This window comes from Bacteroidales bacterium (assembly GCA_029210725.1).
In the GTDB taxonomy this organism is placed as follows: domain Bacteria; phylum Bacteroidota; class Bacteroidia; order Bacteroidales.
In genome coordinates, this window is sequence record JARGFM010000001.1 from 112,640 (window position 1) to 227,982 (window position 115,343).

The following is a 115,343-nucleotide window of genomic DNA, read 5'->3' on the forward strand; positions in this document are numbered from 1 at the left end:
GACCAGCAACAGTCACCGACGCATTACAGACTCCCGCATCGGCCGTCTGCGTCTGATCAGCTCCACAGGTGATCGTCGGCGCCTCATCATCGGTCACCGTGATATCCTGCGTGCATGTGTTCGTGTTACCGTGGATATCGGTCACCGTCCAGGTCACCGTCGTGGTCCCCACCGGGTAGGTGCCGCTCGCATCGGCCGTGCCGTTATAGTCATTGAGAACCGTGGCTACGCCACAGTTATCCCCCGTAGCCGGACCAGCAACAGTCACCGACGCATTACAGACTCCCGCATCGGCCGTCTGCGTCTGATCAGCTCCACAGGTGATCGTCGGAGAAATAATGTCCTCCACGGTGACCATTGCCTGACAAGTTGAAGTATTGGCCGTGTTATCTTCCACCGTCAGAGTAACTGTATTGTCTCCAAGATCGCCGCAATCAAAAGAGCTAATATCCAATGAAAGAGTTACAACGCCGCATCCATCATAGGATCCATCATCCACATCTCCCGGAACTATGGAAGCAGATCCAGCTGCATCCAGATATACAGTAATGTCCTGACACTGGGCAACAGGTGCAACATCAACAGAAACAACCACTGTAATATCATCAGTTCCAGTATGACCGTTGCCATCGGTAACCGTATAGGTCAGATTATACGATCCTGCAGTAGCATTGTTAAAGGTAGGTGATTGAACATTGGTGGCAAGTAATGATGAAGCTTCAGGCCCAGACCACTGATGCGTATAAGTTCCATCTCCTCCCGATGGGTTGCCATCAAGAACTACATCCTGACCTTCACATACAGTTGCCGGGTCGGGGGAAATGGTGGCTGTTGGATGACATTCAACTGCGTCAAATACCACAGCATCGATCCAATAATCACCGTGATCTGAAGGAGGTGGCGAGGGATTCCTGAATCTTAAATAATAAGTATTCGTCTCAGCGCTTACAGAAGAAACCACATAGTAGTCTTTATCAGCTGTAATAAAGGTCCCGGAAAGTGAATGCTCCTTAAAACTGCTGCCATCTATAGATTCATCAAAGTATAACTTTGCCGGCCAGTTTGTCCCATCTCTTCTCTTCCAAACAATGTGATACTCCTGCCCAACAGAGACGATATCGTCTAATTGTACTATTATCCAGTCATTGTAATTATCAAGTTGAGCCCCTAGTCCATCCGGGGCACCAAGAGAACGTCCAGGCAATGCTACATTGAATTGAGCATCAAGGGAGCTGGCATAACCTGAAATCAACTGTTCTGAAGAAACAAGGTTGCAGGCAGGATCAACCAGGCAGACATCAGCGTTATAAGTAACTGCATCGATCAAAAAATCGGGAAAAACGACTTTGCTTATCCGTATATAGCGGGTATCAATATTAGCCGTGATAAGCACTTCATCATATGAGGCTTCATTATTAGTTGTGATACTTTGAGCAGCTGATAATGGGTGCTCTGTCCAGTTGGTCCCATCTGAAGATTCAAAGAATTTTAGGACTGATTCTGGATCTTCACCAGTAAGTTGTCTCCAGAAAATGCTATACTGCTCCCCACTTTGCAGGGTATGTATAAGGTCAATTGTTATTATGTCGCCATTAGTAAATAACTCCACCCCATTATTGTCAGGTTGTCCAATTATGAAATCTGGATTTGTAATCCCAACTTGATTCACAACCCTCCGTACAGACCCACTTACGGTTTGAAGTGCGTAACCCGGGGCACATTGGCTTAATAAGGCGGAACTTGCTAAGTGAAAGATCCCGGAAACAATAAACAACCCGATAATGAACCTGCCAAAGGAAGAAGGCCTGAATCTTCCATCATCCAGGTGGGATAGTTCAGCCAAAGAGTTAGTTTGTATAGTTTCCGGTTGGACGGAGATCACTTCTTAAAAAATTTGATCCGGCTACTAAAAAATCTGTACCCGGAAAATAAAATCAAAACGACCTTTATTAGACCTGCATTTATTCAGTATCGTTGCTTATACGCATTATATTAGGTGTTAGTTACCCTGAACATAAGAAATATCGCGGCATTCTGCAATCTCTATTTGACGAAATAAGAATGTAAAACCTCCAGGGATCGTATCTCTGCCATACCACTCACATGAAATTTGTAAAAGCGCAGCAGATTATCCAGGATTTGCTTTCTCTGGGCACCATTAAAAGTTCTCTCTTTAAGCGCTTGTAAATCAGATTGCATATAATGGCTCCAAAGCTTACTGTCCTCCTGGTTCAGGAAGAGCTCGGGGTTTCCAAAATGAGCTTTAAACTGCCCGCTGTCCAGGTTGAAAAAAATCCGCTCCTCCCCAAAATTATTTTGAGGATAAAAACCAAGGTGCCTCGACAGTTGAAACATAAACAAAATATGAAAATCGGGGGCAGCCTCTTCCAGGGCATCCAGGTACTGGATGGTAGAGATCAGAAAGTTGGCCAGAATGGGGTTGGATTCCTGTTCCTTCACCACCCTGTAAAGGACCTCAGCCATAAAGATCGCCTGCGTACTCTTGGTGATATCAAAGGGAATGGAATTGAGGGGAATAGCCCTGTTAACCTCCTTGACCAGCTGGAGCTCCCTGCTGTCTTTATGGTAGACTTCAAAATCCAGGATAAAGAGAGGCTGAAACAGATTGGATCGGTTCTGTCTTCTTGATTTTCTTACTCCCTTCGCCATGAAAGTCTGCCTGCCCCAAAGCTCGGTATAGCAATGAACCACAAGGCTGGATTCGCCGTACCTCGTGGTGTGCAGAACAATGCCCCTGGTTTTCCGGATCATATCATCAGAGGCTTGCACTAATGAATGAAAAGAAGCTTGGTCACATGAGACTGTGTTCCGTCCCCGCTGGAGAGATAGATCATATAGACGCCCGTCGCAACGCGTTCCCCTCTTAAATTTTTCCCATCCCAAATAGCCTGACCACCCAGCGACTCGGTTTCAAACACCAGGTTGCCACTCATATCGGTAATCTTCACGGTGCTTCTTTCCATCAATCCCTTTATAGCCACATTCCCGTCGAAGTTTTCCCTTACCGGATTGGGATATACGACCACATGATTAAAAGCCGGACTCCCCTGAAGAGCTTCTCCCTTGTAGGAGATAATTCCCTTGTCCGTGCCAAAAAAGACTTCACCGGATATTCCATCCACACAGATATCCGTGAGTGTATTGGAAAGCAGGGGACTGTTACTGGTATTGAAATGATTAATCTCACTAAACCCATCCTCAGAAACCAGATAGGCCCCTCCGCCGGAGGTCCCCAGCCATTTTCTGTTGGCCCCATCCACCTCTATACTGGTGATAACCTGGGTACCCAGTAAAGGATCGGCAAAGCCGCTCCCGTCATTTCTGGGAATAAGAATCTCCTGCGCATAAATGCTGCCATCTGAAAACAGTCTGTATGGGCTGTACATGACCAGGACTCCCTGGTTGGTACCCAGCCAGAGATTTCCATGGTGATCTTCAGCAAAGGAGTACACATCATTGGTGATGACTTTACCAAATTTATCTACCACGCTCACCTTCTTGTAAATATCATCGGAAATATCTTCGATGGTCCGGTTATCATCCATGGCAAAGAGGCCGTTCCCCCTGGGTACAATGACCCACTTCTGACCGGAACTGCTCACCAGGATGTCGCCCAGCGCGTTAAACGAAGTGATAAGATTATCCACCCGAAAGCTTTTCCAGGTTCCGTCTGCCTTCCTTACCGAGATCGGTTCAGCCACATTGGAATTGGTCATCCAGAGATTCCCATCAGGATCCAGTGCCACACCGCCTATCCGGACATAGGGCCCAGGAATGATGGTCTGCAGGGAGCTGTTGCTTTCATTGTACCTGGTAATCTCATCGCCCCTGTACTCCAGTATGCCCATACCCCAGGAAGCGGTATATACATGATATGGATCATCCGGGTCTATGGCCAGTTTGATCAGATCCCTGTCTTCCCAGCTGTGTTTCCAGCTCCACTCATCATCCGCAAGGGTTTCCAGCGTAGCTGTATTCCATAAGTTATTCCATGATCCGGAAATTCCGCCAACAACAGCATGCAAAACGCCTTCAGCGGATTCCATATCAAATACAGAAGTGGAATACGGTCCGTCCGGGGTGATGGTCCAGGTTCCCCCTCCCTGGTTGGTCATCAGTCCCCAGCCGTTATCGGCCAGCCAGAGATCTCCCCGCGTATCCAGAACTGCAGAGCGGGGTTTTGGACTGAACATCTGCTGAACAACCAGGAAATCCGTATTAATCAGATGAACAGCGGTATCATCGACCAGGGACAGAAAATTGCCCTGATTCAATATCTCATGACATATATTCCCCGTAAAATAGGGATATGGAATCCAGGCCATTCCGCTGCTGTAATAGACCTGGTCCTGTTCACCGGCCGGATCATCGGATGAGGCAAACACGTGATTCTCAAAACAGGCTACAGATCCAAATGCTCCGCCCGACCCAGGGATATCTGTTAGCAATTCCCAGGCATTGTAATCCACAAGGAAGGGGTCGGACAGCAAGGCTCTTCTGATCCCCTGGTCGGTGGCCGCATAAAGATAGCTTCCATCGGAGCTAAGCTGGTTCACCTTAAGCGTTTGACCATTATCCCCGATCAGATAGGTCTCACTGATTTCATCTCTCTCCAGGTTTATTACAACAATACCAAATCCGGTGGACAGATAAGCCCTGGTTCCGATGTAGTAAATATCATAAATGCTTTTATCACCTGTAATCTGCTTTTTCATAATATCCGGCAGATTCACTATGGTGTTGTTCCTGATGATATCCAGGTTTGAGTTCTCATAAGCCAGGATCAGGGTTTCGAGTTCTTCGCTCCAGCGCATTGCAGAAACTCCATTATCGGATAATCCATCGATCTTGGAGATTTTCTCCACCAGGTGATCCTCCAGGTTATAGTAAAAAAGCCCGCCCGTTGTGGAACAATATACCCTGTCGTCGGTGGCCTCCACCAGAGTACAGTACTGATAAGGAAGATGTGTCCTCCACTGTCCCATGGTAATCTGACCCGATAAAGGAAGAGATACCCCGGTAATAAACCCAAATACTAATAGAAATAGCCTGTCCCGCATCCCAAATGGTTTCTATATATACGCAAATAGCAGAGACATATTACATCGCCTTCAGAAAATCTACCAGTCCCTGCACAGCCCTGGCCCGGTGGCTGATCCGGTTCTTCATGGAAAGATTCATCTCTGCAAATGTGGACTCGTGTCCTTCCGGAATAAAAACGGGATCATAGCCAAATCCTTCGGTCCCGGAAGCTTTCCTGGAGATAGATCCCTCTACCACCCCATTAAACTGATACTCTTTACCATGCATAATCAGTGAAATTACCGTCCGGAAACGGGCCGACCGCTTGCTGCTTCCTTCCATTTGCAGCAGTAATTTCCGGATATTACCTGCAGAAGGTTCCATTTCGGGAAAGGTGAGCTGACCAATCCTTGAATACCTGGCTGAATAAACCCCCGGAGCCCCTTTCAAAAAATCCACTTCCAGACCAGTATCGTCTGCAAAGCAATTCCGTCCGGTTTTATTAAAAACATACCAGGCTTTCTGAGAAGCGTTTTCTTCCAGTGTTTCATGATCCTCGGGGATCTCCTCCTCAATCCGGAGATCTTTCAATCCCAGTATTCGATAGCTGTCCCCCAACAGGGAGCTTATCTCCATAAGTTTATGAAGATTATTGGTAGCAAATACGATTTCCATAACCAAAAAAAAAGCCGCAATTAGTTGCGGCCTTGAATTTACATATTTTGATTCTCTTACGCGCCTCCGGCGGCTCTGAATCCACCGGCAATTTTTGCAGGTCTGGGATTCATGCACATAACTGGCAGGTTTTCCGGATTGGCCAGGATATACTGTTCGGGAGCTCCCAACATATAGTCTACCCAGCGTATGTCGCGCGTAGCCATAATTAAAATCAGGTCTGCGTTATGTTCCCTGGCAAAATGGACAATCTCCTTTTTGAATTTTTCCTTGCCCGAAGCGGTAACAATCTCATATGCCACATCGTGTCCTTTGAGAAAGGTTTCCACGTACTTGATATTGGAGAGTATTTTTCTTTTAAACCCTTTATCCCTGGCACTCGACTTCAGAATAATGAATTTCGATCCGAAATTCCTTGCCAGATAATAAATCCAGTTTGCCTTCTCCTTGTTTTCACGTTTGAAATCAATGGGAAGCAGAATGGTGTCAAATTTCTCCTTTACCGGCTTATCCTGAATCACCAGGAAGGGGATCCGGGAGGAAACCACTACCTTCAGCGCCCTGCTGCCAAAAAGTTTCTGAGCACCCTTCATCCCATGGGTTCCCATGATTATCATTTCAGTCTTTAACTCCTTTGCGGTCTCTCCGATGGCATGGAAAATGGATCCTCCCACCACTTTAACATGAGGCTTTTTACCATACTCTTTCCCGAGTTTTTCCGCGGAGGCTTCCAGTTCGCTGCTTTTACCAGCTATATGATGTTCTTCATGTGCGACGTGCAAAAGAAGAATCTCTCTGTTCAGAGCCTTTGAAACATTTACAGCATGCTTAAAAGCGTTCTCAGCCACCGGGGAGAAATCCCATGGTACGATAATAGGCCTTTCTAACTTTTCCATTAAGATCCTATTGTTTGGTTATCAATTAAGGGTAAATATATATTTTTACTTTTGATAATATCTTACGCAGGAAGCTCAAGCTAAGTTACACAAGTTATGAATTTATTCTTCAAGTCATATAGGATTTACTTGATTATTTTTCTCCTGAACGCTTGTGTAACCTGCATTAACTTTACATTCGCGCAACAGGGTAAGCTCCGGTTGACCCCCTGGATACAGGAGATCAATCTCCCTGCTCCATACAACGAGATTCCCAATGAGACTTTCTACCGTGACCACGGGGGAACCCTGTTTATCGGGAAAAGCAGCGGGTTAAACATTATTGACGGAAGAGAGTTCACTTATTTTCATATGGATGGACCGGTGTATGTGTGCGGAGACGACTCTGATACCTTGTATTACGTCTCCCAGAATGACCTGGGCTTCATTCTCCGAGAAGAGGGACACACCTTCCGTGCCATTTCTCGCAAACATATGCTGCCAACTTCCCATCGGAATTTTACTCCATCAGGAATTCAAAATATAGCCGGGGAAACATACATCTTTTCTGATATCGGGCGTTTTCTTTTTTCCAGATCAGAGATTAAATATCTGGGGCTCCACGGCGACCGGATAGAGGAAACCCCCGGAAACAAAGTTCAGAATCAGGAATTCATTAAAATGATCGGGGATAAAATCGGGATACCTTCTGAAGGAATCAGGCAAATCTTTATCTGGAACAATTCCGAAATCTGGATCCTGGGAGCCTATACGCTGCACCAAATCCATGATCCTTCACCGCTCAACCTTCTTGAAATCTCTGATTTTAATGCAGGACGAATTCTGAAATCACATATTTTCAATGGCCGGATTCTACTGGGCACTTCCCGGGGAATTTTCTCTGTTTCAGAAGATAGTGCTCTAACAGGTTCCTGGACAATCAGGAAGCTGCTTCCCGGATCCAGCCCCTCTGTACATTTGTTCTCAACCATCAGGGATCGGGCCTTTGCGGCAGGTTCCGATGGACTGTATCATATCTCCGGAATGGAGGCCACATTAATCGACCCGGGATCCTTTACAGGAATCCAGGCAGTCAAAGAAGAAAGTGTAATAGCATCAGGAAAACAGGGGACTGTCAGGTACACCCTGGACCAGGGAGTGTGGAAATCCACCCCCCTGGATCCCTCCCTTAAAAATTCACACTCCTTTATTGAGTATAAGGATATTCCTTTCTTTATTTGTAACAATAGTGTGTTCAGGATCAATGCCAGGGCAGACCGGATAGTTCCAGTTTCCTTTCATTCTGAAGATCTGCTCTATAAGCTTGTGCAGGTGGAGGAGGCACTGTTTCTGGTGAGCAGTCAACAGGTATATAGCTATGACAGTAATGAAGAGACTTTTCAACCCCTGCCGGCGAATCACAGATCCAGACTACTGGCAGAATCCGATATGATCCTGCCGGCTACCGGAGGTAATTTCTGGATCCTTCAAAATAATGCTGATTATCTCTCTCCGGTATTATATACAGGGGATCTGGATGCGCCGGTAAGCAGCTTTGCTGCTTTCCCCGTCATGCAACTCCTGGGAGAAGTCATGGATATGGCTTACGAAGACAGCGTTCTGTTTCTGACCGGAAAGGACAAAATCTCGCTCTTTGATCTGCACAGCCTGGGAAGCATGTCCGCAGAGATATCAATAAGCCTTTTGGAATCGGAAGATCTGGTAAACGGCGAACGGTTTCACTTCTCTGGTCTTGAGCTGCAGCATTTGCCAGAAGCTCTTTTCAGATACCGGGTTGTTCCGGGAAACACAAGCTGGTCCAGGTGGAGTTCCAGCAGGGACTATACAGTATCGGATATAAAGCATGGCAGATATTCCATGGAAGTTCAGGCCATGGATCTCTACGGGAGAATAAGCGATACCGCAAAAAGTGCTTTTAATATTGCTCCCCCTTTTTACGCAAGCTGGTATGCTTATACTGCATATGGAATCTTCGTTCTCATTCTGCTGTTCCTTTTTCAAAAATGGCGCCTGCTGAGCTACCGGAGAGCTGAGTCGAGGATTTCGGAACGAATGGAGGCCAAGATACAGAATCTGGCCGCCGAGAAGGAGATATCGGACAAACTGGTGGCGGAAATTCTTACAAAGGACACAGCAGATCAAATCAAAAACCAGGGAAAGGCAAAATGGAGGAAATACGAAAGAGCTACTGTTTTATTCTCTGATATCCAGGGCTTCACAAAAATAGCTGAAGAAATGAATCCGGAGAAACTGATCGATGAACTGGATACTTTCTTTTTTCACTTCGACTCGGTGGTGGAAAAATACAATATTGAGAAGATCAAAACTATTGGGGATGCCTATATGGCTGCCGGGGGGATTCCGAAAAAGAACAGTACTAACCCGGTGGAGGTTGTGCTGGCAGCTTTGGAGATGCAAACTTATATGCAACAACTTAAAAGCACCAGGGCCAAGATCTGGGATCTGAGAATCGGGATTCATACCGGACCGGTTATCGCGGGAGTAGTTGGCCATAAAAAGCTTTCTTACGATATATGGGGCGATACGGTGAATACCGCTTCGCGGATGGAATCATCGGGGACTCCCGGAAAAATAAATATCTCCGGTATGACTTACAGTATGGTAAAAGACTTTTTCATTTGTGAATACAGGGGAAAGTTACCTGTTAAATACAAAGGGAATATCGATATGTACTATGTGAGCGGACTTCGCCCGGAATTATCGGTCGACCTGAAGGGTATTCCCAACAAGCGCTTTTTTACCAAACTTCAATTACTCAGGCTGGGTGACCTGGAGGAGATGGTATTCGATGATATCTTAAAGCGTTTACCTGAAACGCTTCATTTTCACAGCCTGGAATACGCCAGAAGGGTATATAATCAATCCTTCCTGCTCTGCCGCTCAGAAGAGATTGAACAGGAGGACCGGCTTTTAGTAAGGACCGCAGCCTTAATGCTCTTAACCGGGCTCACCCAGGACTATCTGAACTTCGAAAATCGTTCTTCGGTTATCAGCAGGGAGATCCTCCCTGATTTTTCCTACTCGGAAGGTCAGATCGACCAGATATGCAATCTGATACTGGCCACCAAAAGGCCTTTTAAGCCCAATAACCGGCTGGAAAAAATCCTGATTGATGCCAAAATGGAATATCTCGGCCGTCCCGATTATTCCGATCAGATAAAACTCCTGTACCAGGAATTGAGGAAGACCGGATCAAAAATAAATGGGCAGCAGTTTAAGAAACAGCAACTGGAGCTCTTATTTGAATTTCAGTTTTATACAGTGGCGGCTAAAAGAATGCGAGAGGTATCCGGCAATGAACAAATGTCCATCCTGGAGCAGGAAAGATGGATATAAAACATCCTTTTATAACATCCTTTCATTATTGTTGCAGCGGCTTTGTTTGATTACTTTTGATCTCTTACTATAACCTCTAACAGATTATCATGGAACTTGACTGGAAAAACCTGGGCTTCGGCATCATGAAGACTGATTATAATGTGCGCTGTCTTTACAAAGACGGAAAATGGGGCAAATTGGAAGTATCCCCGGATCCGTATCTTCCCATTCATATCGGGGCCACCTGCCTGCATTACGGCCAGGAATCATTCGAAGGCCTGAAAGCATTTGCCGGCAAGGACGGACACATCAGGCTGTTCAGACATGAGGAAAATGCAAAGCGAATGATCCGTTCAGCCAAAGGAATTCTTCTGGCTGAGGTTCCCGTTGAGCTATTTATGGAGGCCGTGGAGAAAGTGGTTCTGCTGAATAAGCGCTTTGTCCCCCCTTATGGCACGGGGGCATCCCTTTATATCCGTCCCCTGCTGATCGGAACGGGTCCGGAAGTCGGTGTAAAACCTGCCACAGAATACACCTTCCTTATATTTGTTATGCCGGTGGGGCCCTATTTCAAAGCTGGATTTAAACCGGTAAATGTCATGATTTGCCGGGATCATGACAGAGCCGCTCCTCTGGGGACAGGCCACCTGAAAGTCGGAGGCAACTATGCGGCCAGTATGGCATCTATTGCACGGGCTCATCAGGAGGGTTATGCCACGGCTCTGTATCTGGATGCCAAAGAGAAAAAGTACATCGACGAGTGCGGTCCTGCCAATTTCTTCGGGATCAAAGACAACACCTTTATCACCCCAAAATCACACTCTATTCTGCCATCCATAACCAACAAAAGCCTTCAGACCCTGGCCGGGCAGATGGGTATGAAAGTGGAAGTTCGTCCGGTCCCTGTGGAAGAACTCAGCACTTTTGAGGAAGTCGGAGCCTGTGGTACTGCTGCGGTAATTTCGCCCATTGGGAAAGTGGCCGATGTTGAAGAGGGGATCACCTATTCTTTCGGGGACGGGATCACACCGGGTCCGGTCTCTACGAAGCTTTACGAAACCCTTCTCGGAATCCAGAACGGTGATCTGGAGGATTCCTTCGGGTGGACCAAAATCCTGGATTAAATTCCTATCTTTGCGACAGCCATTTTTTGAGGCATGTCAAAGAAGGAAAACAGGACATATTCCCGGAGAATACGAAGCTCCTATATTACCTCGATCATTAGTATCTCGCTGGTTTTATTGCTGCTCGGGATGGTAGGGCTATTGCTGATCAACGGACGCAATATCCGGAAACAGGTGATGGAGAGCATTGGTTTCAATGTAATACTCAAAGAAAATGTCAAGGAAGCAGACATCTACCAGCTTCAGAAAATACTGGATTCCAGGGAGTTTATTCTGTCAACGGAGTATATCACCAAAGAGGAGGCCGCCTTGGAAACCGAACAGATGCTGGGGGAAGATTTTATCCGCTTTTTAGGCTACAACCCTCTTCCACCTTCCATCAGGGTCAGATTGCATCAGCCCTGGGCCAACCCCGATTCGGTCATGATTATTGAGCAGGATCTGATGAATTACGACTCCATAGAGGAGGTGTATTATAAAAAATCACTGTTATATGCAGTGAATGAAAATATCCGGCAGATCACGGTGATCATCCTGGGTTTTTCCATTCTGCTTGCATTGATCTCTGTCACCCTGATAAACAATACCATCAGGTTATCGATTTATTCCAAGCGATTTATCATTAATACCATGCAACTGGTAGGAGCCAACAGAAGTTTTATCCGCAGGCCCTTCCTGTTCACCAGCGCAGCCAGCGGATTCACGGGAAGTATGGTAGCGCTTGCATTGTTGTTCGCTTTGATTTACCTGCTTCAGGAAGAATTTGAAGGGGTAATATCCCTTAAAGATTATGACATGCTGTCCATTCTGGCTCTGGGAGTGATCCTCACAGGTATCGTCCTCAACTGGGTATCGACCTTTTTTGCCGTGAATAAATATCTGAATATAAAAACCGATAAGCTTTACTAATTGAATCCATATGAGTAAGAAAAGTACGGACAAAGAGAGTTTTGCTCTGGCTAAGGAGAATTACATTCTGTTGATTATTGGATTTGCTGTCATCATTCTGGGATTCATACTGATGATTGGCGGAAAATCAGAAGATCCTGCCGTTTTCAATGAAGAAGAGATTTTTAGTTTTCGCAGGATTACTCTGGCACCTATTATCGTACTGGCAGGCTTTATCTTTGAGATTTGGGCCATTATGAAAAAGCCCAAAGCAGATAACAAATGACCTGGCTTGAAGCATTGATCCTTGGTCTGATCCAGGGACTTACTGAATTTCTTCCTGTAAGCAGCAGCGGACACCTGGAAATCGGAAAAGTCCTGTTAAACGTGGAGATAAAAGAGAGTCTCTCCTTTACAGTACTGGTCCATTTTGCCACCGTATTAAGTACCATTACTGTTTTTTATAAGGATATTTTAAAACTCCTTGGCGGACTTTTTCAATTCAAATGGAACGAGGAGACCCGCTACGTTAGCAAAATACTCTTATCGATGGTCCCCGTGCTGTTTGTAGGGATTTTCTTCCGGGAACAGCTCGAAGCACTTTTTTCCGGAAATCTTGCGCTGGTGGGCAGTGCCCTGCTGGTAATTGCGCTCCTGCTGTTCTCCACCCAACTGGTAAAACCAGGGACAAAGAAGATTCCCTTCCTGGATGCACTCCTGATGGGAATTGCCCAGGCCATTGCAACCATTCCGGGTATTTCCCGTTCTGGCGCTACCATTTCCGCCGGGCTCTTACTAAAGAACGGACGCAGTGAGGTGGCACAATTCTCCTTCCTGATGGTATTATTTCCCATCATCGGGGCCGCCCTCCTGGATATTCTTTCGATTTCTTCTTCAGGCTCAGAGAGCACCATAGCCACGGGATCTCTGATCATCGGTTTTCTGGCTGCCTACCTGTCGGGTTACCTGGCATGCAGATGGATGATCAATCTTGTAAAGAAAGGGAATCTCTACTGGTTTGCCATCTATTGTGCGATTGTTGGAGTGGTTTCAATTATCTTTGCCTGATTCTATGGAGCTTACCAGTCCCGAAACATACCTGGACGGAACAGTCCTCTATATAGACAAGCCCCTGAACTGGACCTCATTTGATGTGGTCAACAAGATCCGCAAGTCCCTCCGGCACTACCTGGGGATTCAGAAAATCAAGGTGGGACATGCAGGCACCCTGGATCCACTGGCAAGCGGACTGGTAATTATCTGTACAGGGAAAGCCACTAAACAGATCATGCAGTTCCAGGATATGGATAAAGCTTACACCGCGTATATCCGCCTGGGAGCAACCACACCCTCTTTCGACCTGGAAACCGGGGTGGATCACAGCTATCCCTGGGAGCATATCACTTCCGGTCATATTAAGCAGGCTCTGTCAGAATTATCGGGCGACCAGGAGCAGATGCCTCCCCTCTTTTCAGCCAAAAGCGTAGACGGGAAACGGGCCTACAGCATGGCCAGGAAAGGAAAACAGGTGGAACTAAAACCCCAGCAGATACATATCGCCCGACTGGAGACGCTGTCCGAAAAACTGCCTGAACTTATTCTCCATGTGGAATGCAGCAAAGGAACCTATATCAGGTCTCTGGCCAGAGATCTGGGCATAAAGCTCCAATCCGGGGCACACTTAACCGGTCTCCGGCGCACCAGAATAGGGCCTCACCATATCGATCAAGCAATTTCCCTGGACAACTTTATTGAAAATCTTAAACTTTTGTAACTTTTTTGCGTTTCTTACGTATAACGAGGCTCGCACAAATCAATAATCACAATCAACATATGAAGCTATCCCAATACAAATTCAATTTACCTGCCGAACTGGTTGCCAAATTTCCTGCCAAGAACCGCGATGAATCCAGATTGATGGTCCTGCACCGCGACACAGAAACCATTGAACATAAAGCCTTCAAAGATATTATAGAATATTTCGACGACGGGGACGTGATGGTATTCAATGACACCAAAGTTTTTCCAGCCCGTTTATATGGAAATAAAGAGAAAACCGGGGCAGAGATTGAGGTCTTTTTGCTGAGGGAACTTAACAGGGAACAGCGTTTGTGGGATGTACTCGTAGATCCGGCAAGAAAAATCCGGATCGGGAACAAACTGTATTTTGGAGAAGATGATGTGCTGGTTGCCGAAGTGATTGATAATACTACTTCCAGGGGACGGACTCTGCGCTTTCTTTACGATGGCGATTATGATGAATTTAAAAAGACTCTTTTTGAGCTGGGCGAAACACCCCTCCCAAAATTCATTGAAAGAAAGGTGGAACCGGAAGACAAAGAACGCTATCAAACTGTTTATGCCAAACATGAAGGTGCCGTAGCGGCCCCCACAGCCGGAATGCACTTCAGCCGGGAATTGCTTAAGAAAATGGAAATCAAAGGCATAGATTTTGCATATATCACCCTGCACGTGGGACTGGGTAATTTTAGAAGCGTGGATGTGGAGGATCTGACCAAACATAAAATGGACTCCGAGAGGATTCATATCACAGAGGATTCTGTCAAACTCGTCAATGCCGCAAAAGAGATGAGGAAGAACGTTTGTGCAATCGGGACCACTGTGATGCGGACTCTCGAAAGCTCTGTTTCAACGGATGGATTTCTCAAAGAGTATGACGGGTGGACCAACAAATTCATCTTTCCTCCTTACGAATTTTCTGTCCCCAACAGAATGGTATCCAATTTCCATCTCCCCTATTCCACCCTGTTGATGATGGTATCTGCATTCGCAGGGTATCATCTTCTTATGAATGCATACGAGGTTGCCATCAAGGAAAAATATAAGTTTGGCACCTATGGAGATGCCATGCTGATTCTGTAAGCGGTCCGGCATGCCCCTGCTTAACTCCATTATATCCTGGGTGAATGTAAAACGGCTTCATCAAATTGAGCTGTTCATGAAATATCCCTTTGATGTACAAAAGGAGGTTTTTTCAAGATTGATAGAACAGGCGCGACGAACAACCTGGGGCGTTCAGTATGGTTTCGACTCCATCGATTCTATAGGGGAATTCCAGAAGAGTGTACCCATCAGTACTTACGAGGATATAAAACCTTATATCAACCGGCTCATGGAGGGCGAACAAAACCTGCTTTGGCCCACAGAGATCAAATGGTTCGCCAAATCATCGGGTACCACTTCAGATAAAAGCAAATATATCCCCGTGAGTAATGAAGCTCTGGAGGATTGTCACTTCAGGGGAGCGAAGGATGTGATTGCATTCTATACCAAACAGAAGCCTGAAAGTGCGATACTGAAAGGAAAGACTCTGACTCTGGGGGGCAGTGCCGAGGTAAATAACCTCAGCAACCAGTCCTACTACGGGGACCTGTCGGCTGTTCTTATTGAAAACCTTCCCTTCTGGGCTCAGTTTATACGCACCCCTGCCTCTGAAATTGCACTGATTCCTGATTTTGAGGAGAAGCTCGAAAAAATTACACACTTTACCATTAACGAAAACGTCACCAGCATCGCAGGGGTACCCTCCTGGAACCTGGTCCTTTTGAGAGCCGTTTTAGATTTCACCGGCAAAAATAATATCCTGGAGGTCTGGCCCAATCTCGAACTATTTACCCATGGAGGGATCAGTTTCACCCCCTACCGTGAATCCTTCAAAAAACTGATCCCCTCTGATAGAATGAATTACATGGAGACCTACAATGCATCGGAAGGTTTCTTTGGAATTCAGGACAATCTGCAACGCGACGACATGTTACTGATGCTTGACCTGGGAGTATTTTATGAGTTTATTCCTCTCGATCAGCTTGAGGAACCGGATCCGCCCGTCTCTACCGTTGAGGAAGTAAAGACGGGAGTGAATTATGCCATGATTATCAGCACTAACGGGGGATTGTGGCGATACATGATTGGAGATACCGTTGTCTTTACCTCCCAGTACCCGCACAGGATCAAGATTTCAGGTCGCACCAAATATTTCATCAACGCTTTTGGAGAAGAGGTGATCCTGGAAAATGCAGAGAAAGCGTTAATGTCGGCCTGCAAGGAGACCGGAGCTGTGATCAAGGAATATACAGCCGGACCGATGTTTATGAGTGATGAGTCAAAGGGAAGGCATGAATGGATGATTGAATTTGAAACTCCACCCGGGAACCTGGCTCAATTCGCCGAGGGGCTCGACCGGACATTAAAGTCCGTGAATTCCGATTATGAAGCCAAACGATATAAGGACCTCACCCTCATGCTTCCCAAAGTGGTATCCCTGCAACCCGGAACTTTTTACAAATGGATGCAAAAACGTGGTAAACTGGGGGGGCAGAACAAGATACCAAGGCTTGCCAACGACCGGAAATATTTAGATGAGCTAAGTGATATTCTAAGCCGATAAAAGTTGCTATCTTTAGTCTGACTCATCCATTAAATAAAGGAATATGCATGTAGCTGTTGCGGGAAATATCGGGTCCGGTAAAACCACTCTAACAAGTTTATTATCTAAGCATTACGCTTGGGAGGCCCAGTATGAGGATGTGGATGACAATCCTTATCTGAATGATTTTTACCAGGACATGCAACGATGGTCTTTTAACTTGCAAATCTATTTCCTCAACAGTCGTTTCAGCCAGATTGTCAGGATCCGTCAATCGGGAAAAAAGATTATCCAGGACCGGACCATTTATGAAGACGCTTTCATTTTCGCCCCTAACCTCCACAGCATGGGCTTAATGAGTACCAGGGACTTCGAAAATTATTTTGCCCTGTTCAATCTGATGAGTTCCCTGATCGAACCTCCCGACCTTCTGATCTACCTTCGCGCTTCCATTTCCACTCTGGTGGAACAGATTCAGCAAAGGGGCAGGAAATACGAGAATAACATTCGGCTGGATTATCTGAAACACCTGAACGAAAGATATGAAGCCTGGGTGGAGACTTACAACCTGGGGAAACTGCTGATCGTTAATGTGGACAATCACAACTTTCGGGATAAACGGGAAGATTTAAGTTCCGTTATAGACAACATAAACGCGCAGATACACGGTCTGTTTTAATCGTAAGCTCAGGCTTGTATACTCACCTCTTAACCGAGCCTGCGAGCTCAGCATAGCTACATTTGTTCCATAAAGACAAATCAAAGGCCGTTTCGTTTTACATACCCTTCACATAAATGAATCGCCTGACTGAGATTGTTAAAAAAAGAACGGACTTTTTATAGCCCGTTCCGGTTATTTTCGCGTATCAGATCTTCTGATCCTATTCTGCTGCGGCTTCCCTGGGTACAAAGACCACATCCACAATATTGGCTTCATCGTAGAACTCCTTCATAACCTGAAGCACATCTTTGGTGGTGAGATTTTTGACGATATCTTCAAAATTTGACGGATCGTCAAAATTAATCCCATAAAGGTAATAGTTGTAAAGGTTTGACAGATAATATGCATTGTGCTCTTTACTCTCCTGCCTGTCTTTCACGATATTCTCCACCGTTTTGGAAAGATCTTCTTCCGAGGGTCCCTCAGCGGCCAGTCTTTCCAATTCGGCATAAACCTTCTTTTTCAGGTCGGCCGCCCTTTCGGGATCACAATCAAAATTGATTTGCATGCTTGCCTTTTCCACAGGCCATTTACTGATAGATGTCCCGATTCTCACTCCGTAGGTTCCTCCTTCTTCTTCTCTGATGGATTCCACATATCTGAGATCCAGAATCCCCTCTATAACTCTGATTACCATCTGGTTATAAGGATCATAGTTCATCTCCTGATTGATAATAATGTTCACATTAGCCTTGGGTATTGCCAGTGACATGGGGATGATCTTCTCCACTTTTCCTTCAGGTTCATTTACCTTACGATCGACCCAGGTCTCTGATCTGTCCAGGTCCCTGATTGCACCAATGTATTTCTGAGCCAGCAGTTTTACCTCTTCCTGGTCTATATTCCCTACGATGATAAAAATAAAATCACTCGCATCTGTAAATCTCTCGAGATAGACTTCCTCTATTCTGTCATAACTGACATCCTTCAGAAACTCCTGGTCAAGCACCCTGGTACGGGGATGATAATTGGTGGCGATCAGATTCAGGGAATCACCCATGACCTTCTGAGGATTATTATTCATATTTTCCACAAATGCCATATACCTGGAGATAATTGCATCATGCGCCTCCCTGTCAAATCTGGGCTGATTAAAATAAAGAAATACCAGCTGCATCATTGCCTCCATATCCTTGGGGCTGGCTTTCCCATTCAAGCCTTCACTCAGGTTTCTCAGGCTCAACTGCAGGGAAATATTCTTACCGTTCAGCATCTTCTGAAGCCCCATGGCATCAAAATCACCCACCCCGTACATCTGAATCAGCGAGCTAAGCATATCCGTGCTTGGTACATCTTCATCGCCATACAGGGAACTCCCTCCCTGGCTGTAGGCCCTGATCTCAACCTGATCCTTTTCAAAATCGGCATGTCTGAAAACCACCCGGGCCCCGTTTTCCAGGGTCCACTCCACCGCATCCAGAACTTCCAGCTTCCTTTCATTGACTATTGCTGCGGGAGACGGTTCACTTGAAACCAGCGATTCAGCCAGTGCCTCATCCTGGTAAGCTTCAATCTCTGTGTTGGCCACCTGTTCCAATATTGCCAGGGAAGCGGCCTCAGAAAGGTGTTCCACTCCTTCTCCCACGGGCCCCTGAATCACTAATACCTGGTTTTTATCGGTGATCCATTGCTGCAGCCTCTGATTGAAATCGCCCAGGGTAATGGTGGGAAGAATTGCCTGCACAGCCTGGTATGCAAAGTCCGGTGAGGGATAGGCATCCCCGTCTAAAAAATGGTCCACAAAACCATTTATATACTCTTCATTGCTGATCTTGTCCCGCTCCTTATAATATCTCTCCCACTGTGCCAGTGTCTCGGCTTTGGCACGATCCAGCTCCCCCTGGGTAAATCCATATCTCTTCACACGTTCCAGTTCGGTCATCAGGGCCGTTAAGCCCTCCTCCTCCTGGTTGGGCTTGGGAATGGTAATGGCGGTCAAAGCTTCGTAACCCCTCTCAAAGTCTCCGTAATTGATGACTCCGACCACAAAAGGCGGATCCCCCTTCTGCAACAACTCCTGGATCCGCTGTCCTATCATCGAATTAAAAAGACTGTGGATATAGCTTTCCCTGTGCCCCATAAAGGTTTCCGGGCCATCGTCTGTTTTCCGGTGGCGCACCATATAGCGTATAAGAGTCTGGTCAGCCTCCTCATCAGTTACTAATCCAAAGACCGGATTATCATGGTCAGGAATCTCATAAAACGGCCTTTCCGGGGCATTTTCTACGGCCGGAATCTTTGAAAACAGCTCGATCACTTTCTGCTCCATTTTCTCCGCATCAAAATCACCAGCCATGGCAATGGCCTGAAGATCCGTTCTGTACCACTGGTGGTAAAAATCCCGCAAGGCATTATATTCAAAATTCTCAATCACATCCAGGTCACCGATCACATCCCTCTCGGCAAACTTTGAATTGGGATACAGGTATTTCATGGAAGCCGTAAACATCCTGAACTGGGCGTTTCTCCGGGTGCGCCACTCCTCCTTGATCACCCCTCTCTCCGCATCAATCTCCTTCTCGGTGAGCAGAAGGTAGTTGGACCAGTCATTGAGGACCAACAGGCAGCTGTCGAGAATACCTGGCTTATTTACCGGCACATCTGAGAGATTATAGACGGTCTGGTTCTGACTGGTATAAGCATTGATATTCACCCCGAATGCGACCCCGTGCCGCTCCAGAAAATCGATGATCCCCTTATCCGGAAAATGCTCGGTTCCGTTGAAGGCCATATGTTCCAGGAAATGGGCCAGTCCATTCTGATGGTCCTCCTCCAGCAGGGCCCCCACATTCTGGATAATATAAAAGGAAGCCCTCTCTTTGGGCTCCTGGTTGGATTTGATGTAATAGGTCAGTCCATTGTCCAGGACCCCATAACGGACCGTCTCATCATTAGGCACAGGCGACATGGGATCCACCTGGGCCAGACTGCCTGCATATACCATGATCAGCAAAACAGCCGAAAAAATCAATTTAACTTGTTTCATATCTTTATATATTTAAAATAACTATAGATCAGCCATTATTTGGCAAAATGAAGTTAGCGAAAAATGGATCTTTATGAATGCCACGAAACAGTTTTTTTCTAATTTAACTTCTTACATTTCCGGATTAACAAACTAAAAACAGAAATCATGCATGTTTCCAGACGTAATTTCCTGAGGCTTTCCGGTGCCGGCCTGATGGCCACACAGGCCCCTTCTATATTATCGGCCCGTCAGATGCCTGCTTTCAAAGAACCAGGTATTCCCTTTCAACTAGGAATCGCCTCCTACACCTTCCGGGAGTTCAGCCTGGAGGAAAGCATTTCCATGACTGCGCGGCTTGGCATAAAAAAACTCTGTTTGAAAAGCATGCATATGCCTCTTGATGCCAGCCCCGATGAGATCAAAAAAATGGTCTCCAAAATTAATGCCGCAGGGATCGATCTTTATGCCGGAGGGGTCATTTATATGACCCGTAAGGAAGAGGTAGACCATGCTTTTGCATATGCGAAAAATGCGGGAATGAAAGTGATCGTGGGAGCCCCCGATCATGAATTGCTTGATCAATGCAATCAAAAGGTAAAGGAGACCGGAATCAAACTGGCCATCCATAACCATGGACCGGGCGACGATAAATATCCCACCCCGGAAAGTGTGTACAAACTTGTGGAAGGGATGGATCCGGGAATGGGAATTTGCGTGGATATCGGTCATACCGTCCGGATCGGTGAAGACCCCATCACCGAAACCAGGAAATACATGGACCGGGTACATGACATTCATATCAAGGATGAAGACAAAGCCGATCCTGCCGGCAATACCTGTGAAATCGGTCATGGAGTCATTGACATCCCTGGCTTTCTGAACATGTTGCTTGAAGAGAAATACAGCAAAGTAGTCAGTTTCGAATATGAAAAAGACGGGAAGGATCCCCTGGCCGGGCTGGCTGAATCGGTGGGTTATGTGAGGGGAATTCTCAGGATGCTCTCTGCATAGATCTTCTGTGAATCAATAAGGCCCGGAAGTTCCGGGCCTTGCAGCTCCCCAGGTAGGACTTGAACCTACGACCTACGGATTAACAGTCCGCCGCTCTAACCAACTGAGCTACTGAGGAATTTTTCAGTCTTTTCAACTGTGCCTGATTAAGCGACGCAAAAATAATCGCTTTTACCCAATAAAACAAACATTTCAAAAAAACCTTGCATACAAAACTCCGTAAACAGCCTTAGAGTTATAATAGCCCTATATTTGTACGAAAACCAGAACAGATGACTAAAGTACTAGGAATGGGGAATGCCCTGGTGGATATTATTACCCGGATTGAAGATGACAAAATGCTGGATATTTTTGGTTTGCCCAAAGGAAGCATGACACTGGTGGATCTGGATACTTCCAATTTTATTCATGCCGAAACCGCCGGAATGTCCAAGTCCAGAGCCTCCGGAGGATCTGCAGCCAATACCATTCATGGCCTGTCCCACCTGGGTGTTGAAACCGGGTTCGTGGGAACCGTGGGAAATGATGATATGGGAAAGTTCTTCAAAAAAGACATGGAGGTCAATAAGATAAAGCCCATTCTTTTCCGGACCATGAACGAAACAGGCAGAGCCATGGCCTTGATTTCCAAGGATTCTGAAAGAACATTTGCGACCTATCTGGGCGCTGCCGTGGATCTCTCGGCAGACGACATTGCCCAGGAAATATTCAAAGAATATGACTATTTCTATATTGAAGGTTACCTGGTACAGGACCGTATGTTGTTTGAAAAAGCACTGCGGCTTGCAGCGAATTCCGGGCTGAAAATCTGTCTGGACCTGGCCAGTTATAATATCGTGGATGAGAATGTGGACTTTTTCAAATCCATGATTTCTACGTATGTGGATCTATTATTTGCCAATGAGGAAGAGATCAGGGCCCTGACTGGCTTATCACCGGAAAAAGGCGCCATGGAAGTCCGGGAGATTTGTGATCTTGTGGTGATAAAACTGGGTGCAGAAGGGTCCTTCTGTGTTTGTAAGGAAGGCATGGTAAGAATTGGTGTCAGACCTTCGAAAGCCATTGATACAACAGGTGCGGGGGACCTGTATTCCGCCGGTTTTATTTATGGGTATATGAAAGGCCTTCCTGCTGAAACCTGTGGCCAGATGGGGGCCATTCTGGCTGGCAGGGTCATAGAACTGATTGGTGCAAAGATGAATGAATCCAATTGGGAAAATCTGCGCAGGGAGATCCATGCACTTGAGGCTTAAAGCCCGCTTCGAAACCTGACCTGGTAACCACCGAATTTCCTCATATTGATTACCAGGTTCCGGTCCAGCATCAGGTATTGTCCTTTGATGCCTGTCAGTTCTCCGGAAACAACCGGATCCTTATCAAAATTAAGACTTCTGACCTTTTCCGGGTATTGAATGACCGGGTATTCCAGCTCAATCTCCTGTATATCCTTTGTAAGATAAATGGCCAGTTCTGAGGGTATCAGGGCCGAAAGACGATGTTTCTCCTTAAGCAGGTCTATGCTTCCCGGAGCAGATCCGGATACCATTTTCCGCCAGTTCGTTTTATCCGCAATATGCTTCTTCAGGGCAACTTCAATCAAACCGGCCGTAAATCGATTCGGGGTTCTTGCCAATGTTAAGGCCCGTACAGCTCCCTGGTCGATCCAGCGGGTGGGGATCTGGGTGGATCGGGTTACCCCCACTTTGATTCCACTGGTTTCTGACAGATAAACGATATGATCAATCAGGCAGTGACAGGCCGCATATTCCATATCCCGCGCCATCCCTTCATGGGCCCTGCATAATTCCGGCCGCAACACACATTCCTCAGTCTCCGGAGCGCTGATAAAACAGCGATAACAGTAGCCCTGGGCAAAAGACTTGCCGGTCGCACGGCCACACTTAATACAGTGGATATGGCCCGTGTACTCCATCCTAACGGCAGTGCCCAGCAGCTCATTCATCTTCACTCTATGCTCACCCAGGGGCAAAGTGTACTCTACCACCTTCCCCTGAAACGACTCCATCTTCCTGATGTTTCCAGCATATTCCACACTCCGAATATAAGAAAATTAATATTTTTTTCATTTATTTACTACTATGTATTGCATGGTATTAATATATTTATATATCTTTGTATTGTAATATTGCTTGCATAGACATATAGCTTGAGAAATATAGTAGTATAAAAAATGGAGACCTATGAATATTGATAACGCAAAAGCACAGATGCGGAAGGGTATCCTGGAGTATTGCATTTTATCCATCCTGGGTAAGAAAGACCTCTATACTTCAGATATCATCAATGCCTTGAAGGAAAATGACCTGATAGTCGTTGAAGGCACCCTCTACCCACTGCTGACCCGGCAGAAAAATGCCGGACTGCTCAAATACAGATGGGAGGAAAGTACCCAGGGCCCTCCAAGAAAATACTACAGCCTGACAGAGATCGGAAGGTCCTATTTGAAAGAGCTGGATGATTCCTGGGATGCCCTGATCAGCTCGGTAAAATCAATTAAGAACTACAAATAAAGCCATATACCATGAAGAAAGCGATCAAAATCAATTTAAGCGGAATCATCTTCCATATTGATGAGGATGCTTATGAAAAACTAAAAACCTACCTGGATACCATCAGCAGGCATTTCTCCAACAAACAGGAAAGCAAAGAGATTATTGATGATATTGAGGCGAGAATTGCTGAGTTGTTCCAGGAGCGGATCACGGAGGAAGCGCAGGTAATTACTCTTTCAATTGTTAACGAAGTAATCGATATCATGGGTAATCCGGAGGACATTGCAGATTCCGGTGAAGAGGCTGAACAACGTACCTTTCATGATTCATATTACAAAAGCAGGAGGCTCTTTCGCGATCCTGAGAATTCTGTCATTGGGGGTGTCTGTGGAGGCCTTTCTGCCTATTTCAGTGTGGATCCGGTAATTTTCCGCTTATTGTTTGTGATCTTCTTCTTTGCAGGCGGAGCTTCTATCCTGGTCTACGTGATTCTCTGGATCGTTCTGCCCAAAGCTGAAACTGCAGCACAAAAGCTGGAAATGCGCGGAGAGAAAGTGAATGTATCCAACCTGGAAAAAAAAATTCGTGAAGAATACGACCAGGTAAAGGACAATGTTAAAGAAGGATACTCGAAAGCCCGGAATTCTGAAACCTACCAAAGGACAGAAAGGGCCGCGTCGGATTTTTTCGACGTTTTGGGAAAAATACTTCTGGTGTTTGTTAAGGTCATCTTAATTATCATCGGAACCAGCCTGGTTATTGCAGGTATTGGGCTTCTGATCGGACTAATCGCCCTTCCATTTGTTGGAATACATATGTTTCCGTTCGAATCGTACCATTTTTCCCTGGGTGATATCCTGGTGCCTTTTACAGACCCTGTCTCCGTGACCCTTCTGGTCATTTCGATTTCACTGATATTTCTGATTCCCGTTGCAGCCATGCTCTATGGATTAATAAAACTGATCTTCAACATAAAGACCAGGAACCGGGGACTGACCTTTGGGGCTCTTACCCTGTGGATCGTGAGCCTGTTATGCATTATAGGTATCGTGGCCTTTGAAAGTACTAACTATTCCAATTTTGGCCGGGAAAGTTTCTCCCAGGAGCTGCTTACAAACAGCGATACACTTTATATTACTGTTAACGAAAGCCAGGATGACTATCTGGATGACGAATCCATCATTGATTTGGATGACAGATGGTTCCTTCTGGAGGATGCAGATGCTTTCTACGGGAGAATCAGCCTGGATATTGAGAGAACGGAAGGAGAAGAATTCCTGCTTGAAATTGAAAAGGAGTCAAAGGGAAGATCCAGGGAACATGCCAGCGAAAACGCTACCCATATAGATTACCACTTCCGCACTACAGGGAACACGCTGGTACTGGATCCCTATTTCTCCGTGGACCTCGATCACAAGTGGAGATTCCCCAGGGTGGAAACCATGGTCAGGGTTCCGGAAGGTAAAGTGGTTGTGCTCGATCGTCAGATCAGGGACATTCTGGAAGGTGTCCGCAATGTGGATCGCCTCTCCGATTGGAATATGGCTGGGAAATCCTGGAAAATGACCGAGGAAGGCCTGGAAAAAATTGCAAATTAATTTTAATATTTTGTATATTTGCCTCCCGGTTTTCGCAACCACCTCTGACCCGTGGTGTAATTGGCAACACGTCTGATTTTGGTTCAGAAGAGTCCAGGTTCGAGCCCTGGCGGGTCAACAGAGTAAAAACAATACGCCCTTTCTTACAACAAGAAGGGGCGTTTTATACGTATAGAACCTGTGATAATCTGATTCTTAAGCGTTTACACAAAAACATACAGACATATTGTTATAAACTAATTACTTGTTGTTTTACAAAACAATATCGCCATCGCCCTGGCCCAATAAATTTCGTAAAATATTTAAGAGATTTTATACATTTGAACATAGGTCAATGCATGCCAATTAAAATGATCCAACATGAAAAATTCAGTTTTTATTTTTGCCCTGGCTTTCATATCCGCCGGTGTCTTTGGTCAGAAAGTTAATTTTTCCGGAGAGTGGAAACTCAATGATCAGAAAAGTGAATTGGGTGATCAGTTCAGCCTGGCTCCCCTGGCCATGACCGTGGAGCATAAAAAAAAGACACTGGACCTGACCAATATCAGTGAATGGGATGGACAGGAATACGAAAGCAAAACCCACTACACCCTGGACGGAGCTGAATGTGAAAATATTGGCTTCATGGAATCTGTTACCAAATCGACAGCCGCTTTCGATAAAAAGGCCAAAACCCTGACAATTGTCACCAAAGGATCTGTGGAGGGGATGGACTATACACTTACCCAGGTCATGTCTATGAACGAGGGAAGCCTGCTGGTGGAGTCTGAAGCAGCTTCGGATATGGGAGAGATGTTTGAGACCTTTGTATTTGATAAAAAACAGCCTTGATTCAGACAGTATCTCCTGAACATAACAATCACAAATGCTTAATAATAGCAGCCGTTTCAGCAGGAACGGCTGCTTTCATTTGATAAATTCCTGAATGATCAAATGAATATTGTATTAGCTTTGTATAAACCGCTTACTGATGATGCTAAAAAGAGCTCTGTATCTGGCCATATTTCTTTTTGTATCCCTTTCCGTTGAGGCACAGATTAATGTCTACATGGGAGGGAATCTGCAGAGGAATTTCTCCCGGATCAGGGGGGACGAGGCTACCCGGGAACCCGGGTTCGGGGGAGGTGTAAATTTTGTTTACTGGGAATATGAATACTGGTTTCTGAAGGCTGGAATCGACTATAATCGACGAAACTCCTCGGCCCTGGACTACCCGGATGATTATGGCATCACACCAGTGGGCCCGGATGATAAGATCCAAATCACTTTTACGGAGCAGACTCTTGGAATTCCCTTGGTTTTGTATTTTCGCCCCCTTGAATCGAACGGCAATACCTTACTGCTTACCGGCTCGATGAATACCATGATGGTGGTCGGCTTAAAAGAAAACTCCGAGGAATATGGTGAAACTACACTGAAAGGGGACGGCATTAAAAACCGAATAAAATCGAGCCTTGGGATAGGGATTGGATATCAGCGTCAACTGGATAAGCAGATGTTCCTGAATCTGGTGCCTTCATACAATATCGATCTGAGGGGAGACCGGAGTTTCAATTCCATAAGCATTACCCTTGAATTGATTTTTGGCGTTTATTGAGCCGCTTTTCACTCCGGAAAACACAGGATCTGATGGCTATGGAGTTCTCTTCGAAACTTTTTTGATAAACCCCCGGTAAGCCCGTCAAGCTCCTTCCAGTACCTTTTACTATGGTCGGGAATCCGGGTATGTACCAGTTCATGCAGTATCACGTAATCGGACAGGTGTCCGGGAAGCATGATCAGCCAACTGTTCAGATTGATGCTTTTCCGGGCTGTACAGCTACCCCACCGGGTTTTCATCTTCCGGATCTTTAATCCGGTAATCGTATAACCATGTAAATCAGACAGTTCTGCCACCCTGCCAGGCAGATAACGCCGTGCCTCCTCCCCCAGTAGCCGCCAGACAGCCTCCTCCACACTCTTTTCACCCCTAAGCAGTTGTACTTGAAATTCCCGGTCTCTGATCCAAATACGGCCCCCTTCAGGAGGAAGCGTTTTGTTGCAATCCCTGTGATTCAACCCATCAAGTCGCTTCAGGACCCATTGCTGCTTTGAAAGAAAAAAGCTCTCTGCCCTTCTTTGACTCAAATGACGTGGAATGGTCACCCTCACCTTCCCCTGCTGATTAATCCGTATGGCCAGATTCTTGGCACGACTGTTTTTCACATAACAAACTTCCCCAATCCCTTTATAATGCAATATATTTTGAGTTTTTTGCATCCAGTTTAAATGCTTATCTATACCTTTAACAACTCTTTTAAAAAAAAGAATATAATGATTCGAAAATCAATCATGCTCTCTTTTGTACTGCTGACAACAGGTTTTTCTCTGGCTGCACAGCAACCCTGGTCGCTGGAGGATTGCATTCAGTACGCCATGGAAAACAACATTCAGATCAAACAAGCAGTTTTGAACACCGAATATAATGAAAACCTGCTAACGCAGTCAAAGCTGGGACAAATTCCAAGCCTGAACGGGAGTGCAAATTACAGCTTTTCCTGGGGACGTGCCCTGGACCAGACCACCTACCAGTTTACCGATAACCAGCAGATAAACTCTGTCAACATAGGGCTCCGGTCAACTGCAAACTTGTTTAACGGCTTACAGGTGAGAAACACCATCCTGCAAAACCAACTGGACCTGATGGCCAGTTACCAGGATGTTCAAAAAGTTAGAAATGATATCTCCCTCAACATTGCCGCGGCCTATCTGAACATCATGTTCAACCAGGAACTCCTGGCCGTTACCCGAAGTCAGCTGGATATTACCGGTCAGCAGCTGGAGCGTACCAATAAAATGGTAGAGGCAGGCAAGCTTGCCAGGGGCAATGCGCTGGAGCTGCAGGCTCAGTATGCTTCTGAAGAACTGAACCTTGTTAATGCGGAAAACCAACTTTCCATCTCCCTGCTGAATTTGCAGCAGATTCTGGATCTACCCATCGATACGGCTTTTGAGGTAGAAATCCCCGTACTGAAAGATCCGGATGAAAACCCCTTGCTTATCAATACACTAGAGGTATACCGCATTGCAGAACAGGATATGCCCGAGATTAAAAGTGCCATGTTGAGCCTGGAGAGTGCCGAAAAAGGGCTGGCCATCGCCAAGGGAAGAAGGTCACCCCAGTTGAGCCTGTCGGCCAACTATAATTCGGGGTACTCGGATATTCGCGAACAGGTAATTGATCTGGGCCCTCCTCAGCAAATCCCAATCGGGGAGACAGTAGGTGGGGAAGGTGTCGTTTCCTATCCACAGGGAATGCCCATTTACGGGGCCTACCCGTTTTTTGAACAGGTCAGGGAGAATACCTCTGCCGGAATTGGTCTTGGATTGACCATTCCCATATTCAACGGCTGGAGCACCAATACCAGTATTGCCAACGCCAGGATCATGCATGAAAATGCAAAGCTTGACCTGCAAAGTAAGAAGCTCACCCTTTATGCAACGATTCAGCAGGCCTACGCGGACGCCCTGGCGGCTCTGAAAAAATTCAAGGCCACCCAAAAGGCGCTGATCTCCATGGAGGAGTCATTCAAATACACCGAAAAGAAATTCGAAGTCGGACTGGTAAATACGGTGGATTATAACATATCAAAGAACCAGCTGATTGCCACGCAGTCCGATTTGCTCCAGGCCAAATACGATTTTATTTTCAGAACAAAAATTCTCAATTTCTATCAAGGAGAAGTCATCACCCTTTAAGCTTTCAAATCAATGAAATCAAAAAGATCAATTATCATCATAGTAATCTCCGCAGTTGTCATCCTGAGTATACTTGGAATCGGAAAAAAGAAGGGATGGTTCGGAGATGAGGGATACCTCAAGGTTGCAGTTGAAAAAGGTATTGAAAGAGAGATTGTAGAGGTCATCACCGCCAACGGGAAGATCCAACCCGAGACGGAAGTGGCAATTTCGCCTGATGTATCGGGCGAAATTGTGGAACTGGTTGTCAACGAGGGCGACGAGATCCGGAAAGGACAATACCTGCTTAAAATCAAGCCGGAAGCCTATCAGATGGCCCGGAACCGGGCCGAAGCCTCTCTGAACAATGCCAGGGCCCGGCAAAAGCAGGTGGAAGCTCAGTTGGAGATGGCCAGCCTGGATTATCAAAGAAACAAACAACTATACGAAGAAGAAGCTATTTCAGCCGCCGAATTTGAACAAACCCTCACGACTTACAATGCTACTCTTGCTGAGAAGGAAGCAGCTGAGTTTTCGGTTATGAGCGCTCAGGCCACCCTGAACGAGGCAGATGAGAGCCTGACCAAAACTTCTGTTTATGCTCCGATGACCGGCACCATTTCGAGCCTTTCTGTGGAACTTGGCGAACGTGTGGTAGGAACCTCCATGATGTCGGGTACAGAAATGCTCCGGATTGCAGATTTAAACCGAATGGAGGTGGAAGTGGAGGTAAATGAGAACGATATTGTCCGGGTAAGCCATTGGGATACGGCCATGATCGAGGTGGATGCCTATCCCGACACGCGTTTCAGGGGTGTGGTTTCCGAAATTCCGGTCTCGGCCAATACGACCGGTGTCACCACGGATCAGGTCACCAATTTTATGGTAAAGATCCTGCTTCTGACAGAGTCCTATGAAGATAAAATCTCCGATGGCAACCCCTATCCGCTGCGGCCCGGAATGTCGGCAACAGCCGACATCCAGACGGACCGTAAAACGGGCATTTATTCCATCCCCATCCAGGCGGTGACCACCAGGATGGATACTACAGGATCCGCTTCCATACAAGAAGATCAGCAACTTGGTCAGCTTAGCTCGGACGGAACAGTCAGCAATGTATCAGTGCCTTCCGGGGCAGAGGCTCCGAGCGATGAACCTATGGTAGTGGTCTTTGTGGTTTCCGAAGGAAAAGCATGGATGAAAAAGGTTAAAACCGGTATCCAGGATAACAATTATATTGAAGTTACTGAAGGCCTTGAAAAAGATGTAGATATTGTTGTAGCGCCCTATTCAGCCATATCAAGGCAATTAAAAAACGATATGAGTGTAGAGGTGGTAAGCGAGGAAGAGCTCTTCGAGGGCGATAAAAAGAGAAGAGACTAAGATCGTATGACCGGCCCCCTTATTTTACATATTGAAACAGCCACCGATATCTGTTCGGTTGCTCTTTCAAAAGGGAACCGGCAACTTTCACTTGTAGAAAGCGGTCAGGAACGCTCACATGCAAGCCTGCTAAATGCCTTTATAAGAAAGGTCCTGGCAGAAGCCGGAAAGGATTTCAAAGATCTGGATGGGGTTGCTGTAAGCAAAGGACCGGGATCATATACCGGCCTGAGAATAGGCGTTTCCACAGCAAAAGGAATCGCCTATGCCCTTGAAATCCCCTTGCTTTCTGCGGGGACCCTGGAAAATATGGCCAGCGGAGTGGTGTCCGGTGCCAGAGGGAAAGAGTTGATTGCCCTTCATGGTGATCAACTGTTGTTCTGTCCCATGCTTGATGCCCGCAGAATGGAGGTATACGCTGGTTTTTACACCAAAGAAACGGACCTTTTCAGGGAAGTGACAGCCGATATTATTGAGAACGACAGTTATAAACGTATCCTGGAATCACATCCTGTTGTTTTTTTTGGCAGCGGTGCAGAAAAATGTAAGGTGCACCTGGAACATTCAAATGCTCACTTTTTGGATGGAATCCATCCTACGGCAAGCTCCATGATCGCGCCGGTTCAAAAAAAATATAAGAAGCAACAATTTGAGAATGTTGCCTATTTTGAACCCTTTTACCTGAAAGATTTCATAGCCACCATACCAAAGAAAAAGGTATTGTAGCCCTTACATACATCAAATATTATATTGATATATTTACATAATAGACTGATCATATGGCAACAACAGCAGATTTCAGGAACGGATTATGCCTTGAGTTTAATAACGACCTCTATACCATCGTACAATTTCAACATGTAAAACCAGGGAAAGGCCCTGCCTTTGTCAGAACAAAGCTAAAGAGTCTGACCACGGGTAAAGTGGTTGAGAATACTTTTTCAGCAGGGGTCAAGGTTAATACTGCCCGGGTAGAGAGAAGGCCTTACCAGTATCTTTATACCGACGACCTGGGCATGAACTTCATGCACCTGGAGACCTTCGAGCAGATCTCTTTACAGGCTAATATGATTGAAAATGCTGATCTGATGAAAGAGGGTCAGGCTGTGGAGATTGTTGTTCATGCAGATACGGAAACACCCCTTACCGTTGATCTGCCTCCCTTTGTTGAACTTCAGGTAAGCTATACAGAACCAGGAGAAAAAGGGAATACAGCCTCCACCTCTGCCCAGAAACCGGCAGAACTGGAAACAGGTGCAAAGATCATGGTCCCTCTGTTTATTGATTCCGGGGAGATGATCAAAGTGGATACAAGGGATCGTTCTTACTCTGAACGCGTAAAAAAATAGCACAAAGTCGATCTCATGGGTAAATTTTCTGATAACCGGCTGAAACTATCCACATTCAAGCTAAATGCCCTGCTTGATATCACACTGGCCATTAACGACAATGTTTCGATCAGTGAACTTATACGCCGCTACGAGAAATTGCTCACAGACGATCTGGATATCGGAAAGGTAATTGTCCTGAAACTTTCGGATAAGTGGGAGTGTCTGCTAAACTCCGGTTTCGGGCGCAGATTTTTTGAACAGGTCCATATGGAAAGGGATCTCCTGCCCTTTGGTGAGATTTCATTTATTACCTCAGAACCTCAGCATTTCCCGGAGCTGGTAGATATTGTCATCCCTGTATCGCATAAGGATGAAGCTATCGCCTTTGTACTGATCGGAGATATTGAAGAGGAGGGCGAAGGGGTCAGCCCCATAATTAAGCACCTCCGGTTCATTCAGACACTCTCCAATATTATTGTGGTTGCCATTGAAAATAAGAGATTGTTCCAGGAAACCCTGAGGCAGGAAGCCCTGAAACGGGAAATGGAGCTGGCCAGCAAGATGCAGAACATGTTGATCCCGGCCAATGAAAAGCTCCCTTCCAATGAACATATCGATATGAAAGCCTTTTACCATCCTCATTTTGAGGTGGGTGGCGACTATTACGATGTGATCCAGCTAAGCAAGGATGAAGTTGGATTCTGTATTGCCGATGTATCCGGAAAAGGAATCTCAGCAGCCATCCTGATGTCCAATTTCCAGGCCAACCTGCGTGCACTTTTTACTGCCGAACAGGGGCTCACCGATACCCTCCACCGCTTGAATACCACCGTGATGAATAGTGCCAAAGGAGAAAAATTCATTACGCTGTTCATCGCCAGGTATCACTATAAAACCAGGGAACTAAAGTATGTGAATGCGGGGCACAATCCGCCCCTGCTCTACGAGCCGGGATCAGAAAGACTGACACCACTGGCCAGCGGTTGCGTGGGAATGGGCATGCTGGACGAACTTCCCTTTGTGAATGAAGCAGTAATCATCATGGAGGAACCTGCCAAACTTTTCTGCTACACAGATGGACTGGTGGAGGTTATCCAGGATGCTGGCATTGAGTTTGGAACCGATAATCTGGAAAAGGAGCTTAAAAACAGTAATCCGTTGGAAGAGAATATCCGGACCATCATTAAAAATCAGAAGATCCTGGAGGGTTCTGCTTCAATCTTTGACGATATCTCCATTATCGGAGCTCAGTTTCCAGGAAAACAGGGCTTTCGCTAAGCGCTCTCTTCTTCCTCATCCGGCTGTTCGCGGTGGTAGATGTCCATGGCCACCAACATCGCCGTAAATCCCCAGAACAAAACCGAGATTTTATCCGTATCCAGGAAATTATTTAACACCCCGTGCAGGTAATAAGATACCAGTCCTACCAGCACAGCCATCGAGAAAACCCTGATGGAGCGTTTTTTTGATCTGCCAATAACCCGTATACCCGTGTAGATACTTGTCCCGATCACCAGTAAGATGCTCAGCAATCCAAAAAGACCGGCCTCTGCCAGCGGCCCCAGGTACTCACTGTGAGCATTCCCCATGGTGCCAAAATCGGTACTGATGCGGGTTTTTTCATAAGACCGCTGATAGGGCCCATACTCGAACTGGTAGGTTCCCGGACCAAAACCGAAAAGTGGTTTGTCTCTCCACATCCTGAAGGCACAACTCCACCGGTTAAGTCTCTCCAGATTCGATTGATCGGTGGTGATATTTGAAATAGACCGGACATGTTCTGTGAGCTCACCGGAGGATTCTACCCGGTTCTGTTCCAGTTTTATAATCAATTCCGCACGAAGGGAGAAGAAGAGCCCCAGCAGGATAAGCATCCCCAGCAGAACAATTTCAAACCGGATCTTTAACTTAAGAATGGCCCAGAATCCAAACGATGCCAGGATACTCAGCCAGGTGGCTCTTGTATAGGAAACCACCGTTGCAAGAATAAACAGCAAAATCAATAAAGCCATCAGGACTCTCGTGTTGATATCTTCTCGCTTAATAAACAGGAAAAAAGCTGCCAGTACGGGAAGGATAAAGCCCAGAGTGGCACCGTACGAGGTGTGGTCCTTATAAAACGGACTGGCCATTGAATGAGCCATCACCTGATTATTCAGTCCGTATGGAATGTGGTTAATCAGGGTATAGATAATGACTCCGGTAAAAGCAATGATAAAGAGCCACACATAAGTATGCATGCGTTTCTCTTCCCGGAATAACTGGGTAGCCAGAATGTAGAATCCTGCAATAAACCATAGTCTTGAAACAAGCATCTTGAAAGAAACCAGTATATCGGTACTGGTGAGACAAGTGATAAATAACCAGCCCAGATGAAAATAGACGGCCAGAGTTACCGGGTGCCGGAGAACTTTCAGATCCATCCTGTCACCCATCAGATATTTTATCAGGTAAAGTAACAGCAGGCCGGCGAGCAAGGGCTCTGTTGGAAGATACATATCGATGGAGAGCCCCTCAACCAGCCTGCTCAAAGGGATGGAGACCGGGACAAAAAGCACGATAACCAGCAGGTACTTATCAAGGGCTACGATGGCCAGAGCCAGAAACAACAAAATAGCAGGCAGCAGGGGGATAAAAAATAACTCCAGAGCAAGCATGATGGTGTTCAGGGCTATGAAAGAGAGCAGGATCCCCCATAAAAGAGCCTGCGGATACCTGGACTGGATTCCGTTTATCATTTTTCTTCCTGAATGGCCACCCTGGCCCTGACATTATCGATTATAATGAGAACGATCAAAGCAAACAAGAGGGAAGCAAATGTCGATACCAGGACAATCAACGATTTATTGGGATATGCCTTCTTCTCCGAGGGATAGGCCTCTTCGACCACAAATTTGTGAGGAAGGTTCTGTTCAGCTTCAAGTCTGGCTTCCTTATATTTAAAATTCAGATCCGAAACCAGACTGGTTTCATAGCGAAGCATATTCATCATCGTGATATAAAGAGCACCGTTCTCCGAAATGGTCCTTACCAGGTTATTGGCCGGATCCCCGCTGGTCTTCACATTTTCAGAGACCCTGGCACTCAGCATATCCATGGAATCCTTTAACACGTCCAGGTTGCGTGCGGCCTCCAGATACTCCTTCTCTACCAGGCGGTAAGCCTCCCAGGTACGCTCCTTGATCATGCTGTTATATACTGTATCCACCAGATCTGAAATATCATTGGCAATATTTGCGGCAAACCCGGGATCTTTGTCCCTCACCGAAATCTCAACCGACATATATTCGGTGAGACGAAAATTAATATTGGATTTATACTTCTCGTATAAGCGGGTCAGAGGATATTTCTCACTGGCACTGATTTCATAATGCTCCATCAGATTATATTTCTGAATAATACGGGTGCGAATGGGTTCTGAATTTAATACCTGCAGGAGCTGTTCGGCCTGCTGCTCCTCCCCGAAACCGTGAACATTCTGCCGTCCGGAATAATTTTGCGAAAGCAGGTCCTTGGAAATGGAGGTGCCGGAAGCCGGAAACATAATAACCGAAGACTGGAACATGGGAGTGATAAGCAGCGAAACGACGACGGAAGCGATCGCGGCAATTATTCCAACCCCCATCAATATGAATTTTTTCTTCCAGATATAGATCAGTAAATCCACAGAGCTGAAATTATAAGCTGCTTGCCTGGCTTTTTCCATATCAATGCACGTTATTGTTCTTTAACCCGTATGAGATAGTAATTCTTTTTCCCTTTCTGAACCAGTAAATACTTCTTATTGATAAAATCTTCGCTGGTAATAAGCTGGTGCGGTCCGGATAACTTCTGCTTATTAATACTGACCCCACCTCCCAGCACCATTCTCCTGGCTTCTCCCTTGGAGCTGAAAACTTCTGTTTCCACAGCCAGCAGATCCAGTACATCTCTTTGCTTATCTGCCGAATTTACCTCAAACTGAGGCACTCCTTCAAAAACAGAAAGAAACACATCCTCTCTGATCTTCTTCAGTGACTCGGTGGTCCCTTTCCCAAATAAAATGTCAGAGGCCTCCACTGCCATCTCATACTCTTCGCGGGAATGAACCATAACCGTAATTTCTTCTGCCAGCCTTTTCTGCATCACCCTGATATGAGGGGCCTCCGCATGCTCAGTGATAAGTGTTTCTATCTCCTCCCGCTTCAGCATGGTGAAGATCTTCAGATATTTTTCGGCATCCTCATCCGAAACGTTGAGCCAGAACTGATAAAATTTATAAGGCGTAGTGCGCCCGGGATCGAGCCAGACATTCCCATCTTCTGTCTTGCCGAACTTTCCTCCGTCAGCTTTGGTTATCAAGGGCCATGTAAGGGCAAAAGCCTCCCCTTTTTCTATGCGCCTGATAAGCTCGGTACCCGTAACAATATTACCCCACTGGTCGGAACCTCCCATTTGAAGTTTGCATTGAAAATCCCTGTACAGGACCTGGAAATCGTAGCCCTGTACCAGCTGGTAAGTAAATTCTGTAAAGGACATTCCCGATTTGCTGTCCGATCCAAGCCTCTTCTTTACCGAATCCTTTGCCATCATGTAATTTACGGTAATATGCTTCCCGATATCCCGGATGAATCCCAGGAAGGTGAACTCTTTCATCCAGTCGTAGTTGTTCACCATCAGAGCCCTGTTAGCGCCTTCCGTCTCAAAATCCAGGAACCTAGCAATCTGCTTTTTCAACGCTTCCTGGTTTATTCTCAGTGTGGACTCATCCAGCAAGTTACGTTCCTGGGACTTCCCGCTGGGATCTCCGATCATACCTGTGGCCCCCCCCACCAGGGCGATGGGCCTGTGACCCGCATGTTGAAGCCGCTTGAGCATCATGACCCCCACCATATGGCCGATATGAAGCGAATCGGCCGTTGGGTCAATGCCTACATAAGCGGTCACCTGTTCCCTGCCCAGCAGCTCTTCGGTACCAGGCATTATATCGTGAATCATGCCTCTCCACTTCAACTCTTCGACCAGATTTTTATCCATTGAAATCTTTCCCATCTTTTAAGCCATTATCTTACTAACCCATTAAGCTTCATTATATTGTAACAGGGACTACATTTTCCTTTTCCTTCTTGTTCTTTGGAATAAACTCCTTCCAATCCTGCCTTTTTAAATAGGGGAAAACCGCTGGTGCAAAAGCCGACAGGGGATCATAAAGAATAGAGCCCTCGATACGCTCTGGTTTAATAATCTGCCTTTCCTGGTTGACCTGGTTTACGGGCCAGAGTATCATACTGATTACAAAAGCGGTCACCAGCAGTCCAAATCCCATGCCCAGTAAGCGGTTTACCAGACTGAGTGCAACGGCTTTAATTAGTTTCTCCACTAAAAAAGCCACCAGATGCACAAGCAGGACCACGGAGACAAAAGCCACGGAAAAGGCAATAACATTCATATACTCGGGTGAGATATCAAAAAGCGAATCGAGCAGCGAAGCAAAGACAGGTCGCAACCTGATGGCAGCAAAGATTCCCAGCAGCAGGGCCGCCAGGGAGGCTGCCATATGTATCAAACCCTTCTTAAAACCCCTGTAGATCGCAAAAAGCAAGGGAACCAGAAATATTATATCCAGGATATTCATGCGGGTATATCAGACGCACAAATAAACGGAAATCTTTGGAGATTTGATAATATTTTTGTTTGCGTTGGATCAAAAAAAAACAGATATTGACTGGTGAAAACATGCTTTTATGGAGATCCGGAAATTTAGAAAGGAGTACGACCTGGAACTAATACCCACTTCACACGAAGGGATCCTTCCGGGTGATCTGGTATGGGACCCCATCCTGGGTCCGCCCAGTTTCTCCCGGAAAGGAATGCCCAATACCATCTATACGGCCTTTCTGGATGCCGGACTTGTTAGTGAAAATGACTGGGAAGAATTCAGGAAAGAGAACCAGGAGACTCCTCTGGCGAATGCCCATTTTGCAACACGAAATGTGGATGTAAGTGTTGAGTTTATACAGGAGCTGCAGCACCCGAAAATTGGAAGGATCAGCGGTGAATTCAGGACTGAAAAAATTAGTAAGTTCACTTTTGGGGACCTGCAGATGAGAAAGATGAGCGATTTGATGCGCATAAAAATTGATCAGTTCCTGGAACAGATGAGGGCCTCCCGCTGGAGGGAATATGACGGAAGCATCCGGAGGGTCTTTTTGATTACAGAACTCTATTACGGGACCATCCATATGGTGATTGAAAAACAGTTCCGTACAGAACTGGAGGCCAGCATGAAAAAAGCGGACCTGATAGCCTCCGGAAAATCTGAAGGGAGCCATGCGGTGGAGTATGAGTTCTCGCACGACAATGTTCCCTTTGCCATGCGGATCGAAAGAGTTCGTAAATTCAATGGTTAATCCAGGGGCAGAAGATCCAGGACCTGGTGTAGTTCTTCCACCTGAAAGAAACGGGCCGATTCAGGGACCTTTTCCATCTCTTCATGTGCCCAGGTGGTATGATAGGGAACATACACTCCCCAGGCCCCCAGTTCCAGGGGTGGAATAATATCCGATCTTAGAGAGTTCCCGATCATCAGAAAGGCTTGCGGAGCAATATCCAGATGTTTAAGAAGTTGCACATACTGCTGCTCTTTCTTATCGCTCATAACCTCGATATGGTGAAAATAATCCGCAATCCCGGAACGTTTCATCTTTCTCTCCTGATCCAGAAGGTCTCCTTTGGTCGCCACTATCAGCCTGTACCTGGGGACAAGCGTTTTTAAAACTGTTTTGACATCGTCGAGTAACTCAATGGGACGTTCCATCATGGATTTTCCAATACCAATGATACGGTTTATATCTCTGGTAGATACACCACCGTCTGTCAGTTGAATGGCACATTCAACCAGCGAGAGCATAAAAGCCTTAATCCCATAACCGTAAAGCCCGAGATTTGCAATTTCTGTTTCAAAAAGCGCACCGGCAATATTGCCGTTGACCCCATAGGAGGTAACCAGCCGGACAAACTGTTCCTCAGCTTCCTTGTAATAGGGTTCATTGACCCACAGGGTATCATCTGCATCAAAACCGATTACTTTAATCCCTTTAATCATCCGCTTCAGTTTTTCGAAGAGGCAAAGGTAATCATTATGGACCGATGGGCCCCAAATCTCTCGGAATGATATCCTCACGGGTAACTGTAAGGCTTCTCATATGAACAGCCTCCCCCTTGCCGGAATCCGTGAAAAAGCCCATTCCTGTAAGCCTTCCGCTAATGGTCGACCCGGAATCGATCCCCACCGATACTACCTTCCCCCCGTGTCCGTCCATTCGGAAGGCCAGATCATCCCCCACAAAATGATAATGAGAATAATCGAATGCCTCAACAAAGCGTTTCAGCTTCAGGGTGGGGGTATGCCCGTGTACCACCAGATATCCCTTCCAAAGCTCTGAAGAGCATTCAAAGAAGTCCTCCCTGGTCCACAGAAAGGAGTCACCCGGCTCCAGATGTTTATCCAGCATATACTGTTGCAGATCCAGGTAGTCTTTCAGGAGCAGCTGATCGGCTACTGGTATGGCCGGTGATATGCCCGCATGCGTAGCCAGAATCTTCAGGTTTGAGCCCTGCTCTCTGACGTGACTCATCAGAAGGCTGCGAAAAAATTCCAGATAGTGTTCCTCCATCTGAGACTGAAAACTAAAAAACCCAGGGTACCCAAAGGATTGGAGCGTTGCCTCTCCCCCGTTTCGATACCATAGCTCCATGGGATTATTCCCCAAAACTGAATCCTCCAGAGCATTCAACATCATCAGCTCGTGATTCCCCATCAGGCAGGCCACTGGTATATCCAGCTCCATGATACAATCAATCACTTCCCGCGCATGAGGCCCCCGGTCGATATAGTCCCCTAAAAAAACAAGCTGATGGGGCTTATATTTGCAGATAGCTGCCAGTAAACTTTCCAGAAGTCCTATCTCTCCGTGTATATCTCCTATGTACCAGTAATTCTTCATGACATAAGCAATTAAAGTACTAAAAATTCTATTTTTGCCTCATGTCTATGACCAAAAAACAACGATTCGGGATTTTCGTCTTTATCATTCTTGTGATCGCCTCCATCCTGGTCACCACTGAACCATGGAAAAGACCTTCGGCTACGTTGCAGACTTCCCTGGGCGGAGAACCTGCCCCCTTGAATATACGCATTCAATGGAGCGATCTGGAAACAGCTTTTCCCCGGGCCCCTACTGCTGATACCATCCTCTCATACGCAGGGTTTCGCCTGGCCTACAACGAAGAGTACGAACAGGCCGCCTGGGTGGCCTATGTACTCACCAGGGAGGAGATAGAACAGGGAGACATAGATCGAACCGATGACTTTCGGTCCGATACCTCCATTCTTACCGGATCGGCCACACCTGAAGATTACAGGGGCTCCGGATTCGACAGGGGGCACCTGGCCCCGGCCGGAGATATGAAGTGGAGCCGGGAGGCCATGAGTCAATCCTTCCTGATGTCCAATATGAGTCCCCAGCTCCCTGCATTCAACCGTGGGATCTGGCGCCGCCTGGAAACAGAGGTCCGGAACTGGGCCGTGGAAAAAGACAGCCTGTATGTGGTAACCGGTCCGGTTTTTACAGCTGGCGATTCCCTGATCGGGGAGAACCAGGTAGGGGTTCCGGCTTACTATTTCAAAGTACTGGTAGACCTCTCTCCTCCCGGCCACGATATGATCGCCTTCCTCCTGCCCCACGCCGGCTCCTCAGAGGATCTCCTGCAATTTGCGATCCCTGTGGATTCGCTGGAGCAGCTTTCAGGCTATGATTTCTTCTCAGGGGCACCCGACCAGGAGGTCATCACCTGGCTGGAGAAACAGATAAATCCGGGCAACTGGAATTAGGGGATATTTTTTATAATGAGCAGTTACAGTTATACCGCCTTTTACGACCTGGATCATACCATCCTGGACGGGAACAGTGCCACTCACCTGGTGACGGAGGCCCTCAGAAGGGGGATAATGAGCGAAAAACAGTACCGTCATGCGGTCTGGCTTTCTATTCTTTACAAGCTCGATCTGGGTGACCCCACCCGGATGATCAACCGCATGCTCTCCTGGCTGGAAGGGCTGAACGAGGCAGAAATTATTTCACTGGCCCGGGAGATTTTCGATCAGATCATTAAAGATACCATCCGTCCGGAAATCCTTGAAACTATTCGTGATCACCGGTCCAAAAACGGATCCGTGGTTTTGCTTTCATCAGCCACCGCTCCCATTTGCCAGCCGGTTACCAGCTATATGGGGCTGGATGACATGATCTGCACCCGGCTGGAATCGAGAAAAGGAACTCTGACGGGCCGTACCAGTGGCAGGCTGGTATACGGTCCCGAAAAAAAGGAACGATTGCTGGCATTTTGTCAGGAAAAGTCGGTTGATCCCTCGAAAGCATGGTATTACGGTGATTCTTATACGGACAGGCATGTGATGGAAGCCGTGGGACATCCGGTGGCTGTTTCCCCCGATAAACGGCTCCTGAAAATTGCGAAAAAGAGAAACTGGCCCATCCTGGTTTAATGAGTTTTTCTTAACTCGATGCAAAAAAGTAGGACCGCAGCGCGGTCCAAAATACTCAGCCAAAACTCCCGTCTATTCCAAGCTGTTTTTTACCGGCAGGAACTGCCTCAATTAAAAAACCTGCCCTGGCATCCGGAACAATTCCGGGTAACAGTTGTTCTACACTCTGAATGTAAAAAATTAATCTTTCAGCTCCTAAGAATCTTTTTTTTTAGTCCAAATCAAATACATCCGTTATGGCAGCAGATCAGAAACCGGAAAATTCGCTTTATCACCCCTCCAGGGAGGTAAGGCAGCGAGCACGTATCAAAGAATACGATAAGCCTTACCAGGATTCCATCAAGGATCGTGAAGGATTCTGGGCCAAAGAGGCCGGGGAGCTGCACTGGTACCGGAAATGGAACAAGGTTCTGGATGCCAGTGGCAAGCCATTTTACCAATGGTTTACAGGAGGAAAAACCAACATTGTGGCCAATGCCATTGATCGTCACTTAAACTCGGAGACAAAGAACAAACTGGCTCTCATCTGGGAAGGGGAACCCGGCGATGTCCGCACCTACTCCTACTTTGCCCTCAACAGGGAAGTTTCCAAGTTTGCCAATGTACTCAAGGCCATGGGAGCCCGGAAGGGAGATATTATTACCATCTATATGCCCCAGATCCCTGAGATCATCATTGCCATGCTGGCCTGTGCCAAGATCGGAGCTGCGCACAGTGTTGTTTATGGCGGATTCAGTGTAGAGGCTCTGGCTGAGCGCATTGCAGATGCTCACAGTAAAATACTGATCACTGCAGACGGAGGCTTCAGAAGGGGGAACCCCACCAAGCTGAAAACCATCGCCGATGAGGCTATGCGACGATCTCCCTCCATCGATGTCTGCATCACTGTCAGGCGTACCGGAGAAGAGTGCTACATGGAAAATGACCGGGACTTCTGGTGGCATGATCTGATGGGCATGCCCATCGCCTCAAGCAAGTGTGAAACCGAACAAACCGATGCAGAGGACCCTTTATTCATCCTGTACACCAGTGGCACAACCGGTAAGCCCAAGGGCCTGGTGCATACCCATGGTGGATATTCAGTTTATGCTTCAAGTACCTTTAAATATGTTTTTGATATTCAAGCATCTGACCGGTGGTGGTGTGCGGCCGATCCTGGCTGGATTACCGGGCACTCCTATATCGTTTACGGTCCCCTGATCAATGGAGCCACCACCCTGCTTTACGAAGGTGCACCCAACCATCCCTATCCAAACAGGTGGTGGCAAATGATCGAAAAATACGGGGTAAATATCTTTTACACCAGTCCAACGGCCATCAGAGGTCTGATGCGTTACGGGGCCTCCTGGGCCGAAAAACATGACCTGAGTTCCCTGAGGCTCCTGGGATCTGTGGGAGAACCCATAAATCCGGAAGCATGGCTCTGGTATCATGAGGTGATCGGGAAAAGCTCATGCCCCATCATGGATACCTGGTGGCAGACCGAAACCGGCGGTTTTATGATCACTCCCTTACCCATTACTCCCCTGAAACCCGGATCGGCTACAAAGCCGTTTTTTGGAAATGAAATAGCCGTGGTCGATGATTCGGGAAAAGAGGTGGCCACCGGCAGCGAAGGGAACCTGATCATAAAGAATCCATGGCCGGGAATGGCACGTACAATCCTGGGCGATCCGGACAGATTCATTGAAAAATACTGGGCACAATACCAGAAACAGGGATGGTACCTCACGGGAGATTCCGCGAAAATTGATCAGGACGGATACGTATGGATCATCGGAAGGAACGACGATGTGCTGAAAGTAAGCGGCTACAGGCTTGGATCTGCTGAAATAGAAAGCGCTCTGGTAAGCCACCCGGCTGTAACAGAAGCGGCAGCTGTTGGACTTCCCGATAATCTAAAGGGCAATATCATACATGCGACCGTCATCCTGAAAGAAGGTTTTTCAGCGTCTGATGAGCTCGCCAGTGAGTTAAAAAAACACGTGGACAGCGAGATCGGTCCCATCGCCAGGCCAGCCTTTGTGGTTTTTGCCGACTCACTCCCGAAAACCAGAAGCGGAAAGATAATGAGACGGGTATTGAAGGCCAGGGCCCTGGGACAGGAGGAGGGAGACCTGAGCACCCTGGAAGAATAGCCTTCACATATATTTAATCCCACACCGGAAAATTATCCTGTGAAATATATAACTTAGTTGCCCCAATAGTTATTTTTCATGATGGATATTATTGAACTTTCCGGCATAACTAAGTCATTCGGATCGGTCGTAGCCGTTAATAATCTGTCCCTGAAGGTACCCAGGGGTAGTATCTATGGATTTATCGGTCCGAATGGATCTGGTAAAACCACGACTATTCGCATGATCATGAAGATTATGTATCCGGACCATGGCAAGCTACTGGTGAATGGCCAGGAGACCAACTTTGAACGTTTGAAGAATGTAGGCTACCTGCCCGAAGACCGGGGGCTCTACAAAAAAATGAAGATCGGCGAACTGCTGCAGTTTCACGGAGAGCTGAATAATGGTGCCGATCTTCCCGGTCGCATTAACCAGTGGCTGAAACGGCTTGAATTGCTGCCTTATAAAGAGAAAAAAGTGGAAACCCTCAGCAAAGGGATGAGACAAAAGCTGCAGTTTATCGCCACCATCCTGCATCAGTCCGAACTGATCATCCTGGATGAACCCTTCAGCGGACTGGACCCGGTTAATGCCGATATGATGAAAGACATCATCCTGGAACTCCAGGAGAACGGAGCCACCATTATCTTCAGCACCCACGACATGGCCATGGCCGAACGGATGTGCGACTACATTTTTATGATCTATCAGGGAAAAAAAGTGCTGGATGGTACCCTGGAGCATATCCAGGACCAGTATGGTAACGATACCCTTCGGATCCAGTCCGAAATGGGAGCCGAGGCTCTGAAAGGGCTCAACGGCATAGAAAACGTGAATAATTTTGGGAAGCTGCAGGAGATCAGGCTGGAAGAGGGTGTGGATCCCCAGAAAATTCTGGCTGAGCTGCTGAAAAAAACCCGTATCAGCAAATTTGAGATCACCAAACCATCACTTAACGACATATTTATCCGGATCGCATCTCCGGAGAGAAAGGAGATAGGCCATGAGTAAAATATGGACCCTTTTCAAACGAGAATACCGTGCTGCGGTACGAACGAAAAGTTTTATCATCAGTCTGGTCCTTGTTCCCATTATGATGGGGGGCGGGTTTGCAGCTATGATTATCATGGAAAATAACAAGGACACGGATGATAAGCATTTCATTGTGATCGATCACTCGGGATTGATGACCGGTCCATTGAACGAAGCCCTGAAAACCAGAAATACGGAGGATATCTTCCACTCGAATACCGGGGAGAAGATTGATGCCGCATACGTGGTAGAGTTCATGGATCCAGATCCTGAGGATCCCGAAGGCCAGCGTTTTGACCTCTCCCAAAGGGTGGAATCTCAGGAGCTGCATGCTTTTATTGAAATCGGACCGGATATTTTGCATCCGGTGGGTGAAGGGAAGCAAGCCTACCTGAAGTACTATTCACAGCATTCTTTCAATGACCAGATTCGATACTGGTTCCAGAATGTAGTAAATAACAAGCTTCGGGAATTCCGTGCTGCGGAGCTGAACCTGGATGCAGTGCAGGCCGAAGATCTGCTCTGGTGGGTCGATGTGGAGGGAATGGGGCTGGTCACCGTGGATAAAAAAACCGGTGAACAACTGGAAGCGGAAAGGACCAACGAACTGCAAACTTTCCTGGTGCCCTATGTGCTTCTGATCCTGATGTTCATGCTGGTGATGATGAGTGCTATCCCCCAGTTGAGCAGCGTGATGGAGGAGAAAAGTGAAAAGATTGCGGAAGTTTTACTTGGAACAATCACCCCCTTTCAGTTTATGATGGGTAAAGTCCTGGGCGGCCTCGGTGTTTCCCTGACCACTGCAAGCATTTATGTGGCCGCCGGGGTATTTACACTGAAATATATCGGAATGGAGTCGCTGATCCCGGTGGAAGTGCTGCCCTGGTTCTTTATATTTACCATCCTGTTTATCCTGATGGTTGGTTCGGGAATGGCAGCCCTGGGGGCTACCTGCAACGACAACAAGGATGCCCAATCGCTGACCTTCCCGGGCATTCTTCCGGCCATTATACCCATGTTTCTTATAGCCCCGGTGATTTCTGACCCCACCGGTCCGCTGGCAACCACCATGGCCCTGATCCCGCCCTTTACGCCCACCATTATGGTAATGCGGATTGCCTCAACGGTGACCATCCCCATGTGGCAGCCTTTCGTGGGACTACTGGGCGTGATCCTCTTTACTATATTTACGGTATGGATCGGAGCACGGATATTCAGAACCGCTATCCTGATTCAGGGACAGAAGCCCAACCTGGCAACCCTGTACAAATATGCCTTTAAAGGCTGAGTGAACACCTGTTGAAATGAAGACTGCAGCTTCAATCCCGGCTTCTTTTGAGAAGCCGGGGGAACAGCATTCCAGTCTTCTTCTTATACTCCAGATAATCATTTCCAAACGCCTCTTTAAGAGCACGTTCTTCGTACTTGCAGATTGCAATATAAAAAGCAATGATTACCAGTATAAAAGCGCCTGACGCCATAGACATGCTTATGATGGCGGCCCCCAGGTAAAAAAGAATAGCCCCCAGGTAGATAGGATGTCTGACAATACGAAAAACACCGGTATGGATCACCCCGGGCTCTTTTCCCGGGGTACCGAACACCTTTTTCATCCCATTCCGTGCAAGATACCATCCGGCAAGCAGTATCAGACTGGCAAGCGGAACACGAACCAGGTTGGGTATTTCTTCCTCCAGGAAGGTGGAGTATTGAAAAACAAATGAATCGCTGATCCATACCCCCAGGAACATCACCAGCAGGATCAGCTGACCTGTATCACCCCAGCGGTGTTCCCCGGTTAAATGAGGATGTCCGGAATGCTTTTTTGTACTCATTTTTATTTTCGAAGTTATGGAATAATCCATGAAAAAGAATAATTCCTCCGCGGAGGATCGGGAAAGGAGCGGCCACCCTCTCTAAAAACCGGAAGGATCGGCCATGCCTGTTGTTTTCAGGACGGTATTGCGTGCATAAATTTTATAAATTTCGGCCTCGATTTATGTTGTAAAGCTGATCATCATGCCAAGGCCGCTTCTGTTAACCCTTCTTTCCCTGCTTCTTTCCCTGCCTTTACCGGGCCAGGATCATCACGAGAGGTTCGAAGCCATTGATGTGGAAAAATATCGTTTTGAGATAGATCTGAACGACTCCACCAACCTGATCCGGGGTCTTGCGGATATAGATATCGTCTTCAGGAAGAATGTGGAGCGCTTTTACCTCGATCTTGCTTCCGGTCGCCCGGATGGTTCAGGCATGAAGGTTGAGCGGATCACTGAAAATGGAGTGGAAATCGGTTTTATTCATAAGGAGGATCATATTTCCCTCACCATACCCCTGGCTTCTGAAGGAACAATACGAAACTACAGGATCATCTACAGCGGCATTCCGGAGGATGGTTTAATCATCTCAAAAAACAAATTTGGGGACCGGACCTTTTTTGGAGATAACTGGCCCAACCGGGGACATCACTGGCTGCCTCTGGTGGACCATCCTTCCGATAAAGCCATGGTGGAGTTTCTTATATCGGCTCCGGATCATTATGAGGTAGTTTCCATAGGGAAGCGAATATCTGAGAAAAGAGCATCCGGAAGAATCATTTCACACTGGCAGACGACAGTTCCTCTCTCCTCCAAACTGATGGTTATCGGAGTCAGTCCGTTTGCGGTCAAGGAAATAAAAAGCAAATCCGGGATACCTGTATCCACCTGGGTTTATCCCCAAAACCGGGATGAAGGTTTTTCTGATTACAGCATTGCCACCTTACCCCTGGATTTCTTCGAATCCTATATTGCCCCTTATCCTTATGCTAAACTGGCGAATGTCCAATCCAGAACAGTCTATGGAGGAATGGAAAATGCCAGCTGCATCTTTTACCATGAACGAACCGTCACCGGGAAGCAGGACCATGAAATTTTGTTTGCCCATGAGATCGCACACCAGTGGTTTGGAGATGCTGTTTCTGAATTAAACTGGCACCACATCTGGCTAAGTGAGGGATTTGCAACCTACCTGACCGACCTCTATATCGAGCAGACTCAAGGCCAGGAAGCTTTTGTGGCCTCGCTGCTGGATGAAAAGGATCAGGTGCTCAGCTTTGCCCGCCAGAGGCTGGCCCCCATCGTCGACACCACTTTACCGGTTTCCACCCGCCTGCTGAATAAGAATTCTTATGAAAAGGCTGGCTGGGTGCTCCATATGCTGCGAAATGATATGGGTGACGAACTATTTCAAAAATGTGTAAGAACCTTTTATGAAAAATACAAATTCCGCAACGCCCTTACAGAAGATTTCCTGGCTGTGGTGGAGTCCTTCACCGGGAAAGAATACGACACCTTTTTCAGGCAATGGTTTTACCATTCAGGCCATCCTGTGCTTTCAGCACCCTGGAAAAAACGTGGCAAAAAAATCATTTTAACCATCATTCAGCATCAAAGTCAGAGTCTTTTTGATTTCCCCTTAGACATCGAATTGACAGGCCCCCGGGGAGAGACCTTCAAAAAGACACTTCATATTCACAAACCTTCCCAGAGTTTTGCCCTGGTGCCCACATTCAAAACCAGAGACCTTAAGCTGGATCCGGACCACTGCTTACTATACGAAACTTACAAAGTTCCATAAATACTTACATCGGGATAAAATGCCGCAAAAGAGAACCAGTATCCCAGAAAGGAAGGGATTGTTCCAAGCCGGGCATTCTTTCGCGGACCAGAAACTGCCTGACCACTTACATCCCACTTATTCCCTTCATCATCGGTCATCACGACAGGATATTGTCCCTGTACAGCACCAAATGAGAGGGTGGAACCATCACCCGGGTCATTGATAAATGCAAGCAAAAAATTATCTTCCTGGTTCCCCACGATCACCAGGTTTTTCCCTCTCAAGTGATCATGGACCACGGTGATGGAGTCATCAAAACCAGCAAATCTGTAAACTCGGACTTCGTCCGATTGTAAAACCCCGAGCACCCGCTCCTTATTTGGAATTCTATCATCCTCGTTGGTAACAGGAAACATCAGAAAATCATCCTCCGTCCGGTAACTCCCATAAGGATATCGGCCATAATTCCGGTCGTACCCGGTATTACGAGTTACAACGGTAGTCTGAGGATACATCTCCTTCCAGGTCCTCCAGCTGGTTTCAATCAGTGGAAAAGTCTCCGCCTTTGTACCCCTGAGTGCACCATTCACGCAATCGAGCCGGATCTGGGACCAGTTGCTGTCGGTTTTACGGTCATAGGGAATCAGGTTAGAATTATAGAGTAAACCTGAAACACCAAAAGTAGTTATGCTCCCGTCAATTTCCCGGCTCCATCCAATCCCCGTTCCGGTAAGCGGACAATAGGTAACAGCAATGTCCACCTGACCAACCCGGTCATTGATAATCTCATGCCAGTCCAGGATATGATGAGGATAGGCTCTTGCTTCACCATCCACCACAATACCAATCACCAACTCCTCATCGCTGAGGTAATCCGCCGCTGCGGCAGACACAAACTCTGGTTCAAGCAGCGCCGGGATTCCATCTTTGCCGGGTCCGCCGTCAAATATGTCTTCCCGGGGTATGGCCCAGGCTTCCTGAGCACCTGATCCCTGAACAGAGGAATTGCCATTGCTCCCAGTCTCTTTCCCACAGCCCCAAAGAAGCATCAATGAGAATAATAATCCAATAAATAATATCCGTTTCATAATTGTAGTCTATTTGATTTATGTTCACTTTTTTTGCTGAGAGAGTGGTAATATCCAATCTGCATCCGGAAGCTTGGCGTTAATTGAGTGCCACCCACATAGCTGTACAGGGGGAGTTCAGGAACAATATGTATTATCGAATTCGGAAATAGGTGCCAGCTAAATGCTGGCAGAACATGGATCCACCGACCTCCTGTATTTTCAAGTTCCCGGCCATTGACCCGATCAACTCCGGCATTCCTGGCACCTATAGAGAGGGCGTACGAAATCAACGTTCTGCCGATGGTAACCTGATCTCCCAATCCCAGGTAAATCTGAATCGAATTCCCAAAGCCGTATGTTTGCACGCCCAAATAATCTTCGTTTTCTCCGTTGAATCTGCCCACAATTCTGGCCGAAGCCACCATGGTGGGACGTTTTGTAAACTGTCTGGCATAATAGGCCCAGTTAATCAGATCCCAGGAGCCACTTCCGGGCTGCAAGTCGGCATTTAAGGTGATATTTTGTTTATTGCTCAGATCAGACCTTCCAAGAGGTAGCTTCGGTCCAACACCCAACTGCAATTCTGTCACGTTCTCAGACATTCTTGAAATAACAAACTTGGCTATCAGAACCGCATCTCCCAAACCACTTGTGCCTACCTGGTTGATCTGATCATCAAAAGAGACCTTTCTGGACTGCTTAACATAAGAAAACAACGCATCAATGGCCAGCCATGGGCGGATACTATAACCTGTCTTAAGTAAAACTGACTGGGTGATCCGCTGTCTCGATCCATCTTCGAGGGTTTCTGTGCCAGTCTTTAACGTGGCCAGGAAATTAAGATCATAACTCATTTCAATCTGGAGTGTACCTTTTACAGCACTTTCAAAACCCACATTTCCCGATAAGGGTACCCCGCCAGAACAGCATGTCTGGGAATAGCCAGGGAAACGGAGCCATGCCAAAAGAAGGGATATGATTAAGAAATACTTAAATATATACTTTATATATAACCTTCTATAATACATATTTTCTGCATTTTAAATAAGCTACAGAAATAGCAATGAAATCAGAATACCACTCAAAGGGTATCACTCTGAGGGATTCGTCGCAAGAAAGTAAAAGTGCTTACAGTTTCCCGGGGGGAGTTTGTACCCGGCCATCGGGATGAAGGGCAAATCTGCCCTTATGGGCCGGATGAACGTGGTCGGGCCTTGGCCAGGGCCAGCCTCCGAACTGTGAGTCCTGATAGTCCAGGTAAGTCTCCTGGACCTCCTCTCTGGTATTCATCACAAACGGGCCATAAGCAGCCACCGGTTCCTGAATAGGCACGCCCTGCAGCAGGAGAAACCGGCCCTCCTCTGTTCCATTGTTCAGCTGCATGGAAAAACTGGCATCCAGCTCAATGGAATGTCCTGATTCTATAGCAGTCCCATTGATCCATAGCTGTTCACCCTCAAAAAAATAGAGGGTTCTGTTTGTTCCTTTTGAGGCCGGAGGCAGGTTCCACAGAGCTTCAGCATCCATTTGAATATACCAGATTGCCACCTCGTTTTCCTGACTGGCAGCCCAGGAATCGGGAGCCGGATCGGGGGCCTTCAAGCCCTCCAGCGAACCAGCTACAAGCTCTATCCTGGTTTCCCGCATCTGTTCATCCACGTGCGATATAAGAGGAATCTGTTCCTGCCATAGCATGGTGTAATGCGGTTCAACAAACTTACTTTTCCCCGGCAGGTTCAGCCAGATCTGAAAAAGTTCCAGAGGATTAGTCCTGTCACGGTTTAACAACGGAAACATTTCAGCATGCTGGATCCCTTTCCCCGCAGTCATCCACTGCACATCCCGGTTCCCATAGCGACCGGCGCCTCCCAGGGAGTCTGAATGGTCAACCACTCCCTTTCTCACCACAGTCACTGTCTCAAATCCCCTGTGAGGATGTACAGGAAATCCAGGAATGGTAAGCCCATGATACATACGCCACCCGTCTTTTAATACAAAATCATTTCCCAGGTTCCGCCCTGTCATCGAGGAAACAGGACCAAAGGCACCATCCCCCTCCGGATAAGCGTCAGCGTGGTAAACGCAAAAAAGGAAGGGATCCTGAGTTTTCCAGGGAAATCCCAAAGCCTGAATCCTTATTATGCCCGTTTCGTGATCCATCATTTCCCCATCTCCTGTATAGAAATAACAATGTCCCGGTTGTTTTGTTGGGAAAAGCTCTTCATATCCTGAAGAGGGTGTAGCGATGGGAATACTCACCACATGCAAGTCTGGATCCCAAAGCAGTGAAGCCGATAAAAATTATATATTTATATTACCAAACCAACTATAAGAATGACCACCCTGCTTGAACCTTTGAAACTATTCTGCCTGAATTCTGTTTCTGATCAGAATCATATAGATCTTAAACCTCCCGGAGATCCATGAGAAATATCCACCAAACGATCCTTGAACAGATAAGATCAGGCTCCGCTATCGCGCTGGCCACGGTTGTAGAGACAGCTGGATCAACTCCGCAGAAGCCTGGAAGCTCTGCACTTTTTGGAGAGCATGGCCTGCTTGCAGGAACGGTTGGGGGGGGATTGCTGGAAGCAGAAGTTGAGCACATAGCTGAAAGTCTCATGATCTCAGGAGCCTCGGATTTTTTCTACTTTAACCTGGACTCTGATGAAAAGGACGCAGGGGCCATTTGCGGAGGTGAAGCCAGGGTACTGGTGGATGCAGATCCAGGTGTTCATCTCGAAGCCCTGGAAGAGATGGAAAGTAGCCTTTCCGGACGGACAGAAGGATTTTTGCTCACGCTGGTCAGCCAGAAGTATGATCAGGGCAGGACTATAAGCAGGTATTGGATTCCGGGCCATGGAACAAAAGATTTTCCCGGAAGCATCGATCCGGCATTTACCAAGCTGGCTAAAGCGCATCTGAAGCAGGCCATACGTTATGGATTTGCCGGAATCGATTTGAAGACAATTCCTGATCACCAGGTGAAACTGGCTTATCTGGAACATATCAGGCCCATGCCTCAACTGATCATTGCCGGGGGAGGACACATAGGCAAGGCCCTGGCGCATCTGGGTGCTCTCCTGGAGTTCGAGGTAAGCGTAGTGGATGACCGCCCCGAATTTGCCAGCAAAGATCGTATTCCTGATGCATATCGTTTGATAGTCAAAGAGATAGGGCAAGCGCTCAGGGAGATAAATCCCGGTAAGGACAGCTATATCGTCATTGTGACCAGGGGACATTTCCATGACGCTGAAGCACTGAGAGCCTGCATCGGCTCGGGTGCGGCTTTTATTGGAATGATTGGCAGCAAACACAAGGTGGGCATCATGAAAAAACAGTTCCTGGATGAAGGCTGGGGCACCAGGGAACAGTGGTCTTCCATTTTTACCCCGGTTGGCCTTCCCATTGGATCCAAAACAGTTCAGGAGATTGCCATAAGCATTGCTGCCCAGCTGGTGGAAGTGAGGAACAAAAACAAAAGTTCGGATGGGTAGAAGCTGGGCCATCATACTTGCCGCCGGCTCATCCAGTCGCATGGGACGTCAGAAATTGCTAATGCCTTTCGGAAAGAGTACCATGATTGAAACCGTCATCGATCAGGTGCTGGAGTCCTCGGTTGATCAGGTGATGGTGGTGCTTGGAGCCGACCATGAAAAGGTGCGGAATGTGATCAGTCAGAAGCCTGTGAAGGTCTGTCATAACCGCAAGTACGAAGAAGGTATGCTCTCTTCGGTGATCTGCGGAATCAGAGCCCTGCCCCAGGATGCAGTGTATGCCCTTATTTTCCTGGGAGATCAACCCGAAATCCCTCCTGCGGTAAGCAATCTGGTCATGGAGTCCTACGAAAAGGAACTGAACGGAATTATAATCCCTGTCTGTAATCACCGCCGGGGGCATCCGCTCCTGGTGGATATGAAATACCGGAAAGAGGTGGAGAACCTGGACCTGGAACAGGGGCTCCGTTCCCTTCGCCATCAGTTCCCGGAGGACGTTCTTGAAGTGGAGGTGGATGAACCCGGAATCCTTGTGGATATTGATACTCCAGAGGATTATAAGAATGCCACAAACTAAAAACTACTTGATGGCCGCAATCAGTTCCCCCACATCTTCTTCATTGTTGAATACACTGAGCGAGATCCTCAGGTTATCTCCCCTCAGGGAAACAAAGACATTCCTGGCTTTCAACTCATCCAAAAGCTCCTCGCCATTGGTGCCAGGCGGCAGCTGCAATCCCATCAGGTGATGGGCCCGGTGTTCTTCATCAGCCACAGGGGTTCCTCTGGCCATAAAAAAATCAATCAATGGGGCCCCCAGTACACGGCTGTAATGCTGAATCTCATCGATACCCCAGTCCAGCAGTTGGCCCAGAGCCTCATCCAGCATGGGCAGAAAAATAAAATTGCTGCTCTGACCCACATCAAAGCGGACAGCTCCAGGTTTATAATCCTTCACATAGTTGGTCAGCCTGTCGAAACGTTCGGCATTGGGCCTGGTCATCCACGACTCCTCCAGCGGGATCCCCTTATTGAAATCCTCATGAATAAAGGAGAGTGCTGTGGAATAGGGCCCCATTAACCACTTATAGGCAGCGCAGATCAATGCATCAATATTTGCTTTCCTGACATCAATGGGCAGAGCTCCAACCGATTGAGATCCATCTACAATCAGTTTTGCTCCCACTTCCCTGCATCTGGCTCCGATGTCTTCCAGATTAAATTTTGTCCCGTTCATCCAGTGAACCGATGCCATCACCACAAAAGCAGTATCCCTGGAAATGGCTTCCAGGATACGATCGTTCCAATCCCTTCCCCTGTCTGGAAGATCATCCCTCCTGGCAACCACCCGGAGCTCAGCTCCATGATCCTTACACCAGCGTTGGGCGGTATAGTAGCAGCTGGGGAACTCCTCGGAAAGAGTCAGGGCATGCTGTCCCTTTGCATAGGGTATATTCCTGATTACACTGTTCATCCCATAGGACACAGACGGCATAAGTGCAACCTGAACAGGATCGCAATGCACCATCCGGGCAAATTTCTGCCGCACACCGACCGCACCGGTAAAGAAATCAACCGGCTTAATGGAGAGTGGGTTCCTTTTTAGTCTCATTCCCTGAATTCCTCTCTCTTCCACCGAAGTCAAAAGAGGTGACATGTAGGCACAATTCAGGTAATGAATATCCGGTGGTAACTGGAACAAATGTTTCTGACAATTCATATCACTCATTTTCCTAAATCCTTTATAAGGATATCCTTAAACTTTATTTTTAATTCGTCATTCATATGTAACTGAAAGGCTATACATCCAGTAATTCCGGATTTCTTTCTTACATGCGCCTCGTCATTCAGGATGCCCTCTCCATTGAACTCTGTGACCCGGTTCCCGTTCACCCAGGTTTCCACCCTCATTCCCAGGCAAATGATCTCCATGCTGTTCCAGGCATCCTGATCATCTTCAAAATAAAAAAGCCAGGTTTCCTTAGCAGTTTTGGGCGCCTGCTCCGGCGTGATCCTCCAATCAGGCAGAGAGGGATGGATCCATCTTCTTACCCCATCCGTTTCATCATATATCAAGCCTGTCCGATAGGGATCGGGTCCATGAATATCCACCTGCGGGCCATTCAGCCAGCCTCCATAAGGGGCTTCCTCCGAGCCATCGTAGGAGCTGCGGAACTGAACACCGCTGTTCCCGTCTGATTCTTTGAAAACCTGGAACTTAAGCTTCAGATGAAAATCGGAGAATTCTCTTTCAGTGGCCAGCCAGACATAATTGTGGTCCCTGTCCCCCATGGAGTTACATGTAATACAACCATCCTTCACGGTCCAGTACTCTTTGCCACTGTCGGCCTCCAGGCACTTTACAGACCAGCCCTCCAGATTTTTCCCGTTGAAAAGCGGTTCCCACTCCTTGTAGTTACAACTGATCAGTGCGGAACCAATAATTAACAGGCCGCTAATACGAAATAAGCTCGAAAAGTCCATAGTCATTAATATCCGGGAGTTTAAGAAAGATGGAATTTACACTTTTTCAGGCTTCTGCCAGTAAATCAGAATGATATTTGGCGATATATCATAATTAAGCTAAATTTGTCCCCGCAAAATCGGCTCCATAGTTCAAGGGATAGAATAGCGGTTTCCTAAACCGTAGATACAGGTTCGAGTCCTGTTGGAGCTACAAGCACAAACCCTGTTGCACTGGCAGCAGGGTTTTTTATTTTTATAAAATGACCATTTAGTAGTTTTTTATATTTGCACTATCTTTGACACTAATAATCATCCGGAAATAATGCTTTCTAAAAGTACTGAATATGCCATCAGGTCACTCGTTTTCATACAAGTGCAGAATTGGATGGAAAAACGACCAGGAGTCGCCGAAATTGCCAAAGAGATTGAGGCTCCAACCGCTTTTACTGCAAAAATCCTGCATACCCTGACAACACATGGGCTTTTAAACTCGATGAAGGGACGGGGAGGTGGCTTCTTCTTTACCGACAATCAGTCAGAGCTGACCATCTATGAAATAATCCTTGTCATGGAAGGCAATGGTCTGTTCAGCAAGTGCGGAATCGGCCTGAAAAACTGTTCCGATGACAATCCCTGTCCTGCGCACGATCAATACAAATACATACGCGACCAGTTGCTTAGTCTGGCCCAATCGGAAACCATCAGTTCCATGGCAAAAAAAATTCTGGAGGGCCATGCCGTCCTGAACAGAATAATCGATAAACAGATTCAACCATAACAACTATAAACAAACAGATACATGATAGCAAGAAATGTACATACCGAAGCGGTAAAAGAGAATCCACACGGTGTGGATGTCAGAAAAATGTATGATGACCCCTCTGCCCAGATTATGCATATGACTTTAAAACCGGGTGAAAGTCTAAAACCGCATAAAACACCAGTCAATGTGGCCATGTATGTTCTTGAGGGAGAACCTACGATTCACATTGGGGATGAACATATTCCCCAGATCAAAGACACTCTTATTGAAAGTCCGGCGGATATTCCTCATTTCATAAGCAATGAAAGTCAGGAGACTGTCAGGATTCTGATAATGAAGGCTCCCAGGCCTGAAAACAACAGAAAAATACTTTAAACCCCAGGAAAGCGATGAGTGAACTTATTAATAACTCGAGATTCCGAAAGGAGAAACTGAAAGAATTAATCCTCAAGCTTCATGAAGGGAAATCACCCGAGCTGGTCAGAAAAGAACTGATTGATACCCTGCAATCGGTACCCTACGGGGAGGTTGTTGAAGTGGAACAGGAACTGATCCGCGAAGGATTGCCGGAAACGGAAGTATTAAAACTTTGTGATATCCACGGGGAGGTACTGGAAGGGCACGTGGATCATTCAGGATCCAGAGCAATTCCTGAAGGCCATCCGGTGGATGTTTTTAAGCAGGAGAACAAGGAGCTTAAGAAGGTAACAGGGAAAACAAGGGATCTTCTGGATTCGGTGAGAAAGGTCCCGGAAAATAATCATTCCAATTTCAGAAATGTACTCTTATCATGCTTCAACGACCTGATGGATGTGGACAAACACTATCAGCGCAAGGAATATCTTGTATTTCCTTATCTTGAAAAGAAGGATATCACGGGGCCTCCGAAAGTGATGTGGGGGAAACACGATGAGATCAGAGATCAGTTAAAAGGCTGCATTGCACTTTTAAAGGAGAGCGATTTAAAAAAGGAGGATCTCCTTGAATCCCTGGACCTGATTTTCTATCCGGTCGTGAAGGCCCTGGAAGACATGGTTCAAAAGGAGGAGGAAATTCTGTTCCCGATGGCCATGGATGTGCTCATGGAGGAAGATTGGTGGAACATTCATCAGCAGACCCTGGAATTCGGATTTACTCTGTATGATCCCCAGACCGAATGGCAACCGGAAGCTTATGAAAGAATACCGGATGAAACAGAAAAAAGAGACGGCAACGGGATCATTCAGTTGCCTTCCGGAAGTTTTACAGCTGAAGAAATCATGGCCATTTTAAATACCATTCCGGTAGATATGACCTTTGTGGACAAAGAAGATAAAGTAAAATATTTTTCTCAGGGATCGCACCGGATATTTGCACGGAGCAGATCCATCATCAACCGGGACGTCAGCTTATGCCATCCTCCTGGCAGTGTGGATATTGTAGAGAAGATCCTGGAAGATTTTAAAACAGGGAAAGCCTCTCATGCTCCATTCTGGATCCAGATGAACGGAAAATTCATCCTGATTGAGTACTATGCATTAAGAAATGAACATGGGGAGTACCTCGGAACGCTGGAAGTGTCCCAGGATCTCACCAAGGCCAGGGCTCTGGAGGGAGAACAGCGCATATTATCCTATGGACAAACCAAGAAAGAATAAGATGGATCAACTAATCATAACACCAAAGACCAAAATTTATGATTTACTGGAGGCCTATCCTGACCTGGAGGAAACTCTTATTCAGGCAGCACCCCAGTTCAGAAAAATGAAGAATCCACTGTTGAGAAGAACCATTGCGCGCGTTACTTCCCTCAGCCAGGCAGCCATCATCGGAGGAGTAAAAGTGGAAGAATTAATTAACACCCTGCGTTTGGCGGCCGGCCAACAATTACAGGACCACTATGGAGGAGAGGAAACTAACTATAATTTTGAAACACCGAAATGGTTTTCCGCAAATGCAGTGCGTGCGGCCATCGATATCAGCGAAATGCTTAATGCCGGTGAACAGCCGGTCCACGAGGTCCTATCTGCGTTGAAAAAGATGAAAGACGGGGAGATCCTGGAAATCCAGGCGCCTTTCATTCCCGCACCACTCATCGATAAAGCCATTGGACTGGGATACGATTATTGGATCATGGAGGCAGCCTCAGATCAATTTACCGTATATTTTCTAAAATAACCTGAACATGCCGGAGTTTAGCGGGAGCAGGGACCTTCGCTTGTCAAAGCTTCTGGAATTGTCAGAGCTTGTTCTGAAAACTGGCCATGCAAAGGACTGTATTCAGATGAATATAAAAGGCGTTTCATATATTTATAAAAGGCCTTTCATATCGTCATGGACCTCCTCTCCCATCAGATACTCCTCCACCGTATCTAAAATCCGGTCATAACTAAACCTCTCATATACAGACTTTTTTGCATTGGAAGCGAAACTATTCCTTAGGCTTTGGTCCTCGATCAACTGAACGACCCTATCTGCCAGATTCCTGATATCAAAAGGTGGAATCAGGTAGCCGTTCTTTCCGTCTTCAATAATCTCTGGATTGCTGCTTACATCGAATGCCACCACCGGCCTGCTGTTAGCCATAGCCTCCACGATCACATATCCGAAGCCCTCCCAGCGGGAAGTAAGTACAAATATATCGATGGCATCCAGAAAGCTCTTCATGTCCTTCATAAAGCCAAGGAACACGATGCTGTCTTCAACTCCTGACAATTTCGCATACTCCCTGAGCTGAGTTTCCAGCCGGCCCTCTCCGGCAATTAATATTTTAAACTTCTTCTGGCGCTTTTTCAGCTCAACGGCCAGATCTATCAGGTATTCCTGTGCTTTCTGCTTCACCAGCCGCCCGGCATTCCCCAGAATCACTTCTCCATCCACGCGACGATAACAGGGATTTTGCTGCCCGGTCTCAAACTGATCGAACCTGAGTCCATTATATATGACCCTGATCCTGACCGGATCAATCATTCCGGGATTATTTTTAAGAAGAGTTCTTTTGGTTTCATGGGAATTCGCAAGAATCTCATCCAGAACCCTTCGAAACAAAAATCTGTTGAACATACTATTTCTGATGGGTATGGCACTTCCCCTCCGGTAGATGATCCTTTTAACTCCGGCAATTTTTGCTGCCAGTCCGGCAACTTTCATATCCGCCGATAGATTCATAATAATCAGCCTGACTTTTTCCCGCTTTAAAATTCCGGCGATCTTCAGAACTTTAACTGGATTCAGAAAACTCAAATTAGCGACACGAATCCCGTAAGCAGGAATTCCGGCTTCTGCCACCCTTCTTCTCAATTCTCCCCTGGAATTAGTAAAAACAAGAATGGGTTGGCCCCTTTTATAAAGCCCGCTGGAAAAATCGAAATGCCACTTCTCTCCGCCACCCCAGGCCGGAGTACTGTTAAAAAAGCATATAGTTTGTGTTTGCCTTTCTTTCTGCTCCTGATGAAGAATCCGGAGTTTGACATATTTCAGGAAGACAGCATGGGCCGAATTCACACTTATCTGCAATCCGTAATATCCATCAAGAATTCCAAGTCTTAACAGGTAATCCTTGAGAAAACGCGACATAGGGCGGACCAGAATATCCCAGAACCTGGACCGCTTTCCCTGCTGAAAATATGAATTTGCCGCTATGGTCGAAAAAGCATTGATCTGGCTGATATGTTCACTTAGATTGTAATAGGAGTAATGCAAAATTTCGCCCTTCAAATGCTTTTTAGTGGCCCCTTTATCCAGAATAAACTTGTCGTGCGGATTGACGCCCCCCCATGATCCCTTTCTCGAATCCCATAAGCGGAGTTTAGGGCTCGGATACCAGCTGGTATGACGAATCCATTTCCCGCAATAATTGGTCAGACGATTGAAATAGTATCCATCATACACCCAGTCCTTTTTAACGGCGGCAATCGACCTGGCAAGAGCTTCCGACAAACATTCATCTGCATCGAGGGATAAAATGTAGGGGGAAGAGGCCTGCTGAATGGCCCAGTTCTTCTGTTCGATGTGACCATGAAAAATATGCTGGATAAAAACCGCGCCAAAGGACTTACAAATCTCCCCGGTCCGGTCGCTTGAATAACTGTCAACCACAACAATCTCATCTGCCAGATCCTTTAGGGACTCCAGGCAGCGCCCGATGTTTTTCTCCTCGTTGTGGGAAATAATGACCGCTGATAATTGAACTTCCATAGTCTGTTATGTAAATATATCCATTTAATGGAAGGCATCCACCATCCCCGGAAGTATTCTTCAACCATTTCTTTCATATATAGAAGGCCTTTTATATATTTGTGAAAGGACTTTCATAACTTCCCCAGCATGTCGAGTATTATTACAAAAATGAGCTATCTGGCCGGCGTAACCCGATTCAGGCGCATCAGTGAGAAACTATATGTGGATGGAGATAAAATCTACAGGGCGGCCGGAATTGAGTTTAAAGCCAGCTGGTTTCCGGTATACTTTGTACTGGCTCTGACCGAAAACCCGGTAACGGTCATGCAGATTGCCGATCAGATTGATTTCTCTCATATCACGGTTAAAAATGTAATCAGGGAGCTGGAGAAGCAGGAATATGTCGAGATCATCTCAAATCCCGCCGATGGACGATCAAAACTGATTTCCCTGTCCAAAAAAGGACAAAAGCTGATTTACAGGCTAAAACCCATCTGGATGTCGATTTCGATTACTTTGAAAAAAGTATTTCAAACCGGCCACCCGGATTTTATGAATATTCTGAATCGCATAGATTCCCAGATTGAGAAAAATCCCCTTCACCTTCTTGTTGCTCAGACCGAATCAGATACGATTACTGTAATCGATTACAAACCGGGGCTGGAAAGGCATTTTCATGAGCTGGCGGGGCCCTGGCTAAGCGGCGAAGTGAACAGCCAACTGGAGGAAAAAGAAGGAATTACCCTTCAATCTCCAGATCCATCCTGTTTTCTGGAGGGTGGTTTTCTTTTCTTTGCCAGGTATAAGGGGCAGATAGTGGGCTTTGTGGCCCTGAAGAGGCTGGACAACGAAAGATTTGAATTTGCCAGGCTCTATACCAATCCCGTATTCAATAACCTGGAGATTGATCTGAAACTGATTGAGCGTTGTATCTGCCGGTGTATGGAAAACGAAGCCAGAGAGCTCTGGCACCAGACCATCCTCGATATACCAGAGGCACATATTCTCTTCCATAAGCTGGGTTTTATCGAGAAAGAAGCGCCTCCCGGTATGCAGCTATCGGATCAGACTGGAAAAGTTATCTGTCTGGAATTTTAACTTTGCCCTCATGATTCTAATTGACTTACCCTATGCTTCCGATTATCTTTTAGAGATAATCAAAGAGAACAATTACCCTGTGGTTTTCACAGAGGTGGCCAAAAAGTTAGTGCAGGACGATTCCATATCCTGGGTACCTGAAGAACAGGCTGCCCGGTATATCCGGGAAAATCCTGACACCCCCCTCTATACAAATTCGGAAAATGCCCTGACATGGATTTCCGATCATCTCCCCGACTCCTCAATCACCAAACAGGCTGATTTGTTCAAGGATAAATTTAAATTCAGGGAGTTGATCCGGGCATCCCATCCTGATTTTCACTTCAGAATGATAAAACTGAAAGACATTCCGGACCTTCATCCGGAGGAACTATCCTTTCCCTTTGTTATTAAGCCTTCTGTTGGATTCTTCAGTATAGGAGTTTATGTGGTGAAAAGCATGGATCAGTGGGCCGTGGTGCAAGGGGAGCTGAACCCTGAAAAATTAAAATCCATTTACCCCCCCAGGGTACTGGATACCTCCGTTTTCATTATCGAAGAGTATATAGAAGGTGAGGAGTTTGCCATCGATTGCTATTTCAATCAGCAGGGGAAGGCCGTCATTTTAAATATTCTGCATCACCAGTTTTCTTCCGGTGCCGACACCAGTGACCGGGTGTACACCACCTCCCTGGAAATTGTGTTGAAGAATAAAACCCGGTTTGAAAATTTCCTTCAGTCCATCGGCAACCAGTCCGGATTAAAAAACTTTCCCGCTCACGTTGAGGTACGCATAAACAATAAAGGGCTTATCATACCTATTGAGATCAATCCTTTAAGGTTCGGAGGGTGGTGTACCACGGCGGATCTTCTGGGAATTGCCACCGGTATCAGTCCCTATGAACTGTATTTTCGGAACGAACAACCCGATTGGGCCGGGATCTTTAAAGGCAGGGAAACTAAAAAATACAGCATAATTGTCCTGAACAACAACTCTGGTTATCCTCCTGAGGTGATTGATCACTTCAATTTTGACCTCCTCCGAAATGATTTCGAGAACCCTTTACTGGTCAGAGAATTTGATGCAAACAAATATTCCGTATTTGGCTTTGTTTTCGCTGAAACAAGCCTGGAAAATGACAAAGAAGTAAACAATATCCTTGTTTCAGACCTGAGAAAATATATAACTCTGAAATAGCCTACTCCACCACAGAACTCCTGCTGCCCCTGCCCCGGGAATCAAATGATCGTAACATAATCCTTCCTGAAACTTCGACCGGCCCTGTATAAGCGGGCGAATCGCTTCCCGGCTCTGTTCCGTCGTTCGTATAACGAATTGTCAGCCCGGGAAAATCGATGTTCGCATGAAGCATGCCCTCCTGAATCACCGCTCCGGGAGGAGGAAGCCTGTAGGAGAAACCTCCAAAGAGATAATCGAGCCGGGGCATTTCGCGCTGACCCACCAGGTTGGCAAAGCGGTTCCAGTCTTTGTCCATGGCGCCGATACGTTGCTCCATATCCCCGATCTGTCCCCAGCTAGCCTGGCCCACCCAGGCCCGCTCCGCAAATCCGATCAGTTTGGGCAGATAATAATACTCTGCCATAGTACCTCCTTTGACTGTTTCGCTCCAAAGTTCAGCCTGAAGTCCCAGGATCTGCTTATAAGCATCCGGCCTCAGACTCTCCATTCCAACAAAATCTGTTTCGGGATCGTAGGGATTGCCCCACTTATCTTCCAGCGTGCATTTAAAAACATCATAAGGGATAAAATCAAAGGAGCTGCGCGTATTGACAAAACCACCCCAGTAAAGTCCCCGGTCGGCCGGATGGTGCGTGTAGGCCAAATCAAAATAGAAGTTGTTTACATTGCACAGGATTACTGGAAATCCGGCGTTTGCCAGCCGGTTACCCAGATCCAGGTTTTCATAAATACTGTTCCATACATAGGGAAGCATATCTGATCCCACAAACTCAGGATTGGGTATCCAGTCCCCTTCCTCGTTTTTCTTCATCACAATTTCTTCCCATCCGGCCATAAGCAGACTCTTTTTCTGAAGGATCTCATAGAGCCGGCTGCCGTAATAAGACTGCAGGTTCTCAAAACTACCGATTTCGGGATGCTCCTCCAGAAAAGCACGGCAAATGGGTGAACCTTTCCAGACCCCGGCGGCAACTTCATCTCCCCCGGTATGTAAAGTCTTCAGAGTAAGCCCTGCCTCCGCATACATGTCGATCACCTCGTCGACCACCTTTTCAAACAAACGGTAGGGTCCTTCGGTGCAGACGCAGATCACATTGTCATGGAAGTTTTGCGCCGAGTTGTACACCGAAGCATCATTGGGGTCGATGAGGCGATAATACTCTGCTTCTTCCCCTTTACCCTCCTTAATCAAACGCTCATACCTGGCTTCCATCGCATAGATGGCGGCCCGGGCATGACCCGGAAAGTTGATTTCCGGAATCACCTCTATGTGATGTGCCCCGGCAAACTTCAGCAGTTCTATGAAGGTTTCGCGCGACAGATATCCGCTCCCGTGGTTGTTTTCCGGATCCGGATCCGGCCCTGATCCGTAAGCCGGGATCAGATGGTCTTTCTCATCCAGAGTATGTCCGCGATGCCCTCCCAGCCCGGTGAGTTCGGGCAGGGACGGAATCTCCAGCCTCCAGCCTTCATCATCAGTCAGGTGCAAATGCAGGGTATTCAGTTTATAAAAAGCCATAAGCCTGATCAGCTTCCGGATGGCTTCCGGTTCTATGAAATTTCTGGCAATATCCAGATGAAACCCCCTGTATGCAAAGGCCGGACGGTCTGAAATAAACAGGGATTCTATCTCCAGGGAAGAGACTGGATTTGCCCATGCTTCCGGGGGCAATACCGACAGGAGGCTCTGAATGCCATAAAAAACTCCCGAAGGATCGCTTCCGCTTATGGAAATACCCTCTTCCGGATTTGCCTTTATTTGGTAGGCTTCCTCCCCATTGATCCGTTTATCCCGGATCAGGCTAATCTTACCCGGGCCTCCCTCTCCGGATTCCATGGTTTTCAGAGCCGAACCAAATAACTGTTTTAACATATCTGACAGATAGTCTGCTTCGACCTTAAGTCCCGGCTGGTAAGTAATAAGCATTTCTCTGTCCAGGACCAAAGGCTCACCGGTGTATAACTCCTGTACCGGAGAGGGAATAAGCTTCCCGATCTCCCCCGCCTTAAGCAATGAGGTGGAGCCGGTTTGTTCATATACCCAGGCAGCATCGGGGAGTACAATACCCATTTCCTTGGTATATATTTTTTCCAGGGAAGGAAAGGGAAGCACGGTGTAATCGCTGATGGAAACAGCTTCGCCTGCCACATTCTCCGGATCTCCTAATACCATATAGGGGTGGAGAGGAGCTTCAGACTCCAGAAGCAGGGCACCCGGTTTTTGATAGGCAATTTCTACCGAAGCTCCAGGTTCCAGGCTAAATCCTTCCTTCGGAACCATCCGCAGCAGATCTCCGTTGATATGTTCAATAGCCACGTTGCCGGTCACGGACTCATCTATTACACCCTGGCCCTGCTGGTTGAAATAAAGGGTCCAGTCCTGATCGCCCAGGGTTTTCCCGCTTTGATTCTCGAGGATAAACGCGGCACTGTAATATTCCCAGGCAGCATGATTCCCTCTGAATTCCCAACTCAGGGCCACCGCGCTGTTGTTATCTGAATGACTTGACTTCATTTGCTTACATGATAAGAAGAATATGGGAAGGATAAGAAATAGAAATGCTCTTTTCATGGGGATGTGGTTTTTATTCTTCAATTCTTTGTAGATTAGTGTCTCAACAAAACTACAAAATCCTCCAACAAAAGTAAGTATGTCCGACACAACTGCCCCTGTAAAATCAAATCGGCTTGTCTCCCTGGATGCCCTCCGGGGTTTTACCATTGCAGCCATGGTGATTGTCAACGATCCCGGTAGCTGGGACCATGTATACCGGCCTCTGTTACATGCCGAATGGAACGGGTGTACCCTCACCGATCTGATCTTTCCTTTCTTCCTCTTCATTGTGGGTGTATCCATTGCCCTGGCCTATTCCAAGCGCCAGGAGGCCGGTTCACCCAAGAAAAGTCTTTATAGAAAAATTGTGATCCGCTCGGTAAACATCTACCTGCTGGGGCTCTTTCTCTGGCTTTTCCCCCAGTTTGATTTCGGAAATATAAGATGGGTTGGCGTACTTCCGCGAATTGCCTTTGTGTTCCTGGCCTGCGCCCTTCTATTCCTCAACACCAACTGGAAACAACAGATAAAAATAGCGGTCGTCATTCTGCTGGTATACTGGATCTGGGTGGCCTATATTCCCGTGCCTGGAATCGGAAAACCCGATTTATCGGTAGCCGGAAAAAACTGGGCCAATCACCTGGATACCCTCTTGCTTCCGGGGGTCATGTGGCAAAAGACATGGGACCCCGAAGGAATTTTAAGTACTTTCCCTGCCATTGTTTCCGGGATGATCGGCATGCTGATCGGGAAACTCTACCTGACCGTAAGGGATGAAAACAAACGTCTGGTCTGGCTCTATTTTATTGGCTTCTCCATGTTCCTGGCAGGAGGACTCTGGAACTGGTTCTTTCCCATCAACAAAAACATCTGGACCAGCTCCTACGTGCTATATACTTCCGGACTAGGAACTCTGGGGCTGGCCACCTGCATCCTGGTGGTCGACATGTGGGGGTATAAAAAATGGACTTTCCTGGGGAGGGTTTATGGAGCCAACGCCATCACATCCTATGTGCTGGCAGGAATGCTGACCCTGTTATTCTACCAGCTGAAAATCGGGGGAGCCTCCTTCAACGACTCCTTCATGAGTGGAATGACCCAAATTGGATTCGATCCCAGATTGGCTTCCATGCTCTATGCAGTGATTTATATGTTGATCATCTTTATACCTGCCCTGATCCTGTACAGGAAAAAGATATTTATCAAGGTTTGATCTGACAGCCCTGTTTCAATCATACGATCTGAGTACCCTTCAATGGGCCCTGCTGGCTACCTGCGGATTGCTGATCGGCATGTCCAAAACGGGACTGTCGGGAGTGGGACTGATGGTGGTGCCCATCCTGGCCAATGCATTCGGAGGCCGCCCCTCGGTTGGCCTGTTATTGCCCATCCTGATCTTTGCCGATGTGTTTGCCGTTACCTGGTACAACCGCCATGCCCGGTGGAAACATATTTTGCGCCTGCTGCCCTGGGCCCTGGCAGGGATATTGCTGGCAACCCTGATTGGGAAGTCCATTTCCGATCTGACATTCAACCGCCTTCTGGCAGCCCTGGTGATCGGGGGAATCGGAATCCTCCTATGGAGAGATCAAAGGTCAGACAAACTGCGAATACCTGAATCCAGATGGTTTGCGGGCAGTCTGGGACTGCTGGGCGGTTTTTCAACCATGATCGGCAATGCGGCAGGCCCTGTTATGGCCCTGTACCTCCTCTCCATGCGCCTGCCCAAAAATAGTTTCATTGGCACCGGTGCGTGGTTTTTTTTTATTGTAAATGTGACCAAAGTTCCCCTGCATATCTGGTCGTGGAAGACCATCACCCTGCACTCCTTCTTACTGGATGTGTTTATGATACCCACCATTGCAAGCGGAGCCTTCCTGGGAATCTGGCTGGTACGGTTGTTACCTGAAAAGATCTACAGGATTATTGTGATTGCCACCACCCTGCTCTCTGCGCTGCTTCTTATCTAAACCTTTTTCGGACGATTCCTGGTCCATATTTATCTTTTTTTCGGATGATACACCAAGAAGCTCATTTACTGTCTCTAACATCACTTTTTGTGAGAACGGTTTCTCCAGGATCCTGGAAGCTCCAAAAATCTTGGCAGTACCCAAATAATTATCCGCGGATATTTTGCCCCCTCCCGACATAGCAATAATTTTGAGATCGGGTTGCATCCTCTTCATTTCTCTGATGGTTTCGAGGCCCTCCTTCTCAGGCATGATAATATCGGTGATCACCAGGTCAGCCGGAATTCGTTTGAAAAGCTCCAGACCATTATTTCCATTGGATGCAAGATCGACGGTATAACCAGCTCTTTCAAGCATTTTTTTTATCATCAGTAAAACGTGATGATCATCGTCTATGATCAGGATTTTAGGCATTATGAAGCTTTTTTATGGTTTTGATGGAGTACTTTTCCTATTAATTCACTGAATTCGCTTAAGATAAGAGGCTTAGTAATAATATTTGCGATCCCGTACTGTTTCATGGCACTGGCCGGAATCGAATCCTGGTAGCCCGTAATGATAATAGCTTTCAGGTCGGCCCTGATCTCCTTTAACCTCCCAATCAATTCTGTACCTAATATTTTGGGCATGGCCTGATCGGTCACCAGGAGGTCATACTTATAGGGATTCTTGCTGAAAGCTTTAAGCGCTTCCTGGCTATCGCTCTTTATATCAACGGTATACCCCAGACTCTCAAGCATTCGTTTCCCCATAAAAGTGATTTCTTTTTCATCATCAACAAACAGAATGCTTCCTTTCCCCTTTTTCAGTCCCTGAATTTGATCCTTCTCCTCTTCAAGCTTTTCCGAGTGTTGAGGAAGATATATGGTAAAAGTGGTTCCTATCCCTGGTTCGCTGTCAACACTAATGGTTCCATGGTAATTGTTCACGATCCCATGTACCACCGATAATCCCAGTCCGGAGCCGGAACCCACTTCCTTTTTAGTGAAGAAGGGCTCAAAAATACGTTCCATGGTCCTCTTGTCCATGCCATGTCCGGTATCTGAAATGATAAGCCGCAGATACGTTCCTTTCGGTATCTTGGCAGAATCATGGACCGTCCACGCACCCACAATTTGTTTATCCAGTGTGATTGTCAAAAGGCCTCCTTTGCCCATCATGGCATGATAGGCATTGGTACATAAGTTCATTATTATTTGGTGCATCTGGGTCGAGTCGGCCATTACAGTTCCGCACTCCGTATCCAGATCCTGACGGATTTCTATGTTGGAAGGAAAGGAAGCCCTGATCAGTTTCAGAACTTCGGTGATCACCACGTCAAGACGCAGTGGTTTCTTATCAAAATCGACCTGCCGGCTGAACGTCAGAATTTGTTGAACCAGGTCTTTCCCCCTTATCGCGGCACTGTTAATTTGTTCAATATCATAACGGAGCAGGCTGTCATCGGACAGCTCCTCCAGGGCCATTTCTGTATAGCCCATTATGGGGGTCAGAATATTGTTGAAATCATGGGCAATTCCCCCCGCCAGAGTTCCAATGGTTTCCATCTTTTGAAGTTGTACCAGCTGACCCTCCAGTTTGGTTTTCTCCTTTTCATGCCTTTTTCGGATCTCTATTTCTTTTTTCAGATCTTTATTTGCCAGAGCGATTTGCCTGGTCCTTTCCTGAACACGCTTTTCCAGAGCATTGTTGGCAGTCTGTACTTTTTCTTGCTCCTTTTGCAACAGGATCCTCATATAAAAGTCCCGCCGCGCCGACTGCTCCATGAAATAGCTGATGAACATCCCGATCACATTGGCACTAATAAAGAAGAAATTATTATTAATCAATATTTCAATAGGTGTATCAGAGATCCAGATGGCCGCCACCTCATAGGTGGCCACAATGGACCACCCCACAACCGTTGCATATATAAATCGCGCCCTGATAAAGGTATAACCAATAATAAAGATCAGGAAAAGTCCGGCATAGTATGTGTAATTGCCGGCTATGTTGGCTGCGAATATGGTCATTACAATGATGGCAAGACCGGTCACATAAATAATTCCGGCCAGGACTGGCTGCATGTACTTCTTGAAGACACCGGAAAAGGAGAAGATAATAACCACGGTAAGCAGGGGGGAAATAATCCCAAATCGGATGATCCAGAACATATTCTTTAGTTCCGGGAGCAAAAGTACATCCAGAAAAGCAAAGATGCCGAAGAAGAAAAGAGAGAGGAGCAATGAGAAGCGCATGGGATTCAAGGACCGGTAGAAATAGTCTTCCCTGAAAGCCTTTTCATACTGATGTATCTCCCCGGAAAAAGCCAGCGTCAGGCGATTCAGTTTCCAGTCATCCTGGACGGAAGTAGGCATCCCAAACAGATTCCCTTTGAATATGTTCTTAAAATATACCAAATTATGCTGCTTTAATCCTAAGAAAAAGGTTCACTCCCAACTCTTCCATATCCACCTCCACCTGTTCTTCCCTGGCCTCTGCTTCCAGGGCCATGCGAACCAGGTCATTCTTGGACCGGTGTACCAGGTACCAGTCAGACAATACTTCCATCAATCGCCTGGTGGGATTGCTGTGTGAGAAATTCCCGATAATAAACTCCCCGCCCGGGATTAGGAACTTATAGTACTTGTTGATCATATACACAAAATGTTTGTCTTTAAAATAATCAAACAAGCCCGCACTCCAGATCAGATTGTACCACTGGTAAGGTTTGAATCTGAGCACATTGATTTTAAAATACTCAATGGATGCTTTAAATTCCCGGTTCTGCTTTTTGGCAAAATCTATGGCATTCTGATCAAAATCGATCAAATCAAATTTTATTTTGCTGTCTGGATGCTTTCTGAGGTACTCATTCACATCGGTCGCCGGTCCCGATCCCAGGATCAGAATGCGCTTCAACTCCCGATCCTGATTCTCCACCTCAGCACAACGCTTAAGGAAATAATCTTTCCTGTTCCGAACTGCATGGGCTCCTGCCTGGTCCTGGAAAAACCGGTCCCAGTTTGTATATCTTCTATCCGGATTTACATATAATCTGTAGATATTATGGATAATGGTAAAATCACCCGGATATCCGAAGGGCTTGACAAACCCGTGACCGATCAGAGTGTTTTCATTCAGAGATTCTTTTATGGCTTCTCTGAAGTGATCCAGTTCCTGATCCTCCAGATTATTGACTATGGCCGTGAATTCAGCGTATTCCGTGGGCTCGGGTCCACCCTTTTCAACAAGTTTGCCAAGAAATCCGCAGTCTTCGTTAGAGAGTTGCTTCAATGTTACTGCAGGGTGCGTTGGTTTCATGCAATATATGGATTATAAAATGGTTACCAGGCTTGTTGTAAGCTGAGGATAAACAGGTGGTTTTTATGTTTCTTAAAAAACTGTTAAGAGTTGAATTCCTTAAGACTATACGTTTCTGTCCGGCAAAGTGTTTCATAATAGAACCCGAAAGCATATTAGAATCTGTTTAAATAAGTGTTCCATGTACATCTTTCTTGAATCTCAGAACAAAAATCACTTATTTTACCTCTCTGATTATGAGACTAAAAAGAAAAAGAGCCGGCAGAATAATTTTCCTGTCCGGAATGTTAATGGCAGTCCTGCTCATCTTCCTGGGAAACAAAGCAGTAGTAAAAACTTCCACCAATGAGTATTGCGCCTCCTGTCATGTTCATCCCCATTCGACCGAAAGCTGGAAACGTTCGACCCACTATGACAACCCTCGTGGTATCCAGGTGCAATGTGTAGATTGTCACCTCCCTTCGCATGGGGAAGTCTATTTATTTGAAAAAGCAAGAACAGGCATCCGCGATGTATGGGCCAACTGGTTTAAGGATTCTGCAAGCTTTAACTGGGAGGCCAAATCACAAATTGACCATGCCAGGGGCCATACCTTTGAATCTTCCTGTATCCATTGTCACCAGAATAACTATCCATTGGGACTGACCAGGGAGGGCCGTGAAGCACATCTCTACTATGAAAGACAGGCCGGTGAATTGCATTGTATCAACTGCCATATTACGGTAGGGCACTATGACCCCGACAGGCTTCATGCACAAAATACCGATTTCGGTATCATCGAAACGGCATCCACGGAACTTTATACGGAACCCGGAGTGATCCATGGCTTTAATAATTTTACGGAATATATACCAGGATCGGCTGTCAGCTTTGAAATGATAGCCATTCCTGGCGGGACATTCACCATGGGGAGCCCGGAGGATGAACCTTTCAGAATGCAGGACGAAGGGCCTGCCAGGGAGGTGAAAGTCAGTCCCTTCTTCATGGCCAAAATTGAGGTTTCCTGGGATGAATACCTGGCGTTCTTTAAGCAAACCGGGGCACAGGGAAAATCCACGGATACCTACCAGAGCATTGATCAGGGAGGCATTGACGGAATTTCAGGACCCACTCCTCCCTATGGGGCTCCTGACCAGGGCTGGGGCAAAGGAAAAATGCCGGCCATGTCAATGACCCATCATGCTGCAGAAGTCTATTGCCAGTGGCTCACAGAAATCACCGGAAAAACCTACCGGCTGCCCACCGAAGCAGAATGGGAATATGCAGCACGCGGCGGGACCAACATGCCCTATTTCTTTGAAGGCGATCCCAGACGCTATGTGGACAAAGGGATCAGAAATAAATTGTTCGGGGTAGATACAAGCGTAATCAACAGCTACATCATCTATGATGAAAATAGCGGATCCAGATCAGCAGCTCCGGATGCTGTCCGGGAAAATCCCTTTGGGCTGGTCAACATGCTGGGGAATGTGTTGGAGTTCTGCTCTGATTGGTATGCCGAAGACACTTACTCACAAAACAGGGAGGGGATCCTGGAAAATCCCACCGGACCGGATTCAGGAGAGGAATATGTGGTCAGAGGCGGGTCTTACAGGGATGGAGCTGAACATGTTCGAAGTGCGTCCAGGGACTTTACCAAATCCCTTGCCTGGATGAAGACCGATCCTCAGATGCCTAAAAGCGTCTGGTGGTACTCAGATTGTTTTCACGTGGGATTCAGGGTAGTGTGTGAGTATGAAGAGACTTCGGCCGATTAATATGAAATAATAGTCAACAATACCAAAACCTTACTAAACTATCTTATATCAAAATGAAAGCAAACAAACCAAGCAGCAGACGCAGATTTTTAGAAAATACTGCGTTGGGTGCCATCGGTGTGATTGGCGCCAGTCACGTGATTCAAGCCTGTGCTCCCGGAGAAACAAGCCTTGAAGTAGTAGAACCCTCTTTTCTGAAAACTGCCGTGGACGGGCAGCCGCTGAGGGCAGGCGTGGTTGGTTGTGGCGGACGAGGATCCGGTGCAGCCATGGATTTTCTGAACGCAGGACCAAACCTGAGTATTGTCGCCCTTGCGGATGTTTTTCAGGACAGGATCGACGACCTCAGAAAAAAACTGAAAGACCAAAAAGAAGTCGAACTGGAAGATGCCAACTGTTTTGTAGGATTTGATGCCTTCAAAAGGCTTCTTGAAGTGGACCTGGATTATGTCATTTTAGCGACCCCTCCTTTTTTCCGTCCTGAGCATTTCCAGGCTTGTGTAGAAGCAAGAAAGCATGTTTTTATGGAAAAGCCGGTGGCTGTTGACCCGGTAGGTGCACGTGCTGTGATGGCTGCCTCCAAGCAAGCTGAGGCAGCTGGCCTGTGTGTGGTTACCGGCACGCAGCGGCGTCACCAGTGGTCATATAACAATGTGAAAGCCCGCATCGATGCCGGGATGATCGGTGACATTACTTCCACCAATGTGTACTGGAATCAAAACAAGCTCTGGCACAAAGAGCAGCAAGCGGGATGGACCGAAATGGAATTTATGCTGCGCGACTGGGTGAACTGGACCTGGCTTTCAGGCGACCATATCGTGGAGCAGCATGTACACAACATCGATGTAAGCAACTGGTTCGTAGGCAAACATCCCCTTGAAGCAGTAAGCATGGGCTCCAGGTTAAGAAGGCCAACCGGAGACTGCTACGATAACTTCGCCGTGGACTTTGTGTATGATAAGAGTATTCACATGAATTCCATGTGCCGGCAAATTAACGATTGTGCCAATAGCGTCAGTGAGTATATCAGGGGAACCAAAGGATACTCGGTGACAGACAACCATAAGATCTTCGACCTCTATGATCTGGATGGTAATGTGCTGTACAAATGGGAAACCCCGGTAGATGCGGCTGGTGAATCTGTCGAAAACAGCCCCTATGTTCAGGAGCACATCGACCTGGTTACTGCCATCCGTGAAGGAAAACAGATCGTTGAAGCTGAAGAGACAGCTATCTCTGTTCTGACAGCCATCATGGGTCGCGAGTCGGCCTATACGGGAAAAAAGGTTACCTGGGAAGACATGATGGGATCCGACGTGGTCCTGGGACCCAAGGGTGAGCTTAGCCTGGGCCCGGTTGATATGGAAAAGATCATCCCCATAGCAGGCAGCGCTCCGGAATAAGCTTTACAGCTCTTCGCCATTCCCTGGCACACAATAAGAAACCGGGTTGCCCCTGATGGAGCAATCCGGTTTTTCTGAAGATAAGCCGCTTGTCGGAGAATATCCCAAGGGCTTAAAACTGATCTACTTTGGCATAGGCTTCAATCACTGCCAATTCGCCCTCCTTTCCTGGAATGGAATTGCCATGCTCCATACCCATAATGCCAGTAAAACCTTTATTATGAATATGTTTAAATACATTCAGGTAGTTTATTTCACCGGTGGTTGGCTCTTTTCTTCCCGGATTGTCACCCATCTGGAAATAAGCAATTTCATCCCAGGCCAGATCGATATTTGGGATCAGGTTCCCTTCATGGATCTGCATATGATAAAGGTCATCCAGGATTTTGCAGGAGGGACTGCCCACCGCTTTGCAAACCAGGTAGCTTTGTGAAATCTTGTTCAGGAACAGACCGGGATGGTCCCTGAAATTCAAGGGCTCCAGGACCATGGTCAGGCCATGGGGCTCCAGAATGTCACAGGCACGCCTCAGTGCATTAACCACATTGGCGGTCTGATAATCGCTGTCTTTCCCGAGATCCACAAATCCGGGAACCACGGTCATCCATTTAGCATTGACTCGTTTGGCCACATCCACCGATTCCCTGATCTCCTTCAGGAAGAGGTCCAGTTTCTCTTCATTACCGCTGGTGAGGCTGGGTTCAGTCCAGAAGATGGTGTGGGCCACAAATACCCCCATCTCCATGCCCAGGCTGGCCATCTTGCCGGCGATTTTCTCCTGGGTGGCTATCTCCCTGCCTTTCATTCCATTGTCCTCCATAGCGGTAAACCCTGCGTCGGCCATAAATTGGAGCTGGTCGAGAAGGTCCTCTCCGGCCGAATGCCTGAACATACCGAAATGGGGGGCATACTTTAGTTTAAACGAATGCTTGCCATCGGCAGGTGATGTTGGTGAAACTGCCGAAGCATGCGCTATTCCACCACTTACCAGGGCGCCGGTGGCTGCTGCACTACTTTTGAGAAAAGATCTGCGTTGCATAGGATGTGCTTTATAAAGTTGAAAGAAAAAACGAAGATCTTAAATGTAACAAAATATTTCTTTGGATTAGCTTAGAGAGAGAACCAGAAATTCAGTTTAAACATAAAAACGTTATTTCCCTTCATTCCCCGGAGATCTCCCATTATATCCGATACCGGATGATAGTCTCCTTCCCATCCCGAACGATCGTGCGCCCATACCGTAAAAAACTGAAATCAAGCTTACTAAAGCTCCCGGGACTGCCATAATACTGGATGGAAAATTCAGGGTTGAGAAAAGGGTAAAACCCAAAAGCAAAGCAGGAACCTGTTTCATATGGCGGAGTGACTTACAAAAATAACAGAATTAAATTCAGTCAGGACACCAGCAGATAATCCTTCCCTTCGGTATATCCCCTGAGTTCCAGGAAGGCCTGTATCTTTTCCCGGTTATCCATTTGCCTGATGTATGTGAGAATAAATCCCGATCCCGCTTCGGGCAGGTCTTCATAATACAGAAGCTTCCTGTCCAGCTGGCGGCTCTTTTTTGTATCAATATAGGTGTCAATCCGAATACCCTTCGCCTCCAGGATCCTGGCCCTCCGTCGAGAGATTCTGCTGGCCCCCCACACCCACACGGCTGGGTGATAGGGATTGTGTTCCGAAAGCCATTTGGCCAGGTAATGACTCTTGATTTCAAAAAAAGCCCTGTCGCTGTAGATGGGATGGGTCCTGGTCAGCCTACCCGGCGAATCGTTCCAGTCGAGGACCACTTCGGGTACTTTGCCAATCCTGACTCCCTGGTGAAGCCATCGAAGCCACATCTCGTAATCCTCCGGGAAGTCACCAGACCTGTAAAGTCCATGTCGTCCTGAAGTTTCCCTTCGCCACATGGCGGTGGGATTTACAATGGGAGCTTCAATGAAGCGTCTGTTAAATATCTCTTCATAGGTGATGACCGAATTACTCCATTCCACAAACCTTCTGAATCCACCGGTAGTAAGCGGATCTCCCCGGTGGGTCACCAGTCCGCCCACAGCTCCGTAGTCCTTATGGGAATCGAGAAATTCCGATTGCACCCTGAGCCTGCAGGGCCGGGCCAGATCATCTGCATCCATGCGGGCCAGATAGGTACCCCGGGCCACTTCACATCCTGTATTGGATGCAAACATAACTCCCTGCCGGGTTTCATCAACCAGTCTGAATCTTAAATCCCTCTGCTCCCATTCGACTGCTATATCCCTGCCTGTATCCCTCGAATTGTTGTTCACCATGACACATTCCCAATCGTTGAACTCTTGATCTGCAATGCTTTGAAGAGCATCAGAAAGAGTCCTTTCAGCATTAAAAAAAGGAAGTACTACAGATATTTTTGGTGCAACGCCGGGCATTTCTCCTGTTTGATCTACACAAAGATAAGGATGTCTGCAGATCAGATGAACAGGAATTACTCTTCAGGACCCATCCTGCGTAATCTTTTTATCTCACCCCGGATCTTTTTGCTTCGGATCCTCTTCTCCATACCGGACCGGGACGGTTGAGTGGGCCTGCGCTTCTTTACCGGAACCAGGCTTGCATGTACCAGGTTTATAAATCTCTCTGTAACATCTGCTTTGTTCCGGAATTGTGATCTGTATTTTTCTGAGACCAGGATCAATACCCCCTCCCTGGTGATTCGCTTAGCCAGACGGGCGACTACTACCTTGATCTGTGCCTCATTCAAACAGGCCGATTCATACGGGCACCACCTCAGTTCTACCCGTGATTCCGTTTTATTTACATGTTGCCCTCCCGGGCCGGACGACCGGCTGCTTCTGTACTGAACTTCTCCGGCTAAACAGTCTCTCATATCATAACTTTTGATCTTATGGCCTCGAATTCAGGTCCATGACTCTTAAGTGAAAAGTTCGATCAGCTCTTTTTCCGAAAGAGATTTCAAAGGATTATTGGAAGTGACAAAGGTCTCCGCCAGTTCCCGTTTCCGCTCCTGCAAACGCTGTATCTTTTCCTCAATGGAATCGTTTGAGATAAAACGGTATACAAATACTCTGCTCTCCCGACCAATCCGGTGTGCCCGGCTCAAAGCCTGCATTTCCGCCGCCGGGTTCCACCAGGGATCAAGAATAAAGACATAATCTGCTGCGGTCAGGTTAAGGCCTACTCCGCCTGCCCTTAAGGAAATCAGGAAAACCGAACAATCGCTGTTGGCCTGAAAATCTTTTACTGCCGTCTCCCGCTGTCGCTGGTTTCTTGAACCGGTCAGGTATGCATATCCGATTCCATCCTCCTCAAAACGAGTTCTGAACAGATCGAGATGTTTGACAAATGAGGAAAAAACCAGCACTTTATGTCCCTCTGAAATCACGCTCTCTATATTCCGGTAAACCTCTGTAAACTTCCCGGATTCCTCACCGGTGAACTCCTCCACCAGGTCGGGGTGGTTAGCGATCTGACGAAGACGCGTCAGCGCCTGAAGAACTATCATGGATGATTTTTCTACTCCCAGCTCCTCGAAATTCTCCAGTATGGCATTGCGTACCTGGGATTTTTCCTCCTCATAAAGCCTGTGTTGCGATTCGGTCATATTCACATACCGGATCTGTTCATACAAAGGGGGCAGTTCCCGGGCAACCTCATCTTTTGTCCGCCGGAGAATAAAAGGATGAATCAGCTCCTTGAGCTTTTCCTCCCTGGACTCATCACCCTTCTTTTCAATGGGTTGAACAAATGTGCGTTTGAAAAAACTGAGGGTCCCCAGTAAGCCGGGATTTACAAAATTAATCTGCGACCACAGGTCGGTTAATGAGTTCTCAATGGGCGTACCGGTCAGGACCAGTTTATAATCTGACTGCAAAGAAGCCATGGCATGATAAAGCTTAGAGGAGGGATTCTTGATCATCTGGCTCTCATCCAGGATAATATAGTGAAACCTGAAAGTTGACAGATTCGCACTATCCTGGCGCACCGTATGGTAGGTGGAAAGGACTAGGTCATAGTAGGAGAAATTGGATAGTTCACGGTTACGCTGTGCCCCTGCATGCGAAAGTATTTTTAAACCGGGAGCAAACCTCCTGCACTCCCTGGCCCAGTTATGAATGAGGGAGGCTGGAACAACAATCAGAGAGGTAAGCTTCTTTGCGGGTTGACTGAATAGTGAAAGCTGTCCCCTGGCAGATATCGATGCAGTATCCTTATCCGTTTCCCCTGATTCAGAACCAAGTTCCCTGGATCGCAACAAAATGGCAATTGCCTGCAGGGTTTTCCCCAGTCCCATATCATCAGCCAGGCAGCCTCCAAAATCATTTTGTTGCAGGTGGCACAACCACCTGAATCCCTCCAGCTGATAGTCTCTGAGGGTGGCGTCCAGGCCAGCGGGGACAGCTGTTTCCGGGAGGGACTCCAGACTTTTTAAAGCTTCGAGTTTCGCCAGGGTTTCGGCATGAAACCCGCGAACCGAATTGTCCACCATGGAGAAGTGCTGCTTATGAATCCGGATCCCGTCCCCGGCCGATTTCCCAAATTCAAACATGGAAAGGTAACGGGCAAACCACTCTTCAGGCAGCACAAAGATGCTGTTGCCGGGTAAGAGAAACTCCCTGTTTCCCTCCAGGATGTGATTCTTTAACTGGATAAAAGGGATTTCCAGATCACCCAGCCTGATCTGCCCATATATATCAAACCAATCATTCTTTTCCCTGGAATCAATGTTCAGTTCGATCTTTCCCAGATAATATTCACGATCCAGTCTCTGTTTGATCTCTATGCCGGAAGCGGCTAAGGCGGATCCATTTTCATTAATGAAATTAATCGCTGAATATATATCACTTACATGATCTTTATTAAACTTATGATTTAAATAGAAATTACATTCATCACTGGATCGAAGTCCCACTTCATTCAGCAGGTCTACCATCTCCAGTTCCCATTCAAAATCCCGTTCAAATTTCTCAAATGCATGCCCGCTGGCCTCACCCAGGTAATTGACAAAGCGCCTCAGGGGACTTTCACGTGTAATCCTGTATTTCTGATAGTACAGGCTAAGGATCCATACCGGCCGCTTAGAGATCCCCACTTCCAGGCATAAGACAGCCCGAGGGAAAGGGGAAATGGTCCTCACTTCAAATCCTTCATTCAGAGTGTGATAATCCCGGAGTGTATTCCGCACAAAAGATCCAAAATACTTCCCCTCCGACTGAAGTGGAACCAGGACCCGCTCTTTGGTCATAAATGGTTTTAGCTTCTTACTGTCGATATCATTGACAAAGTAAAGAGTATCGCCCAGGATGATGGTGCATGGATCATTGGTAACAAGCTCCAGGGGGACATCCTTCAGGATCAGCTGATGCTCACCATGAATCAGCGACAAGGCATAGGAGAGTTGGTTCCGGTAGCTGAAACTAAAAACGGGAACAGCAGGCATGCGCTCCAGTTTAAGAAAATCTTCCGGAAATACATTCCGGGTGCTTTTCTCTTTAACAAAAACCGGAATGCGGTTGTCCCTGGCAATCTGCAGAATGGCGAAAAGCTTCTTCTCTATATAGGGCCTGATATGAGTTCTAATAAGCTCACGATCCACCTGATCCTGAAACTGTTTCACTGTCTTTTGCCTGGAGAAAACCCGATGCAGATTCCGATCACTGTATTCATCTACCAGCTGAAGCACTTCCCGCTGCATGGGACTCAGGCGTTGATACGCCATGGTCGAAGGATCATTTTGGATGTATTCCCCCGGAATGTGAAATTCTCGGCCCGGTTCCTTCTCCAGTACCTGTGCCAGTAAAATCCTTCCCCATAAACGGTGAGGCATATAGCCCAAGGCAAATCGAATCTCCCTCATTTCTGAAACTTTTGCCGCTTGTCTCCCAGTTTAAAATCCGACTCCGTCCCGTCACTCCAGACAGTAATCATTAGAAAATCGCCCCGTTTCATTTGATTCACCTGATCTTCTCCATCCTCTTTTGCCCCTTCAGATATGGCACTTCTGGCGGCTTCTCTGGCCAGTTTCGGAGGAACATGAACCAGGTAAAGATAAGCCATATCCAGACCCTGTTCCCCCTGAATAAGCAATTGTCCCAGGGTAGATTCCACATTCATCAGAGGAATGATAATCATGGAATCCATGAGGGTAAAACTATTCCTGACAGTCGCAAACCTGACATTATTCAGATCCTTGCTGTCCAGAAATTTTCCGGCTGCCTGCAGAGGCGTAAAATTAATCAGAGCGCCATCTCGTACCCGGACATTAAAAGCAGCTGTTGTATTGGGGACATCTACATTCAGTTCCGGAGTGATAAAGATCTCTGCCAATCCCCTGGCATCCACAATGCCGTTAAAATGGTCATTCAGTGCCAGAATGGTGTCTCCCGATTGCAGTTCCAGATTCAGATCACCAATGTCGATGTCCTCCAGAACAAATTCAGCACTGATGTAGTACTTATCCGGGTCGGATAAATTGAGTTGCCCGTTAACCTCAAGAGTGCCTTTCCCTTCAGGAGAACTAACCAGCTGGTCCAGGTAAAAAATCTTCTCTTTGCTAGTCCTGAATCTTCCATTTATTCCGGAAACCTTGTGTTTGTCATAGCGGATTTCGCCGATATCCACCCCAAAATCGATATTGGGATAAGCTATCTCATTAAGTCTAAAGGGGACCATTTGCTCCACGGTATCTTTTTCTTCTGTCTCCCCTTCTTCAAGAGGCTGCCCGTAAGCAAGCAGGTGGTTAAAATCGAGCAAATCCGAATATAGTTCAATATTCCCGTGAATGTTTTCCATCAGGGTATCCGCAAAATTCACAATATTTGCAGACAGGCCGATATTATTCTCACCCACACTGCCCTGAAAATTTTCGATCAGCAGGGTGTCTCCCTCCCTTTCAATCCGGATAAGGAAATCCCTGAACTTGCTTGGATAGTAACGGAATCCCCAGCCCAGATTCACGATATCCAGTTTAAAATCCATAGCCACACTATCGTAAACCAAGCCTGCAGCAGAAGCTTCCAGGCTGCCAGTCAGATATAAATCCTCCAGGTGCTCAGAACTGTAGGTCTCCGGAAGAAGAAATTCGTCATGAATCGTAAAGAGGTCCTCCGCCCTTAGCTGACCGGAAGAAAGATTAAAGTCCAGAGACACCATCCCTCCCGAATCGGCCCGGGCCAGAGCCTGATAGTTGGCCAAGTTCGCTGACAATTCCATGGAGCTCTGCCCGATGGTGGCCCGCAGATGGTGAAGAGCTATCGTATCAGAGCTAAGGGTTAATGCAACATTCACATCTGAAATCTTTGCCATCAGAGGAAGTGATACTCCGGAACTATCCAGGAAAATCTTCACGACAGGAAGTGAATCCATGGCTAAATAATCATCCAGTTCATCCTTCCCGATCTGCACCTTAGCTTCTATATACAAATCTTTGATCTCCTCTCCCAACATATTTGTAACCGCAGTATCCCCCAGCAGAGTTTCCGGCCTGAGCAGTGCCGAAGAAAGGGTGATACCCGCCCTTATATCTCTTTCATAATCGAGAAGATAAAGCAGAACATTCTCCGAGGTAAGTCCAACATTCAGCTGATTCCCGTTAAATTCCCAAGACACACTCTCTGCCTCAATGATGCTGTCGTGCATAGCCAGGGCGCCCGAAAGATTCCTGATACTATCTCTGCGGATACTACCGTGATTCATCACAAAGGAGACCTCTTCAAAGCCGGCAGTCAGGGTACCATCATCATTTAGAAAACTCCCGGTCTCCCGGTTAACAGTCCCACTAACCTGACCCTGAAGGCTAAGGGTTCCCGACAGCATACTTAAATAATCTCCCTGGAACATCTCCTCCAGGCCTTCCAGGTTAGCCGCGCAGTCTACTTCAATATTCAGTTCAGGTGATTTGACATTACTCGCTGTTATATTAGCATTAATAAATCCTTCCGGGAAATAGGCCACAAAATCCTGTAGCTCCAGATAAGCATCGCTTAGATCACTTCTTCTTCCATTGGTGGCAAACATATGGAATGAAATACCCGTCACATCTCTGTTCAGTGCTCTGATTCTGAAGCCCAGGTCTTCCGCATTTCCATTCACACGTATTACCGGCAATTCATCTCCCCCAAATCCTCCCTGAACGGTACCGTTCATATGAATACTTCCGTCCCCTATCTGTTCGATCTCCCTCAAATCAAGGATTCCTCTGAAAAGGTAGTTCAACAGTTCCAGACCTTCGTTGGCAGCCGTGTATGCAAAATCGATTCGTGGATGTTCTCCAAAGTTAAGATTCCCCCAGGTCTCAAATTCCAGTCCGGAAACACTCAGACTACTGGGCTGAACCTCCAGGGTATGCATTCCGGGATTCATAGCTATGCTGCCCTTCAGCAAAACATTTTTATCAATTTTACCATTGATAACTTGATACTTAACACTATCTATATCTATATCTACTTCAAGTCCGGCATTAAGCTGCCCTGAAAGGTAACTGAAACTGCTCTCGAAGCGGTTTACCAGCAGACTAACATGCTGGTCCTTCAGCCGGTCATCCATAATTGCACGGACATTTATAAGCTCAATCTTATCGAGCTCGATGGCCAGAGGAGTCTCTTTTTCAGCAGTGTCTTTCTCTGTTTCTACTCCGAACCTGATCCCAAGTGCATGCTCCAGGTTGCTGACCGAATCTTCATTTATCTGCATAAAGACAATGCCATCTTTGAATCTGGCTTCAGATACCATGATCCCGCCTTTGATGAGTTCTACCAGATCAAGCGTAACTCCTATCTCGTTCAGGGCAATGATGGGCTCCTGACCGGGACTGTCTCCCTTTACTTCCTTTTCAAAGTATTTTACCTCCCGCAGCTGCAGCGAGATATCCGGAAACTTCAGGAAAGGGATCAGGTTCATCCGGCCCATCCGGACCTCACCCGGCTGCTGCTCATTCAGGTAGCTTACTGCCTTGTTCAGGAAGAAGTTCCGTCCCAGATAAAATACCAGCGTTGCTAGGATTACCAGGGAGACAATCCCTGCAAGAATCCAGGCAATTATTCTGAAAAATCTGACCTTTCGTCTAGCCACGTTCAAAAATATAATCTATCATGTACCGAAATTAGTAATAAGCCGGTAATACACACGAACCTTTTGCTAAAATGCATCGTATAAATCTTTGAATATACCTGCATCCTAATGTAATTTTGCAGGATAACTGATACACTTCGATGAAAAAAAGAAACATAGTAATTGCAGCTGTGGCTTTTACGGCCATGGGCATTCTTCCGGCATGTGACATTATTGAAGAGTGTGGTACTTGCGAACTGGTCACGGAAGATGCACAAGGGAACAAAAGTTATGGAACACCCCTGCCATTCTGCGGTGATGATTTAACTGACAAAAAAAATGCACCGCCTGTTACCATCAACGGGGTCACCACCTACTGGAATTGTGATTAAGCTTTTACGCCGATAATCACTACATCATCAATCTGCTCTATATCTTTGCGGTAATCGGTAAATACTTCATCCAGCCGGTTCCCCTGATCAATCATGGGAAGGTGCTGGACAGATAGCAGCAGTTTTTTGAAGTTTTTTGCCAGGAACTTTTTCCGGTCCGGACCCCCAAACTGGTCCGCGAATCCATCCGAGAAGGTATAGAAGGTATCGCCCCGTTTCAATTCCAGCTCGTGCAGGGAGAAAGGATCCATAATATCGTGAATGGCAACCGGCATTTTGTCTCCTCTAAGCTGTGTAAGCTGGTTATCAGATACCAGGTAAAGCGGATTATTGGCGCCGCTGAACTGCAGATGGAGCTTCTTCCTGTCGAACAAACAGACCGTCATATCCATACCATCCTTAACGACACTACCGGTCTCCTGCCGGAGGGCTTCTATGATTTTATCGCGTAAATGATTCAGGACCAGATCCGGCCTGCAGATTTCCTTTGAGATAATGATTTCATTTAGAAGACTGATTCCCAGCATACTCATAAATGCACCCGGAACACCGTGTCCGGTGCAGTCGGCTGTGACAATCAGGAACTTATCGTCGATCTCCTCGGCCCAGTAAAAGTCGCCGCTTACGATATCCCTCGGCTTGAAAAGCACAAAATGATCCAGTTTATGTGAAAAAAGTTCCATGGAAGGAAGAATGGCGGTCTGGATCATCTTTGCATACTCTATGCTATCGGTTATATGTTTCTTCTGATAGGCAATCTGATCCCGCTGGGCCTGAAGTAAAATATTCGCCTTCTTCTTATTCCTGTAATTCTGCCAGATAAAGTACACCAGGCCAATTACCAGCAGCAGAGCAAGGGCAGCCGCAAAAATGATTATTTTCTGTTTCTGAATGGCCTCTGCCTGCAGGACTATTTTCTCATCCTGCATCCTGATTTCCTCCTCTTTTTGTAAAATAGCCTCCTCCTTAGTCCTGATGTTTAATTCCTGATCGGCCAGGACCTTCCTTTGCTGGTTCACCTCTTTAAGCTGGGCTTCAATGGTGGCACTCTGGGACAGAATCTTAGTCTCCTGGATTTGCAGCACTTTTGATTTTTGTGCTATCTCTGTTTCCCGCTCACCGATCTCCTGTCTCAAAGACTCCAGGGTTCGCTGGTTATCCCGGATAAGGATCTCCTGGTCACGTATCTGATCCTGTTGCTGTTCAATTAACACATATTGCTGTTCGGTTATACTCTTCTCCAGTTCCAGCTCCCCTTCTGTGACCTCATAGAGAGATTCCCAGTCTTCCCGGGTCTTTATGGCCTGGGCCAGAAAGAGCTCATTGACAAAAAGACCCTCCTGAATCATCAACTCCTCATTGGCTTCAAATCTGGGTTCTCCATTAATAACAACAAAATTGATCATGGACGTACGAAAGGGATATCCTTCAGAAATGAGCAAAGTATTTTCTCCTCTGATTTTTTCAATCACTTCATCGATCCGAAATCCATCCTCCCGGTTTAAAAAAACCACCTGGGAAGGTTGCAGGTAAAGTATATCGGTACAAACTTTGATTACTATGGGCTTCCCCTGTATCTCTCTTCTGGTTTTTGCCAGTTTTTCCATATCAAAATACAAATTCGAATCATTGTCCAGTATGGTGATAACGAACTGATCCTGAAGGTGGTTAGTGTCTGTAAAAAGGACATATCTGGAAATGTCCAGGATATAGAGCGCCCTGGTTTCATTGGTGAAGCCCTGCTGTGCAAAAATAGTTGGAGCGGCCAGGGTAATTATCACCAGCATCACCAGTTTATGGAAGCGTTTCATAAATCGCTAATGGTTGGACACCGTTCAAATTAAGTATTTTTTTTTACTATTGCAGCATAAATGCTCCACCAGATGGACCCCATACTCATAGTCCCAGTCATCATCGGAGTTTTGGGACTTATACTTTTTCTTCCAATTAAAGGAGCTACTTACTTTCATTTAAGCAGGCCGGTGAAGCGAGTGCATGAAGCTGATGCTGTACTTTCCAGAAGTTTGCTGATTCCAGGAAGTGAAGCCTATGAAAGCTATTATAAACAACACCCGGAATTCCGTAGTACTGATGACCGGTCCAGAAGAGCCCCGGGACTTCTGGATGCGCGATCCAGGTATTATCAGGCCGGCACTTTTAAAGCTGCAAAAGCAAATTTTGAAATCATAAACTATCTGGGGGGCATTAGCCGCGGAGCTATTTCCGAAGGGGAAGCTCTTTCTGAACAGCCTTCCCGGGAAGCCTTAAAGAACGATCCCTTTAAAACCTCCCGCTTTATCTTACACTGGTTAAGGAAGACCGGTGCTCACAGTGTTGGATTCACCCGATTGCAGGAATATCACCTTTATTCTCATAAGGGCAGGGGGAAGCAAGCCGGATCACCCATCCTGAAAGAGCATGAACATGCTATAGCCATTTGCGTTGAGATGGATCACCGGATGATGCAATCCTCACCCCGGGGTACAGCGGTTATGGAGTCCTCCGAACAATACCTGCAATCGGGAGTTCTTGCACTGAAACTGGCTGCCTGGATCAGAGAACTTGGTTACAAGGCCACCGCTCACATCGACGGGAACTACGAAGTGATCTGCCCGCTGGTAGCCGTTGATGCGGGATTGGGAACCATAGGAAGAATGGGGCTGTTGATGACCCCCCGCCTTGGACCAAGAGTAAGAATTTCCGTGGTAAGCACCAATATGCCACTTTGCTATGAAATAAAAAGTCCAGACAGAACCATCCTTCATTTCTGTCATCATTGCAAGAAATGCGCCTTGGTTTGTCCCTCCGCCGCCATTCCGGACGGCCCCAGGGAAATGATCGACGGGGCGGAACGCTGGCAGATCAACTCAGAAAAATGTTATCAATACTGGACCACTTCCGGAACAGACTGTGGAAGGTGCATCGCAGCCTGTCCATTCAGCCATCCCGACAAGCTGTTTCACCGGTTTATAAGATGGGGTATAAAAAATAATTTGTTTTTCCGGTATCTGGCCATTAAATTGGATGATCTTTTTTATGGCCGCCTGCCTGCAATACAGCCATTGCCCGAGTGGGCAGACATAGGGGATAAGCAATGACGATCTCTTCCTATATAGCCCTGGGTATAATCCTGTTGATGATTGCTGCCCTGATAAAGGAGATCCTGCGCCCCGGCCTGATCCTCTTTTCTGCCCTGGTTATCTTCATGTCTTTCGGTATCCTCTCTGCAGAAGAAGCATTGTCGGGCTTCTCCAACAAGGGGATGATCACCGTCGCATTACTATTTCTGGTCAGTGAAGGAGTGAAGGAATCGGGAGTGTTGAACCGAATTGGCACACTCATTCTTCCAAAAAAACGAAAACCTATTCCCAGGCTGCTCATGCAGATTATGATCCCTGTATCGGCCATATCCGCCTTTTTAAACAACACTCCCGTGGTGATTATTTTTGGACCCATGTTGAAAAAATGGGCCGATAAGCTCAGTTTGCCCTCCCAAAAATTCCTGATCCCCCTCTCTTATGCCACCATATTCGGGGGTACCTGCACCCTTATCGGTACTTCAACCAATCTACTGGTACATGGTATGATGCTTGATCGGGGTATGGCCGGGTTGGGTATGTTTGAGCTGGCCAAGGTGGGGCTCTTTATTGTCTTTTTCGGTTTCATTTATATGAACCTCTTTTCTAACCGCTTACTGCCGGGAGAAAAAATCCCCAGGTTCAGTTTTCCAAACGACACCCGGGAATATAATTTTGATCTGTATCTTCCAAAGAATTCAAATCTGATTGGGAAAGAGATTGAGAAGCGCCGGCTGCCCGGACTTGATGAATTCACGGTTCGGACAGTGATCAGGGATGGCAAGCACATACGCATCTCAAACTCTCCTTTTCAACTGGACACGGATGATGAGTTAATTGTTGCGGGAAGCTCTGAGAATGTGGGTTACCTGACCCAGGCCACGGAAGTAAAGATGAAGGCCCTTGAGGAAGTATCCCCGGATTTCCTTAAAAAATCCCTTCGCCAGGTGGAGGTGGTACTTGCTCCCCGCTTCCCCGGAATTCAGCGCACCCTGGGTGAGTTTGATTTTTTTGGTCACTATAACGCAGTGGTCATGGCTGTGCATCGAAACGGAGAACGTATAAGCACCAACCTGAATAAACTGGAATTAAAGGCGGGGGATAATCTGATGCTTCTGACCACAGAAGACTTCACCAGGTACTGGGGCGAATCCAGGGTCTTTTATATGGCTACAGAAATAGGCGAAATGGATGATGCCAAGGACCGTCGCAGAAGGTGGATAGCCATGATACTGGTTTTCCTGATGATTGCCGGAGCCACTGCCGGTCAGTTCATTCCGGTACAGGGCAAACATCAGTTCGACATGTTCTTTTTTGCTGCGGTCACGATGGTACTCATGGCACTTATGAAAATATTTTCTGCTAAAAAGTACACTAAACCCATTAACTGGGATGTGTTGATCACTATCGCCTGTGCCATCGGGATCAGCAGGGCTCTGCAGAATTCCGGGGCGGCCGATTTTATTGCCCGAAGCACCATTAAACTCTCGAAAGGTTTTGGGCCCCTGGGGGTAATGGCAGCCATATTTATCATCACCAATATATTCACGGAAATCATTACCAATAATGCCGCTGCAGCCATCACTTTCCCGATTGCTTACGCAGCAGCCATCCAGATGGGGGTGGATCCCAGACCTTTTTTCATTACCATTTGCGTGGCAGCATCTGCCAGCTTCTCTACCCCGATTGGCTACCAAACCAACCTGATTGTGCAGAGTATCGGCAACTATAAATTCAGTGATTACTGGAAAATAGGATTACCCCTGAATATCCTGGCGCTAATCATTTCACTGCTGGTCATTCCACGATTCTGGCCTTTCTGAACCGGAACTAATAACCTGCTGCCTGCCCGTCTTTCCTGGACTCCGAAGCCCCGAAATAGACCTCATTTTTCTTATCCCACATAATAGCCTGGTAACCGCCATACCCACCGTCAGAATACTGGACCTGGTGACCTCTTTGCATCAGTCCCCTGATACTCTCATAGGAGATTCCCGATTCAAGCATAACTACTCCGCCATCGGTCATCTCTGTACCGGTTGGTTGTGAAGATCCGTCATGACGGATTCTTGGAGCATCCCCGGCTTCCTGCAGGTTCATACCGAAATCGATCATATTAATCACAATCTGAGCATGGCCCTGGGGCTGCATGGAACCGCCCATCACTCCAAAGCTCATATAGGGTTGACCATCCTTGGTGATAAATGCAGGAATGATGGTATGAAAGGGCCTTTTACCCGGTTCATACACATTGAAATGGCCCTCCTCAAGGCTAAAAAGCTCTCCCCGGTCCTGAAGGATAAAACCAAGTCCGGGCGGGCACATCCCCGAACCCAGTCCGCGAAAATTACTCTGAATCAGCGAAATCATATTACCCTTCCCATCCGCGACCGTCATATAGATGGTATTCCCGTGCTCCATCTCACCAGCATCCAGATTGCGGGAAGCCCTTTGAGGGTCTATCAGCTCTGTTCTTTTTGCCGCATACTCTTTTGAGATGAGCTGGCCAACGGGCAGGGCATTAAATGCCGGGTCGGCATAGTACTTTGCCCTGTCTTCAAATGCCAGTTTCTTGGCCTCAACAAAATGATGGATGTACTCACTGCTGCCAAATCCCATGGAAGCAATATCAAAGTGCTCCAGAATATTCAGGATCTGGAGAGCCGCAATGCCCTGGCCGTTGGGGGGCAATTCCCAGATATCGTATCCGCGGTAATTGGAACTAACCGGCTCTACCCACTCGGATGTATGACTGGCCAGATCTTCATAGGACAGAAATCCTCCCTGCTCCTTCATAAATGCATCGATCGTCCTGGCGATCTCCCCTTTATAGAAGACATCCCGTCCCCCCTCGGCAATCTTCTGAAGGGTGGAGGCCAGATAGGGGTTTTTGAATATCTCCCCTTTTTCGGGAGACTTTCCTCCCGGCATATATACTTCCTTCACATTGGGATACTGGCTTAGAAAACTGGCTGAAGTCCAGTAATGGGCGATGAGTTCAGTAAGCGGAAAACCTTCTCTGGCATAAGTGATTGCCGGACTGAGTATCGCCTCCATATTCATGGTCCCAAAACGTTTATGCAGTTCGAACCACCCATCCACACAACCAGGAACAGATACGGGAAGCGGTCCGTAGGCGGGAATTTTTTGATAAGCATTTTCCTTGAAAAAATCCAAAGTCAGAGAACGGGGCGACCTTCCGCTGGCATTCAGGCCATACAGGCGCTCTGTTTCTGCATCCCATACGATGGCAAACAAATCCCCGCCTATTCCGTTTCCGGTGGGTTCAACCAGTCCAAGCAGTGCATTTGCAGCAATAGCCGCATCCACTGCATTCCCTCCCGCTTTCAATATATCTAGAGCCACCTGAGTCGCCAGGGGCTGACTGGTGCAAGCCATTCCATGCCGGGCAATCACTTCGGAACGCGTAGCAAATGGCAAACCGGTCATTCTGTCCTGTCCGAAGGAGGTATTGAAGAGCAGTGTAAGGCTTAAACTAATAAGAAAATTTTTCATGACTGATAATGGGTTTATGGACTTTTATTCGATACTAAAATACAAAAAAACCTGTCCGCCAACGCGAACAGGCTCTCTTATATGATTTTCAGCCGGCCTTTAAAACCCAACCGTCTAAAGGCTGCCAAAGCCTCTTTACTTATCCTTTAACTTATACACCCTTACCCAGTCGATCTCCATGGCGGAGGGGAGCCCTGCCCCGGAAGCATCCTTCTTCAGGCTGGAAGAGAAATTAATATACATCTCTTCCTGTGGAACCCCTGAGGTCTGGGTCTTAAATACCTTTCCGTTGATCTTCCAGGTCAGTTTATTGGGTGTCCATTCCAGAGTATAGATGAAATACTCATCCGCATACTTGTGTCCCCTGGTTTTTGAGACAGATCTGTTGGGAGATGCGCTTGAACCCCAGAAGTAGTTGGAGTAGTGTTTACCATTTTCGAATCTGGCCACATCTATATGCGGAAGCATGGTCTCCGACACCATCCAGAAGGCCTGGGCTAATGCAGTACCGGCCATTTTTATTTTTGCATGAAATACCCCGTATTTCTGACTGAAGCTCCTGGCTGTGTTAATCAGTCCCGAAGTATAATCAAAATCCTCGCGGACAAATCCCTGCTCGGGCCTCCAAACCAGGCCAGACGTTTTACCCTCTTTTGTAACGATTCGTGCCTTGTTGTCATAAAACTCGATGTTCTCCCCATTGGTGGGAAAGCTAAGATCATCCTCCATGGCATAGGGCTCATTCAGGCTCTTCTCGCCCCAGAAGTGCTGAGTCATCCATTTTGATCGATCCAGTTTACCCTCATTAAATTTCTCGTCAAAAGTGAGATCCCATCTCTCAATTTCTTTAAAAGGATATTTCTTTTTTGTCCTGTAATACCACACAAGCTGCCCGGATTTTTTCAGGACCTGATATTCTGTCTCCCTTTGAAACTCTTCAGAATCTTTATAGGCAGCCCTTTTCATCTTCTTCTTCCGAACCTTGAAAGCATTCGATTTCACTTCCTTTTCAAGTTCAAGGTAATGCTTCAATTCATCCGAATTTTCATAATCCCTGAAAGCTTCATAATCAGCTCTCAGTTTATCATCTGCTGTTTCCACCTTCTCGGTACTGGGTACCATTCCAAGTAAAAAACTTAAACTCGCCATAACAATATCAATTCTGAAACAGGTTAATACTCAACATATAGTGACTAAAGATATAAAAAAATCATCGCGAGTAGGATCTTCTCCTACTTTTAAAATAGTACACTCCCTGAACGGAAATAATAAACTGGGAGTATTTAGAAAAGAGGTACTTTCCACTGATATTAAAATCCCATTTAGGAGCCATCCTCAACTCCAGGCCTGCACCCAGGTTAGCTCCGATTGCAAAGTCTGAATCATCAGTAATAGTTTCATTTCCAGTAACTACAACAGGTTCAAAATCTGAATTCAGGTAGGTCAGATCGCCCCCCAGAAAAGCCACAGTCTTGACAGTTCCCTCCTGGAAGAAAGTATATTGAACATCCAGATCGCCCTGGAACATTAAATTGGTTAAAGTAAAATAACCGGTTTCAAGTTTATACCTGTTAAAAGCGGTAACAGATGGGACGACATGAATGGTGCTTGCTTTATTCAGGGCCAGCCAGGTCTTCAGAACGACTCCCGGATTACCCGTCTCCCCGTAATTAAAATCAACCCCCGAGGAGAAAGTAAATCCGCCGCCGACCCTGTGAATCTGTCCGGAACTACTCAGTCCCGTTGCCAAGAGTGTGACTATCAGTAAGAAGGCATTTCTGGTCGGCCAGGGAATTATCACTTGTCTGAAGTTTAGATGTTGATTCTACGAAAACAGGACGGTTCTGGTTTCAAATAAACACTTAAATTCCAAGCATTTTTCAGAGTGTCAACTTTCTAAATAAATTAGCTTGATCACTTAAAAAAAGTGCTAAATTTGTGCTTCTGAATAAATATTTATTACCGCATAAAACAGCATTTTACTGATGGCAAAAATGATTGGAAAAATCATACAGGTGATCGGGCCTGTGATCGATGTAAGTTTAGAAGAAACCGGCGAAGAACTTCCCCCAATATATGAAGCCCTTGAAATTGAACGTGAAAGTGGCCAGAAATTAATTATCGAAGTTCAGCAGCACATCGGTGAGCATACAGTCAGGACTATTGCCATGGACTCCACGGATGGCCTTCAGCGCGGAATGAAAGTACTTGCTACAGGTGAAGCCATCAAAATGCCAAAAGGCGAAGATGTAAAAGGACGTTTGCTTAATGTTGTGGGTGAGGCGATCGATGGAATTGGGGCGGTAGATTCCAGTCAGGGATACCAGGTTCACAGACATCCCCCCAAATATGATGAGCTTTCTACCGAAACGGAAGTGCTTTTAACAGGAATAAAAGTGATCGACCTGCTGGAACCCTACTCAAAAGGCGGAAAGATTGGATTGTTTGGTGGTGCCGGTGTAGGCAAGACGGTGATAATCATGGAGCTGATTAACAACATTGTTAAGAAATACCAGGGTACCTCTGTTTTTGCCGGCGTAGGTGAAAGAACCAGGGAAGGAAATGACCTGCTCCGCGAAATGATCGAATCAGGAGTAATTAAGTATGGCAAAGAATTTGTAAAAAGTATGGAAGAGGGTTCCTGGGATCTGAGTAAGATTGATCGTGAAGAGCTGGATACATCCCAGGCCACACTGGTATTTGGCCAGATGAACGAACCCCCCGGAGCACGTGCTACTGTAGCGCTTTCGGGTTTGACCGTGGCTGAATCTTTCCGCGATGGAGACGAGGAGAGCGGGGGTAAGGACATCCTTTTCCTGGTAGATAATATTTTCCGTTTTACCCAGGCCGGGTCCGAGGTATCGGCCCTGCTCGGACGTATGCCTTCGGCAGTAGGATATCAGCCCACCCTGGCCACAGAGATGGGATTTATGCAGGAACGAATTACTTCAACCAAGCGGGGTTCCATTACATCGATCCAGGCCATCTACGTACCTGCTGACGACCTGACCGACCCGGCACCTGCCACTACTTTTGCCCACCTGGATGCACAGACCGTATTGAGCCGGAAAATCGCATCGCTGGGTATATATCCCGCTGTGGACCCCCTGGATTCAACCTCCAGGATCCTGAAAGCAGATATTGTGGGAGAAGAACACTACAATACGGCACAGCGGATCAAGGAGCTGCTGCAACGATACAACGAACTTCAGGATATCATTGCTATCCTGGGGATGGACGAACTCTCGGAAGAGGACAAACAGGTGGTTCACAGGGCCAGGCGCGTTGCCAGATTCCTGTCACAGCCTTTTCATGTGGCTGAGCAATTCACCGGCATACCCGGAGTATTTGTAAATATCGAAGACTCCATCAAAGGATTTAATATGATCATGGATGGTGAAGTAGATGAATATCCGGAAGCTGCCTTCAACCTGGTGGGAACCATTGAAGAGGCCATTGAAAAAGGCAAGAAGTTGCTGGCCGAAACCAAAGCATAATCAGGCATGATACTTGAGATTATAGCGCCGGATAAAGATTTATACTCGGGAGAAGTGGACCTGGTCCAGGTACCTGGTTCCAAGGGTTCCTTTGAAATTCTCAGGAATCATGCTCCCATTATCTCTACCCTTGAACAAGGAAAGATTAAAATCGTTGATATAAAGGGGCGTACCACTTTTTTTGAAGTGGCTGGTGGCGTAATTGAAGCAAAAAACAATAAAATCATAGTTCTTGCAGAGACAGCAAAAACATAAAAGTCTCCGGAGCAAAGCAATTCAGGTTTTATCTTTTACTTGCATTCTGTTTTTATCCCTTGCTTTCAGCTCCTCCGATGCTATCCGTGTAAAGACAATTACCTTCACTGCTGCTGATGGCCTTGAGATCACAGCAGACGAGTATATTGTCGAATCCACAAAGCCCTATATACTGTTATTTCATGAGCAGGGTTCCAGCAGAGGAGAATTTAATAACATTGCCCGCAGATTTTGTAAACTGGAATACAACTGCCTCGCGGTCGACCTTAGAAATGGGGGATACAACAATTTTGTCTCTAACCAGACAGCCAGGCAGCTAAGGGAAGAAGGTCTTCATGCAGGCATCCATGAAGTTGAGCAGGATGTGGAGGCTGCCATCCAGTACATTCGTGAAAAATCCACTTTTCCTGTTATTCTTTTCGGAAGCGGAGCCAACGGATCGGTAAGTCTTCAAGTAGCCGTTTCAAATGCTAATGTCAGAGCCGTGGTGGCTATGAGCCCCGGAGAATACTTCCTTCCAGGGATCAAAATTCAGGATACCATTACACAACTTGAAAAACCTGTATTTATCACTTCCAGTAAAGCAGAATTTCCCTATGTTTCGGAACTGGCTTCGGGCATTCATGAGGACTACCTTACCCTGTTTGAGCCCATGCTCGGTGAAGGAGATCGAGGGACACGTTCTCTCACGGAGGAATATGAGCAAAACACCGAGTACTGGATCGCCCTGATTCTTTTCTTCAAGGACCTTATGTAAATGGTTAGATTCCTGGTTATCCGGTTCAGTTCTATCGGAGACATTATTCTTACAACTCCAGTGCTTCGTCATCTTAAGCAGCAAGTGGAAGATTGTGAGATTCATTACCTTACCAAATCGACCTATGCCACGCTCCTCGAAGCGAATCCCTACATTGACCGGATACACTCCTTCGATGGGGATATAAAATCCTGCATCGCTGCTCTGAGGCACCTGGAGATAGACTACGTCATTGATCTCCATCGCAATTTCCGCACGGCAAGGATCAAGCAGGGATTAAAAAGAATCGATTTTTCAGTCCATAAACTGAATGTACGCAAATGGCTCCTGGTGAACCTGAAAAAGAACCTGTTGCCCGACAGGCACATGGTTGACAGAAATCTCGATACCATCAAGACCTTTATCGAGGAGCGGGATAAGCAGGGCCTAGATTACTTCATTCCCGAAGCACATGAAGTCTCTGTCGATTCGCTGCCTGAGACCTTTAAAAAAGGCTATGTGGCCCTGGCCATAGGAGCTCAGCACGAAACCAAAAAGCTTACCCCCGAACTGCTGATCAGGCTCTGTCAAAAACTGGAGTATCCCCTGCTTATACTGGGAGGCCCGGAGGACAGAAAGACCGGAGAAATCATAATCTCCTCTCTCCCGGATAAAACAATAGTCAATGCCTGCGGATCTTACAGCATCCATCAATCAGCTTCACTTGTCAGACAGTCCAGGTTATTGATTACACACGATACCGGTCTGATGCACATCGGAGCTGCTTTTCAAAAAAAGATTATTTCCGTTTGGGGGAACACCATTCCGCGCTTCGGGATGTACCCTTACCGGGCCCACCCATCCTCTGTTCCATTTGAAGTGCAGGGCCTCCCGTGCCGGCCCTGCTCTAAAATAGGCTTTCATAAGTGTCCGAAGAAACATTTCAACTGCATGCAGAAACAGGACCTGGATGCTATTGCAGATAAAGCCGGCCAGCTCTGGCATTCTTCTTCCTGATCCCTATTGGGCAATAAATGAGTAGGTGATTATGGCTCTGTGTCTTTCGGGACCACTCAGTTCTATGCGGAACCGGGAGGACAGGGCCGCTGAAACTGCAGCATCAGAAAAACAGACCTTGTCGCTGCCAAGGATAGGTTGAAGCACCTCTGCATCCACCACCCGGCCGTCAGGGCCAACCGCTACCTCTACTTTTACAACTCCCGATCCCTGACACCTGTATACAGGAACTGTAAGCATAAGCTTAGCCCTGCTCAGAGGTTCTTCCAGGAATTCAAAAGTAATGGATGTGGGCCCTGCATACTCCCCTGATTCTTCCTCCTCCTCTGCGGAGGGAGGGACATAGTCGGCCGAGGCAAGGATCGCTTGTAACTCCTCGAGTTTTTCACGATCCTCCTGGTTCCGGGCCTCTTCAATCTGGGACAGAAGATCCCTGACATAATCATCTGTGGAAATATCCTGACTGAGCTTTTCCTGCACATTCAGATTTACAGCCCTGTTGCTGGAAAGCTCCCGCTGCCGAAGAATCTCCTCCATCCATTCGGCAGGGACCTCTACCCCCTCTTCTTCAAGCAACTGCTCCAGGGTCTTTTCCTCAAATTCCAGTTCTATTCCCAGCTCCTGATCGCTCTTTAATCCTTCCACTCTCACAAAAATAAAGATGATCAGTACTGCCAGGTGGAATATCAGTGTATAGAGAATGGCCACGAGGTTCTCTTTGAAAAACCTCTTTATTCCGGCTCTCCCGTAATGAAATAACTCCTCCATGCGCTGCAAAATTAAGATGTTCATACAACATCTCCATTATCTTAAGGATATTTCCTGAGATTAAGCTGAGAAAATATAAACATAACATGAAAAAACTCTTGACTATCAGTGCTTTGATCCTTTCACCATGATCAAGGAGTTCAAAGCGGGTAACTAATTAATATCGATCGAGTAGATACCCTCGAAGCCCATCCTCCCGGTTTCCGGTTCATAGGTGACTCTTCCTCCCAAAGAAAGCGGAAAGGAGATTCTCAGAATATTCAGATCCAGAATCAGGTCCGCTCCAAATGTGGAATAAAGCTTGTCTTCATATCCAGGATCCGGATCGTGGACAAGCACATTGGTCCCCACCATGTAATCGGTCCACAGGGCTCCACGGATCCTCTTCAGGTAAAGCAGGGCCCCAATCTCGAAATCCGGGTAGAGTAAGGGAAACACATAATCGGCACTGTAACGGGTCAGAACCTCTCCATAAATCCCACGCAAACCCCTGGGCATACCAAGCAGATTGATAAAAGCAGGCCGGGACCTGTCCAGAAGGTATTGCTTCTGGTGATAAGCAGATAAGCGGATGGTCTGATGTTTCATGGGACCCGGCAGGTAAGTGGTGATCCCCCCCAGGGCGACCGAACCAAAAACCTGGTTATGAAAGGGAGCGTGATAATATCCCCCATTTATGGAGAATCCAATCCTGGGTAATATCTCTTTTGCCCCCTTCCTCAAATAGGAGGTTGCATACAAACTGTAATAGAGATAGTGGGCCCCCTGCTGATAGCTTTCCAGGGTCTCATTATACTGAATGTCCCTGCGATACCTGTAATCAATCTGTGGCTGGATCAGTGACAGAAATTTCCCGGTATTAAGGCGAAAGGGAATATAAGTCTGAGCCCTGAAATTAAGAGCACGGGGCAGTGCCAAAAGTGAATCGCCCTCTGCATAACGCAAAACCTCAGGTTCACCTCCATAATCTAAATAGAGGTTTAGCACCGGGTATCTGCCCTTAAGTTTGATCCCGGAATGAAATAAATGGAACCCGTCGCGATATTCGTATGCGAACTGACTCACGGCTGTGCTTAGCCTGTTCTGGGAAATCAGGGAAACTCCCGGGTTCACAGGCAGCTGTTCCGGATTCAGGGTAAACTCCGGATTCAGGTAGTCAAAATAGAGGGGCAGCCAGGAGTGAATATTGAATAGATGCAAGGCCTTTCGATACCGGCGTGTATGAAACTCCAGGAAGTTTTCATCGCCGGATTGTCCGCTGATAAGTTCTTCTTCAGGCGTCTGTTGATAATCCAGCTGTTCCCTGTGATCCCTTGCCTCCTCCAGAGGCTTCCAAAGCCCTTTCTTCAGCTCCAGCGTGCTTGTACCATAGCCCCTGGAGCTATAGTCAGAAAAGAGAAGGCTTAAGCCATCTGAGGAAATCTGGGGATGAAATGCCCCAAACCGGGCAGAGGTCACCTGAAATGCCTGGTCCTCCTTTATATCATAGCAGTAAATGTTATCAATACCCGAAAATGTCCCGCCAAAGTAAATTTTGTTTCCCCTTACAGTTGGATAGGAGATATCATCCATCCCGGCATCGAACAAACGGGTCCATCGACCTGTCAGGAGGGAATAACTGTAAATAGATTTCCCCGTTTCCATGGAAACCATCATCACCAGGGCCGTATCGTTTTCCATCCAGGCCGGATGCTGCAGGAAGCGATTACCGGGAGAGGGAATCATCTGATCCATAGACCCGTCGCTATGTAAAACAACCAGATTAAACCGTTGCTTCTCGGTCTGCTCCACCGCAGCAATCCGGCTTCCATCACCGGAAATGGCCGGCGAAAAATACCTGGTCTTTTTTCCCAGATTCCTGACGGTGCCGCTGCGCATATCATAGCTTCGAATAATGGAATAGTTTCTGTTGCTCCAGCGTGTATCCGGAATAAACTCATCCCACACAATCTGGTTCCCGGAGTAAGTAACCCTTCCCGAATTCAAAAATCCCGGACGAAACAGACGTGTATCCTTTCCATTTTTTTCCACAATAACAAATTCCGGGATCTGGCCGATCCCGGTCTTCAGATTCAGTATTTTCGACTCCGAAAGCTCATGCGGAAAGGTATAGCTGGTGTAAGGATCTTTCCGGTAAAAATTCCAATCGGTCACAGGGGTATAGGATCTGCCGGGGGCCATCCGGCGCCAGTGTTCCTGGTAACTGGTCAAGGCCTCCTCATAAAACTGTTTCTTGGACTGGAGACCATACCGTTTCATGCTGAACCAGGTGGGATTGAGCAAAAATGGTTTCCTGGCCGCATACTCCTGAAAGTCGGTCCAGAACTTATCTCCATAGGTACGTCTCCCGTGTCTGACCATCAAATATCCCAGCTGATAGTGGTTGGGAATGTGGTGTTGGTAGGAACCCAGACTTGCCTTGGAAAACGACCAAAGCGTCTCCGCTTCCAGCAATTGTGCCTTGATCTCCATTTCAAATGAAGGCTGTCTTCCTCTTCCTGTTGCAGAGAGACGGGTCTCCGAGTCAACAGCATCCCCCTCCAGATACCAGTAAGGCAGGAATGCCGCCATGGCCCCTACCACCTGCTGCCCTCCGAGAAGGGAGAGCCCTTTTGTAAAGCCCTGATTCAGCTTATCGATCTGAACAGCATGTCTGCCTTCATGAAGGGCCAGTTGTGTCAGCCAGTCCTGATAATAACCATTGGGATCAGGATTGGTAAATATCTCCAGCCGCTTGGGGGCCCAGACAAACACGCCGTTTGAAAAGCTCGATTCGTTATGAATGATGACAGGCATATGACTGTGCCGGTGATCCAGGGACTGTCCAAGGAGCGGGTAGTACTGCTCCAGCCGCAGGGCAAAGGCTTTCGCCAGACTGTCAACGCCCTGCGGATGAATGATGGTGTAGTGAGGAGTTTTAAACTGATACCACTTCAGGGAGCCCGCGTCCTGTCCATACTCATAGAATTGGCCGCTCATTCGGGCCGAAATAAATAAAAGCAGAATGAAAATCATTCTGCCTTTGCCGTACAAATAATATAATGGAAGGTTAGTTCTCCGCAAATTTCACTTTATATCCACTGTTTTGTAAAAAGACATAGGCACGTTTACGCACATCCCCTTTTAGAACAATATCATACATTTTTGATGAGCTACAGGTGTGGCAAATTTCCTGGAGTTGCTCCTCCACCTTAATCATATCGATCCGGCGGCCGACAAACCCGGTAATGAAAGTGATGGGAGCACCATCCATCTTTCTCTTATCAAGGCCGATTAGAAGGGTCTGTTTTTCGGGAGGCAGGGTCTTGGGCTCAGTGATATTGGCGTATTCAAATTCAAATTCGGGATAGTCCGTGTAGAGTGGTTGATCCAGATCGTTCATTCCTTTTAAAGTCATGTACTTTGGATTTAGTGAACCACAAATATATATTTACATTTCATATTTGTCAACATTTTCAAACTTTTGTTTTTTGGCAGGGGTGCTGAAAAAAGCGTTAAATTCGTGCCTGTCAAAATACTAAAGGAGGCCGGATACCTTATGCAATTCAAAAAAATAAACCTGCTGCTGGGTTGGATCAGTTTTGCCATCGCCCTGATAGTCTACCTGCTCACCCTGGAGCCCACCGTCAGCCTGTGGGACTGCGGTGAATTTATAGCCAGTTCCTACAAACTCCAGGTGGGGCACCCGCCGGGGGCACCTCTGTACATGATGATTGGAAGGGTGTTCGCCCTCTTTACTTCCGACCAGGAAAAGGTGGCCATGATGGTCAATGCGGTATCTGCTTTCGCCAGTGCCTTTACCATTCTGTTCCTGTTCTGGACCATCTCCCACCTGCTTAAAAAGATAGTTATCTCTCATCCGGCCGAAGCCGGCAGATCTGAATCACTGGTTGTTTTGGGGGGTGCTTTTGTCGGAGCCCTCGCCTACACCTTCTCTGACACCTTCTGGTTCTCGGCGGTCGAAGGGGAAGTATATGCCACTTCTTCTCTGTTTACTGCCGTGGTTTTCTGGGCCATTCTCAAATGGGAGAATGTGGCAGATGAAGCAAATGCGAACCGATGGATCATCCTGATCGCTTACCTCATAGGCCTGTCCATTGGAGTACATCTGCTAAACCTTCTTGCCATCCCCGCTATTGTCCTGGTCTACTATTTTAAAAAAACTCCCAAAGTTACCCGTCCGGGTATTCTGAAAGCACTGGGACTTTCAGTGGTGCTTCTGCTTTCAATCATGTACGGAATTATTCCGGGAATCATTAAACTGGCCACCCTGGCGGAAAAGTTCTTTACCAATACGGTGGGCCTCCATTATAATACTGGTGTTCTGATATATATATTCCTCCTGCTTGGAGCCCTGGGCTACGGAATCTACCGCACGCAGTTCGTGAAAAAAAATGTACTCTGGAACACCATTTTGTTAGCCATTACCGTGATCATCATCGGATACTCATCCTATGCCATGATTCTTATCCGTTCGCTGGCAGGTCCGCCCATGAATGAAAACCGTCCGGAAAATGTCTTTGCACTGCTCTCCTATATAAACCGCGAACAATACGGCGATCGTCCATTGATTCTGGGCCACCAGTATAATGCAGAAGTGGAGGACCTGGCCTATAAAAAACCTGTCTACATGCTGAACAAGGAAGAGAACAGGTATGACATAGCACACTACATACCCGAACTGGTCATGAAGGGCAGCCAGGTATTGCTTCCCCGCATGTACAGCCGCAATGTCACACACAGGCAGGCTTACCAGGAGTTCGGAACCATTAACGATCCGGCAAATCCAAGCTACATGGACAACCTGGAGTTTCTGTTCCGTTACCAGATCGGTCATATGTATCTGCGCTATTTTATGTGGAACTTTGTTGGCAGGCAAAACGATATCCAGGGACATGGAAATGTGCTGAACGGGAACTGGATCAGCGGTATCGGCTTCCTGGATTCGGCCAGAACCGGCCCCCAGAAAAACATACCCGCTCATATGAAAAACCACCCGGCCAGGAATACTTACTTTTTTCTTCCCTTCCTGCTGGGACTGGTGGGTCTTTTTTTTCAGCTTGACAGGAGTGCACGGGATTTTTGGATTGTCATGAGTCTTTTCGTCCTGACCGGAGTGGCCATCGTAATCTACCTGAACCAAACACCCTATCAGCCCAGGGAACGCGATTACGCCTATGCAGGTTCATTCTATGCCTTTTCGATCTGGATTGGCATGGGAGTGGCAGGTCTTTATCAGGTTTTAAGATCGAAACTTAAGGCCAATCTCTCTGCCATCCTGGCAACAGCATTCAGCTTCCTGGCGGTTCCCGTCCTGATGGCCTCCGAGAATTGGGATGATCACGACCGTTCTGGCCGGTACACGGCCAGGGATATTGCCAGGAATTACCTGAATTCCTGCAGCAAGGATGCTGTGCTCTTTACAGTAGGGGATAACGACACCTTCCCGCTGTGGTACGTCCAGGATGTGGAAGGAGTCAGGGAAGATGTGCGGATAGTCAATATGATGTTATTCAATATGGACTGGTATATCGATCAGGCCAGGTGGAAAAATTACGATTCAGACCCCCTGCCCTTTACCATTCCGCAGGCAAAATACGAAGCCATACCCGGTAACAGCATCTTTGTCAGGGAACACAAGCAATGGGCCACGACCGATTACATGCTCAACTTCATGAAAAGTGATAATCCCGATACCAAGGTAAGCTTGCGCAGCGGAGAACGGGTAAACTATATTCCCACCCATCAGCTGATCATTCAGGTGGATTCGGCCGCGGTCGTTTCCAACGGTACCGTAGGCCCGGAAGAGGCACACCGGATTGAAAAACAGATTCCCATTCGCCTGGAACCCAATGGCCAGATCCTGAAGAATACCCTGGCACAGCTGGATGTAATTACATCAAACAATTGGCAGCGGCCCATTTATTATACTACAGGAGGATATGACGAATCCCTGGGGATGGAGGAGTTCTATAAAAATGAAGGACTGGCTTACCGGCTGGTCCCCCTGAGAACTCCCTATGAAAGCGTCCTGGTTATGGGGGATATAAATACAGACACTCTGTATGACCGGCTGATGAATCAGTTTGAATGGGGCAGAATGAATGCCGGGGATGTTCATCTGGACTACTACACCATTCGCACCATGTCGGTTATTCGTTTCCGGAGCCTTCATACCCGCCTGGCCATGGAGCTGCTGAAGAAAGGGGAAAGGGGGAAAGCCATAGAAGTTCTCGACCACTGTATGGAGCTTGCCCCCTCACACGTACTACCGTTTGATCAGTATATAAGCGGAATCACCCTGCCAAAAGCGGATGGAGGAATCATCCACCATGAAGGGATCATTGAGGCCTATTATCTCTGCGGGGAGACTGAAAAGGCTAATTCCATACTCCGGGAGTATTATCAGACACTGAGCGATGAGCTCCTCTATTTCAATTCCATGAAACCCAGGCACAGTTCGTCCATACAGCGGGAGATCAATGAAGCCATGTTCCAGATGGAGGAACTCAGGATTCTTCTTGAGAATTTCCAGCAGGAAGAGTTGCAGCTGGAACTTGGCATCAGCGGTTTCGGTTCATAAGAAACGAAGCGAAATTGTACAGCTCGCTCTTTCGCTCTTTTGGTCTGTTCAGCTTGTCCAGGGAGGCCAGGGCCTCCTGATAATATAAGCGGATTCGCTTTTCTGTCAGCTCCTTGATACTTAAAGCATCGAAGATTGAAATCACTGCCGAAATCTTCTCCTCCCTGTCAAACTGCATCCCTGTGAGCCATTCGATCAGCTCCTCTTTCTGTGAAGCTGAAGCAAGCTCGAGTGCCTGAATAACCAGAAAGGTTTTTTTGTTATCCACGATATCCGTTCCCGGATTCTTACCCACTAAGGCGGGATCCCCGTATGTGTCGAGCAGGTCGTCCTGGAGTTGAAAAGCGATTCCCAGGTTTCTTCCATATTCATACAAATCTTCCGAATCTCTCTGGGAAGATCCTCCCAGAATGGCCCCGATCTTCAGACTGGCAGCAATCAATACCGCCGTCTTTAACTCAATCATGGTCAGGTACTCTTCCTCTGACACTCGTATAAGTTCTTCGAAATTCATGTCCATCTGCTGTCCCTCACATACTTGCATGGCCGTATGGGTGAATACCTCCTGGACCGTACTCAGGACAGCGCCAGGAGCCTGATTCATCAACCGGCTGGCCAGAATGGACATCACATCGCCCGAGAGAATGGCCACATTTTCATTGTATTTGATATGCACCGTTGGATGACCTCTTCTTTTTTCTGAACGATCCATAATATCATCATGCAGCAGGGTGAAATTATGAAATACCTCAATGGCCACAGCCGGAATCAGTGCAGAAGCCACCTCTCCTGAAAACAGGTCACAGGCCAGGATCACCAGGGCCGGCCTTATTCTCTTCCCTCCCAGGGAGAGAATATACCTGACAGGCTCGTATAATTCGGGAGGGGTATCCGGAATGTTTAGATTCTGAATATGTTTCTCTACCAGATTCTGCGCTTCAAGAAGTGTATACATAGTTGAGACAAGTTAATGATTTTCGCCATAGAGTGGCAGGATGATTATACAATATGTTTTAAAATAGAATCATTAACTTTGTCCGGTTCTTAAAAGCAGTGTTTGATGACATTTTCAAGGAGAATTACAAGCATACTTTCCATTTTATTTCTTTCTGTTTCATCCCTCTGGGCACAAGGCTACCGGATTGAGGTTGAATTAAAAGGACTTTCAAACGATACCATCATCTTAGGCGAGTATTTCACTTCCAGGATGATCCCGAAAGACACCACCGTCGTGGATAAGGATGGCCGGGGTGTTTTTGCCGGAACCGAAGCTTTTAAGGGAGGGCTCTACCTGGTCTATATCAATCCGGGGCACTATTTCGACCTCCTGCTGGGAGACGATCAGGAATTGCACATTGAAGCAGATACTTCCGATCTCCCGGGTAGTATTACTTTCCGCGGCTCGGATGATAACCGCATATTCCAGGAGTATAAAAACTTCCTGCAGAAAAAAAGAGGGGAGCTGGAGCAACTGGCAGCCCGGGAAAGCAGCAACACCAATGCTGCAGATAGTATCGCTCTGGTCCTCCGGCAGCAAGAGATCAACCGGGAGATGGAAGCGTTTATGAACCGCATCGAAGCGGAACACTCCACGTTGTTTGTTTCTGACTTTATTGGTGCCACCAGGGAACCCTTTCCTCCCGAAGAGATGCTGAGCGGAGAGAAAAGACATGACGACTCTGTCCGCTATTTCTATTACCGCGAACACTACTTCGACCGTTTTGATCCCTTTAATATCAGACTTTTGCACACCCCCCTCTACGAGGGGAAGATTATGAACTACATAAACAGGAGTGTCTCCCAACATCCCGATTCCCTGATTGTGGCAGTGGATTACCTGCTGGAAGGTTCCAAAAAGCAGGAAGAGCTCTACCGGTACATGCTGATCACCCTGTTTAATCATTTTGCCGAAAGCAAATTCATCGGAATGGACGGGGTCTATTTCCACATCGCAGAAAAATACTATCTGCCGGATGCCACCTGGAGCAACCCGGAGTTTCTGGCCAAACTCAAAGAGAACCTGGAAAGCAATAAACCCACCCTGATCGGCCAGACTGCCCCCAACATCATTCTGCGGCAGATCCCCGAAGAACACTTTGGGATGGCAACCCAGGATACTGCCATTAAGAAAGATCCTCATATCGGGCATGATTTTTATATTCATGATGTTGATGCCCGCTTTACCCTTCTGTATTTCTGGGAAGCAGACTGTGGCCATTGTAAGAAAGCAACTCCAGAGCTGCACGAAGTCTACAGCAGGATGTTGGATAAGGGAGTGGAAGTTGTCAGTGTTCACGTGATTAACTCCATAGAGGGTAAAGAAAAGTGGATCGATTTTATAAACGAACACCAGCTGCTGGGATGGATCAATTGCTGGAGCCCCTACAGCAATGAGTTTAGAAAAATATATAACCTGCAGAGCTATCCGCAGCTTTTTGTACTCGACCGGGACAAGAAAATTGTTGCCAAACGGGTCACCCCCCAGCAGGCCGAACAGATCATTAACACGCTGATAGAAAACGAATCGACCGATAATTGATAAGCTTATGAAGTTCAAGGCAATTAAACTGATTCTGGAGGACGGATCCACTTTTCATGGTAAATCATTTGGCTATGAAGGCAGCATTGCCGGTGAGGTGGTCTTCAATACTGCCATGACCGGATATCCCGAAAGTCTGACCGATCCATCCTACAAAGGTCAGATCCTGGTCCTTACCTATCCCATTGTGGGAAACTACGGGGTTCCCAGAGAGGACTCTGAGAATGATCTCTATAAATTCTTTGAATCGGATCAGCTTCACATTTCCGCCCTGGTGATTTCCTACTACTCCACCGAGTATTCTCACTGGAACGCAGAGCGCAGTCTCGGCGACTGGCTGAAACAGCACAATATACCGGGCATATTTGATGTGGATACCCGTAAAATCACCAAATTGCTGCGGGAAAAGGGATCCATGCTTGGCAAGATAGTTTTCAATGAGGATGAGCCGCCCGCTTACGATCCCAACCAGGACAACCTGGTCGCACAGGTAAGTGTGGAAGAAAAAAAGGTCTATGGCCAGGGAAAATACAGGATCCTGCTGCTCGATTGTGGAGTGAAATATAATATTATCCGCTACCTGCTTGAACGCGACACGACCATCATCAGGGTACCCTGGGACCATGATATCAGCAAAGAGGAATACGATGGTCTCTTTATTTCCAATGGACCGGGTGATCCCAAACAAAACAGGGTCACCATTGAAAGCCTGGCTGCAGCATACCAATCAGAAACTCCGATTTTCGGAATCTGCCTGGGGAATCAGCTTATGGCGCTGGCCGCCGGTGCAGATACCTATAAACTGAAATACGGGCACCGGAGCCACAATCAGCCGGTGCTTGAAGTGGGAACCGATAAAGCCTACATCACCTCCCAGAATCATGGTTATGCCATTGATAACCTGACTCTGCCTGATGATTGGAAGCCTCTCTTCATAAACCTGAATGATGAAACCAACGAGGGAATGAAACATGTTTCCAAACCTTTTTTCTCCACGCAGTTCCATCCCGAAGCCTCAGGAGGCCCCACCGATACAGCCTACCTTTTCGATGTTTTTATTGACCACATCAGGAAGCATGTGGAGGGCTGACAGCCCTGAAAGCTTTACCGGATTTGACCGGAACCATAGATAATATACTTGCTGGTGGTAAGTTCTTTTAATCCCATGGGGCCCCGGGCATGTAACTTCTGTGTACTGATCCCAATCTCTGCCCCGTAGCCGAATTCAAATCCGTCCGTAAACCTGGTGGAGGCATTCACATAGACCGCAGCTGCATCCACTCTCTCCAGAAAATACTGCGCATGACTGTAATTTTCAGTAATGATACTCTCCGAATGCATGGAACCATACTGGTTTATATGGTCTACTGCCTCTTCCACAGAACCCACCACCTTTGAACTGATTTTCAGATCCAGATATTCGGTCGACCAGTCCACTTCGGTGGCCGGGATGGCTCCCGGAATCAAGGAACAGCTCTGTTCATCGCCCCTGATTTCCACTCCAGCCTCCATCAGTGAGGAAGCTATCAGGGGCAGAACCTTTTCAGCCACTTTATTATGCACCAGCAGACTTTCGGCTGCATTACAGACTCCGGGCCGTTGTGTTTTGGCATTGTATACAATGGCCACGGCTTTCTCCAAATCGGCAGCCTCATCCACATAGACATGACAGTTCCCCACCCCGGTTTCAATCACCGGGACTGTGCTGTTCCTGACCACCGCCTGAATCAATCCGGCGCCTCCCCTGGGAATCAGGATGTCCAGATATTCATTCCATTTCATCATAGCCACAGCACTCTCTCTGGAGGTGTCCTGTACCAGCTGCACCATATTGGGATCCAGCTCAATTGCCAAAAGGGCCTGATGAAAAATACCCACGATGGCATTGTTCGACCGGAAGGCCTCTTTACCTCCCCGGAGCACGCATACATTCCCCGTCTTAATGCACAAGCCGGCCACATCGGCCGTCACATTGGGCCTTGATTCATAAATCACCCCGACCACCCCCAGTGGTACTCTTTTTTTTCCGATCAACAGTCCATTGGGCCTTCTCCTCATCTCCCCGATCTCTCCGATCGGATCCTCCAGCTGAACAATCTGCCTCAAGCCATCGGAGATCGCCCTTATTTTTTCCTCCGAAAGGCTCAGACGCTCCAAAATGGCCCCCTTCAGTCCCATCTCCCGCCCCAGCCCCAGATCTGCCGCATTCTCCTCGAGAATAACTGAAGTGGAACGCTCCAGGAGGTCTGCCACCATAAGCAGTACCTTGTTTTTCTGATTGGTATTCAGGTGGGCCAGCTCTTTGCTGGCCTCTTTTGCTCGTATTCCGATATCGTTTAACTCTTTCATGACAGATAGATTTGATTCACCCGGCCATCTGAGTGGCATCGGAAACAAAGAAGGTTCCCAGGTCCTTTCCTTCCAGCACAGCCATGATGGTGGAAGGATCGGCACCATCGGCGATAACCACATCCACGTTGTGCTCACGGCAGAGTTCTGCTGCAGCTATCTTGGAGGCCATGCCCCCGGATCCCATTTTCGAGGAACCCTCCAGGACGATATCCTTCAGGTCTTCACTGGCCTTCATCACCTTGGGCACCTTCTGAGCCGAACGGTGAATATGCGGATCGGCGGTAAATACCCCGTCGGTATCGGTAAGAATCAGTAAAAGATCGGCCTGGATCAGGGTGGCCACCGCCGCAGAAAGGGTATCGTTGTCGCCGAATTCAATCTCATCGGTACTGACCGTATCATTCTCATTGACCACCGGGATAATTCCCATTTCGATCAGCTTGTTCAGGGTGTTCCTGGCATTTTTCCTGCGCAGGCTGTTCTCTATGCCATCCCGGGTCAGGAGCACCTGGGCCACCGTCAGATTGTATTCATCGAAAAATTTCTGGTACAAGCGGATCAGGCCCACCTGTCCGATAGCGGCCAGGGCCTGCTTTTGTACCAGATTCTCAGGTTTTTTGTCCAGGCCGATCATACCCACACCGACTCCAACTGCTCCTGAGGAGACCAGTACCACCTCTCTGCCGCTGTTGCTCAGATCTGCCAGGACCCTGGCCAGTTTTTCCATCCGCTGCAGGTTAATTTTTCCATTCTCGTAGGCCAGCAGGCTGGTACCCACCTTGACTACAATTTTCTTTTTATCCTTTAAATATTTTCTGTGTGTCATGTCTTTCTGTAATAATTGCTCAATCGTTGTACAAGCTGCTCGCTGTTTACAAAGTGAAACCCTCCATATGCTTTTTCGAGTTTTACTTTGATCTCTGCCAATCCGGGATTCCCAATGCTTCCAAGGTGTGTATAAGCATGGTCCCGGCCGGGCCTGTAGCGGCCCCTGTCGATTTCAGAGGCCACCTGCCGGTATGCATCCCTGAAAGGAATGCCCGCCTGGACTTTTTTATTTACTTCCTCCACCGAATAGATATATTGATAGGTATCCTCATCCAGAATATCCGGGTTTACCTCCATACACTCCACCACATAGCGCATCATATCCAGACAGTTCCTTAGCTCTTCAAGGGACGGATGAAGGATTTCTTTTAACAACTGAAAATCGCGGTGGTATCCGGAAATAAGGTTGCCGGTAACTGCAGAAATCTCCGTCGCCACCACGCTCAGACGATTGCACCTGGCCCTGAGCAATTCAAGCACATCGGGATTCTTTTTATGTGGCATGATGGAAGAGCCTGTGGTCAGTTCCGGAGGCAGAGATATGAACCGGAAATTCTGTCCCATAAAGAGTACCGCATCCATGGCCAGCCGTCCCACGGTAGAGGCCAGGGCCCCTATCCCGGTTCCCACATACCACTCGGTCTTTCCACGATTCATCTGGGCATTGACCGAGCTGATATGCAACTCGTCAAACTCCAGCAGACTGGTGGTTAGTTTCCGGTCGACGGGAAATGATGAGCCAAAGCCGGCCGCCGAACCCAGGGGATTCTGATTGATCACGGTATAAATTCCCTGCAGGTAGGTCATATCATCGGCCAGGGCCTCTGCGTACGCACCAAACCAGAGTCCAAAGGAGGAGGGCATGGCCACCTGCATATGGGTATAGCCCGGCATAAGGACATTTTTATAGGTTCCAGCCTGGCTAAGCAAGGTCCGGGCCAGATTCAGGGTCATCCCAACGATCTCCCTGATCTGATCACGCAGGAAAAGTTTCACATCGACCATGACCTGATCGTTTCTGGAGCGTCCCGTATGGATTTTCTTTCCTATATCGCCCAATTCCCTGGTCAAAACCATCTCCACCTGGGAATGAATATCCTCCACCCCGGGATCCAGCTTTAAAACACCTTCCCTGGCTTCGCCATAGAGCCGGTCCAACGCAGCCAGAATCCTCTCTGCCTCCTCTTTTTCTAACATTCCTGTTTCGGCCAACATGATGGAATGGGCCATGGAGCCCAGGATATCATGGGGAGCCAGTTCCAGATCATAAACCGGATCTTTGCCTGTGGTAAAAGCCAGGATACGCTCTTCGGTGGATATTTCTTTGTCCCAAAGTCTCATTTTTTCTTTTTTCTTATACCAGAATATGTTCCAGGAAGCGGCAATAAGCGGCCACACCCTGCTCCAGTTCACTCCTTAAAATATACTCTCCCGCCGTATGAGAACGTGACGATTCGCCCGGACCCATTTTTATAGCCGGAAAGGGGATCAGCGCCATATCAGACAGGGTGGATGAGCCAAAAGGCTCCAATCCGCTATCATGGATGGCCTTCATTAAAAAATGATCCTCGTCCAGTCCTGTCGGCTTCAGCCTGGTGGACCGTGGGGTCAGCCTGGCTTTGCAGACCGACCGGATCATCTTTAGTAAGCTTTCGTTTCCATAACGATCGTTGCTTCTCACATCAACCACAAAGCGACAGAGATCAGGGACCACATTGTGACTGCTGCCTGCTGAAATCATGGTCACCTGTGCTCCTGGTCCGGGAAGCCATTTCGACTGTTCTGGAAATTCCATCTGCCCGATAGCTCTGATATCCTCTATAGCTTCATCGATGGCATTCTTTCCTTCATTGAGTGCAGCATGGCCTGCCTTTCCAAACACCTCCCCATCCAGAACCATCAACCCCCGTTCGGCCACAGCAGGAGACAGGCCGGTAGGTTCACCTACGATCACAGCATCCACTTCACCAAGCAAGGGTAAGACTGCAGAAATCCCCCTGGATCCTGAAACTTCTTCCTCTGCACTAATCAGTAAGACCAGGTTAAGATGTCCCTCCAACAACTCCTTCATCTGATTATAAGCCGCCATCATGGTCACCACCGATGCCCCTGCATCGTTACTCCCCAGTCCAACGATTTTACCCCCCTCTACCCGGGGAAAAAAAGGATCAGTTTCCCAGGCTTCCACCGGGGGAACCGTATCCATATGAGAATTCAGAAGGACGGTGGTTCCAGGCGCCTCTGTTTCTCCGATCAGCAGATTATTATATATACGTTTCACCTGCCACCCCATTCCTTTCATATATGTCTCAAGAAAATCGGAGCGGAGTTTCTCTTCACGGCTCACTGCCTGAATAGAGATCATCTTCATTAAAAGCTCTTCATATGGGAAACTTCCACTCATTTCAGATCGCTGATTTCCGAATAAGATTTAACAATGCCCTTGATCATGGCCGAACTTAATCCAAAGTGTTCCATTTCATTTAAACCCGAGATGGTGCAGCCCATGGGGGTAGTCACCCGGTCTATTTCGGTCTCGGGATGGTTTTCGGTCCGCATCAGAAGTTCGGCGGCACCCAGGGCTGTCTGTGCGGCAATCCTGCCGGCCTCCCCGGCGTGAAAGCCAATCTGGATTCCACCCTGAGACACCGCCCGGATAAAACGCAGGAAGAAGGCGATCCCACAGGCTGCCAGAATGGTGGCAGCAGGCATCAGTTGCTCCTTGATTATCATAGTCTGTCCCAAAGGATCAAATAAGGATTTGACCTGGTTCACGGCCTGCTCCTCTTCGCCGGCAATACAGGTCATGCTGGCTCCATATTCCACCGCGGTATTGGGCATGATCCTGACTACTCCTGCCTGTTTTCCGCTCCAATCTTTTAGCTCCCTGATACTTACAGCAGAAACTACACTTATGAGAAGCTTATCTTCTCCCGCTAACAGTTCCTTTAGCTCCAGGATTACCTCTCTGGCCTGAGCGGGCAAAACGGCCAGGATGACAACATCACAGCGGGACACCAGCTTGCGGTTATCAGTGATTTCAAAACCATTCTGCTTGTGTTCCCCCAGTAAGTCATTCCTCCTCCTTGAAAGGAACAGATCCGAAGGGGCTGTAAGCTTGTGCCTGATCATACCCTTCGCAATAGCCATTCCAATATTTCCAGCTCCAATGATTCCAATTCTTTGCATATTCTGACCCATTTTACATATTTATCAACTATTTCATCAGATCAACGGCTCCATTTACCTCATACCAGATTCTTTGCTGATTCCCCAGAATCCTGGTAAACCCGTTGACTTCTTCGGCTGTCCAGGCTCTGTTCATTTCCCCGTAAGTGGCAAAAGAAGCACTCATCAGGTCGAAAGGGCTCTCTATACCAGTCACAGAAAAAGTGTAAGGCCTGAGTCTGAGTGTAGCGTTTCCGGTCACATTTTTTTGAGAGGATTCCAGAAAAGCCTCCAGGTCGCGCATCACCGGTTCCAGGTATTGGGCCTCATGAACAAACATCCCGTACCATTGTCCGATCTGTTCTTTCCAGTGCAATTGCCAGCGAGTAAGCACATGCTTTTCAAGTGCCAGGTGCGCATCAATAATCATCCGCGCGGCAGCAGCTTCGAATCCCACACGTCCCTTGATCCCTATGATGGTATCACCCACATGCACATCTCTGCCTATCCCCCAGGGGGAAGCTAATATTTCAAGCTCTCGGATGACCCCCAGCGGCTCCATGGAATGGCCGTTCAGACTGACAGGCTCGCCCTGCTCAAATCCGATGCTCAGTATTTCTGAACCTGACTTTGCCACAGGAGTTGGAAATGCTTCTGCAGGAAGTTCCTCCGAGGAGTTCAAAGTCTCCTTTCCTCCCACGCTGGTTCCCCAGATCCCTTTATTGACAGAGTATTCCACTTTGCTCCAGTTCATATCAATGCCGGTCTTTCTCAAGTAATCGATCTCGTCCTCCCGGGAAATTTTCAGATCTCTGATGGGGGTTATGATCTTCATCTCGGGCGCCAGCACCTGGATCACCAGGTCGAATCGTACCTGGTCGTTTCCTGCAGCCGTGGATCCGTGGGCAATATAATTAAACCCGTTTTTCCTGGCGTGCTCCACCAGGGCAATAGCCTGAAAGGTGCGCTCGGAACTTACCGACAGGGGATAGCTCCTGTTTCTAAGTGTATTTCCAAAAATCATATACCGGATACAACGGTAGTAATAATCGGCTGTTACATCCAGAACCTGGTGGGAGGCCGTCTTCAGTTTTTTCGCATGCGCCGCAATCTGTTCCAGATCCTTATCCGAAAATCCACCGGTATTCACAATGGCCGAATGAACTTCCATATGCTCTACTCTGGCCAGATGGACGGCACAAAAGGTGGTATCGAGCCCGCCACTGAAGGCCAGAAGTACTTTTTTCTTCTCCATGATTGAAGGTGTCAGGTATGGTTAATAATCACTTTAATTCCAGAGGTCCTTGCCTTGCCATTAACTTTATTCTTCTTAGGATCCATGACCATGGCCGTACACAGACAATCGTCCCTTTTGGTACGCACCAGAATGTCGTAATATGGACAGGTTTCACAGCCCTTCCAGAACTGATCATCATCGGTAAGCTCAGAGAAAGTGACTGGCTGGTATCCCAGTCCACTGTTGATTTTCATCACTGCCAGGCTGGTGGTCAGCCCAAAAAGTTGTGCTCCCGGGAATAATCTGGCCGAAAGTTCCAGGGCCCGCTTCTTGATCTCACTGGCCAATCCGCCCCCCCTGAAAGCAGAAGAGACAATAAGTCCGCTGTTGGCTACAAACTTGTTATGTCCCCAGGATTCAATATAACAGAAACCTGCCCATAAACCCCCATCGCCCAGGGCAATAACAGCCTTTCCTTCTTCTATCTTTTCATTCAGGTATTCAGCGCCCCTGACAGCAATACCCGTTCCCTTCTGAAGAGATGCCTGGAATATAGCTTCCTCAATCTCGGGAACATAATCCAGGTGCAATTTCGAGGCAATGCTTATCTCAATATTCTTTACCATGTGTTTAAATCTTTACTCCATTTATTGCGTTGAAGAGCCCTGCATGAGGCCCGGCATCCTTAGTTTTAACAAATTCACCAGATCGGAGCGGCTTACTCCATCCCGCGGAACCAACAGAATGGTATCATCACCCGCTATGGTTCCTGCAATTTCATAGGCATCCAGGTTATCAATGGTATAGGCAATACTACCGGCATGTCCCGGAATGGTTCTTAGAATTGCCAATCCCTGTGCGAAATTAAGAGAAACCAGTCCGCCCAGTCCCCGGGCCTCCTTGCCGGCCTCTTCTATCACCTGCTCCTTATCAGGAAGTATATACACATAGCCCGTCTGGTCGTCAGGCATTTTGGCCACTCTCAGATACTTCAGGTCCCGGGAGAGGGTCGCCTGGGTCAGGGCATAACCCTGCTTCTCAAGCAGTCTGGCCAGCTCATCCTGACTGGAAATATTCCTGCTTCCTATAAGCCTGCGAATCTCCATTAATCGCTCATTCCTGTTTTTCATATCCGTATATTGTATTTTTATACATATGAAATGCAAATTTATACATTTATTCCGAACCGATACCATTCTCTCGGCTTTTTTTTATATTTTTACAAGCCGCAAAAAACAGTCAATTAGCTATTTTCATGAAAGAATCAATCAACAAAGTGATCGTCCTGGGATCAGGAGCATTAAAAATCGGAGAAGCGGGTGAATTCGATTACTCGGGATCCCAGGCTCTGAAGGCTCTGCGGGAAGAAAAAGTTTATACCGTTCTGATTAACCCCAATATTGCCACAGTACAAACTTCTGAAGGTGTGGCAGATAAGATTTATTTCCTGCCCATTACTCCCTACTTTGTTGAGCAGGTGATCCAGAAAGAGAGACCCGATGGCATTCTGCTGGCCTTTGGGGGCCAGACCGCTCTGAATTGCGGGGTAGCTCTTTATAAGGAGGGTATCCTGGAAAAATATAATGTGAAGGTGCTGGGGACCCCTGTTCAGGCGATCATGGATACCGAAGACCGGGAGCTTTTTGTTGGCAAACTGGATCAGATCCATGTAAAGACGGCACGGAGCATTGCAGTAACATCGGAAGAAGATGCCCATAAAGCTGCCGAAGAACTGGGCTATCCCATTATTATTCGTGCAGCTTATACCCTGGGCGGGCAGGGAAGCGGTTTCTGCTATAATAAAAGTGATCTGGACAAGTTGGCTCAAAAAGCCTTCTCCTACTCTCCGCAAATACTGCTTGAGGAGTCATTGAAGGGATGGAAAGAGGTGGAGTATGAGGTGGTCAGGGACCGCTTTGATAACTGTATCACCGTCTGTAATATGGAGAATTTTGATCCATTGGGTATCCATACCGGGGAGAGCATCGTGGTGGCCCCTTCACAGACCCTGACCAATAGTGAATATCATAAGCTCCGAAAACTTTCGATTGATATTATCCGGCATATCGGTATCGTGGGTGAGTGTAATGTACAGTATGCCCTGGACCCTGATTCGGAAGATTACCGGGTTATTGAGGTCAATGCCAGACTCTCCCGCTCTTCTGCACTGGCCAGCAAGGCTACCGGCTACCCGCTTGCTTTTGTGGCCGCCAAACTTGGATTGGGGTTTGGCCTGCACCAGTTACGTAACTCGATTACCAAAACCACATCCGCCTTTTTTGAACCGGCACTGGACTACATAGTCTGCAAAATTCCCCGCTGGGACCTCAATAAATTCCAGGGGGTTTCCAAATTGATTGATTCCAGCATGAAATCGGTGGGTGAAGTCATGGCCATCGGACGTACCTTTGAGGAGTCCATCCAGAAAGGGATCCGGATGATCGGACAGGGTATGCATGGTTTTGTTGGTAATCATGAGATGGAGATCGAGAACATCGACCATGAGCTGTCGGAACCGACCGATATGCGTATTTTGGTGATCGAAAAGGCTTTTAGCGAGGGTTATACCATCGACAGAATCCATGAATTAACAAAAATTGACCGATGGTTCCTGGTGAAACTCAAGAAAATTTTTGACCTGAAAGAAGAACTGGAAAAAGTGGATTCGCTGGCTCATCTGAATGATGAGTTACTCTTACAATCCAAAAAAGCCGGATTCAGCGATTTCCAGGTGGCCAGGCTGGTCATGAAGGGAGATGTGTCCGACAATTTACTGGCGGTCCGCGAACACCGTAAAAAGAGGAATATCCTGCCCAGTGTGAAACAGATCGATACGCTGGCCGCTGAGTACCCGGCCAAGACCAATTATCTCTACCTCACCTATAGCGGGGATGAACACGATATTGAATTTATGGCCGATCAAAGATCGGTGGTAGTGCTGGGTTCCGGAGCCTATCGTATAGGTTCCAGCGTAGAGTTTGACTGGTGCAGCGTAAATGCTTTAAAAACGGTAAACGATGAAGGCTACAGATCTATCATGATCAACTACAACCCCGAAACCGTATCTACCGACTACGATGTATGCGACCGGCTTTATTTTGATGAACTCTCCTTCGAAAGGGTGATGGATATCTATGACCTGGAGATGCCCAAAGGAATAATTATTTCTGTGGGCGGACAGATACCCAATAATCTGGCCATGCGCCTGCATCAGCAAAATGTCC

Annotated in this window: 96 protein-coding genes and 3 tRNA genes (1 of these 99 cut by a window edge); 52 read left to right on the forward strand and 47 right to left on the reverse strand. The window is 47.2% G+C overall.

All coding sequences use genetic code 11. From position 1 onward, the window contains the following. The 5 genes from P1P86_00465 to P1P86_00485 all read right to left on the reverse strand — a co-directional run. Positions 1–1,669: HYR domain-containing protein (locus P1P86_00465; GenBank protein MDF1573651.1), on the reverse strand; the 1,669-nt coding region annotated here is incomplete at its 3' end. Positions 1,670–2,043: 374 nt separating this feature from the next. Further along, positions 2,044–2,772, reverse strand: coding sequence for a DNA repair protein RecO (gene recO / locus P1P86_00470; GenBank protein ID MDF1573652.1), 729 nt, complete (start codon positions 2,770–2,772; stop codon positions 2,044–2,046). A 17-nt stretch (positions 2,773–2,789) separates the two neighbouring features. Next, positions 2,790–5,081: a two-component regulator propeller domain-containing protein gene (locus P1P86_00475; GenBank protein ID MDF1573653.1), complete on the reverse strand. Its 2,292-nt coding sequence runs from the start codon at positions 5,079–5,081 to the stop codon at positions 2,790–2,792. 40 nt (positions 5,082–5,121) lie between these two features. Continuing rightward, positions 5,122–5,718, reverse strand: a complete 597-nt coding sequence (rdgB, locus tag P1P86_00480) for an RdgB/HAM1 family non-canonical purine NTP pyrophosphatase (protein ID MDF1573654.1) — start codon at positions 5,716–5,718, stop codon at positions 5,122–5,124. A 56-nt stretch (positions 5,719–5,774) separates the two neighbouring features. Further along, a complete protein-coding gene (locus tag P1P86_00485) occupies positions 5,775–6,614 on the reverse strand; it encodes a universal stress protein (GenBank protein ID MDF1573655.1) in 840 nt (279 codons plus the stop codon). A 201-nt stretch (positions 6,615–6,815) separates the two neighbouring features. Here P1P86_00485 and P1P86_00490 point away from each other — a divergent pair, with 201 nt between their 5' ends. The 9 genes from P1P86_00490 (at position 6,816) to P1P86_00530 (ending at position 17,031) form a co-directional block, all read left to right on the forward strand. Next, positions 6,816–9,971 carry an adenylate/guanylate cyclase domain-containing protein gene (locus P1P86_00490; GenBank protein MDF1573656.1) on the forward strand — a complete coding sequence of 1,052 codons (3,156 nt, stop codon included), beginning with the start codon at positions 6,816–6,818 and terminating at the stop codon, positions 9,969–9,971. Positions 9,972–10,057: 86 nt separating this feature from the next. Then, positions 10,058–11,077: a branched-chain amino acid aminotransferase gene (locus tag P1P86_00495; protein MDF1573657.1), complete on the forward strand. Its 1,020-nt coding sequence runs from the start codon at positions 10,058–10,060 to the stop codon at positions 11,075–11,077. Between the two features lie 33 nt (positions 11,078–11,110). After that, a complete protein-coding gene (locus P1P86_00500) occupies positions 11,111–11,986 on the forward strand; it encodes a permease-like cell division protein FtsX (GenBank protein MDF1573658.1) in 876 nt (291 codons plus the stop codon). 10 nt (positions 11,987–11,996) lie between these two features. After that, the gene (locus P1P86_00505; protein MDF1573659.1) at positions 11,997–12,251 is read left to right on the forward strand and encodes a DUF3098 domain-containing protein; all 255 of its coding nucleotides are present in this window, start codon (positions 11,997–11,999) and stop codon (positions 12,249–12,251) included. Then, entirely contained in the window at positions 12,248–13,033 is a 786-nt protein-coding gene (locus P1P86_00510; protein ID MDF1573660.1) for an undecaprenyl-diphosphate phosphatase, read from the forward strand. The genes P1P86_00505 and P1P86_00510 overlap by 4 nt, the downstream gene beginning before the upstream one ends. A 4-nt stretch (positions 13,034–13,037) precedes the next feature. Beyond that, positions 13,038–13,739, forward strand: coding sequence for a tRNA pseudouridine(55) synthase TruB (gene truB, locus P1P86_00515; protein ID MDF1573661.1), 702 nt, complete (start codon positions 13,038–13,040; stop codon positions 13,737–13,739). Positions 13,740–13,798: 59 nt separating this feature from the next. Continuing rightward, positions 13,799–14,848 carry a tRNA preQ1(34) S-adenosylmethionine ribosyltransferase-isomerase QueA gene (gene queA, locus P1P86_00520; GenBank protein ID MDF1573662.1) on the forward strand — a complete coding sequence of 350 codons (1,050 nt, stop codon included), beginning with the start codon at positions 13,799–13,801 and terminating at the stop codon, positions 14,846–14,848. Positions 14,849–14,858: 10 nt separating this feature from the next. Beyond that, positions 14,859–16,373, forward strand: coding sequence for a GH3 auxin-responsive promoter family protein (locus tag P1P86_00525; protein MDF1573663.1), 1,515 nt, complete (start codon positions 14,859–14,861; stop codon positions 16,371–16,373). Between the two features lie 43 nt (positions 16,374–16,416). Further along, positions 16,417–17,031 carry a deoxynucleoside kinase gene (locus tag P1P86_00530; protein ID MDF1573664.1) on the forward strand — a complete coding sequence of 205 codons (615 nt, stop codon included), beginning with the start codon at positions 16,417–16,419 and terminating at the stop codon, positions 17,029–17,031. A 202-nt stretch (positions 17,032–17,233) separates the two neighbouring features. Here P1P86_00530 and P1P86_00535 read toward each other — a convergent pair whose 3' ends face one another. Then, positions 17,234–20,059 carry an insulinase family protein gene (locus tag P1P86_00535; GenBank protein ID MDF1573665.1) on the reverse strand — a complete coding sequence of 942 codons (2,826 nt, stop codon included), beginning with the start codon at positions 20,057–20,059 and terminating at the stop codon, positions 17,234–17,236. A gap of 147 nt (positions 20,060–20,206) precedes the next feature. On the opposite strand from P1P86_00535, the gene P1P86_00540 reads away from it, so the two are divergent. Then, positions 20,207–21,052, forward strand: a complete 846-nt coding sequence (locus P1P86_00540) for a sugar phosphate isomerase/epimerase (GenBank protein MDF1573666.1) — start codon at positions 20,207–20,209, stop codon at positions 21,050–21,052. 44 nt (positions 21,053–21,096) lie between these two features. On the opposite strand, the gene P1P86_00545 is transcribed toward P1P86_00540, so the two are convergent. Beyond that, positions 21,097–21,170: transfer RNA gene (locus P1P86_00545), tRNA-Asn, on the reverse strand. Positions 21,171–21,324: 154 nt separating this feature from the next. On the opposite strand from P1P86_00545, the gene P1P86_00550 reads away from it, so the two are divergent. Next, entirely contained in the window at positions 21,325–22,305 is a 981-nt protein-coding gene (locus P1P86_00550) for an adenosine kinase (GenBank protein ID MDF1573667.1), read from the forward strand. Here P1P86_00550 and P1P86_00555 read toward each other — a convergent pair. Then, on the reverse strand, positions 22,302–23,078 hold the full coding sequence (locus tag P1P86_00555; GenBank protein ID MDF1573668.1) for a DUF2797 domain-containing protein: 777 nt from the start codon (positions 23,076–23,078) through the stop codon (positions 22,302–22,304). The two genes, P1P86_00550 and P1P86_00555, sit on opposite strands and share 4 nt — an antisense overlap. 175 nt (positions 23,079–23,253) lie before the next feature. On the opposite strand from P1P86_00555, the gene P1P86_00560 reads away from it, so the two are divergent. The 5 genes from P1P86_00560 (at position 23,254) to P1P86_00580 (ending at position 26,760) form a co-directional block, all read left to right on the forward strand. Then, positions 23,254–23,583, forward strand: coding sequence for a PadR family transcriptional regulator (locus tag P1P86_00560; GenBank protein MDF1573669.1), 330 nt, complete (start codon positions 23,254–23,256; stop codon positions 23,581–23,583). 11 nt (positions 23,584–23,594) lie between these two features. Continuing rightward, positions 23,595–25,163, forward strand: coding sequence for a PspC domain-containing protein (locus P1P86_00565; protein MDF1573670.1), 1,569 nt, complete (start codon positions 23,595–23,597; stop codon positions 25,161–25,163). 45 nt (positions 25,164–25,208) lie between these two features. After that, positions 25,209–25,281, forward strand: a tRNA-Gln gene (locus tag P1P86_00570). A gap of 242 nt (positions 25,282–25,523) precedes the next feature. Then, a complete protein-coding gene (locus tag P1P86_00575; GenBank protein ID MDF1573671.1) occupies positions 25,524–25,994 on the forward strand; it encodes a hypothetical protein in 471 nt (156 codons plus the stop codon). Between the two features lie 139 nt (positions 25,995–26,133). Continuing rightward, positions 26,134–26,760 (forward strand): hypothetical protein, encoded by a 627-nt coding sequence (locus P1P86_00580; GenBank protein ID MDF1573672.1) that lies wholly within the window; start codon positions 26,134–26,136, stop codon positions 26,758–26,760. Positions 26,761–26,768: 8 nt separating this feature from the next. Here the strand turns inward: P1P86_00580 and P1P86_00585 are convergent, their stop codons facing one another. Then, positions 26,769–27,368 carry a SprT family zinc-dependent metalloprotease gene (locus tag P1P86_00585; protein MDF1573673.1) on the reverse strand — a complete coding sequence of 200 codons (600 nt, stop codon included), beginning with the start codon at positions 27,366–27,368 and terminating at the stop codon, positions 26,769–26,771. 108 nt (positions 27,369–27,476) lie between these two features. Between P1P86_00585 and P1P86_00590 the strand changes: the two genes are divergently transcribed. The 5 genes from P1P86_00590 to P1P86_00610 are packed head-to-tail and all read left to right on the forward strand — an operon-like array spanning position 27,477 to position 32,872. Continuing rightward, a complete protein-coding gene (locus P1P86_00590; GenBank protein ID MDF1573674.1) occupies positions 27,477–28,901 on the forward strand; it encodes a TolC family protein in 1,425 nt (474 codons plus the stop codon). Positions 28,902–28,913: 12 nt separating this feature from the next. After that, positions 28,914–30,263, forward strand: coding sequence for an efflux RND transporter periplasmic adaptor subunit (locus tag P1P86_00595; GenBank protein MDF1573675.1), 1,350 nt, complete (start codon positions 28,914–28,916; stop codon positions 30,261–30,263). 6 nt (positions 30,264–30,269) lie between these two features. Then, complete coding sequence (gene tsaB, locus P1P86_00600) at positions 30,270–30,989, forward strand: tRNA (adenosine(37)-N6)-threonylcarbamoyltransferase complex dimerization subunit type 1 TsaB (protein MDF1573676.1); 720 nt, start codon at positions 30,270–30,272, stop codon at positions 30,987–30,989. A 53-nt stretch (positions 30,990–31,042) separates the two neighbouring features. Next, on the forward strand, positions 31,043–31,612 hold the full coding sequence (gene efp, locus P1P86_00605) for an elongation factor P (GenBank protein ID MDF1573677.1): 570 nt from the start codon (positions 31,043–31,045) through the stop codon (positions 31,610–31,612). A 15-nt stretch (positions 31,613–31,627) separates the two neighbouring features. Then, complete coding sequence (locus P1P86_00610) at positions 31,628–32,872, forward strand: SpoIIE family protein phosphatase (GenBank protein MDF1573678.1); 1,245 nt, start codon at positions 31,628–31,630, stop codon at positions 32,870–32,872. On the opposite strand, the gene P1P86_00615 is transcribed toward P1P86_00610, so the two are convergent. From P1P86_00615 to P1P86_00630, 4 genes are read right to left on the reverse strand one after another with little or no spacing between them, the layout of a single operon-like run. Then, the gene (locus P1P86_00615; protein ID MDF1573679.1) at positions 32,869–34,332 is read right to left on the reverse strand and encodes an O-antigen ligase family protein; all 1,464 of its coding nucleotides are present in this window, start codon (positions 34,330–34,332) and stop codon (positions 32,869–32,871) included. The two genes, P1P86_00610 and P1P86_00615, sit on opposite strands and share 4 nt — an antisense overlap. Further along, positions 34,329–35,300, reverse strand: coding sequence for a Wzz/FepE/Etk N-terminal domain-containing protein (locus tag P1P86_00620; protein ID MDF1573680.1), 972 nt, complete (start codon positions 35,298–35,300; stop codon positions 34,329–34,331). The genes P1P86_00615 and P1P86_00620 overlap by 4 nt, the downstream gene beginning before the upstream one ends. A gap of 11 nt (positions 35,301–35,311) precedes the next feature. Continuing rightward, the gene (tyrS, locus tag P1P86_00625; protein ID MDF1573681.1) at positions 35,312–36,610 is read right to left on the reverse strand and encodes a tyrosine--tRNA ligase; all 1,299 of its coding nucleotides are present in this window, start codon (positions 36,608–36,610) and stop codon (positions 35,312–35,314) included. A 52-nt stretch (positions 36,611–36,662) separates the two neighbouring features. Next, a complete protein-coding gene (locus P1P86_00630) occupies positions 36,663–37,208 on the reverse strand; it encodes a CvpA family protein (protein ID MDF1573682.1) in 546 nt (181 codons plus the stop codon). Positions 37,209–37,317: 109 nt separating this feature from the next. On the opposite strand from P1P86_00630, the gene P1P86_00635 reads away from it, so the two are divergent. Further along, positions 37,318–37,983: a hypothetical protein gene (locus P1P86_00635; protein MDF1573683.1), complete on the forward strand. Its 666-nt coding sequence runs from the start codon at positions 37,318–37,320 to the stop codon at positions 37,981–37,983. On the opposite strand, the gene P1P86_00640 is transcribed toward P1P86_00635, so the two are convergent. Next, positions 37,980–38,678, reverse strand: a complete 699-nt coding sequence (locus P1P86_00640) for an HAD family hydrolase (GenBank protein MDF1573684.1) — start codon at positions 38,676–38,678, stop codon at positions 37,980–37,982. The genes P1P86_00635 and P1P86_00640 overlap by 4 nt on opposite strands. Before the next feature lie 34 nt (positions 38,679–38,712). Beyond that, complete coding sequence (locus P1P86_00645) at positions 38,713–39,579, reverse strand: metallophosphoesterase family protein (protein ID MDF1573685.1); 867 nt, start codon at positions 39,577–39,579, stop codon at positions 38,713–38,715. 41 nt (positions 39,580–39,620) lie between these two features. Between P1P86_00645 and P1P86_00650 the strand changes: the two genes are divergently transcribed. The 5 genes from P1P86_00650 to P1P86_00670 all read left to right on the forward strand — a co-directional run bounded on the left by P1P86_00650 (position 39,621) and on the right by P1P86_00670 (position 45,578). Further along, the gene (locus P1P86_00650; protein MDF1573686.1) at positions 39,621–40,466 is read left to right on the forward strand and encodes a DNA/RNA non-specific endonuclease; all 846 of its coding nucleotides are present in this window, start codon (positions 39,621–39,623) and stop codon (positions 40,464–40,466) included. 15 nt (positions 40,467–40,481) lie between these two features. Further along, the gene (locus tag P1P86_00655) at positions 40,482–41,138 is read left to right on the forward strand and encodes an HAD-IB family hydrolase (GenBank protein MDF1573687.1); all 657 of its coding nucleotides are present in this window, start codon (positions 40,482–40,484) and stop codon (positions 41,136–41,138) included. 236 nt (positions 41,139–41,374) lie between these two features. Continuing rightward, positions 41,375–43,276, forward strand: coding sequence for an acetate--CoA ligase (gene acs / locus P1P86_00660; GenBank protein ID MDF1573688.1), 1,902 nt, complete (start codon positions 41,375–41,377; stop codon positions 43,274–43,276). Between the two features lie 78 nt (positions 43,277–43,354). Continuing rightward, complete coding sequence (locus P1P86_00665) at positions 43,355–44,269, forward strand: ATP-binding cassette domain-containing protein (GenBank protein ID MDF1573689.1); 915 nt, start codon at positions 43,355–43,357, stop codon at positions 44,267–44,269. Then, complete coding sequence (locus P1P86_00670) at positions 44,262–45,578, forward strand: ABC transporter permease (GenBank protein MDF1573690.1); 1,317 nt, start codon at positions 44,262–44,264, stop codon at positions 45,576–45,578. Before P1P86_00665 ends, P1P86_00670 begins: the two co-directional genes overlap by 8 nt. A 31-nt stretch (positions 45,579–45,609) precedes the next feature. Here the strand turns inward: P1P86_00670 and P1P86_00675 are convergent, their stop codons facing one another. Then, a complete protein-coding gene (locus P1P86_00675; protein ID MDF1573691.1) occupies positions 45,610–46,125 on the reverse strand; it encodes an isoprenylcysteine carboxylmethyltransferase family protein in 516 nt (171 codons plus the stop codon). 184 nt (positions 46,126–46,309) lie between these two features. Between P1P86_00675 and P1P86_00680 the strand changes: the two genes are divergently transcribed. Continuing rightward, complete coding sequence (locus tag P1P86_00680; protein ID MDF1573692.1) at positions 46,310–47,908, forward strand: M1 family metallopeptidase; 1,599 nt, start codon at positions 46,310–46,312, stop codon at positions 47,906–47,908. On the opposite strand, the gene P1P86_00685 is transcribed toward P1P86_00680, so the two are convergent. The 3 genes from P1P86_00685 to P1P86_00695 all read right to left on the reverse strand — a co-directional run bounded on the left by P1P86_00685 (position 47,893) and on the right by P1P86_00695 (position 51,219). Next, entirely contained in the window at positions 47,893–48,978 is a 1,086-nt protein-coding gene (locus P1P86_00685) for a DUF3179 domain-containing protein (GenBank protein ID MDF1573693.1), read from the reverse strand. The genes P1P86_00680 and P1P86_00685 overlap by 16 nt on opposite strands. After that, positions 48,975–49,856: a hypothetical protein gene (locus P1P86_00690; protein MDF1573694.1), complete on the reverse strand. Its 882-nt coding sequence runs from the start codon at positions 49,854–49,856 to the stop codon at positions 48,975–48,977. Before P1P86_00690 ends, P1P86_00685 begins: the two co-directional genes overlap by 4 nt. A 232-nt stretch (positions 49,857–50,088) precedes the next feature. Next, entirely contained in the window at positions 50,089–51,219 is a 1,131-nt protein-coding gene (locus P1P86_00695; GenBank protein ID MDF1573695.1) for a pirin family protein, read from the reverse strand. 164 nt (positions 51,220–51,383) lie between these two features. Here P1P86_00695 and P1P86_00700 point away from each other — a divergent pair, with 164 nt between their 5' ends. Together P1P86_00700 and P1P86_00705 are read left to right on the forward strand one after the other, a co-directional pair. Further along, positions 51,384–52,457, forward strand: coding sequence for an XdhC family protein (locus tag P1P86_00700; protein MDF1573696.1), 1,074 nt, complete (start codon positions 51,384–51,386; stop codon positions 52,455–52,457). Beyond that, the gene (locus tag P1P86_00705) at positions 52,450–53,034 is read left to right on the forward strand and encodes a nucleotidyltransferase family protein (protein ID MDF1573697.1); all 585 of its coding nucleotides are present in this window, start codon (positions 52,450–52,452) and stop codon (positions 53,032–53,034) included. Before P1P86_00700 ends, P1P86_00705 begins: the two co-directional genes overlap by 8 nt. 3 nt (positions 53,035–53,037) lie before the next feature. Here P1P86_00705 and P1P86_00710 read toward each other — a convergent pair whose 3' ends face one another. Both P1P86_00710 and P1P86_00715 read right to left on the reverse strand, forming a co-directional pair. Beyond that, entirely contained in the window at positions 53,038–54,114 is a 1,077-nt protein-coding gene (locus P1P86_00710; GenBank protein ID MDF1573698.1) for an aminotransferase class V-fold PLP-dependent enzyme, read from the reverse strand. Positions 54,115–54,182: 68 nt separating this feature from the next. Further along, the gene (locus P1P86_00715; GenBank protein ID MDF1573699.1) at positions 54,183–54,947 is read right to left on the reverse strand and encodes a DUF1080 domain-containing protein; all 765 of its coding nucleotides are present in this window, start codon (positions 54,945–54,947) and stop codon (positions 54,183–54,185) included. Positions 54,948–55,062: 115 nt separating this feature from the next. Between P1P86_00715 and P1P86_00720 the strand changes: the two genes are divergently transcribed. From P1P86_00720 to P1P86_00740, 5 genes are all read left to right on the forward strand, one after another. Next, positions 55,063–55,134 (forward strand) — tRNA-Arg (locus P1P86_00720). 111 nt (positions 55,135–55,245) lie between these two features. Further along, positions 55,246–55,701 carry an Rrf2 family transcriptional regulator gene (locus P1P86_00725; protein ID MDF1573700.1) on the forward strand — a complete coding sequence of 152 codons (456 nt, stop codon included), beginning with the start codon at positions 55,246–55,248 and terminating at the stop codon, positions 55,699–55,701. Between the two features lie 21 nt (positions 55,702–55,722). Then, complete coding sequence (locus P1P86_00730; GenBank protein MDF1573701.1) at positions 55,723–56,061, forward strand: cupin domain-containing protein; 339 nt, start codon at positions 55,723–55,725, stop codon at positions 56,059–56,061. Positions 56,062–56,075: 14 nt separating this feature from the next. Further along, a complete protein-coding gene (locus tag P1P86_00735) occupies positions 56,076–57,323 on the forward strand; it encodes a DUF438 domain-containing protein (GenBank protein MDF1573702.1) in 1,248 nt (415 codons plus the stop codon). A gap of 1 nt (position 57,324) precedes the next feature. Then, entirely contained in the window at positions 57,325–57,843 is a 519-nt protein-coding gene (locus tag P1P86_00740) for a DUF1858 domain-containing protein (GenBank protein ID MDF1573703.1), read from the forward strand. Positions 57,844–57,975: 132 nt separating this feature from the next. Here P1P86_00740 and P1P86_00745 read toward each other — a convergent pair whose 3' ends face one another. Next, a complete protein-coding gene (locus P1P86_00745) occupies positions 57,976–59,862 on the reverse strand; it encodes a glycosyltransferase (GenBank protein ID MDF1573704.1) in 1,887 nt (628 codons plus the stop codon). Positions 59,863–59,991: 129 nt separating this feature from the next. Here P1P86_00745 and P1P86_00750 point away from each other — a divergent pair, with 129 nt between their 5' ends. Next, positions 59,992–60,942: a winged helix DNA-binding protein gene (locus P1P86_00750; GenBank protein MDF1573705.1), complete on the forward strand. Its 951-nt coding sequence runs from the start codon at positions 59,992–59,994 to the stop codon at positions 60,940–60,942. Between the two features lie 10 nt (positions 60,943–60,952). Beyond that, a complete protein-coding gene (locus P1P86_00755; GenBank protein ID MDF1573706.1) occupies positions 60,953–62,119 on the forward strand; it encodes an ATP-grasp domain-containing protein in 1,167 nt (388 codons plus the stop codon). Between the two features lies 1 nt (position 62,120). Here the strand turns inward: P1P86_00755 and P1P86_00760 are convergent, their stop codons facing one another. Continuing rightward, positions 62,121–64,694, reverse strand: coding sequence for a family 20 glycosylhydrolase (locus P1P86_00760; protein MDF1573707.1), 2,574 nt, complete (start codon positions 64,692–64,694; stop codon positions 62,121–62,123). A 79-nt stretch (positions 64,695–64,773) separates the two neighbouring features. Between P1P86_00760 and P1P86_00765 the strand changes: the two genes are divergently transcribed. Together P1P86_00765 and P1P86_00770 are read left to right on the forward strand one after the other, a co-directional pair. Further along, a complete protein-coding gene (locus tag P1P86_00765; protein MDF1573708.1) occupies positions 64,774–65,889 on the forward strand; it encodes a DUF5009 domain-containing protein in 1,116 nt (371 codons plus the stop codon). Positions 65,890–65,968: 79 nt separating this feature from the next. Next, positions 65,969–66,646, forward strand: coding sequence for a sulfite exporter TauE/SafE family protein (locus tag P1P86_00770; protein ID MDF1573709.1), 678 nt, complete (start codon positions 65,969–65,971; stop codon positions 66,644–66,646). On the opposite strand, the gene P1P86_00775 is transcribed toward P1P86_00770, so the two are convergent. Genes P1P86_00775 through P1P86_00785 form a run of 3 tightly spaced genes read right to left on the reverse strand, consistent with a single transcriptional unit; the run spans position 66,578 to position 69,949 of the window. Continuing rightward, positions 66,578–67,060 carry a response regulator gene (locus P1P86_00775; protein ID MDF1573710.1) on the reverse strand — a complete coding sequence of 161 codons (483 nt, stop codon included), beginning with the start codon at positions 67,058–67,060 and terminating at the stop codon, positions 66,578–66,580. The genes P1P86_00770 and P1P86_00775 overlap by 69 nt on opposite strands. Then, positions 67,060–69,045, reverse strand: a complete 1,986-nt coding sequence (locus tag P1P86_00780) for an ATP-binding protein (protein ID MDF1573711.1) — start codon at positions 69,043–69,045, stop codon at positions 67,060–67,062. The genes P1P86_00775 and P1P86_00780 overlap by 1 nt, the downstream gene beginning before the upstream one ends. A 1-nt stretch (position 69,046) precedes the next feature. Beyond that, the gene (locus P1P86_00785; GenBank protein ID MDF1573712.1) at positions 69,047–69,949 is read right to left on the reverse strand and encodes a class I SAM-dependent methyltransferase; all 903 of its coding nucleotides are present in this window, start codon (positions 69,947–69,949) and stop codon (positions 69,047–69,049) included. 236 nt (positions 69,950–70,185) lie between these two features. Between P1P86_00785 and P1P86_00790 the strand changes: the two genes are divergently transcribed. Both P1P86_00790 and P1P86_00795 read left to right on the forward strand, forming a co-directional pair. Beyond that, on the forward strand, positions 70,186–71,706 hold the full coding sequence (locus tag P1P86_00790) for an SUMF1/EgtB/PvdO family nonheme iron enzyme (protein MDF1573713.1): 1,521 nt from the start codon (positions 70,186–70,188) through the stop codon (positions 71,704–71,706). A gap of 53 nt (positions 71,707–71,759) precedes the next feature. Then, positions 71,760–73,109 carry a Gfo/Idh/MocA family oxidoreductase gene (locus P1P86_00795; protein MDF1573714.1) on the forward strand — a complete coding sequence of 450 codons (1,350 nt, stop codon included), beginning with the start codon at positions 71,760–71,762 and terminating at the stop codon, positions 73,107–73,109. Between the two features lie 112 nt (positions 73,110–73,221). Here the strand turns inward: P1P86_00795 and P1P86_00800 are convergent, their stop codons facing one another. From P1P86_00800 to P1P86_00820, 5 genes are all read right to left on the reverse strand, one after another. Continuing rightward, the gene (locus P1P86_00800; protein ID MDF1573715.1) at positions 73,222–74,148 is read right to left on the reverse strand and encodes a TIM barrel protein; all 927 of its coding nucleotides are present in this window, start codon (positions 74,146–74,148) and stop codon (positions 73,222–73,224) included. A gap of 355 nt (positions 74,149–74,503) precedes the next feature. Beyond that, entirely contained in the window at positions 74,504–75,517 is a 1,014-nt protein-coding gene (locus P1P86_00805; GenBank protein MDF1573716.1) for a glycosyltransferase family 2 protein, read from the reverse strand. Between the two features lie 56 nt (positions 75,518–75,573). Next, entirely contained in the window at positions 75,574–75,975 is a 402-nt protein-coding gene (arfB, locus tag P1P86_00810) for an alternative ribosome rescue aminoacyl-tRNA hydrolase ArfB (protein ID MDF1573717.1), read from the reverse strand. A 45-nt stretch (positions 75,976–76,020) separates the two neighbouring features. Then, positions 76,021–78,963: a DEAD/DEAH box helicase gene (locus tag P1P86_00815; protein ID MDF1573718.1), complete on the reverse strand. Its 2,943-nt coding sequence runs from the start codon at positions 78,961–78,963 to the stop codon at positions 76,021–76,023. Next, complete coding sequence (locus P1P86_00820; protein ID MDF1573719.1) at positions 78,960–82,175, reverse strand: hypothetical protein; 3,216 nt, start codon at positions 82,173–82,175, stop codon at positions 78,960–78,962. Before P1P86_00820 ends, P1P86_00815 begins: the two co-directional genes overlap by 4 nt. A 140-nt stretch (positions 82,176–82,315) precedes the next feature. Between P1P86_00820 and P1P86_00825 the strand changes: the two genes are divergently transcribed. Next, entirely contained in the window at positions 82,316–82,546 is a 231-nt protein-coding gene (locus P1P86_00825) for a hypothetical protein (GenBank protein MDF1573720.1), read from the forward strand. On the opposite strand, the gene P1P86_00830 is transcribed toward P1P86_00825, so the two are convergent. Then, a complete protein-coding gene (locus tag P1P86_00830; GenBank protein ID MDF1573721.1) occupies positions 82,543–84,357 on the reverse strand; it encodes a YfiR/HmsC family protein in 1,815 nt (604 codons plus the stop codon). The two genes, P1P86_00825 and P1P86_00830, sit on opposite strands and share 4 nt — an antisense overlap. Before the next feature lie 72 nt (positions 84,358–84,429). Here P1P86_00830 and P1P86_00835 point away from each other — a divergent pair, with 72 nt between their 5' ends. Together P1P86_00835 and P1P86_00840 are read left to right on the forward strand one after the other, a co-directional pair. Next, positions 84,430–85,644 (forward strand): 4Fe-4S dicluster domain-containing protein, encoded by a 1,215-nt coding sequence (locus P1P86_00835; GenBank protein ID MDF1573722.1) that lies wholly within the window; start codon positions 84,430–84,432, stop codon positions 85,642–85,644. Further along, positions 85,641–87,446, forward strand: coding sequence for an SLC13 family permease (locus P1P86_00840; protein MDF1573723.1), 1,806 nt, complete (start codon positions 85,641–85,643; stop codon positions 87,444–87,446). The genes P1P86_00835 and P1P86_00840 overlap by 4 nt, the downstream gene beginning before the upstream one ends. Positions 87,447–87,453: 7 nt before the next feature. Here the strand turns inward: P1P86_00840 and ggt are convergent, their stop codons facing one another. The 3 genes from ggt to P1P86_00855 all read right to left on the reverse strand — a co-directional run bounded on the left by ggt (position 87,454) and on the right by P1P86_00855 (position 90,940). Continuing rightward, a complete protein-coding gene (gene ggt, locus P1P86_00845) occupies positions 87,454–89,139 on the reverse strand; it encodes a gamma-glutamyltransferase (protein MDF1573724.1) in 1,686 nt (561 codons plus the stop codon). Between the two features lie 135 nt (positions 89,140–89,274). Next, positions 89,275–90,261: a family 16 glycosylhydrolase gene (locus P1P86_00850; GenBank protein ID MDF1573725.1), complete on the reverse strand. Its 987-nt coding sequence runs from the start codon at positions 90,259–90,261 to the stop codon at positions 89,275–89,277. A gap of 88 nt (positions 90,262–90,349) precedes the next feature. Continuing rightward, positions 90,350–90,940: a hypothetical protein gene (locus P1P86_00855; GenBank protein ID MDF1573726.1), complete on the reverse strand. Its 591-nt coding sequence runs from the start codon at positions 90,938–90,940 to the stop codon at positions 90,350–90,352. Between the two features lie 184 nt (positions 90,941–91,124). Between P1P86_00855 and atpD the strand changes: the two genes are divergently transcribed. From atpD to P1P86_00875, 4 genes are read left to right on the forward strand one after another with little or no spacing between them, the layout of a single operon-like run. Continuing rightward, positions 91,125–92,636, forward strand: coding sequence for a F0F1 ATP synthase subunit beta (atpD, locus tag P1P86_00860; GenBank protein MDF1573727.1), 1,512 nt, complete (start codon positions 91,125–91,127; stop codon positions 92,634–92,636). A gap of 6 nt (positions 92,637–92,642) precedes the next feature. Next, a complete protein-coding gene (gene atpC / locus P1P86_00865; protein ID MDF1573728.1) occupies positions 92,643–92,891 on the forward strand; it encodes an ATP synthase F1 subunit epsilon in 249 nt (82 codons plus the stop codon). Beyond that, positions 92,869–93,648 carry a dienelactone hydrolase family protein gene (locus tag P1P86_00870; GenBank protein ID MDF1573729.1) on the forward strand — a complete coding sequence of 260 codons (780 nt, stop codon included), beginning with the start codon at positions 92,869–92,871 and terminating at the stop codon, positions 93,646–93,648. The genes atpC and P1P86_00870 overlap by 23 nt, the downstream gene beginning before the upstream one ends. Then, positions 93,649–94,644 carry a glycosyltransferase family 9 protein gene (locus P1P86_00875; GenBank protein MDF1573730.1) on the forward strand — a complete coding sequence of 332 codons (996 nt, stop codon included), beginning with the start codon at positions 93,649–93,651 and terminating at the stop codon, positions 94,642–94,644. Positions 94,645–94,647: 3 nt separating this feature from the next. Here P1P86_00875 and P1P86_00880 read toward each other — a convergent pair whose 3' ends face one another. The 3 genes from P1P86_00880 to P1P86_00890 form a co-directional block, all read right to left on the reverse strand. Beyond that, the gene (locus P1P86_00880) at positions 94,648–95,436 is read right to left on the reverse strand and encodes a hypothetical protein (protein MDF1573731.1); all 789 of its coding nucleotides are present in this window, start codon (positions 95,434–95,436) and stop codon (positions 94,648–94,650) included. A gap of 129 nt (positions 95,437–95,565) precedes the next feature. Then, positions 95,566–98,391: a hypothetical protein gene (locus P1P86_00885; GenBank protein MDF1573732.1), complete on the reverse strand. Its 2,826-nt coding sequence runs from the start codon at positions 98,389–98,391 to the stop codon at positions 95,566–95,568. Positions 98,392–98,461: 70 nt separating this feature from the next. Then, positions 98,462–98,809, reverse strand: coding sequence for a hypothetical protein (locus tag P1P86_00890; GenBank protein ID MDF1573733.1), 348 nt, complete (start codon positions 98,807–98,809; stop codon positions 98,462–98,464). A 141-nt stretch (positions 98,810–98,950) separates the two neighbouring features. Here P1P86_00890 and P1P86_00895 point away from each other — a divergent pair, with 141 nt between their 5' ends. Further along, positions 98,951–101,995 (forward strand): DUF2723 domain-containing protein, encoded by a 3,045-nt coding sequence (locus P1P86_00895; GenBank protein ID MDF1573734.1) that lies wholly within the window; start codon positions 98,951–98,953, stop codon positions 101,993–101,995. Here the strand turns inward: P1P86_00895 and P1P86_00900 are convergent. After that, a complete protein-coding gene (locus P1P86_00900; protein MDF1573735.1) occupies positions 101,976–102,950 on the reverse strand; it encodes a polyprenyl synthetase family protein in 975 nt (324 codons plus the stop codon). The two genes, P1P86_00895 and P1P86_00900, sit on opposite strands and share 20 nt — an antisense overlap. Positions 102,951–103,055: 105 nt before the next feature. On the opposite strand from P1P86_00900, the gene P1P86_00905 reads away from it, so the two are divergent. Both P1P86_00905 and carA read left to right on the forward strand, forming a co-directional pair. Next, on the forward strand, positions 103,056–104,534 hold the full coding sequence (locus tag P1P86_00905) for a thioredoxin-like domain-containing protein (protein ID MDF1573736.1): 1,479 nt from the start codon (positions 103,056–103,058) through the stop codon (positions 104,532–104,534). A 7-nt stretch (positions 104,535–104,541) separates the two neighbouring features. After that, a complete protein-coding gene (gene carA, locus P1P86_00910) occupies positions 104,542–105,624 on the forward strand; it encodes a glutamine-hydrolyzing carbamoyl-phosphate synthase small subunit (GenBank protein ID MDF1573737.1) in 1,083 nt (360 codons plus the stop codon). Between the two features lie 14 nt (positions 105,625–105,638). On the opposite strand, the gene P1P86_00915 is transcribed toward carA, so the two are convergent. Genes P1P86_00915 through P1P86_00950 form a run of 8 tightly spaced genes read right to left on the reverse strand, consistent with a single transcriptional unit; the run spans position 105,639 to position 113,249 of the window. Next, positions 105,639–106,883, reverse strand: a complete 1,245-nt coding sequence (locus P1P86_00915; protein MDF1573738.1) for a glutamate-5-semialdehyde dehydrogenase — start codon at positions 106,881–106,883, stop codon at positions 105,639–105,641. Between the two features lie 16 nt (positions 106,884–106,899). Beyond that, on the reverse strand, positions 106,900–107,712 hold the full coding sequence (proB, locus tag P1P86_00920) for a glutamate 5-kinase (GenBank protein MDF1573739.1): 813 nt from the start codon (positions 107,710–107,712) through the stop codon (positions 106,900–106,902). Continuing rightward, positions 107,709–109,055, reverse strand: a complete 1,347-nt coding sequence (gene argH, locus P1P86_00925; GenBank protein MDF1573740.1) for an argininosuccinate lyase — start codon at positions 109,053–109,055, stop codon at positions 107,709–107,711. Before argH ends, proB begins: the two co-directional genes overlap by 4 nt. 13 nt (positions 109,056–109,068) lie before the next feature. Continuing rightward, positions 109,069–110,118, reverse strand: a complete 1,050-nt coding sequence (locus tag P1P86_00930; protein ID MDF1573741.1) for a M20/M25/M40 family metallo-hydrolase — start codon at positions 110,116–110,118, stop codon at positions 109,069–109,071. Further along, complete coding sequence (gene proC, locus P1P86_00935) at positions 110,115–110,903, reverse strand: pyrroline-5-carboxylate reductase (protein ID MDF1573742.1); 789 nt, start codon at positions 110,901–110,903, stop codon at positions 110,115–110,117. The genes P1P86_00930 and proC overlap by 4 nt, the downstream gene beginning before the upstream one ends. A 28-nt stretch (positions 110,904–110,931) precedes the next feature. Further along, the gene (locus P1P86_00940) at positions 110,932–112,137 is read right to left on the reverse strand and encodes an argininosuccinate synthase (protein ID MDF1573743.1); all 1,206 of its coding nucleotides are present in this window, start codon (positions 112,135–112,137) and stop codon (positions 110,932–110,934) included. Between the two features lie 11 nt (positions 112,138–112,148). Then, a complete protein-coding gene (locus tag P1P86_00945) occupies positions 112,149–112,745 on the reverse strand; it encodes a GNAT family N-acetyltransferase (protein ID MDF1573744.1) in 597 nt (198 codons plus the stop codon). 21 nt (positions 112,746–112,766) lie between these two features. Further along, entirely contained in the window at positions 112,767–113,249 is a 483-nt protein-coding gene (locus P1P86_00950) for an arginine repressor (GenBank protein MDF1573745.1), read from the reverse strand. 125 nt (positions 113,250–113,374) lie between these two features. Here P1P86_00950 and carB point away from each other — a divergent pair, with 125 nt between their 5' ends. Continuing rightward, positions 113,375–115,343 carry the 5' portion of a carbamoyl-phosphate synthase (glutamine-hydrolyzing) large subunit gene (carB, locus tag P1P86_00955; protein ID MDF1573746.1) on the forward strand. Its footprint extends 1,241 nt past the window's final position, so only the first 1,969 of its 3,210 coding nucleotides appear in the window; its start codon is at positions 113,375–113,377; the stop codon falls past the right edge of the window.

Excerpts from the sequence above, each read along its gene's own strand:
- P1P86_00630 (MDF1573682.1), bottom strand. The coding sequence starts at position 37,208 with ATGAATATCCTGGATATAATATTTCTGGTTCCCTTGCTTTTTGCGATC.
- P1P86_00550 (MDF1573667.1), top strand. The coding sequence starts at position 21,325 with ATGACTAAAGTACTAGGAATGGGGAATGCCCTGGTGGATATTATTACC.
- arfB (MDF1573717.1), bottom strand. The coding sequence starts at position 75,975 with ATGAGAGACTGTTTAGCCGGAGAAGTTCAGTACAGAAGCAGCCGGTCG.
- P1P86_00670 (MDF1573690.1), top strand. The coding sequence starts at position 44,262 with ATGAGTAAAATATGGACCCTTTTCAAACGAGAATACCGTGCTGCGGTA.
- P1P86_00610 (MDF1573678.1), top strand. The coding sequence starts at position 31,628 with ATGGGTAAATTTTCTGATAACCGGCTGAAACTATCCACATTCAAGCTA.
- P1P86_00850 (MDF1573725.1), bottom strand. The coding sequence starts at position 90,261 with ATGGTACCCAGTACCGAGAAGGTGGAAACAGCAGATGATAAACTGAGA.
- P1P86_00580 (MDF1573672.1), top strand. The coding sequence starts at position 26,134 with ATGATGCTAAAAAGAGCTCTGTATCTGGCCATATTTCTTTTTGTATCC.
- P1P86_00885 (MDF1573732.1), bottom strand. The coding sequence starts at position 98,391 with ATGAGCGGCCAATTCTATGAGTATGGACAGGACGCGGGCTCCCTGAAG.
- P1P86_00715 (MDF1573699.1), bottom strand. The coding sequence starts at position 54,947 with ATGACTATGGACTTTTCGAGCTTATTTCGTATTAGCGGCCTGTTAATT.
- P1P86_00755 (MDF1573706.1), top strand. The coding sequence starts at position 60,953 with ATGATTCTAATTGACTTACCCTATGCTTCCGATTATCTTTTAGAGATA.
- P1P86_00840 (MDF1573723.1), top strand. The coding sequence starts at position 85,641 with ATGACGATCTCTTCCTATATAGCCCTGGGTATAATCCTGTTGATGATT.
- P1P86_00835 (MDF1573722.1), top strand. The coding sequence starts at position 84,430 with ATGGACCCCATACTCATAGTCCCAGTCATCATCGGAGTTTTGGGACTT.
- recO (MDF1573652.1), bottom strand. The coding sequence starts at position 2,772 with ATGATCCGGAAAACCAGGGGCATTGTTCTGCACACCACGAGGTACGGC.
- P1P86_00590 (MDF1573674.1), top strand. The coding sequence starts at position 27,477 with ATGATTCGAAAATCAATCATGCTCTCTTTTGTACTGCTGACAACAGGT.
- atpD (MDF1573727.1), top strand. The coding sequence starts at position 91,125 with ATGGCAAAAATGATTGGAAAAATCATACAGGTGATCGGGCCTGTGATC.
- P1P86_00830 (MDF1573721.1), bottom strand. The coding sequence starts at position 84,357 with ATGAAACGCTTCCATAAACTGGTGATGCTGGTGATAATTACCCTGGCC.
- atpC (MDF1573728.1), top strand. The coding sequence starts at position 92,643 with ATGATACTTGAGATTATAGCGCCGGATAAAGATTTATACTCGGGAGAA.
- P1P86_00705 (MDF1573697.1), top strand. The coding sequence starts at position 52,450 with ATGGGTAGAAGCTGGGCCATCATACTTGCCGCCGGCTCATCCAGTCGC.
- P1P86_00875 (MDF1573730.1), top strand. The coding sequence starts at position 93,649 with ATGGTTAGATTCCTGGTTATCCGGTTCAGTTCTATCGGAGACATTATT.
- P1P86_00895 (MDF1573734.1), top strand. The coding sequence starts at position 98,951 with ATGCAATTCAAAAAAATAAACCTGCTGCTGGGTTGGATCAGTTTTGCC.
- proB (MDF1573739.1), bottom strand. The coding sequence starts at position 107,712 with ATGACACACAGAAAATATTTAAAGGATAAAAAGAAAATTGTAGTCAAG.
- acs (MDF1573688.1), top strand. The coding sequence starts at position 41,375 with ATGGCAGCAGATCAGAAACCGGAAAATTCGCTTTATCACCCCTCCAGG.
- P1P86_00485 (MDF1573655.1), bottom strand. The coding sequence starts at position 6,614 with ATGGAAAAGTTAGAAAGGCCTATTATCGTACCATGGGATTTCTCCCCG.
- P1P86_00530 (MDF1573664.1), top strand. The coding sequence starts at position 16,417 with ATGCATGTAGCTGTTGCGGGAAATATCGGGTCCGGTAAAACCACTCTA.
- P1P86_00650 (MDF1573686.1), top strand. The coding sequence starts at position 39,621 with ATGTCTATGACCAAAAAACAACGATTCGGGATTTTCGTCTTTATCATT.
- P1P86_00500 (MDF1573658.1), top strand. The coding sequence starts at position 11,111 with ATGTCAAAGAAGGAAAACAGGACATATTCCCGGAGAATACGAAGCTCC.
- P1P86_00945 (MDF1573744.1), bottom strand. The coding sequence starts at position 112,745 with ATGGTAAAGAATATTGAGATAAGCATTGCCTCGAAATTGCACCTGGAT.
- P1P86_00790 (MDF1573713.1), top strand. The coding sequence starts at position 70,186 with ATGAGACTAAAAAGAAAAAGAGCCGGCAGAATAATTTTCCTGTCCGGA.
- P1P86_00760 (MDF1573707.1), bottom strand. The coding sequence starts at position 64,694 with ATGAAAAGAGCATTTCTATTTCTTATCCTTCCCATATTCTTCTTATCA.
- P1P86_00665 (MDF1573689.1), top strand. The coding sequence starts at position 43,355 with ATGATGGATATTATTGAACTTTCCGGCATAACTAAGTCATTCGGATCG.
- P1P86_00680 (MDF1573692.1), top strand. The coding sequence starts at position 46,310 with ATGCCAAGGCCGCTTCTGTTAACCCTTCTTTCCCTGCTTCTTTCCCTG.
- P1P86_00615 (MDF1573679.1), bottom strand. The coding sequence starts at position 34,332 with ATGATAAACGGAATCCAGTCCAGGTATCCGCAGGCTCTTTTATGGGGG.
- P1P86_00785 (MDF1573712.1), bottom strand. The coding sequence starts at position 69,949 with ATGAAACCAACGCACCCTGCAGTAACATTGAAGCAACTCTCTAACGAA.
- P1P86_00540 (MDF1573666.1), top strand. The coding sequence starts at position 20,207 with ATGCATGTTTCCAGACGTAATTTCCTGAGGCTTTCCGGTGCCGGCCTG.
- P1P86_00525 (MDF1573663.1), top strand. The coding sequence starts at position 14,859 with ATGCCCCTGCTTAACTCCATTATATCCTGGGTGAATGTAAAACGGCTT.
- argH (MDF1573740.1), bottom strand. The coding sequence starts at position 109,055 with ATGAGACTTTGGGACAAAGAAATATCCACCGAAGAGCGTATCCTGGCT.
- P1P86_00730 (MDF1573701.1), top strand. The coding sequence starts at position 55,723 with ATGATAGCAAGAAATGTACATACCGAAGCGGTAAAAGAGAATCCACAC.
- proC (MDF1573742.1), bottom strand. The coding sequence starts at position 110,903 with ATGCAAAGAATTGGAATCATTGGAGCTGGAAATATTGGAATGGCTATT.
- ggt (MDF1573724.1), bottom strand. The coding sequence starts at position 89,139 with ATGAAAAATTTTCTTATTAGTTTAAGCCTTACACTGCTCTTCAATACC.
- queA (MDF1573662.1), top strand. The coding sequence starts at position 13,799 with ATGAAGCTATCCCAATACAAATTCAATTTACCTGCCGAACTGGTTGCC.
- P1P86_00535 (MDF1573665.1), bottom strand. The coding sequence starts at position 20,059 with ATGAAACAAGTTAAATTGATTTTTTCGGCTGTTTTGCTGATCATGGTA.
- efp (MDF1573677.1), top strand. The coding sequence starts at position 31,043 with ATGGCAACAACAGCAGATTTCAGGAACGGATTATGCCTTGAGTTTAAT.
- P1P86_00620 (MDF1573680.1), bottom strand. The coding sequence starts at position 35,300 with ATGGAAAAAGCCAGGCAAGCAGCTTATAATTTCAGCTCTGTGGATTTA.
- P1P86_00815 (MDF1573718.1), bottom strand. The coding sequence starts at position 78,963 with ATGAGGGAGATTCGATTTGCCTTGGGCTATATGCCTCACCGTTTATGG.
- P1P86_00725 (MDF1573700.1), top strand. The coding sequence starts at position 55,246 with ATGCTTTCTAAAAGTACTGAATATGCCATCAGGTCACTCGTTTTCATA.
- P1P86_00770 (MDF1573709.1), top strand. The coding sequence starts at position 65,969 with ATGTCCAAAACGGGACTGTCGGGAGTGGGACTGATGGTGGTGCCCATC.
- P1P86_00905 (MDF1573736.1), top strand. The coding sequence starts at position 103,056 with ATGACATTTTCAAGGAGAATTACAAGCATACTTTCCATTTTATTTCTT.
- P1P86_00560 (MDF1573669.1), top strand. The coding sequence starts at position 23,254 with ATGAATATTGATAACGCAAAAGCACAGATGCGGAAGGGTATCCTGGAG.
- carA (MDF1573737.1), top strand. The coding sequence starts at position 104,542 with ATGAAGTTCAAGGCAATTAAACTGATTCTGGAGGACGGATCCACTTTT.
- P1P86_00565 (MDF1573670.1), top strand. The coding sequence starts at position 23,595 with ATGAAGAAAGCGATCAAAATCAATTTAAGCGGAATCATCTTCCATATT.
- P1P86_00475 (MDF1573653.1), bottom strand. The coding sequence starts at position 5,081 with ATGCGGGACAGGCTATTTCTATTAGTATTTGGGTTTATTACCGGGGTA.
- P1P86_00930 (MDF1573741.1), bottom strand. The coding sequence starts at position 110,118 with ATGAGTGGAAGTTTCCCATATGAAGAGCTTTTAATGAAGATGATCTCT.
- tyrS (MDF1573681.1), bottom strand. The coding sequence starts at position 36,610 with ATGGATAAAAATCTGGTCGAAGAGTTGAAGTGGAGAGGCATGATTCAC.
- P1P86_00595 (MDF1573675.1), top strand. The coding sequence starts at position 28,914 with ATGAAATCAAAAAGATCAATTATCATCATAGTAATCTCCGCAGTTGTC.
- P1P86_00575 (MDF1573671.1), top strand. The coding sequence starts at position 25,524 with ATGAAAAATTCAGTTTTTATTTTTGCCCTGGCTTTCATATCCGCCGGT.
- P1P86_00555 (MDF1573668.1), bottom strand. The coding sequence starts at position 23,078 with ATGGAGTCGTTTCAGGGGAAGGTGGTAGAGTACACTTTGCCCCTGGGT.
- P1P86_00745 (MDF1573704.1), bottom strand. The coding sequence starts at position 59,862 with ATGGAAGTTCAATTATCAGCGGTCATTATTTCCCACAACGAGGAGAAA.
- tsaB (MDF1573676.1), top strand. The coding sequence starts at position 30,270 with ATGACCGGCCCCCTTATTTTACATATTGAAACAGCCACCGATATCTGT.
- P1P86_00825 (MDF1573720.1), top strand. The coding sequence starts at position 82,316 with ATGAAAAAAAGAAACATAGTAATTGCAGCTGTGGCTTTTACGGCCATG.
- P1P86_00805 (MDF1573716.1), bottom strand. The coding sequence starts at position 75,517 with ATGCCCGGCGTTGCACCAAAAATATCTGTAGTACTTCCTTTTTTTAAT.
- P1P86_00880 (MDF1573731.1), bottom strand. The coding sequence starts at position 95,436 with ATGAACATCTTAATTTTGCAGCGCATGGAGGAGTTATTTCATTACGGG.
- P1P86_00795 (MDF1573714.1), top strand. The coding sequence starts at position 71,760 with ATGAAAGCAAACAAACCAAGCAGCAGACGCAGATTTTTAGAAAATACT.
- P1P86_00940 (MDF1573743.1), bottom strand. The coding sequence starts at position 112,137 with ATGGAGAAGAAAAAAGTACTTCTGGCCTTCAGTGGCGGGCTCGATACC.
- P1P86_00765 (MDF1573708.1), top strand. The coding sequence starts at position 64,774 with ATGTCCGACACAACTGCCCCTGTAAAATCAAATCGGCTTGTCTCCCTG.
- P1P86_00700 (MDF1573696.1), top strand. The coding sequence starts at position 51,384 with ATGAGAAATATCCACCAAACGATCCTTGAACAGATAAGATCAGGCTCC.
- P1P86_00740 (MDF1573703.1), top strand. The coding sequence starts at position 57,325 with ATGGATCAACTAATCATAACACCAAAGACCAAAATTTATGATTTACTG.
- P1P86_00685 (MDF1573693.1), bottom strand. The coding sequence starts at position 48,978 with ATGAAACGGATATTATTTATTGGATTATTATTCTCATTGATGCTTCTT.
- truB (MDF1573661.1), top strand. The coding sequence starts at position 13,038 with ATGGAGCTTACCAGTCCCGAAACATACCTGGACGGAACAGTCCTCTAT.
- P1P86_00915 (MDF1573738.1), bottom strand. The coding sequence starts at position 106,883 with ATGAAAGAGTTAAACGATATCGGAATACGAGCAAAAGAGGCCAGCAAA.
- rdgB (MDF1573654.1), bottom strand. The coding sequence starts at position 5,718 with ATGGAAATCGTATTTGCTACCAATAATCTTCATAAACTTATGGAGATA.
- P1P86_00510 (MDF1573660.1), top strand. The coding sequence starts at position 12,248 with ATGACCTGGCTTGAAGCATTGATCCTTGGTCTGATCCAGGGACTTACT.
- P1P86_00655 (MDF1573687.1), top strand. The coding sequence starts at position 40,482 with ATGAGCAGTTACAGTTATACCGCCTTTTACGACCTGGATCATACCATC.
- P1P86_00775 (MDF1573710.1), bottom strand. The coding sequence starts at position 67,060 with ATGCCTAAAATCCTGATCATAGACGATGATCATCACGTTTTACTGATG.
- P1P86_00735 (MDF1573702.1), top strand. The coding sequence starts at position 56,076 with ATGAGTGAACTTATTAATAACTCGAGATTCCGAAAGGAGAAACTGAAA.
- P1P86_00645 (MDF1573685.1), bottom strand. The coding sequence starts at position 39,579 with ATGAAGAATTACTGGTACATAGGAGATATACACGGAGAGATAGGACTT.
- P1P86_00640 (MDF1573684.1), bottom strand. The coding sequence starts at position 38,678 with ATGATTAAAGGGATTAAAGTAATCGGTTTTGATGCAGATGATACCCTG.
- P1P86_00505 (MDF1573659.1), top strand. The coding sequence starts at position 11,997 with ATGAGTAAGAAAAGTACGGACAAAGAGAGTTTTGCTCTGGCTAAGGAG.
- P1P86_00675 (MDF1573691.1), bottom strand. The coding sequence starts at position 46,125 with ATGAGTACAAAAAAGCATTCCGGACATCCTCATTTAACCGGGGAACAC.
- P1P86_00750 (MDF1573705.1), top strand. The coding sequence starts at position 59,992 with ATGTCGAGTATTATTACAAAAATGAGCTATCTGGCCGGCGTAACCCGA.
- P1P86_00950 (MDF1573745.1), bottom strand. The coding sequence starts at position 113,249 with ATGAAAAACAGGAATGAGCGATTAATGGAGATTCGCAGGCTTATAGGA.
- P1P86_00890 (MDF1573733.1), bottom strand. The coding sequence starts at position 98,809 with ATGACTTTAAAAGGAATGAACGATCTGGATCAACCACTCTACACGGAC.
- P1P86_00800 (MDF1573715.1), bottom strand. The coding sequence starts at position 74,148 with ATGCAACGCAGATCTTTTCTCAAAAGTAGTGCAGCAGCCACCGGCGCC.
- P1P86_00710 (MDF1573698.1), bottom strand. The coding sequence starts at position 54,114 with ATGTCACCTCTTTTGACTTCGGTGGAAGAGAGAGGAATTCAGGGAATG.
- P1P86_00900 (MDF1573735.1), bottom strand. The coding sequence starts at position 102,950 with ATGTATACACTTCTTGAAGCGCAGAATCTGGTAGAGAAACATATTCAG.
- P1P86_00635 (MDF1573683.1), top strand. The coding sequence starts at position 37,318 with ATGGAGATCCGGAAATTTAGAAAGGAGTACGACCTGGAACTAATACCC.